This window comes from Robertmurraya sp. DFI.2.37 (genome assembly GCF_029211245.1).
In the GTDB taxonomy this organism is placed as follows: Bacteria; Bacillota; Bacilli; order Bacillales; family Cytobacillaceae; genus Robertmurraya; species Robertmurraya methanolica_A.
The window spans coordinates 1-115,343 of record NZ_JARGEJ010000005.1 but is presented as its reverse complement, the minus strand read 5'-3'; the positions used below and the strand labels follow the sequence as shown (position 1 = coordinate 115,343).

Here is a 115,343-nt window from a genome sequence, read left to right as displayed (position 1 = left end):
GTTAACCAAAGAGCTTGGAATGTCATTGGGTCTAAATAGTCAGGACCCCAACCAGCCATTTGCAAATCGTAATCCTGCTTGTTTTGACGGTCAATACGTACACTGAATGGTACGCTCTCTACGTTAATTTTCATTCCAGGAAGATTTGTTTCTAACTGGTTTTTCACATATTCAGCCGATTTCTTTGCTGTTTCTGTATCATCAGTCAAATATCTTAGTTCAACAGAATCAGTGCCAAGCTCAGCTAAACCAGCTTCCCAAGCCTTTTTCGCTTCATCTACGTTATATGGCAACAATTCATTTCCGTTAATAGTACGGAAATCTTCGCCAGTTTCATCATTTTTAACGAATTCATTTGGAACAGCATAGTTTGCCACGATAGAACCGTTGTTTAATACGCTATTAACGAAGTCTTCTTTATTAATTGCTTGTGCAATTGCCTTACGGATATTGACATTTTTCAAAGCATCGCTATTCTTTTGGTTCATTTTCAACCAGAAGATTGTTGGTTCTAACCACTTAACTAATCTTGGGTCTCCCTCGTACTGAGGTACTACATCCGAAGAAAGTTTAGAAGTAATATCTACTTCTCCTGTCTCAAATGCATTTGCTGCAGCTTGAGAGTCTTTTAATACGTTCCATGTAACCTTTTCTAATTTAACAGTGTCAGCATCCCAATATTCTGTATTCTTCACATAAGACCATTCAGAGTCGGTACTTCCGTCCCAATCTGCTAAAACGAATGGACCATTATATAGAATAGAATCAGAATTCACTCCAAAATTTTCGCCTTGTTCTTCAACAAACTTTTGATTTTGTGGATAGAACGTTGGGAAAGCCATTAATGATTTGAAATAAGGAACCGGTCTCTCAAGAGTGACTTCGAGAGTTTTATCATCGAGTGCCTTTACCCCTAAAGTATTGAGATCATACTCTTTCTTTTGAGCTGCTGCTGCAGTAATTTCAGCTGCACCTTTAATTTTTCCATCCATCATGTATGGACCATATTCGGAAGCAGTTTCAGGATCAATTGCACGCTGCCAAGCATAAACAAAGTCGTGTGCCGTAACAGGTTCTCCATTAGACCATTTTGCATCTCTTAATTTAAATGTATAAACTGTACCGTCTTCACTAACTTCAGGCTCACCTTCTGCCATACCCTCTACAACCTCTTGGTTTCCATCTAAACGATATAAACCTTCATTAACATTGTTTAATGTTGTAAAGCTGATTGTATCTGTTGATTTTACACTATCCATGTTTGGTATAGCCTGTGCTTCCAACATCTTTATTTCTTGTGCCGCTGTTTTGTCAGCACCCTTTTCTTTATCATCTTTACCAGCATTATCTCCGCCGCCACCGCAAGCAGCTAAAAATGTGCTAATTGCGAGCATTAAAGATAAAAGTAGAAAAAATTTCGACTTTTTCACTAGTAGACCTCCCCTTCTTTATTTTCAGAAAAATGGTTACAATGACTATTATACAGATAATAAAGTTTTTGTAAATTATTTTCTTGAAAAAATTTTATTTTACAGAAATGTCAGTAATTTATCCTTTTCATAATTTTAGTTTTATAAAAAAATACCTTTATAGCAATATTTATGCACTAAAAGTGATAATTACTGCATTTATATTAATTTTATCTTATTATTAAATTGAATAATTTTTTTATACGGAGTTGATATTTTGAAAAAGCAATTACCCAAAATAGCTTGGTTATTTTTTATTTCTAACTTTTTAATTTTTCTTCTTTCCTTTCTGTTTTATCGTAAAATTTCTCTGTTGCTCTATATTAATATTTCTTTTTACATCGGAGCATTATTCATATTTATTTCTTTACTATTTTTAACCATCAAAAGCGGTTTTTTTGACCAAATGACAAGATCGTTTCGCCTCGTTTTTGCAGGTAAAAATAGCAATAAAAAGGAAATAGAAGAAATGGCATTGCCATCACAAATGATTTCAATCAATACACTTCCTTTTTTAATTAATGGCCTTTTGATTATTGCTTTTATGCTTATCGCATTAGCGAACTATTCATGAGCGTATTTTACAGGTCTGCCCCCAGTCAATGTTTTAAGTCAAATAGAAAAATGGTATAATTTATTAATCGAGAATAGGAGGAAACATGAATGGAAACGATTTTTTCGGGTATACAGCCAAGCGGAACCATTACGCTTGGAAACTATATTGGCGCAATGAAGCAATTTGTTGAATTGCAAGATGAATATAATTGTTATTTCTGCATCGTTGATGAGCACGCTATTACTGTGCCACAGGATCCGATTCAGCTTAGAAAAAACATTAAAAGCCTTGCTGCACTTTACTTAGCAGTTGGAATAGATCCTGAAAAAGCGACGCTTTTTATCCAATCTGAAGTGCCTGCCCATGCCCAGGCAGGATGGATGCTTCAATGCGTCACTTATATTGGCGAATTGGAAAGAATGACTCAATTTAAAGATAAATCACAAGGAAAGGATGCTGTCGTTGCCGGATTGCTGACATATCCTCCATTAATGGTAGGAGATATTTTATTGTATCAAACCAATTTAGTCCCTGTTGGGGAAGACCAAAAGCAGCATTTGGAACTAACAAGGGATATTGCAGAGAGATTCAATAAGAAATACAATGACATTTTTACGATCCCTGAAGTGCGCATCCCGAAGGACGGTGCCAGGATCATGTCGCTCCAAGATCCATTAAAGAAGATGAGTAAATCGGACCCGAATCAGAAAGCATTTATTTCTTTATTGGATGAGCCAAAGCAAATCGAAAAAAAGATTAAAAGTGCTGTAACAGATTCAGAAGGTATTGTAAAATTCGATCGAGAAAATAAGCCTGGAATTTCAAATTTATTAACGATTTATTCTATTATTGCCAATAAACCTATTCCAGAATTGGAAAAAGAATATGAAGGCAAAGGATATGGAGACTTTAAAGGCGATTTAGCTAAAGTATTAATCGAAGCACTCGAGCCGATCCAACAGAAATACTATCAGCTACTGGACTCTCCGGAGCTTGATGAAATTTTAGATCACGGAGCAGCGAAAGCGACTGCCGTCGCAAGCAAAATGGTTAGAAAAATGGAAAATGCTATGGGGCTTGGAAGAAAGAAAAGAAAATAATTGTTTCAATATAACAAACCGCTTGTCCGTTTCGACAAGCGGCTTGTTATTGACGTCTTCAACTTAATTTACCCTTGAGCCATGCTCCATCTCCCACAATTTCTCAAAGAAAGGCTGTCCCTTAATTAAATTCTCACAAAACTGTTCATGCTTAGCGGACCAGCCATATTGAATTTCTTCATATAATTGCTGCCAAACCTCTTCAAAAGGCAATTGTTGTATCTCACCGTAACGTTCTGGACTCCACTCCGTATACCAATAGCGAATCTCAGCAACATTATCACAGGCACGAAGCTGATCAAGAGCCATAAACAACAATTGTTTTAATTGTCTTTCCTTCCTTGTTAAACCATTCATCAATTCTGGTGCAGGAGATAAAATATGGAATTCCTTTAAAGAAGATGAATCATTAAAGGAATAGTCAATCGGTTCATGATTTTCGATCATTTCATAGACCAATTGCTCCTGTCTCGGAATCAACCTACTTTTGCGTATCGGAATGTTGTAACCGATTGTATCAACAACGATAATATCCATACCGTCAGTAGCAATGAAACAATAATCAAGTTGAACTCTCTCATGATTTTTTCGTAAATACGCCTTTTGATAAATGTCATCTAACAACTGCTGCGGCAGTTCAGATAAATCATTTTCTATGTATTTAAATAAAACCGTACTGACTTTCAATAATGGCACTTGATCGAGTAGCTCCACACCATCATCCTTGCGCCATTCATGGAAGTGACATACATTATATCCATTCTCTTCACCTTCAAACCAATTGACCCAAACATCATGAAGATATAACATGAATCTACCCCTCACTCCTTCAATCATACTTCCTCCACATCTAGATGCGAAATACTTTATGCGCAATAAAGTTATCTGTTTGTCACTCAGTATGGGCAGTGAGGGGGCAATTTATTCCCAAAAATCCCACCTTAAACCAATTTCTTTAAAGTCGGTGTTGATGTTTGGCTCCGTTCATGTGAAACAAAAGGTTTTTACACGAAAGAAGCCTAACTTCGTCTTATCAACTTCCAGAAAGCCAATCTTTAGCAATCTTTATGTTGGCTAAAAAAAGAAAAGACCCGCAAAACTTCGCGGATCTTTTCTTTTATATTTGTTATTCAGCTTTAATTGGTTCTTCTTGTGTAACAGAAATTTCATGATATTTTGTAGGTAGTACCCCTTCTTCAATCGTGTAGTTATGAACACGGTTGTTAACAGGTACCAGAATCGCACGATATAATGTTGGGAATACTGGCACTTCATCTACCATGAATTGTTGCCATTCTTTATATGCTTCTTTACGGTAATCCATATCAAACGCTTCTTGTGAAACCCCTTTTGCCATGATTTCATCATTCTTGTCACTTGCATAACGGGAGAAGTTATAGATGGCATCGCGACCATATAAACCTCGTGGGTCTACATCAATACCAACACCCCATGCACCTTGGAAAATATCAACTTTCGGATCATCATCGCCATTTTGCCCTACTCTCTCATAGAAAGAGTTAAACTCTTGGAGGCGGCCATCTAATAATTCAACTTTTAATCCAACAGCTTCCCATGCTTGGATATAATATTGAGCAAGCGGTTCAGCCGTGTCTCCACCAGACATTGTTGCAAAGTTAATCACTAACGGCTCTCCATTTTTATCTTCGCGAATTCCATCGCCATCCACATCGACATAACCTGCTTCTTCAAGCAATTGCTTTGCTTTTTCCGGATCATACGCCAATCCAGGATTTGTTTCATCATGGAATTCAGGATGAGACGGAGGAATTAATGTTGTCGCATTCCAGCGAAGACCGTGATAGAACTTGTTACCAACTGTATCATTATCAACCGCATGCCACATTGCTTTTCGGAGATTGACATCTGCCATTTTTGCATTTGGATCAGGTTTTACGGTTGCTGTTTCCTTATCCCATGTACCTAGTTTAAAACCAATATATGTGTAAGCACGGTCGATCTTTCCTAACCATTCAACATTCGATAAATTTGCATTGCTAGGGAATTGATCCACATCAAATTTATCTACAGTATCAACCTCACCCTTTTGTAGAGCTTGAGCTACAACATTCGGGTTGATGACTTTGACTGTAACTTGGTCTAGCTTTGGTTCTCCACGCCAGTAGTCCGGGTTTTTCTTCATCACTACTGCTTCACCAGGAGTGATGCTCTCAACGATGAAAGGACCGAAACCAATTGGGTTTTGACGGACTTCCGCTGATGCTGACATATCTGCTACTGCCATATCTCCAAAAATATGTTTTGCAAGTGGATATGTCCAAATACTTCCTGTTACTAATGACGGAGTTGATTCTTTATATGTGATTTGCAACGTTTTTTCGTCTAATACTTCAATACCAGTAATCGTATCTGCCTCTCCTGCACGGTAAGCCTCTACTCCAACAATATTCGTGAAATCTGAACCATAGCGTGGACCATCATAGTCAGGATCGGAAATCACTTCATGGGCAAATAACCAATCTTCTGCCGTTACAGGCTGACCATCATGCCAGTTCACATTATCTCTAATTTGGAACTTGATTGTAACACCCTTGTCTGTTACTTGAGCTGCTTCTTCGGCAGGCAATGTTGCAAGGACATCAGCAGAAACTTCATCTAATGGCTCATAAGTTGCCGCCCCATCATTTGTGTATACATAGCTCTCATCCCAAGTTAATAACGATTCGTCAAACCAAGACAGAATTTCCGCATCTGGATTTCCAGAATAGAAATTCCAGTTTAATGTACCTTCAAACGCAGTATCAGAAACGAGACCAAAGGTAAAATTTCCACCTTCCATCGCATCCCCTTCATTTGTTTTAACCTGTTTGAAATCTTCGATGGAATATAGTCCATCTTCCTTTTTTGCATCTTCTGATGTCTTGTCTCCATCATCTGACTCTTTAGCAGAATCATCCTTGCCGCTAGAACAAGCTGCTAATGCAAGCACCAATACAAGCATAAGTGCCAACAGAAGCTTACTAAATTTAGCTTTCTTCATTTCATTGCCTCCCTTTTATCCTCTTCTTTGTCTTGCGTCAGTCGCACGCTTCAGCGCTTGACCAACATTGTTTATACTTAACATCAATACTAAAATTAGCACTGATGCTGGTACCCAAACCCACCATCTAAATTCAAGCGTTTGCGGGTTTCTTGCATAACTGACAAGAGTCCCTAAACTCGGTGTGCTTTCAGGGAAGCCAAACCCTAAGAATGATAACCCTGATTCCAAGCCAATATTAGCTGCCAAATTCAATGTCATCGTAACGATGATTAACGAACTTAAATTTGGCAGAACTTGTGTGAACATAATCTTAAAATTAGATGTTCCAAGTGTTTTCGAAGCTTGTACGTAATCTAGTTCTTTTTCTTGAAGTGCTTTCGAACGAATTAACCGGGCGATTCCCATCCATAAGAAAGCAGTCATAATTAAAGAGAATGTGAGAATACTATATTTCGGAACAATTGCAACGAACACGATAACAATCATTAAGAAAGGTAAAACTTGGAAAAAATCCAAAATCCTCATCATGATATTATCAACGGTTCCACCGAAATAACCTGCTACTAAACCATAGATAATGCCAATAGCACCAGTCATCAATGTAACTAAAATTCCAATGGATAAAGAGTTACGTGTTCCAATAATTAATTGACCAAATACGTCCCGTCCACCATAGTCTGTTCCAAGTAGAAACTCTTCGGAAGGCGGCTGATGAATTGAAAATAAATCAACCTTAACAATTTCTCTCACATCCAACAGTAATGAAGTTCCATACACTATAATCATAATGGCTATAAGAAATATTAAGGAAAACAATGCTACTTTGTCCCGCATAATCTCCCGACCGACAATTTTCCAGCCAGAAGGACTTTTAACGATTTCCGATCCTTTTCCAAGGTCTATTTTGTTTGTTTCCATTTTTGCTCACCTCACAGTTTACGATGCTTATTTAATCCGAATACGCGGGTCAACTAGGCTTAAAATAATATCTGATAGCAATGTACCCAAGATGGTTAAAATTCCAAATAATAAGACAAGAGATGTAACAACACTATAGTCACGAAGAAGAATGGAATTTAAGAATAATTGCCCCATCCCTGGATACCCAAAGATATTTTCGATAAAAATGGAGCCTCCGATTAACCCAGTGATTTCATATCCGAAGAAAGCAGCAATCGGCAACAGTGAATTTCTTAAAATATGGCGATTATACACTCTCGATTCAGATGCACCTTTTGCCCTTGCCGTTAAAATAAAATCCTTTTGTTTCGTATCAATAATCTCACTTCTTAAATATTGAACAGTTGATACGGTCGTGATCAATGCCATTGATAACGCTGGAAGCAGCATATGATACAGCTTGCTCATCACATATTCAAATGTTCCTGGTGTTAACCCTGGCTTAACACTGCCCCCTGTTGGAAACCAGCCAAGATGAAAACCGAAGATCCACAACATCACAAGTGCGAAAATGAAAAGTGGTGCTGCAAAACCAATATACGTATAACCTGTAATTAAACGATCCGCCCACGAATCATTATAGCGCCCACTCGTAATCCCAAGCGGAATCGCAATTAAATACGTTAAAACTAAAGTCAGAAGTGAAAGCCAGAATGAATTTACAATTCTTTGCCACACCAATTCAGAAACAGGCATTTTAAAGTGAAAGGATTGGCCTAAATCACCTGTGAACACTCCTGCAACCCACCTCGTGTATTGCTCATACCACGGATCGTTCAATCCTAACTCTTCCCGTTTTTCGGCGATCGTGTTCGGATCAACATTTGGATCAATCAAACCGGTTAAAGCATCACCAGGCATCATTTTTGCTAGCATAAATACGATAATACTCAGTAAAATTACTTGTGGAATCATTATCATGATTCGTCGTATAGAAAATTTCCACATAACAATCAACCTTTCTCAGGCAAAGCCACTAGATGTGTGTCCGATACGGGCTGTAGTTGAAAGGCCAAGCCCTCGTCATCAAAGTATTGATTATATGCCTGTTCATACTCGTTCTTAACTTCTTGGCGAAATTGCAGGTGCTGCTGCCGATTTCGTGGATTCATATCAGGAATCGCTGCAACCAGACGTTTTGTGTATATATGCTGTGGATGATTAAAAATATCCTCTTTCGTTCCAGACTCTACATATCTACCTTTATACATAATGCCAATTTGGTCACACATATGTTTGATAACCCCTAAATCGTGACTAATAAACAAATAGGTTAACCCTAGTTCTTTCTGAATTTCCTTCATGAAATTTAATACTTGAGCTTGTACGGAAACATCAAGTGCAGACACAGGCTCGTCTGCAATAATTAGTTTTGGTTTCAATGCAATTGCTCTTGCAATGCCAATCCTTTGTCTTTGTCCACCTGAAAACTCATGGGGGTATTTGAGAATACTTTCCGGGTTTAAACCGACAAGTTCCAATAATTCTTGAACTCTCTTTGTTTCTTCCCCTTTTGTTAACTTTTCATAATTTCGTAAAGGTTCAGAAATAATATCAATAACCCGTTTTTTAGGATTTAACGAGGAATATGGATCCTGAAAAATCATTTGAATATCTCTGCGAATATCCTTATTCGCTTTATTTAAATTCGTGATATCCTGTCCTTCAAAAAAAACTTGTCCAGAGGTAATTTTATTTAGACCAATAATTGCCCTTCCTGTCGTTGTTTTACCAGAGCCAGATTCGCCAACTAGCCCATATGTTTTTCCTTTTTCTATAGAAAAGTTGACCCCATCTACTGCTTTGATATGAGCCAATGTCCGACCAAATAATCCGCCTTTCACAGGAAAATGAACCTTTAAGTCTTTTACTTCAAGATACGACATGCCGATTACCCTCCTTATCTCGATCAGGGAAATGAAAATCCTTGTAGCAGGTGCAGCGAACAAAGTGCCCTGGGCTTACTTCATGCAGTTGAGGATTTTTCTCATGTGCTGAATCCGCAATCCAGGGAATTCTCGCACCAAATCGACAGCCTTCTCTCGGTAAATTTTGTAATGCCGGAACTACACCTTGAATAACATGTAGGGTGGATTGCTCCTCGTTTGCCGTCGGCACCGAATTCAAGAGCGATCTTGTATAAGGATGTAAAGGATTTTCAAATAATGTATAGACATCAGCTATTTCAACAATTTGACCTGCGTACATCACTGCGACTCGATCAGCCATTTCTGCTACCACTCCTAAATCATGGGTAATCAGGATAACGCCAGCTCCAGACTCTTCTTTCAATTCCTTAATTAAATCCAGAATTTGTGATTGAATGGTAACATCAAGAGAAGTTGTGGGTTCATCTGCAATTAACAGTTCCGGATTATTAGCAATTGCCATTGCAATCACAACCCTTTGTCTCATCCCTCCAGATAGTTCATGAGGAAATTGATTAAAAACATGTTCAGGGCGGGGAATACCAACTTTATTCAATAATTCTAGTACTCTCTCTTTTCGCTTTTCCGCAGAATTTGTTCCATGTATGAGCAGTATTTCTCCGATTTGCTCTCCGATAATCATAAGTGGATTCAAGGCTGTTAAAGGATCCTGAAAGATCATCCCCATGTCCTTTCCACGTAGTTTATTTAATTTACTAGTCGGTAAATTCGCAATATTCTGACCTTTAAAATCGATATTCCCTTCAATTTTTGCTCTGCTATGAAGATTCATAATAGAAAAGGCTAAAGCACTTTTACCGCATCCGGATTCTCCGACAATCGCTAGTAATTCATTTTTATTAACTGTTAAAGATACTCCGTCTACTGCTGGATAATAGTCATCTTTAATTCGAAAAGATGTCCGTAAATTATCTATTTTTAAGATTGGTTCGCTCAAAATAAATCCCCCTACCCTTTCACATAAAACTATGAATAGTGAACTTAAGCTTTTTAACAGCTATATTTCGAAGGCAAATTTGCATTTTGCCCGTTATTCAAATTATTCTGTTTATTCGTTCGGTTGATTAAAATATTATTACAATTTTGTTAAAATAGCAAGAGTTTTTTTACAATTATCAAAGTTCTCTTTATTTATAAATTTTCAAACGCTTGTCTGACAAGACTTTGAACCAATTACACTTGTTTCACTTTATGAAATTTTCGGAATTCGAATAAAAATTTATTTTTTCAGAAAAATTTACATCTTTAAGCAATGCTTTTGTAAGATGATATCCCAATGCATATCCAAGAAGCTTCGGGTAACCCCTTTTCCCGTATAAAATTCGGTCATGAAGTGGCTGTTCCCTTCCTGTTTCAATTATTTTCTCTTTTAACTCTCGCCAGTATTGCTCTAATTCTTTCTCCGTATAATAATCGCACCATTTTGCTCGATATTTGCTGCCACAGTAATACTCTACAGCATATTCTGCAAGTCCCTCTAATATGATGGAATCTAGCAAATTATAGTCAATTATTTCCTTTTTTTGCTTATTCATCCTGCAAACATGATGATATTCATGGACAAATAAAGCTTCCAATTCCATCAAATCTTCAAGTGGAGTTAAAAACAAAAACATTTTCTTTTTAAAGGAAACACCGCCTTTATCTCCAAATCGGCGATCAATGGGAAATATATAAATATTCACGTCTGGACCATTCCATAATTTTTGATATTTCGTTAATAGCTTTCTCACTTCTTCCCATATTTTATTTTTTTGCAATCTTTGAAAATAGTCCCATGTCCTTCGATTCGGTGTATACATTCCAAACTGGACCAAATATGAATATAAATCAGACTTACTCAAGTCAATTTTTTGGCAGATTTTTTTCGGATTGTCAAAATGATCATTTAACCATTTATCCGTTTCAACAACTCCCACATTCCCACCTCCAATTTTTCATTAGTGTATGAAAATAAGTTTAAAAAGAGACTTTACGCTGATAAAAAAGGAGCAAAGGTATTGTTCTTTTCGAATGAAGCTGCAGTTTCAATTTGCCTCCAGCAGATATTTAGTCTTTTCTCTGTGTCGCTAGATTTTTGTCATGCTCTCTCTATCCTTCAGTGCAATGAATACGAGGTGGACGAATGTCCTCCTCGATGCCTTTCTCAAACAATTTGTGCAAAAAGGAAGGTTACAAAGAGCATGAGTGTTTCGATGATAACCAAAAGCAGCATCAAGAAGTTCGTGAGTAAATCACTACAGAAGAGGAAAAGGAAATCGATGTAGAATCCGCATTAGGTCAGAGCAAATTTTATAGCGGATTCCAACGCTTTTCATTAGAAGCCTTTAATAAAACATCGTTGAATGGGTTCTTATTTGCGTTACCCATAATTAAATAAAGTGAGAATCCAATAAGTAAGGCGGGCAAGGAGTATAAAGTAAAAAGGAGGAAGCTCCCTTTCATAAAATAACCAAAACTTATACAAAAGAAAAAGCTGATATCAAAACGTCGTTTCTAACGACCTTTTGATACAGCTTCCTCTCATCAATCTTTATTATTCATATTTGCGAAAAACGATGGTTGCATTATGGCCACCAAATCCCAATGAATTGCTGAGAGCAGCTTGAACTGCCTGCTTTCTAGCAACATTTGGGACATAGTCTAAATCACATTCTGGATCAGGTGTTTGTAAATTGATTGTTGGTGGTAAAACAGAATCTCTTAAAGTCAATACGGTAAAAATAGCTTCAACTCCACCAGCTGCTCCAAGCAAATGACCTGTCATCGACTTCGTCGAACTGACTGCGAGCTTATAAGCATGCTCACCGAACACTTCCTTTATTGCTAATGTCTCAAATTTATCATTGTAATCTGTGCTCGTCCCATGGGCGTTAATATAACCAATATCTTCTGGCTTAAGCTCAGCGTCCTCGATCGCCATTTTCATCGCTCTTGCTCCACCTTCTCCACCTGGTGCGGGAGCTGTAATGTGATATGCATCGCCTGTTGCAGCGTAGCCTACAATTTCAGCATATATTTTGGCACCTCGTGCTAACGCATGCTCTAATTCTTCAAGCACGACAATTCCCGCTCCTTCTCCCATGACAAAGCCATCTCGATTTAAATCAAATGGACGGCTTGCTGTCTCTGGATCAGGATTTGTAGACAGCGCTTTGTTTGCACAGAAACCAGCCATTGCCATTCTAGAAATAGGCGCTTCTGACCCTCCTGTTACCATCACATCCGCTGCACCACGTTGAATTACCTTAAAGGCATCACCTATCGAATTGGTACCTGTTGCACAAGCAGTTACCGTACAGGAATTAAATCCTCTTGCTCCCAATGTTATAGAAACTTGACCTGCAGCCATATCAGGAATCATCATCGGAACAAAGAATGGGCTCACTCTACGATACCCTTTGTTTAAAAACGTTTCAAATTGATTTTCAAACGTCTCCATGCCACCGATGCCTGAACCTATCCATACACCGACACGGTGCGAATTATCATCATTAATTTCTAACCCTGCATCCTTGACTGCCATCAGTGAAGCTGCGACAGCATAATGGGTGAAACGATCCATTTTTCTAGCATCTTTTTTATCAATAAACTCTTCAACATTAAAATCCTTAACTTCAGCCACCACTTTAGCAGGATAATCATCTGGATTCAATCTTGTCAGTATCCCAACACCTGAAATACCTTCTTGAATCTTTTTCCAAATTGTCTCAGCATCATTTCCAAGTGGAGTAACGGCACCAATTCCCGTTACAACTACTCTTCTTTTCGTCATTGTATCCTTCTCCTTTGCACATAAATAGGTATGCTATCTTCCCCATCTTAATGCTATTGCTCCCCAGGTTAAGCCTCCACCGAAGCCAACCATTACAATAACATCATCATCTTTGATTTTTCCAGCTTCAAGCTCTTCAACAATTGAAATCGGAATCGAAGCAGCCGAAGTATTACCATATTTATGAACCGTTTTTGACATCTTTTCAAGTGGAAGTTCCAGCCTTTGTCTTGAAGCCTCCATAATTCGAATATTAGCTTGATGAGGAATGAGCATGTCTACATCTTCTTTTGTTAATCCAGCTTTATCTAATACTTTAACACTGCTTTCACCCATCTGCCTTACAGCAAATTTGAATACTTCTCTACCATTCATCATAATATATTCGTCTTGGTATAGGTATTTTCCTCCTGAACCATCCGCTCCTAATTCAAAAGCTAAAATACCACGGTTTTCCGATACTTGACCAATAACTGCCGCTCCAGCTCCATCGCCAAACAATACGGCCGTACTACGATCATCCCAATCCATGATCTTTGATAACTTTTCTACACCAACTACTAACACATACTTATATGCTCCGCCTTCAACAAATTGCTTCGCTGTCACCATGCCATACATAAACCCAGCACATGCTGCACTTATGTCCATCGCGGCAGCATTCACAGCTCCAAGCATTTCTTGAATTTTACAAGATACAGATGGGAAAGGAGTATCTGGTGTCACTGTAGCGACCAAAATTAAACCAATTTCCTCAGGTGAAATGTTTGCATTCTCAATTGCTTTTTTCGCAGCCCTAAATGCCATGTCAGAGGTATCTATATTTTGATCAGCAATTCGCCTTTCTTCAATTCCTGTTCTTGTTCGAATCCATTCATCAGAAGTATCCATTTTCTTTTCTAAATCCGTATTTGTAACAATATTATCCGGAAGAAATCTACCAATTCCTATAACTCCAGCGTTCATTCCTTATCTCCTTTCATCCAAAAAAGATGTAAGATTTTCATTCATTTATCATTCCAATTCACTTTTCCTAATTAAGATGAGCAAGCAAGTTTTATTTTTATTATCAATTATTATGACTTGGTACTAATTATTTTATCAAGAGAAATCATTTCCTGCAACTTTTTTCACCAGTATATTTGTTTCTTTCAAACTCCACGTTTGTCTATACCATTACAGACTAGAAAGAATAATTTAATATGGGATAAAAATAAGGAGGTGCCAGAAATGGAGGAGAAAAACACAAAAACGGAAGTAACTGATCGCTTTTCAAGATTCATGTTTGGAGAACGAAACACTCCTATTAGTGAGGAAACAACAGAAAATCAACATGAGAATTGGGACTGGATTCTAGGTGCACGGACAAGCGATAAAGCAAAGGCAGGAGACAAAAGCAGTCATCATAACGGAATCAATAAGTCGATTGAACAATTTTTACAAAATGTTGATTACATGGAAGTAATGCATCATGTCGATACATTAATGACATCGACAAAGGAGCTAAAACCACTTTTAAATAAAATCAAGCCAGTTCTAGAAAATCTCATTTCAAAGAAATCATAATAATTTAGGTAGAACATCAAAACAATCAAGCATTTTATCAATGCATATAAAAACTGCCTATCCATTTGAACAGGCAGTTTTGTTTAACAACGTAAAATTATCGATAAATTTCATAATAGCAATTTCAATTATTTTATTTTGGTAATTTACCTGTTTCTTTATACGTCTCGATCATTTTGTTAATGGTATCGATAAATTCTTGATCCACAAGTGGACTAAATTCTCCTAATGAAATAACATCATCTTGAAAATCAAAGGTGAGATTACCTGATTCCAATTTCCCTTTGTTAAATTGTTCTGCCACTAATTCATACAACGAGTCGACATGCTGAATCGTACTCGTCAATACAGTTGATTCACCTAAATCGGACTGGTCAGAAATATAGCCAATTGCATAAAGCCCATTTTCCTTTATCCTTTCTATAACTGGAACATTATAACCATCGCCTGCAGGATAAATGACATCGACATCGTTATGAAGCATTTCGTCTAAAAGCAACAGGGCTCGCTCATCATCATCCCATTGCCATACAAATTTAATGTTCACATTAACATCGTGATTCGCGAACACTGCTCCTTCATAAAACCCCTCAACCTCAGGCTGCCATTCATATGCAGCAATAATCCCCACATGATCGGTGCTTGTCATATGACCAGCGACCATTCCGCCAAAAAAACCCATAGCATAAGCATCAAAATTCAAGCTTGTCGTATTTTCTTGAGTTGCATTTCCATTAAAACTGACAAAATGAATATCCGGATATTCTTTTGAAAGCCTGTTAAAATAATCAGCATACTCATTGCCATGGCCAAAAATTAAATTAACACCTTTTTGATCAAATTCCTTTACAGCTCTTTGGACAACCGCTTCTGAATTCATTCCCTCTTTATAGTACACATCCACATTAAAGTGCGATTGGATTTTTAACATACCTTTATAACCTTTGGTACCCCAAACCTGATCATTCACGGTTTCTGGCACTAATAATCCGGCTTTTTTTAGTTCGCCTGTTCTTAATGTTTGTCCACACGCTGAAAGCGTAAAAAGGCATAAAAGAATCATCCCGAAACATGCTAATATCTTTTGCATTCTTTTTCCGCCTCTCAGATAAAATCGAAGATCAATCTTTCGTCCTAGTCGAAATGATGTAATCATTTTAATTCTACATTTATCAGGCATAATTGGGAAGAATTTTTTCTTTATCTTTACATTCCTAACATTTCAATTACCTTTTTTTGTTTTTTTAATCCCATCTCAAATGATGTTGCTTCCTTTATGATGACCTCACGTCCATCGACTCCCTTTTCAATAGTTCGAACCGGTGTTTCTTTAATTTCTAAAGACTTCGCACACTTTTCCCAAGCTTCTGACACGGCATTTTTCAAAATATATCGTTTCTCATCTTTCTCCATTAGCTTTAAAATATTTGCAACAACGTCCTCAACGTATAAAGCATCAGCGGTCCACTCTCTTGCAGTTATATTCCATTCATCTCTTTTCTTAACAAATGCTTGTTGAAAGAGGAAGGCTTCAGACTGCCATGGTCCATATACAGTGGGTAAAAAAAATTCCTGCACGACCTGATTTTGTTTTTTTGCAGACGAAATTAATTCTTCTAAATTATTTCTAACATCCCTAAAATCCTCATTAAATATGGACAGAGGGAGTAGAAGAATGATTTTATCGCGATTTTGCAGCAGCAACTGATTTTCAGTAAACGCAACTATTTGGTCTTCATCCGCTCGCATAAAAAAATCATAATAATCAATGATCAGGGGCGCTCTTTCAAAGCCTTCTCCTTTGAAGGAATTAAACTTCTCTTCCACAAAATTCGCATTCCTACCAATTTGTAATCGTTTCTCTTCTATTAAATATGATTCATTATTTTCTTTGTTAAAATGAACACCAACAACTTCCATTCCTTCTTCCAACATCTTCTTAGTAAAATGAAATCCTAAAAACTCAAATGTTCCAATCATAATTGCCTTGTCCATAGCAAAAAGCCTCCCTGAGTAAACTCTTACTCCATCATATGCTGTGGGAGGCTTGATTATTTCAAATGACAATTGAACTAGTTTTCAGGATGTTTTAAAGGATACCTTCATGTGTTTTCATAAAGGTGATCATATAATAGTCCATCTGTGGCTTCTTTTCAGGAAGAAGATAGCTAATTGTAATCGGCACTTCTTCACTTTTCCATATGACGGAAAGGTTCTTTAATAATGTTGATTGTTTATAGGCGCGATTTCCTGACAATACATGAATAATCTTCGTTGGGATATCCGAATGCAATTGGGGACTCTCAAATTCAGGACTGCTTATAATCTCGATAATTTGCTTGCTTTCCTTATCGAACGAATAAGAAAGCTCTTTTAATAATTTTTTGTAGAAAAACTTATGATCCTTCTCTTGTTCTAAATGATGCTTTAAAGATAAGACAGGATTTAATAATACAATAGAGCGTATATTCCCATTCATTTCGTTAATAAGCTTTAGGGCAACTAAAGCTCCCATCCCTTCAGCTAAAATGTGTATTTTGCTATTAATAATTTCAGTACGGATAATATATTCATATAGGCGCTTTGCCAAATTAACAGCTTTTTCACTTCCCCAATTTTTCCCATATAGATTCGAATAAAATACGGTATAGCCTGATTTCTTAAAGCTCTCAATCAATCTTTGCTTCCCTTCATTTTGTGTCCAAAAACTCGAATTCTCGTCAACATAATGACGTTCATCACCAATAATAAGGATACCGAAACCAGTAGGTTTTTCGGGATAATGAATCATGTTCCATTCGGTATCCAGCTTAAAGTTTCGGTGCTCCATACGAAAAACTCCTTCTGTGAATTTACTCTTATTAATGTATGAAGTTATGTTTAAAGTGAAAGGGGGTTCGCCCATATTTACATTATTTCTTTATCTTCTTTTTTGCAGTGTTATTTTTAACAACCAATCGTTGGTACCGAACTAGATGATTCAACCTGATTCATTTCCAATATATGAACAAAGAGAGTAATTCTTTTAATGCAATCGTAGTTAAAAGACTTTGAAAGCATGTTTCCAGTAAGCAACATTAACATGCGTTACACGAACAAATATGAAAGCGATACATTTCCTTTCATATCAAAGTTTTACTTTATCAATTGGAGCCGCTATGGTAGAATAAAACAGATGTTATTTAGGTAAGAGGTGATTACGGTGAAATACTTTTGGACTTTTTTCTGGACATTCGCTCTAGTTCAAATGTTAACGTACGTAGCAAGCTCAATGATCGGAGTACAATATGAGTTTGAAACTGGTGCCATCTTAGGTGTCGCGGCTACCATAGTTATTTTAATTTTCCCTGCCATTATTCCTGATGAACCAAGTGGAAAAGAAGGGATTCATTAATTAAGGTGTTATTATAAAGCACTGCCTTAATAATGAAAGTACACGTAAAAGAATTGGTACGGTCACTACAACAGGATAGCGTAAAAAGACAAGCCCTTAGTTAAGTGATCATCTTTAAAGCAAGTGGTTACATTCTATACGCTTAGGGTAAAAAAGTCATCCTGATTTCAGAGGATGACTTTTTTGTTGCGATTTTAAAAATCAATGGTTGATAACTTGATTGTATCGTCTTGAAGAATGATTTGTACAGCACTATTTTCCCCAATGTGACCAGCAATAATTTCTCTTGCTAGCATCGTTTCAACATTTCGTTGCATAAAACGTTTCAACGGCCTCGCTCCATACACCGGATCAAATCCATTTGCTGCAATATATTCTTTAGCACCCTCGGTTATGCTTAATTGAATTTGTTGGGCCTCTAATCTTCTCTGTAATTCTGCAATCAATTTTACAACAATCATTTTTATATCTTGCAATGACAAAGGTTTGAAAAGGATCGTTTCATCGACCCGATTCAAGAATTCTGGTCGAAAATGCCCTCTTAACTGTGTCATGACTTGATTTTTAACGTCTTTAGAAATGAACTCATCGTTTCGATCTTCTAATAAAAAATGCGAGCCAATATTAGAGGTCATGATAATAACAGTATTTTTAAAATCAACCGTTCTCCCTTGGGAATCAGTTACCCGACCATCATCGAGCATCTGCAACAAGATATTGAATACGTCAGGATGAGCTTTTTCGATTTCGTCGAGCAATATGACTGAATATGGTTTTCTGCGCACAGCTTCCGTTAACTGGCCACCTTCTTCATACCCGACATAGCCCGGAGGCGCTCCAACCAATCTTGAAACAGAATGTTTCTCCATATATTCAGACATATCAATTCGAATGATTTGATCCTCACTATCGAATAAAGCTTGTGCCAATGCTTTTGCAAGCTCGGTTTTTCCTACACCCGTAGGACCAAGGAAAATAAAAGAGCCAATCGGCCTATTCGGATCTTTTATCCCTGCTCTAGCTCTAAGAACAGCATCAGACACCAATGTTACTGCCTCGTCTTGTCCGACTACACGCTCATGGAGAATTTGTTCAAGGCGCAACAGCTTTTCCCTTTCACCTTCCACAAGCTTTGCCAGTGGAATGCCTGTCCACCTTGCAACAATATTAGCAATTTCCTCTTCTGTCACTTCTTCACGCAGAAGTCTTTCATCCGCTTGCTTGCTTACTTCCTCTTCCAACTCTTTCAATTCTTTCTCAAGGGACGGAATTCGTCCATGGCGGAGTTCAGCAGCTTTATTTAAATCATATTGATTCTCAGCCTCTTCTAATTCCCTCCGTAATCGTTCCAATGTTTCTCGCTTTTCTTGAACTTGTTGAATACTTTCTTTTTCAGCCATCCACTTTGCTTTCATTGAATTGGCTTTATCACGCATATCTGCAAGCTCTTTTTGCAGGGTAGCCAGCCTATTTTTACTTTGCTCATCTTCTTCCTTTTGCAAGGCAGCCTCTTCAATTTCTAATTGCATCACACGGCGTGTCACTTCATCAAGCTCTGATGGCATTGAATCAATTTCTGTTCGAATCATCGCACAAGCCTCATCAACAAGATCAATCGCTTTATCAGGTAAAAAACGGTCTGAAATATACCGATCCGATAAAATGGCCGCTGTTACAAGAGCACGGTCATGAATATTGACCCCATGATGAATTTCAAATCTTTCTTTCAAGCCACGAAGAATGGAAATCGTATCCTCCACATCCGGTTCCTGTACAAGGACTTGTTGAAAGCGTCTTTCGAGCGCTGGATCTTTTTCAATATACTTACGATGCTCATCTAAAGTGGTTGCACCAATACAATGTAATTCACCACGAGCAAGCATTGGTTTTAACATATTGCCAGCATCCATTGCCCCTTCAGTTTTCCCTGCACCGACAATGGTGTGGATTTCATCAATAAAAAGGAGAATTCTGCCCTCGCTTTTTTTTATTTCATTTAGAACCGCCTTTAACCGTTCTTCAAATTCTCCTCGAAATTTTGCCCCAGCGATGAGTGAACTCATATCAAGTGAGAAAATCGTTTTATCCTTAAGACCCTCCGGCACATCTTTCCGGACGATTCTTTGTGCTAAACCCTCGACAATAGCCGTTTTTCCAACGCCTGGCTCACCAATTAGAACGGGGTTATTCTTTGTTTTGCGCGAAAGAATTCGAATCACATTTCTGATTTCCCCGTCACGACCAATTACCGGATCAAGCTTTCCCGCCTTTACTTCCGCAACCAAATCTCTCCCATATTTATTTAATACATCGTATGTGGCCTCAGGATTTTGTGAAGTCACTCTTTGATTCCCCCTTATTTCTTTTATTTCTTGAAGTAAAGCATCATATGTGATCCGTTCATTCTTCAACATTTCACCAATGCTTGATTGCTTATAAATCATGGCAGCGAGTAACATATGTTCAACAGAAAGAAAATCATCTTGAAGCTTTTCCATCTCCCGCTCCGCCTCAATTAATAATTTCTGCAATCGAGCGGTAATATAGAGCTTATCCTGCTCCACTCCACTTCCAGATACTTGAGGTTTTTTGTGAAGCAATACATTTATTTTTTGTTCAAATTTTGCAGAAGGAAATTGGACTCGTTCTAGAATAGCAGCAACAAGGCTCTCATCTTGCTTCAGCAGAGCTAAAAACAAATGGTCTTCATCAACCTCCTGATGCTCTTTTGAAGCGGCAGTAGACTGGGCACTAAACAAGGCAGCTTGCATTCGTTCCGTCATCCTGTTCAGATCCATCTTAATTCCTCCTTTGACCTTTTTTGACCTTTATTCCATTATAAGTCATTTTTTTCATATGTAAAGCCACCCATTGAAGAGGGTGGCAAAGGGAATAAAATTTCATAAAAAATATAGTATACCAGCTCATGCATAGAAGCTGTTTAAATCATACTTGTTACGATAACAAAGTCGGAAAGGTACCATGATCAACCTGAATCTCTAGGTTTTGTTTTGTAAGTCCAATGGCGATTATGATTTGAGTTTTCAGGGAAACGATCCCCTGCTTTGAGTTTTATCTTTTTTGGGTTCATGACACCGTCACCCTCTTCACCTATCTCTACATATATTCCATTGTTCGGCGCCTTTTGACCTGCTCGAAATTTATGGCTCTGTCCCATTGATACTCTCCTTTCCTGTTTGATAAAAATATTATTTCCTTTTATCAATCTTTCATGAATGTTTATGGATTGAAACTTTCTATTTAACTCCCTCGTCTATATTTACGTACATCAACATCATCAGGTATGTTATAGTAGAGATTGTGAATTTTGTTTAAAATCAGGAGGCATATTATGGATTTTTTTGAGATTGTTAAATACTTTATTTTAGGACTTTTTCAAGGTTTCACTGAACCTATCCCTATTTCATCCAGTGGTCATTTGGAAATTGCTGGTCATTTTTTAAATGTTGAAATCGAAGGATTAAGCTTTGCCCTTCTAGTGAATACGGCATCATTAATAGCTGTCCTGATTATTTATCGCAAAGATATTTGGAGGCTGATTGAAAACGGTCTTTCCTATATCACAACCCGAGAAGAATCAGCTAAATCTGATTTTCGCTTTATTATTTACTTAATTATTGGAACGATCCCTGCTGGTGTACTTGGGGTTTTGTTTGGGGATTACATAGAAAATAATTTAACAGGTGTAAAAGTGGTAGGAGTTACGTTGTTAGTGACAGGTATTGCCTTGTGGCTTATTCGTAATTTACGAGGACGCAAAAATGATGCAGATTTATCCATGCGCGATGCGATAATCGTTGGTCTTGCTCAAGCGGTAGCTCTCATTCCTGGTATTAGTCGCTCTGGAGCAACGATTGTTGCAGCAATGGGGTTAGGTATGAAGCAAGAGACAGCTTTACGCTATTCATTTTTATTATATATTCCCGTTAGTGCTGGCGGGATGATTCTTGGTTTTAAGGATATATTAGGAGATGACAATCTCGCCCAATTAGCATTACCATATACCTTTGCTTTCTTCGCTTCATTAATCGCATCATATTTTTCATTAAAATGGTTTATGAATATTATGGCCCGTGGAAACTTAAAATATTTTGCTATCTACTGTTTTATCGTTGGACCACTCGTATTTTTATTCGCTTAATATTATGGAGACAGAGCAGCCGATTGGCTGCTCTTTTGTCATTGGCTTCTTAGAAGTCTATCGTTTCGCCAGCGTTATTTTAAAATTTCTACTAATAATGCTTTTTGGACATGAAGGCGATTACCTGCCTGCTGAAAGACGAAAGAATGAGACCCGTCAATTACTTCTCCAGTAACTTCTTCACCTCTATGGGCAGGTAAGCAATGGAGAAATAAATAATCAGCTTTTGCTCCCAGAACAAGCTTTTCATTTACTTGATAATCCTTGAAATTGAGTAATCTCTGCGCGTTTTCCGCTTCTTGCCCCATACTCGTCCACACGTCCGTATAAATAACATCTGCTTTCGCAACTGCTTTTATTGGATCATTGGTAACAGTTACCTCTCCATCACTTTCACGGGCAAATTTCTTAGCTAGTTTAATAACTTCACTGTTTGGCTCATATCCGGGAGGTGTGGCTACAACGATATACATCCCTACTTTCGCGGCAGCAATCATTAATGAATGGGCAACATTATTTCCATCGCCAATATAAACAAGCTTAATTCCTTGTAATGTCCCTTTTTCCTCTTCAATGGTTAATAAATCAGCTAACGCTTGACATGGATGGTATAAATCAGTTAATCCATTAATTATCGGGATTGAAGCGTGATTGGCAAGCTCTATAACACGTTCATGAGAGAATGTACGGATCATAACAGCATCAATATATTGTGAGAGTACTTTTGCTGTATCCGAAATTGGTTCTCCTCTTCCAAGCTGCATTTCTTGACCGTTAAGATGAATCACTTGACCACCTAATTGTAGCATCCCTGCTTCAAAAGAAACCCTTGTGCGGGTTGAAGGTTTATCAAAGATCAATCCCAATATCTTACCTTGCAGAACAGGGGTCGCTTCCCCAGATAGATAGGCTGCCTTTAATTCCTTAGCTTTCTTTAGCAGTCCTGTAATCACTGCTGGAGAATAATCAGCTAAGGTTAGTAAATCTTTACCCTTAATGCTTGTGCTCTCATCTTTCGCTTGTAATGATAACATCTTTATTTCCACTTCCTCTCCCATTTTAAGAACCTTCCTTACACTTTGACACTTAATGAAGAATGCCAATCCTCCAATGCTTTTATCTCAAAATCTGTTACTTTTAAAGCTTGACTAAACGCTTTAAGACTTTCTGGTTCAGTGAAGTTTATAATCCTCCTCTTTGTTGCATGTTCACGCAATCGTTTATCTTCTAGCTCTTCCTTCGGATTAAAATAGGCGATTGTCGGTTCCTCTAACTCTTCTTCGCTGTTAGAGACGACGAGTTCAAAAGATTCAGCTAAATCAATGAGCTCAATATTTTCTTTGACCACAATCCTTCCCGAAGGCCGGATTGCCTGATGGAAAGCTTTGCGCAAAGCCTCTTCTTCTGAACTCCCTAAACTAATTCCCTCACCAGTTGAACGCATTTCCGCGCTAACCTTCGAATCCATCCCTTTTAAAGCATAATTAGAGAAGACAGGATATTTTACACAAACAAACGGAATTGCCATTAAATTTTGGTCTTCATCAACTTTCGACAATTTATATTTCCCGAGCAATATTTTTGTCGCTATTTGCACAAGTGGAATACCTGTTACTTTACTAACGATCGGCACAGTTCTACTAGCACGAGGATTGACTTCAAGTACATAGACGTTATCATCCTCAATGATAAATTGAATATTCATCAACCCTTTATAATGTAAAAAGCTGGCAATTTTCTTTGCGTAGTCAGTTATTTTCCCTTTAACTGTATAGGACAAGCTTTGCGCAGGAAGGACGGATAAACTATCACCGGAATGAACTCCCGTTTTTTCAATATGTTCCATAATGGTAGGCATAAGAATATAATGTCCATCTGTGACAAGATCAACCTCTGCTTCGGTTGCATGGAGAAACTCATCTACTAAAAACGGATAACGCGCCTGCCCCTTATCGATATATTGCTGCAATTCAATTTCATTTTGAATGATTTCCATTCCTTTTCCGCCTATAACGAAGGACGGTCTTAATAAAACAGGATAACCCATTTTTCCAACCGTTTTCACTAATTCCTCTTCATTATGAACGATGTCCCCTTGTAAATGGGGAATATCCAAATCGTCTAGTAGCTGATAAAAAAGCTTGCGATCTTCTAGTAGATCAATAACATCTGATTTTGTTCCTAAAATATTTACATTCCATGCCTCAAGCTCTTTCGCTAAATTGATCGCTGTCTGTCCTCCAAGCTGGATAATGCAATCAGTTACCCCTTCAGCATCGATCACATTTAAAATATCCTCCAACATTAATGGTTCAAAATACAATTTATCTGCAGTTGCAAAATCAGTGCTAACCGTTTCAGGATTGTTGTTGATCATTATCGTTTCCACACCCAGCTCCTTAAGGGCAAAGACGCCGTGAACGGAACAATAATCAAATTCCACTCCTTGACCAATGCGAATTGGACCACTTCCTATAATGAGAACCTTTTGTTTTGAAGATGGGATTTGTTCATTTTCGCCAAAATAGGTTGAGTAGTAATAATTTGATTTTGCTTCAAATTCTGCTGCACAAGTGTCGACCATTTTATAAGAAGGGACAATTCCATAATCTTGTCTTTTCATCCTTACTGCGTTTTCGTTAACACTCCAACATTTGGCTAAATATCTGTCACTGAAACCTTTTTCTTTAAAAAGCTGAAGTTCATTTCTTGAAACCTGAGAGAAACTCGTGGCATCGATCATTCTCTCAATTGAAACAAGTCTTTTTAAATAGGATAAAAAGAAATGATCTATTTTAGTTATATTATGAAGTTGCTCAATCTCATAGTCTCGGCGCAAAAGCTCCAATAAGATAAACAGCCTTTCATCATTTTGTTGGAGAAGCTGCTCGATTAATTGGTCTTTGCTGCTGCTAGACAAACCAGGTAGCTGTAAATCCAAGACATCAATCTCTAAAGAATGGATCGCTTTTAGCAGCGCACGTTCAAAGCTCCGATCAATGCTCATGACCTCACCGGTAGCCTTCATTTGTGTACCAAGCTTTCGTTCAATTTTTGGAAATTTATCAAAGGGCCATTTTGGTATTTTTACAACGACATAATCAAGCGCCGGCTCAAAACTCGCAAATGTGTCTCCCGTAACCGGATTGATAATTTCATCCAATCTGTACCCAACAGCTAACTTTGCTGCCATGCGAGCAATCGGATAACCCGTTGCTTTTGAAGCAAGGGCAGACGAACGACTCACCCTTGGATTAACCTCAATTAAATAATAATTTTTACTTTTTGGATCGAGGGCAAACTGAATATTACAACCCCCAATAATTCCTAATGCAGAAATAATCTTAATGCTTGCTGCACGCAGCATTTGATACTCATCATCTGTTAATGTTTGTGACGGCGCTACAACAATTGAATCCCCTGTATGAATGCCAACCGGATCGAAGTTCTCCATATTGCAAATCGTTATACAAGTATTAGCGCGATCACGCATGACTTCATATTCCACTTCTTTAAAACCGGCGATACTTCTCTCAACTAAGCATTGATGAATCGCACTTTCCTGCAATCCACCTGAAACAAGCTGTGTGAGCTGGTCTTCATCTTCGGCGATCCCACCGCCTGTTCCACCAAGGGTATAAGCTGGTCTTACAATAATAGGATAATCAACCTTCTGTGCAAATTGCTGCGCTTCTTCGACAGTGTGGACAATTTCGCTTTCTGGCACCGGCTCATGTAAATCTTTCATAAGCTGACGAAATGCTTCTCGGTCCTCTCCTCTTTTTATGGAGTCAATTGAACTTCCAAGCATTTTAACTTGATACTTCTCCAGAATACCTTGTTCACTTAATTGAAAAGCTAAGTTTAATCCAGTCTGTCCTCCTAATGTGGCTAGTAGCCCATCAGGTCGCTCCTTCTCAATAATTTTTTCTAACACATCCACTGTTAATGGTTCAAAATAAATGCGATCGGCAAAGTTAGAATCGGTCATGATCGTCGCTGGATTATTATTGACGAGTATGACTTTATAGCCTTCCTCTTTCAAAGCAATGCAGCCTTGTGTACCGGCATAGTCAAACTCTGCTGCCTGCCCGATAACAATCGGTCCTGATCCAATAACTAATATAGTTTCTATGCTGGTGTCTTTAGGCATATAATGCGGCACTCCTCTTGTTTTCAGTAATCATCTGTAGAAATTCATCAAAAATATAGTCACCTTCTGAAGGTCCGGGATTCGCCTCCGGATGAAATTGCACTGTTTGCAGTGGTAGTTCTTGATGAGTTAAGCCCTCAACAGATTGATCATGTAAATGATAGAACCTAGCCACTAGTCCTGTTCCTTTTATGCTATCTTCATCAACCACATAGCTATGATTTTGAGATGACATAAATACCCTATTCTTTTGATAATCCTTAATTGGATGATTGGCCCCTCTGTGACCAAATGATAGTTTTTTCGTATTTCCTCCCAATGCTAAAGCAACAAGCTGATGTCCTAAACATATGCCTAGTGTTGGATACGTTTCAACAAGCTGGCGAATCGTTGGCAAAACATCCTGCAGCTGTTTTGGATCCCCTGGTCCATTCGATAACAGAACCCCATCTGGAGCAAGACCAGTGACTGCTTTGTAAGACGTATTGTACGGGACAACTGTTACTTGGCAATCTCTTTCAAGCAGTGATGACAAAATTGAATTTTTTGCTCCGAAATCGAACAAGACAATATGGGGACTGCCTTTCCCATATGTTTTCATTCGTTTTTCTGACACATGTGGAACCTTTTCCGATTCTATTGATTGTTTGCCAAGTTCGCTCATTCCTTGTTTCTTAGAAATAAGAGCTGGCATAGAACCATAGGAACGGATTTTCTTCACGATTGCACGCGTGTCAATATGGGATAATAGAGGAATTTTCCACTTTTCAAGATACGCTTGAAGAGAGTACGCTGCTTGATAATGGGACGCTTCCATATTGGCTTCATATACAACAACACCTGCAACATGAGGTTTCTTGCTTTCAAAGTCCTCTTCATTAATCCCGTAGTTACCAATAAGCGGATACGTGAAAACAATTATTTGATCCTTATAGCTTGGGTCTGTCAGAACCTCTTGGTAACCGGTCATTCCAGTATAGAAGACAACCTCACCCTCTATCTCCTCAATCGGAATATTCGTATTCCAGTTTCCTTCATATATATCTCCACTTTGCAAGTGTAAATATCCCTTCATGAAAAACACCTCAAACCTATACGTATATTTATATTATCTTTTTTATATTTATGCATACACAAGATAAAAATTAAGCCTTTAGAGTTGGCTCTACTACGGTCTCAACGACTTTTTTTAAATGAAGAAGGAACAGATCAATTTCAGAAATAGATGCTGTTAACGGCGGCAAAAGCCTAAGTACATTTTCTCCTGCTGCTAGGGCAAGAACACCTTCTTTTCTTAATGCTTGTAATATCACCTGAATGGATTGCTTGAATTCGATTCCAATCATTAATCCTTTGCCGCGAATCTCCTTCACAAAGGTGCTACCTTGAAAAAACGCTTCTAACTGTGAGATTAAGTAATCGCCCTTATATTCAACCTCTTTTAGAAAAACCTGATCAAAAATAATGTTCATCGTCGCATGGGCAGCCGCTATACTAATCGGGTTACCGCCAAAAGTCGAACCGTGACTCCCAGGTCCAAAAAAAGGTTTTAAATTTTCCTTCCCCAAAATGGCACCAATCGGGACACCACTTCCCAAGCCTTTCGCAGAAGTAACTATATCAGGATTTAAGGCAAAATGTTGAAAGGCAAATGGTCTTCCTGTTCTCCCGATTCCAGTTTGGACTTCGTCAACGATAAGGAGGGCATTCTTTTCATGACAAAGCTTTTCAACTGCCTGTAAAAAGCTCTTATCCCCAACATGAACTCCACCTTCTCCTTGAATGATTTCTAACATTACTGCAGCAACATCGTCAGTGAATATATCCTTTACAGAATCGATATCATTATAGGTTGCATAAGAGAATTTCTCCAGCATAGGCCCAAATCCAGACTTTATTTTATCTTGACCTGTTGCTGACATCGTCGCAAATGTTCGTCCATGAAATGATTTATTAAACGTGATAATTTTAGTCTTTCCTGTCGCCTTTCGCGCTAATTTAATTGCCGCTTCATTTGCTTCCGCTCCACTGTTTGCAAAGAATACTGCTTCCATCTTAGCGGCCGTTGCCAACTTTTTTGCTGCTTGCTCTTGCTCCCCACTAGCAAAAAGATTAGATACATGCCAAAACCGATTGAGCTGATGTTCAATTGCTTCCTTTACCACTTGGGGTCGATGACCAAGATTGCAAACACCAATACCAGATGTAAAATCCAAATACTGCTTCCCCTCGCTGTCCGTTAAATAGCTTCCCTCTGCAGCAACAGGCTCCACATCCCAGCGGGCATAAGTCGGAAATAAATAACTCATTCATATCCCCCTCTCTTTTCCAAGAATTTTTGTACCAAACCATCGATCATGTTGATAAATTTTCTTCTTTCCAGCAACAATTCTTACGCTCTCTATTCCTTTTTCTAAAACGGACAACGCTGATGCAACCTTCGGGATCATCCCCCCGTATATTTCACCTGAAGCGATGAAATTTTCAACTTCATCTGCAGTGAGCATTTCTCGTACTGCTCCGTCTACCATAATTCCTTCTACATCAGTGACAAATAAGCACTGTTCAACTTTAAGAGCTTTAGCAACAGCAGCAGCTGCATAGTCAGCATTAACATTTAGCTTCACACCAGTGTTCGTAATCGCTATTGGAGTAATGACAGGGATAATTCCTTGAGTTAAAATAGAGTGGATGAACTCACTATTCACCTCAGTAATTTCTCCCACATAACCTAATTCTTCTTTGTTGATATAGCGTCCTTTTAACAAACCAACGTCGCTTCCATTTAACCCTAATGCTGAAAGCTTATGTCCCTCTAACATTTGAACAAGGCTGCGATTTGTCTTGCCTGCTAATACAAGCTCGACTACTTCTAATATTTCTGCAGTTGTTTTTCTTAATCCATTTACATACTCTGCCTGAACATGCAGTTGGGCCAACATTTGATTTATATCAGGTCCCCCACCATGAATAATGACAATTTGATAGTTTTGTTTCTTCAAATCTTGAAGACTTACAAAAAAATCTGTAGATAATTCTCCTAGGGTACTGCCACCGCATTTAATTAATAATGTCCTCATGCTTTGCTCCCCTATGTCCGATAACTTGCATTAATTTTCACATAATCATAAGTTAAATCGCAACCCCAAGCGGTACCACTTCCATCGCCCATATGCAAATCAACCAAAATCTCAATAAAGTCTCCTTTTAAATACCCACTTGCTTCTTCCTCAGAAAATTTGCTGATTTCGCTTTTATCAAGCATCTTCACTGGTCCAATCGAAATCGTGACTTTGTCTGCTTTTGCTTTCGTATCTGCTTGCCCGATCGCCCCAATAATTCTTCCCCAGTTTGCATCGGCTCCATATATGGCTGTTTTCACTAGATTTGAGCCTACAATTTGTTTTGCAATCTTCCGAGCATCATCCTCATCATATGCTCCTGTTACATGAACCTCTACAAGCTTCGTTGCACCTTCTCCGTCTTTGGCAATTTGCTTTGCTAAGCTTGCGCAAGTTTTATTTAAAAGCTGAAGAAACACTTCCCACTCAGGATGTGACGGTGATAGCAATTGATTTTCAGCCAAACCATTTGCCATTACAAGAACCATATCGTTTGTTGACGTATCCCCATCAACGGTAATTTGATTAAAGGTATCATCAGTAACTTCTCTTAATGCTACTTGCAAGTTTTCAGAGCTGATATTTGCATCGGTTGTAATAAACCCAAGCATTGTCGCCATATTTGGATGAATCATTCCAGAGCCTTTCGCGGCTCCTCCCATGTGAACGATCTTGCCGTCGATCTCAGCTTGAAAACCACACTTCTTCATACATGTATCTGTCGTTAAGATAGCCGTCTGGAAGTCATCTGCATTAGTGGAGGCATTCCCTAGCTGAATTTGCTCGATTCCTTTCTTAATTTTATCCATTTTCATATATTCGCCTATGACACCTGTTGAAGCAACTGCGACTAAATATTGCTCCACCTGAACTTTTTGTGCCGCCAGTTCCCTCATCTCATAGGCATCCTTTAAGCCTTGTTCTCCGGTACAAGCATTGGCGCAAGCACTATTAACAACCACTGCCTGTAATTTACCACTATGACTTATGCTTTCTTTTGTGACAGCTATTGGTGCAGCTTGAAAATCATGTAAAGTGTAAACTGCCGCACTCTCAGCAGGAACTTCACTAAAAATCATGCCCACATCTTTTTTAGCATATCTTAATCCTGCATGAATTCCACCTGTATGAAATCCTTGCGCTGATAAAATACTCCCATTCTCAATTTCTATTATTTTGGCCACCTTTGTAAGTGTTCCCACCTGTTATTCCTCCTTATGATTATTTCTTTTTCAAACCGTTTCTTCGACATTTTACGGATATAGAGGCAGCATTTCTAAGCCTGTAGCCGGGTTTAAACGATTGAGGATATTCGCATTTTGCACGGCCTGACCTGCTGCTCCTTTCATTAAATTATCTATGACAGAAACAATCGTTAATCGTCCTGTACGCTCATCTACATTCAAACCAATATCACAATAATTTGAACCTTGAACTTCTTTTACAGATGGATAATTTCCATGCGGTCGAACTCTTACAAACGGTTTTCCCTTATATGCTTCCTTATACAAAGCAACAAGCTGCTCTGTATTCGCTTGTGCTCGGAGCTTAACATAGATCGTTGCCATGATTCCTCTTGTTATCGGTAAAAGATGGGTACTAAATGTAATCGGTTCTATGTTCTCATTCCACTCGAGTAATTGTTGTTCGATCTCTGGTGTATGCTGATGTTCATTAACCTTATAAATCTTAAAATTTTCATTCACCTCTGCAAACAAAGAGGCTTTTGTCAATGATTTCCCGGCACCAGAAATGCCTGATTTTCCATCTATAATAATGGAGTCAGGAACAATTAATTTTTCTTTTACCACTGGCGCTAATCCTAAAAGGACAGCAGTTGCATAGCATCCAGGATTCGCGATGAATCTCGCTTTCTCAATTTGTTTTTCATTCCATTCACTTAACCCATAAACCGCTTCTTCTACAACGGACGGAACGGCGCCTGTTTTTTTATACCATGCTTCATATTCACCTGGTTTTTTTAATCGCAAATCTCCGGATAAATCAATAACTTTAATATTGTGATGGAGAAATTGAGCAACTAGCTTGCTAGAAACACCAGACGGGGTCGCTAAAAATACAAGATCACTCTTTGCAGAAATTTCCTCCACATCAATTTTCTCTAGCTGTTTCCCTAAAATTTGATAAAGGTGTGGATACTCATGCCAAATCGGAACCTCATCCTTCGTAGAATGAATCGACTGTATTTTAAATACAGGATGACGATGCAGTATTCGAAGTAGTTCAACACCACCATACCCTGTCGTACCTATTATTGATGTCCTCATCCCTTATCCCTTCCTTATCAAAAATATGTATATTTAATCAGTTTTATTAATTTTTATTAATTTTATATTGTTCTTATTATAAGAACTCATACCTCTAAAAGCAACCCGTTTTTATAAATTAATAAAAATATAGGAAGGATTAACCGGAAGTGCTGTAAATTGGTTGACTACATATATGTTTATTTCTAAACTGTTTATAGGGAGAGTTTTTTGCCTCACAGAAGGGGGTAATAGCATGCAAGCATTTACGAAAGTATCTAACGAACTTCAATCCCTTTTAGAAACAGTTCATCATATTCGTAAAATGGAAAAGGGGACATATCTGTTTCAAGAGGGCAGCAAAGCTAATGAGCTATTCGTTGTGATTACCGGAAAGATACAAATGAGCAAAATGATTCCAGATGGACGGGAGTTAACATTAAGAATGGCTTCGCAAGGAGATCTCATTGGAGAGCTCTCTTTGTTTTGTTCTGCCCAAACCCATATGCAAAATGCAAAGGTAATAGAAAGTGGAGAAGTAGCTGTTATCTTCAAAAATGATTTAGAGAAGAAACTCGGGGAAGATCACGCCATCGCCTTAGAGTTTATGAGATGGATGAGTCAGGAACATCGCAAAACTCAAACAAAGTTTCGCGATCTCGTTTTACATGGCAAAAAAGGTGCGCTCTATTCAACTTTAATTCGTCTGTCAAATAGTTACGGTGTTCACACAGAAGCTGGAATTATCATCAATTCATCGCTAACTAACCAAGAATTAGCCAATTTTTGCGGAACATCCCGTGAAGTGGTTAATCGCCTATTAAGTGAGTTGCGTAAAGCTGGAATAATCAGCATCGATAAAGGAATTATTACGATCCACGATTTAGATTATATAAAACTTGAAATCGATTGTGAGAATTGTCCGATCGATATTTGTAATATCGAATAGCTCTGTACTATAAATCGGCCTCAATTTTCAATTGAGACCGATTTTTTGCTGTTACATATTTTGGCTCATTTCGTATGGGAGCTTGCTTTCACACAAAATGAGCCAAATCATTTTTCATCAATATTATTTAACAAAGCTAATTGCAAAAATGTTCACGATAAAAAATAGAATAGAATTGACAATTTCAAGAACCCCTACTTTTTTCATAGAATAGGGCTTGCCATAAAAATAAATTGCTCTTACTAAACTTGGAACGTATGCAATAGCCACTATCGAAAAACCAATAAGGAGAAAAAAAATCGGAACAAACACATGATAAATCCAGGAAATCCACTTATATACTATATTTTTCTTTTCGCGAATCATTGTTTTTACATAAAAAGTAGAGCCGATGAAAAATAGGAGCGATGTAATAAAGACTAGAATGGTCGCTTCATTAATTTTCCCATTTGCTAAAAATCCACTGGCCAAGCCACCAATGGAAAATACAATGATAGCACTAAAATCATTCCATAATGCCCGATCTTGCTTCTTTTTCGAGAAATATAAATTAACTATAAAGAACGGAAGCATCAACAAACCAAATATAGCAATGGAAGGCCTTGTCACGAAAGGGATCATCAAAAGTAAGACAGCTGGGATTAAATAAATGAAAGTCCACTTTCGATAAAAAGAGAGATTTTTTCCTTTTGCCATTTGTAGCATTGGAAATGTTGCCAAATATAACAGCAGCCAGCCGCTAAATAAAGGGATGTGCTGCCAGATAAAACCAGATGCTACCACTGAAAGCCAAAATGGTATGATTAACATGGCCCAAGCACCATGCTGCTTTGGTAAAAATAATTTCATAAAAAAACACTCCTTTCTTTTCCTATCATAACTATATCGAGACAAGAAAAGAAGAGGAGTGAATGACATCACATATATAAAGTTTGACACACAATGTTCATTTTAAGCCAGTTCTCATTGATTTCGACCAATTACGTTTAAAAAGTTGTATTGGTCTCGATAATAATCCGATATATTTAGAGAACGACAAAGCCAACAAAAATGTCAATAATAAAAGGAAATGTGTGCGTGACAAAAAGGAGATACTGCCAATTAAATCGAGATCAGGTTGCAAATATACTAAGCTTCTAACCCAATAAAAGAGCTTCTCTGGTTCATTCGTCATACTGTAAAAGGCAATGACACCGAAACCTGAAAGAAAGCTTAATACCATTAACACAAGAATCATTCGATTGACGATCAAACCTAGCTTATAAAGGAACTTCATCTCCTCTTGCACCGAAGGCCCATTAACCCGCCAGATCAGCGCCATTCCCAAAACAGCAACTACGACATACGGATAGATTAACCATATGATTATTTGCAGTAAATCCATTTTTCTCTCTCCCCATCGCTCATAAAAGCCCTTACAAATATAGTAGTAAGATTCAAGAGAGAACACAGTGATAAAAGTTACGTTTTTGACAATTTTTTTAACATTTTTCGACTATTTTTTGAACTGCAAATAATTGGCTACCCATTCATACCCAACTGGATCTTCGATAGAGAAGCGTTTAATGTCTGCCACATTTTTACTTGCCTCCAATAATTTCTCATCCCAATAAAAAATCACACGAATATTGTCGAGTTTCTGAAGTAATTCTACATCAGCTCGATTTCGAATTAATACTGCTTTAGGATATCGTTCTTTTTTGTGCCCTTCGATTAAAATAAGATCAGGGCGAAAAAAAGACAGCAGCTGTAACTTCTCTTCAAGAGACCAACTGCTTTTTTCCGCATGCACTAGCAAATGGCCAGCACCTTCTACAAGAGAAGCAACGGCACCGGCTTTCAAATGCTGATGTGAGTCCTTCTCTTCTTGAAAATCTGGTTTTCCGCCATGACCATGATGCTTTAATGTTACAATCGAGAGATTACTCTGCTGCAATTGTGAAATTAATCTCTTGATAAAGGTTGTTTTCCCACTATTTTGATATCCTACTATTTGAAAAATAGTAGCATCTACCATGGCCATTCGCTTCCTTCGTGATCTTCAAGCATGAGTACAGCTACTTCATCTCCAGCCGAAAATCCTCTCGTCCCACCTGGGAGGACGGTTAAAGAATTGGCACCAGCTAAACTCATGACGATATTCGATTTATCCAAACCACTCGGGGTGACAATTAGCTTCCCGTCTGATACCGATAATTTGCTTCGAACAAAACGAGTAAATGGATTTGCTTTGGGAAAATCGACATCAAGTATTGCTTTTTCTTTTCGGAGATGCGGTTTTGGCGAGAAAAGCATTTTCCGAATCACCGGTCTGGCAAAAAGTTCAAACCCTACATAGCAAGCAGACGGATTCCCCGATAATCCAAATAGAATCTTGCCGTCCAATTCCGCTACTGTTGTCACACTTCCTGGGCGCATGCTTACTTTATTAAATAAAACCGTAGCATTAAGTTTTTCATAAATAGCAGGTAAATAGTCAAAATCTCCAACAGATACACCGCCTGTTGTCACAAGCAAATCTACTTTATGTAGCGCTTCTTTTACTGCTGCAAAACAAGTATCAAAATCATCTGGAAGCGTGCCGAAGTAAAAAACTTCTGCACCAGCTCTTTCAATTTGTGCACTTATCATATATGAATTACTATTTCGAATCTTCCCTGGCTGCAACGGCTCGTCTACAGATAACAATTCCGTTCCGGTTGCAAACAGCCCAACTTTCGGCTTCTTTGCAACATGAACCTTCGCATAGCCAAAGGTAGCAAGCATTGCTTGAATGCCTGGGTTAATTTTTGTTCCTTTCTCTACTAAAACTTCCCCTGTTCGGGCATCTTCGCCACGACGGGAAACATTTTCACCAGGACGATGCTTACGCTTTGTACTCATGTAAGACTTGCCATCTTTAATATAATCTCTTGCAAGTTCTAGCATGACAACACAATCACAAGACTCTGGCATTTGTGCTCCAGTCATAATTCTAACCGCCTGAAATGGACCAACACTTTTATTTGAGACAAGTCCTGCTCCAATATGATCAACCACTTCAAATTCTATCGGATTATCACGGCTCGCCTCCTCCGTATCAATTGAGCGCACTGCATAGCCATCATACGGTGCCCGATCAAAATGAGGTACATCATTTGTTGCCAGTAAGTCTTCCGATAGAAAGCGTCCATAGCTTTCATTTACTGAGACAAATTCGGTTTTTCCTTCAATATTATTTGCCATAATGCGAGAAACTGCTTCCCCAATTGGGATCGGTTTTCTGAATTCTACCATCTCAACCACTCCATCTATGTACGTAAATTTTTTACTGAGTCCCATTTATACCGGCCCACTTAACAAATATTTGCTAGTATGCCTCATATAATCCATGACTGTATACTCTCTATTATAATCGTACATAAATGTGTTCTACAGGACAAATATCACAATATTGTGAGAGTGAAGGTTTTTATTATTTGCAAGTTAGAAACTATATTGTTTAACTAGTTTGAAGATGTATTGGATTTTATGCATCTTATCCATTTAATCTTGCCCTTAAAATTCCACCATTTTTCATCACGTGAGATTAAAATTGGATTGTGCTTAAAAAATCCATTCATTCTTAACAAAATAGTATTTATCCTTGTTCAAGCCCCTGCTTTTTTAAATGATTAACACCATTCGCCAGTTTGTCATCGACTATTTGAGCATCTTCTATATGCTTTACAATCAAGCCTTCGATTTCTTCAAAAATCCGACTTGTTAAGTTCATTTCATTTAATGTATTTTCACAATAATTATTTTAACTAGCGATAATGCCACTTGCATCATCTACCTTTGCTTTAACGTTATCAATAATTTTTGCCACTTCAGTCATTTTTTCAGTTGTTTTTTCACTTAATTCGATTCCAGAATGAACAAGATCAAAGCATTCTTTCGTATTATCAACTGCCTTTTCAATATCACCTTGAAAACTTTTCGTCAGCTCCATAATATTATGTGAACTTGTTGACGTTTCTTCTGCTAGCTTTCGAACTTCTTCTGCCACAACTGAAAACCCTTTTCCGTATTCTCCCGCCCTTGCTGCTTCAATTGAGGCGTTTAAAGCAAGTAAATTCGTTTGCTCTGCAATACCTTTAATTAAAAAGACAATGTCGTCAATTTCTTTTGAACGCTCTCCTACTGTCATAATAGAATCCATATTGGTTTTAATTTCCCCACCAAGATTTTGCATTAACCCTTCTAAATCCTTAACAATCAATTGACCTTCTTCACCGCGCTTTTTGAGTACATCGGCAGATTGATGCAATTCTCTTCCTGTCTCATTTAACTGATTCGCGCATTGACCTGAACTCGTTACCAATTCGCTAACTGTTTCAAAATGACCTTTAATTTGTTCCACTAAAGCTCCCAGTAGACCATGTTGCCCATTCACCGTTTCATGTTGTTCAATCGTTGTGACCAACTCTTCCTGAAGCTCCTTCATCAATTCGGTCAGTGTCTCTTCCTTCTCCCTTACCGTTTCTTTCAAATTATTTATTTCATCTTTCAATTGTTGATTCTCCATCAATAATTTCTTCATCTGGCTGCCTTTAAACATCTTACTTCCTCCGTTCTCCTAAAACATCTCTATTTTTCATTCATCATGGCACATTACAAAAACGGCCTAAGTGACATTAGTCACATACTATATCGGCATCATTTAACAAAACATGAAATTTTTCTTATATTTATTTCTATATAATTAGGTCTATATTCCTGTATTTTTAATTTCTAATATTGAAAAACACAAAGCTCCTTCCTGAAATTAAAAATGTAAACTCATTGGAAACAATAAAAACGTTTTCGGACGCTCCTCACACTTAAATTTTAAAAATTGTTCATTGCTTTTGAGAAACCCAGCTCGTCGCTAAATAACTTATCAAATAAATTAACGAGCTTTTTCATTCCTTGAACGAAAAAAACTGACTACAAAAAGTCGTCTTTCATGACCTTTTGAGCCAGCCTATTTATCCACCAATATAAGACATTTCTATTTTTTTGCGATTGGCAACTGTTTCTGCCGTTCTTAAATCTGAATAGCGATCATCTCTGCCATTCCAGACCTCACAAATTCGCTCTGCCAATTGTTTATCATTAACACCCGAGCGCATAAAATCTCTTAAATCATGACCATTCCCATTAAAGAGGCATGTATAAATTTTGCCATCTGCGGACAATCTTGAGCGTGTGCAACTTGAACAAAAGGACTCTGACACAGATGTAATGAAGCCAACATCAATATCTGTTCCTTGATAGCGATAACGTTTTGCCACTTCGCCATAATAATCTGGATCAACTGGAATTAAGGAGTAGTGTTCCCGCAAAATGTCATAAATCTCTTTTTTCGTCACAACATCATCCATTTTCCAGCCATTGGAACTCCCAACATCCATAAATTCAATATAGCGGAGCTGTAAACCATTATCCTTGCAATATTGAGCCATCGGAATGATCTCTGAATCATTCAAACCTTTTTTTACAACCATATTGATTTTCACGCCAAGTCCTGCCTCTTGAGCAGCTTTTATCCCCTTAAGGACAGGTCCGACCCCCACATTCCGTCCATTGATCTGACCAAACAATTCATCTTTTAGACTGTCTAAACTGATGTTAACACGTTTTAATCCAGCCGCTCGCAATTCCTTTGCATACTTAGGTAGGAGAACTCCATTTGTCGTTAAACCGATATCTTTTAAATGATCAATTCTCGAGAGCAACTTAACTAAATATGGGAGATCTTTGCGCAGCAAAGGCTCTCCACCAGTCAAGCGAATTTTCTCGACCCCTAATTCAACAAAGATTTTCGCCAATCTTTCAATTTCTTCGTATGATAATAATTCACTTTTAGGAAGAAATACAAAATCAGGGCCGTAAATTTCAGCCGGCATACAATATTGACAGCGAAAATTGCATCGATCTATTACAGAAATTCGCAAATCCCTTAATGGTCTGTTTAGTCTATCCTTCACTTTCGCCAATCCCATCAACTCCATACTATAGAGTGGTTTATCTATTATATTAACAATTGCTTATCTCGATTACTGTTACCTTTCTCACTATCATAATGTTATTACATCATAAAACCTAAATTTATAGTGCTAAATTGAATTATTGTCATAAACTTGTCAACAACTTACCAATTTTTCCTATTTCATTATTTCCTCTGTTTGCTTTTATGTTATCAATACAAAATTTATCTTTCATTGACAGATTCGACTTTTATTGCTAATGAAAACTTCTTACTGTCTTACTTATTTTTTGCTAATCCCTTATATTAACAAAATTCTCTAACCATGAAAATAACCGATTTATTATTACTATTTAAAACGTGAACATATTGTTAAATATTCAGTGATTCAATTGACACTCCCATTTATATAGGGCATTCTTAGGGAACAAAGATGTTTTCGGATGATGAAACAAAGGGGCGAGTCAAATGACGTACCAATTAAAAGCCACGCAATCAGTGGAAATAAAAGAAATGCTTACATTGACCGACCGACGCTTTAAAATGACTAAAGGAACTTTTTTATATCAAGAAGGAATGACTGCAAATGAAGTTTACATCATTATTTCAGGAAAAATCCAGATCAGCAAAATTTCAGCAGATGGCAGAGAGTTGTCATTACGGATATGCAGTACGAATGATATTTGTGGGGAACTATCGATTTTTACACATTCCCCCAAATATATGTTAAACGCCCTTGTTATTGATGACGCGGAAATAGCAGCTGTCAAAAAAGATACTCTTGAAAAGGAAATGCTTCGAAACGGTTCACTTGCTTTTGAATTTATGAAGTGGATGAGTGATCACTCTAGGAAAACGCAAACAAAGTTTCGCGACCTCGTTCTCAATGGCAAAAAAGGTGCGCTATACTCCACTCTTATCAGAATGACAAACAGCTATGGAGTTCATTTATCCGATGGAATTTTAATCGACTTACCTTTAACCAATCAGGAACTTGCCAATTTTTGCGGCACTTCCCGTGAGAGTACGAACCGGATATTGAACGAACTAAAAAGGGAGAATATCATTTCCGTTGCCAAAGGGAAAATTGTCATTCATGATTTACAGTTTTTAAAGGACGAGATTGGCTGTGAAGATTGCCCGATCATCTATTGCAATATTGAGTAATTCCACTTCTTTGTCGCTTTTTATGCAATGATAAAAATAGAGTGAGCCGTGCGTTCCCCCAAAAGTTAGTGCAATAATAAACTTCTAGGGACACCACCACGACACTCTATTTTTGTTTTTGTCTTAACGATTTTGGAATGTAGACACAGAATGGCTCACTTTCTAAATAATCCCCGGTCATTGCGTAAGCTCGTGAACGGGACCCGCCACAAACGTATCTAAATTCGCAAACGCCACATTTGCCTTTGTATTTATCTGGATTTCGCAAATCCTTGAAAATAGGAGATTCACGGTAAATTTCTGCCAACGGCTGTTCCTTCACATTTCCAGCTTTTATTGGCAGCAAGCCGCTCGGATAAACATCGCCGATATGAGAAATAAAGACAAATCCATTTCCATCATTGACTCCTTTTGGGGCTCTTCCTAAACCATCAATCGAACCGGTTAAGCCTTGCTCAGTTAAAGCATCTAAATAACGAATTTCATCTGCTTGTCCTTTTGCTTCCCGCATCTTTTGCTGAATAAATACACGGCGATAATGCTGAGCGGCAGTTGTTTTGATATCAAACTTAACCCGTTTGCTTAAATCATGAAGCCATATAAATACCTTCTCGTGTTCCACTGGTGATATCATGTCACTTTCCTGTCCTCTTCCAGTTGGCACAAGAAAAAAAACACTCCATAACACACAGTCTAGTTCTTCAATTAATTGTGCCATTTCATTTAAGTATTCAACATTATACCTTGAAATAACCGTATTTATTTGGATCGGTATCTCCAGCTCATGCAAATAACGAATTCTCTCCATTGTTAAGTCAAATGAGCCGTCAGTACCTCTAAAATGGTCGTGTATTTTGGCGTTATGCCCATCCAAGCTAAAAGCCCAGCGTGAAAGTCCAACTTCTTTAGCCTTTTCTATCGCTTCCTTCGTCACATTTGGGGTTGCACTCGGGGTCATAGACACCCGAACTCCTTTTTTGACAGCATACTCAGCGATATCAAAAACATCCGGGCGCATTAGAGGATCCCCACCTGTAAATACAAGCATAGGATTATTCATCTCATAAATTTGCTCAATTAAATCCTTCCCTTGCTCAAATGTAAGTTCCCTCGGATCTCTTTTATATTGGGCTTCTGCCCGGCAATGTAGACATTTCAATTGACAAGCCCTTGTAAGTTCCCAAATTACGATAAAAGGGTCTTTATGAAAATCTCTCGTAAATATCATTTACAATGACTCCCTTCTTTTCAATGGACCTATTAAACCAAAAAAGCCCCATACAGGAAGTATACGCTTTCCCATTTCATAAAAAAGTGAAGGAGATCACAAAAGAACGGAAATATTAACGATTTTGAGCCCATTCAGTTCGAAACCGCAGCTTCGGACTAAATGGGCTCAATAAAAATTAGAAAAAATTCACAATTTATGATGATTTAGCTTTATAGTATACTTGTTAGCACGATACAAAAATGTCATTTCAAACGCAAAGAACGCAACTAAAAGACCTGCGAAATAAGGTTGTGGGGAGTCCATATAAAGAAACAACCAGAAAGATAAAACAAAAAATAACGTTCCTATCCATACCGGAAATTTAAATATCCTCAACACTGAAAGCCCCTTTCTTTTCATTACGTTCTAAAACTAGGGATCATCATGCTTTATTTTTATTATTAGCGAATTCCTAATGCAATCTTAGCATATCTAGACATTCTGTCCTTTGTCCAAGGTGGGTTCCAAACAATGTTCACTTCTGTGTCTTTTACTTCTGGAATTTCAGCAAGGGCTGCCTTGACTTGATCAACAATCGTTCCTGCTAACGGACATCCCATAGAGGTTAAGGTCATTGTTACTGTTGCTAAACCTTCATCATCCATTTCTACATCGTACACTAAACCTAAATTTACAACATCTATGCCAAGCTCTGGGTCTACAACAAGTTCTAATGCACCCATAATGCTATCTTTTAATTCTTGTTCCATCTCTTTCACTCCTCATTTTGTTTTTTCCTTACTTCATTATACCTATCATCTTAGACAAAGAAGCCATCGTTTTCAAACAATAACCTTATTCCAACATTTTCTTGGCTTTGTTCTACGTTGCTGCTTCCTGTGAAATCAAGACCTCACCCCTTCAATTATGCTGAAAAGGTTTTCTGAGTCATGAGGTGCTGCGAGGAAATAAGCTAATAATCGTTTGCTCAACACAATTGTTTAAGTAGTAACCTCGAGGATCTCCGCTTCCTTTACATGTTTTTCAAACCATTCGACAAGCTTGAGGACACCGACTCGGCTTACTTTATGATCGGCCTTTTCATCCGTAATAAACTGAAGCCGTTCTGGACTTTGCTGGTAGAGTGGCTTAATGCTCTCATAAAATTGATATGTGTACGTATACGGCACAATCGGATCCTTCATTCCATGCCAAAACAGCAATGGGCGTTCATGCAATTTTTCCGTCTGCATACTTAAATCATATTTCCTTAAATGCTCCAGAATTGCTTCTTTTTCTTGTTCTGTAAAAGGAAGCTGCACCCCTTTGGCGGCAAATTGTTCAATTTGATATTGAGAGAACCGTTCATAATAAGGCATCCCCATTAAGCTGACAGCAGCTTTTATCCACGGATATTGAGTTAACGCACCTAAAGTAATGATGCCTCCCATAGATGTTCCTGCCAGCCCAATTTGATTTGGATTAATTTTATTTTCACTTTCATAATAGTCTTTTATTAATTGAAGCTCATCAATCGTTTTCGTGACAATTTCCCAGAACTTAATATTCATCTCTAAGGAATTTAATCCTGTTTGTCTCTCTCCATGATAGATCGCTTCCGGCATCACTACTCTAAATCCTTTGCTTGCCAATAAATAAGCATAATGCAAATTATTTTCCTTGACACTTTCAAAGCCATGGATAAACAAAATCAACGGAAGAGACTTCTCATTGTTTTGCTGCTCTACTACATGTAATAATGGAATATCAGCGATTGATTTATTCTCTATAATGATCAACTGCGAGCCCCTCCAAACAAATGATGATAAACAAATTCTTTTACAAAACTTTGCGAAAATTGGTAACCTATAAGTAGGCACACATTTACTATGCGAATGTGGATTCTCAATTTTGTAAAGTTTTCCTATATTTTTAGTGTAACATGTAGACGAATAAAATCCTAAAGCTTTACACTTAGGATAAGACCTACATTAATCCATTCATTAATGCTCTCGTCTGCGTTAATAATAAGCTTTGTTAAACAATATGATTGATAAAATCAACACTTCACAAAGCAGATGGATAAAATATAACATCATAACGAAGGAGACGCTTATGGCTGAAAAACATTTAATTGCATTAGATTTAGATGGCACTTTATTAACAGATGACAAAACGTTGTCAGAAGCAACAAAAAAAGTCATTCAAAAAGCAAAAGAAGATGGGCATGTCGTTATGATTGCGACTGGAAGACCTTATCGTTCCAGTGAACAATATTATCATGAACTAAATTTGAATACACCAATTGTTAATTTTAATGGAGCCTTTGTCCACCATCCTCTTGCCAAAAATTGGGGCGCTTATCACACTCCATTAGATATTCAAGTTGCAAAAGAAGTAGTCGATATTTGTTACCATTATCAATTCCATAATATCGTTGCTGAAGTCATTGATCAGGTCTATTTCCATTATCATGATGAGAAACTTTTGGATGTATTTTCAATGGGGAATCCATCCATTACAACAGGAGACTTACGAGAATTTTTAACTGATTCTCCAACGAGTATGCTTATCCATACTGAGGAAGAACATTTAAAAACGATTCGTTCTCACCTTTCCGATATTCATGCTGAATTGATAGACCATCGAAGCTGGGCTGCTCCGTGGCATGTCATCGAAATTGTTAGACATGGGCAAAATAAAGCTGTTGGAATACAAAGGGTTTCCGACTATATGAATATTCCGAAGGAGCGGATTATCGCTTTTGGAGATGAAGACAATGATTTAGAGATGATTGAGTATGCTGGACGTGGAGTCGCAATGGGGAATGCTATTGACCAATTAAAAAATATTGCCAACGATATGACATTAACAAACGAACAAGATGGTGTAGCTGTTTATTTAAATGAACTGCTAAATCTGAAAGCATTATAAAGCAATAATGGCGATTAACCAGAATGTTCCCCTTGTATGAAATGCAGGTAGTGAGCATACTAAGATATGAAACGGCTGCTAGCTGTTTCACAAGCTCAATGCTGGAGGGATTGCAATGGGAAGAAGTAGCAAATCTAGACGTTTTGTACAACGCGGGGTTGACGCTGTTTCGAAACATGATGAACGCATTCCTTATCATACCACCTATGCAGAAGCAGAGGCTAAGAAAATGGCAAATGTGAAAAACTCCTCATTAGGAGGAATTTAACGATGGCTAACCGGCTTTTTATCGAAGCGAGAAATGCTGTAGATATGGCTAAAAATTCGACTGGCAGTGGTCAGCATACTGCTGTTGAACGGGCCAGAAACGCGATTTCTTCAGCATTTGCCAATTCAACTATAGCTGAACAACGATTATTAACTCAGCTGCAAAATGAGCTTGATCATTTGACTTAATATAGAAAGCTGGCCCCAAGGAGCCAGCTTTCTATATTTGTTCTAACACAACCGGCTTAGAATGAATAATCCTTCCATCCTCATCCTTTTCGTATAAATGAAGAATTAGGGTTGCATTTTGCGGAAGCTTCTCTTTTGCAATTTTAATCTCCAGTTCGAATAAAGCCATAGATGAATCTTTCTCTGCCAACGGTAGCACCTTTTCATCAATATATTGATAATGTCCATCCTCAACGGTATAAAATAACTTTCCTGTATTTGCACTCACTTTTCCTTTAACACGGTACTCTCCAAGCTCACCTTCCACCTGAACATTTTGAAAAATTAATTTCTCTTCTTCTTGCTGCACATTGCCAAAAAATAAATTCACGAAAATGGGAATCAGGAATAACAAAGTAAATTGCTTTAACATCACGTTTCCTCCTGTTCAAGTTTGCTTACTCTTTTTCAATTAACTAGGCCTGACCACTGAAACTGGGCAGAGGGAGTTCGTACTAAAGTATACAAGCGAACATTTCTATTCATGCCAGTTAATCTCTGCGAAAAAAGCCAACTATCCCTGCGGTTTGTACAATATTCGTAAAAGCGTGGGAATCCACTTCATTAATAATTTGTTCCAATTCAAATAATTCATATCGTGTGATCACGATAATCAACATATCTTTTGTTTCTTTGGTAAATGCTCCTCTTGCTGGAATCATCGTAATGCCTCTTAACATCCTCGAATGAATCGCTTCTGTTAACTCTTCCGCTCTCTTTGTCACAATCATTGCTGTTAATTTTTCATGCCTTGTATGGATGGCATCGATTACTCTCGTAGAGGCATACAGGGTGACAAGTGTATATAATGCTTTTTCCCAACCGTATAGGAATCCAGCGGTGATAATAATTAACCCATTTAACATAAAAAAATAAGTTCCCACTGGGCGATCATTCATCCTTGAAAGCACCATTGCGATAATATCCAATCCTCCAGTTGACGCTCCCCATTTTAAGGTAAAGCCAATTCCGACTGCTGAAATCACTCCTCCAAATACGGCATTTAAGAGGATATCAGAGGAAAGCTGGTAGACGGGAATAATCTCTAAAAATATCGACATTAAGGCGACGCTAATAAAGCTGTATAATGTAAATGATTTCCCCACTTTTAGCCAACCAAGAATCGTCACTGGCACATTCAAAAGAAACAATAAAATTCCGGTAGAAATACTTCCACCCAAAATGCTTGAAAGCAGCTGTGCTGTCCCTGTGAAACCACTTGCATACACATTGGCAGGAATTAAAAATAAGTTCATCGCAATGGCATTTAAAAGGGCTCCGATTACGACGACAATCATTTTTTTCGCATGAAGCAGGATGACCATCTCCTTTTTTCTTCCGTCAGCAAAACGATTATATCTTTATTATTGCAATTCCCTATTTTCTTTAATCAAAGCAACATGATCTTTGTCCATTCTCATGCAGCCAATTTGTGCGAAAACGTACTATATTTTTTTCAACACACCATTTTACTAGTATTCATTGAGTTTTTCTGATAAATTCTATAAACTAAAAGAAATGATTTGAAAGCAGGTGTAGTCTATGTCAGTAAAAATTTTAGCTGACAGCGCATGTGATTTGCCGTTGAATTTTTATGAAGAAAATGGCGTCACCCTTTTTCCTCTTGGTGTCCACTTAGGTGAACAGGAATACGAGGATTTATTAACAATCGATCCATCAACCGTCTATAAGGCGATTCGCTCTGGGGAAATGCCGAAGACATCCCAAGCCTCACCGTTAAAATTCGAGCAATATTTTAAGGAAATGGCAAAGAATAAGGAAGAAGGAATCTATATCGCCTTTTCATCTGAGCTATCCGGTACCTATCAAACGGCTGTAATGATTCGCAATCAAGTGAAGGAAGAATATCCAGACTTCAACTTATCGATTATTGATTCAAAATGCGCCTCTCTTGGCTGCGGATTAGTTGTTATGGAAGCGCAAAAGCTTGCTGCAAGCGGTGCATCCTTTGCGGAAATTGAAAGAGATATTAAATTTCGTTGTGAGCATATGGAGCACTTATTTACAGTAGATGATCTCAACCACTTAGCAAAGGGTGGCAGATTATCGAGAGCCTCTGCTTTTATGGGCGGACTTTTAAACATCAAGCCTCTGCTTAATATGGAAGACGGCAAATTGATTCCCATCGAAAAGCATCGAGGACAAAAAAAGCTTCTTCGCCGAATTATTGAAGTGATGAAAGAACGAGGACAGCATTTTGATAAGCAAACAATTGGAATCAGTCATGCTGATTGTCTTGATTTAGCGTTCGATATGAAAGAGCAAATCAAAGCAGAACTTAATGTTGAGGATATAGTTATTACAGACATCGGCGCCGCTGTTGGTTCCCATACTGGACCAGGGACAATTGCTTTCTTTTTTCTTAACGAGCTCCCAGCTTAAAACACTGGAAAGTTTTGAGTTACATACTCCTTTTTCAAATGGCAGACAATAAGACAACTCTTCGATAGAAAGGAGTATTTGTCATGCCTCATACTTCTGATAATGACAAAAAAGCGCAAGATCATAACGCCTTACGCCACGAAAAAAATATGATGCGAGAAAAGAATCGCAAAGCAGGAAAACGTCAGTATTCGAAAAAAACAGACCATCTCTAGAAGTGAAAAGCTTTAAAACTCTGCAAGGAAACTCAATAGAGCTTCTTTAACAATCGTCATCCAATCTGGATTGACTTCTTTTCAATGAAGATCCGATGTTTGAGGAATTAAATTTCGACTTATCATTGGATGAGAACTGAAGTTTGCTAAGCGCCAAACCTAGAGACCTATCGTATCTTAAAAGGCATACGACCAGTTAACACTGGTGGTTTGCTCAACCTATTAGAAAACTGCAAAACAACACACTACACTAGACACCGCCTTAGTGAAACGATGGGCGGTGTTTTTTATATAGCAACGGTCACATCGGGTTAATTTGGCCCCCGATGTGGCATGGCTTGAGGTAGTCTGCCAACAAGCAATTTTTGTAGGTGCATCTACATAAAATTTATAATTATGGTCATTCTTACCTTGTTTGCCTTTTTAGAGACCACAACTTCTTCCGGAAGTGTAACTCCTGGTAAATATTATCCATTGCTATGATTGTTATTAATTTCCTCGATTTGCTGAGGGGTATGTCCCAAAAGCATGACTTATGACAAATAAACTGACAGCTTCTACTATGACGGTAAGCTAATGTGATACTTTTCTGATAAATTGGCTGCATGGCACATACAAATCATTTACCCGAACAAACGGTGTCGTGAATTTAAAAGCTGTCCAAAATACCGATTATGAGCTAACTGGTATTACACTTGTCAGTCAAGAAAACTTTGATAAACACACGGAATCTATGAAAAATGGACAAACTTCTAATAAACAGGGTGCTGCACAGGAAAATAGTTCTGTACATAAAGTAAGCGGCGCAAGTAGCGCCGTTGAGCATAATGGAAATGATCTTAATGGCTCTACTAATGCCTCTTCTGAAGGCGATTCCAACTATGTTGATACTTCTTTAAATGCTTACTTAAACTATGGCGTTTCTTATGATAAAGCTAACAAGCAATGGATATTCGATAACAAACCAATTCATTATCTTAACGATGGAGATAATGCCACTTTTGTCGATAATCGTAATCATGCGACAAAAAATGGAATATCCCTCAAGGTCATTAGGAAATCCAACGGTGAAATCGATAAGGTGGTTAAAAATATCTGGTTGAGAAATATCGACTTATGAATATTTAGACACTATGAGACATTAAGGAAAGAGCTGCAATAATGTAAATGATACCTTGGCTCCTTTCTCCTTACACTTTTCGACTTGCTAAAATGTTATCCACTTTAGAAAATCAATAGCACAAGGCACACTTATTGAAAGATAAAGCAGCAAAGCAAAGGATCTACAGTGCAAACGCACAATGACAGCAAGTGCTACCCAAGATGACATATTTAACCCGCCTGATGTGGCAGGTCTTTCTATATAAAGCAATGTATCCACTTTGGTGAGGGTTTCTCCAAGCTCAAATACACCGCACCCCTAATTCGGGGTGTTTTTATGCGTTGATATAACTGCTGCAGGGAGAAACTTTTATATTGTTGTTACGGTTTGCTCTATTCCTTCACAATATAAAAGTTATGGGTGACGACCAAACAATCTTAATTTTCCTTCTTCTCATAAGTCCAGCCATCCTCTTGATAAACAAGACCGTCCTTCATCAGTTTGCCAAGAGCCCTTTTAAAAGCACCTTTGCTCAATCCGAAGCGCTCTTCGATATCTTCTGGCATACTTTTGTCTCCATATGGCATCGCGCCATTTCTAGACTGCAAATAAGAATAGATTTTCTCTGCATCTGTCCCTAACGCTTCTTGTTTCCGTAGAGTTAACGAAACATTGATCGTTCCATCCTCTTTTACATCTATAATCCTTCCCTCAACTTTTTCACCGAGTCGCGGTTCAGCTAGACGCTGTGACTCATGAATAAAACCTTTAAAGCCTTCCGCAGTATAAATCCAGCTTCCTACCTTTGCCGTACGATAAATATGCCCTTGAATATTTTTATTAAAATCAGCACGGGTTGCCTTGACTCTCTTTTCATCAATGACAGGATCCGTAGCAAGCTTCACATAAATCCGATTATTTCGATTGACACGCAATGTGATATAAAGCAAATCTCCGACCATTGGCCAAACGGACTGCTTCGTTGGTAAATCCTCTTCCCCTAAAAGCATGTCCTTATTGATGCCAATATCTAAAAATACACCGAGTCCCGGCTTTGTATCACTAACCTTTGCCCAGCCGTACTCGCCCACCTTGATTTTCGGAATCGTTGATGTTGCTGAGGCTCGCCCATGGGAATCAGCATACAAGAAAACCTCAACTTCATCGCCCTCATTTAATTCAAGCTCCGTATCATTTTCATGCATTAGAACATCTTCTTCTCCGTCCGTTAAAAAGTAGCCAAACTGGGCATACCTTGCAACCGTTAAAGTTAATACCTGCCCTACATAATCATTTAAAGCCATTGCCATACACTCCTCTATTTTACACTTCATGCGAAAGTAGTCTTTCCGAAAGTTGTTTGAACTGCTATATTTTACTATAATGGAGCCTAGAAGGGAAATTATACATGTATTTAAAGGAGGGCTCATGATGGCAAAAGATAGCTCATTTGATATTGTATCAAAAGTAGATTTTTCCGAAGTGACGAATGCAATTAATATAACGATGAAAGAAATCTCCACACGGTATGATTTTAAAGGAAGCAAGAGTAAAGTAACCCTTGATAATGAAGAACTTGTCCTTGTATCAGATGATGAATACAAGCTCGAACAATTAAAGGATGTTCTCCTCAGTAAAATGATTAAAAGAGGCATTCCCATTAAGAATCTTGATTATGGAAAAATTGAAGGCGCGTCTGGAGGAACTGTAAGACAACGAGCAAAGCTTGTGCAAGGAATCGATAAAGAAAATGCCAAAAAAATCAATACTTTAATTAAAAATAGCGGTTTAAAGGTTAAAAGCCAAGTGCAGGATGATCAAGTTCGGGTTACAGCGAAAAGCCGCGACGACTTGCAAGCAATTATCGCTGCAGTAAAAGAAGCCGATTTATCAATCGATGTTCAATTTGTAAATTATCGCTAAAACGGTTGTCATTTTAAAATAGATCACTTATAATAAAACAATCTTACATATATAGTAAGTAAAACAACCATATACCACAATATATAGTATACAACCGATAAATTAGGTGTCTTAAATAGACTTAATAGGGAATCTGGTGAGAATCCAGAACTGTACCCGCAACTGTAAGTGTGACGAAATAGGAAAAGCCACTATCATCTCGATGGGAAGGACCTAAAGTAGGATGAAGCACAAGTCAGGAGACCTGCCTTTTTTATACGTCATTATCTTCTTCGGGAGTTGGGAAGGTAAAACGAAGGTGTTTAAGCAAAAAAGGCTTGTTCCTTTTCTACTAAATATCAGCGTTTTAACCCATCTTCATTTTTGAAGGTGGGTTTTTTAGTTACCTTTCTCTCTTCCGAAAAATTAAGGGAGAGATTTTGAACAATGAGTACAATCGCAACCAAAAATGAAAGGGTACTTGAAGCCCTGAAGAACACGGCAAAAAAATACAACCTAAATGTTACGGAAATTGAACAACAGCTGCTTACAACAGACGAACGTACTTCCAAGCAAACGGTTCTCCAATATGCATTAAATCATGTCGATATGATCGAACCAAACTGGACTTTTCTTGCTGCACATATGCTCCTGCTTGAGCTTTACGAAAAAGCGGCAACCTCTCGCAAGTATGAACCTAACGAAAAATATGGTGATTTCTTCCATCTTATTCAATACTTAAGCGATATTGGAATTTACTCAAACGATCTCCTTCAAGCCTACAGTAAGGAGGAAATTGAACAATTGGGACAAGAAATTGACCCAGATAAAGATTCCCTTTTTACATATATGGGATTATTTCTTTTAGCCGATCGCTATTTAGCAAAGGACTATCATCAAAATGTATATGAACTTCCACAGGAACGGTTCATGATCATCGCCATGACCTTAATGAAAAATGAAGAAAGGCAAAAGCGATTGTCGTATGTGAAAGAAGCATATTGGGCCTTAAGCAACTTGTATATGACCGTTGCTACACCAACTCTAGCAAATGCCGGTAAAAGCTATGGTCAGCTCTCCTCCTGTTTTATTGACACAGTGGACGACTCCTTAGACGGCATTTACTTAAACAACTGGGATATCGCTCGATTGAGTAAGGATGGCGGGGGTATCGGAATTTACTATGGAAAAGTAAGGGCGCTCGGCTCCGATATTAAAAAGTTTAAAGGAAATTCTTCAGGGGTCGTCCCTTGGATTCGCTTAATTAATGACACTGCAGTGAGCGTCGATCAGCTTGGTCAACGGCAAGGTGCTGTCGCCATTTATTTAGATATTTTTCATAAAGATATTATGAACGGCTTTTTAGATCTAAAAACAAATAACGGCGACGAGCGAAGAAAAGCGCACGATATTTTTACAGGCGTTTCCATTCCTGACCTTTTCATGAAAAAGATCGAAGAGGTCGATGAAAATGGAAAAAGTATTGGGGAATGGCACACCTTCTGTCCTCATCAAGTAAAACAAATGATGGGTTGGAAAGATGAAAACGGAAATCCACTTGGTTTAGAGGATTTTTACGACGAAACAGATGAAAAGTTTTTCACACAAAAATATGAGGAGGCTGTCAACCATCCACTTCTTCCCCGTAAAACATACCGGGCAATGGATATTATGGTTCGTATCATGGTTGCTCAGCTGGAAACAGGAACGCCTTACATGTTTTATCGCGATGAAGTTAATCGACAAAACCCGAATAAGCATGTGCTTGGACATGGACGTACAGCGATATTTTGCAGTAATCTGTGCACGGAGATTAGTCAGAACATGTCAGCAACTACGATTCAAAGCGAATTTACAGATGCAGATGGAAATATCGTAATAATTAGAAAGCCTGGGGACTTCGTCGTTTGCAACCTCTCCTCCATCCATTTGCCAAACGCGATCAGAGCGAATGTTTTAGAACGATTAATTGCCATTCAAATGAGAATGCTAGACAACGTGATTGATATAAATGATATTTCTGTCCACCAAGCTAAAGCAACGAACGCGAAATATCGAGCTGTCGGACTTGGAACCTTTGGTTGGCATCATCTCCTTGCCTTAAAAGGTATCGAGTGGGAATCAGTTCAAGCTGTTCATTATGCCGATGAAGTCTATGAGGACATCGCTTTCTACACGATTAAAGCATCGATGGAATTAGCGAAAGAAAAAGGAGCGTATTCCCTATTTAAAGGGTCTGAATGGGAATCAGGAGACTATTTTCAACGCAAAGGATATACAACGTCTAGATGGGCTGAGCTCCGGGAAAACATTCAAGCATTTGGGGTAAGAAATGGCTGGATGATGGCAGTTGCCCCTAATTCTTCTACAGCAAAAATCGGTGGCTCAACAGACGGTATCGATCCGCTCTATGCCCTCGAATATGCAGAGGAGAAGAAAAACTTTAAATTTAAGGTGACAGCACCAGATATAAATCATCAAACTTATTATTACTATCGTAAAGTTCGGCATGAACTTGATCAAAAATGGAGCATTAAGCAAAACGCTGCTAGACAGCGGCACATCGATCAAGCCATTAGTTTCAATCTTTATGTGCGCCACGATATTAAAGCAAAGGAGCTGCTTGAGCTTCATCTAGAAGCGTGGAAGTCTGGCATGAAAACAACCTATTATGTTCGCAGCACCTCACAAACTGAAATTGAAGAATGTGAAGCATGCCATAGTTAATAAAAAAGCATAAAGCATCATTAAATATCGCACCGCTGCATGACGAAATCTCCAGTTTCAAACTTAAATTGGAGACTTGTTCTGATAAAAATCTAATTTCAACAGTTAACAGCTAAAGAAGGGAGCCCTCTTTCATGACTAGCACTTTAAAAAAGATTAAATTATTAAATCCCGAATTTCCTAATAAAGCAACAGGCATTATTAACGGTAAAGCATCTGGTATCCTTAACTGGAATGATATCGCCTACCCACAAATGTATCGCATGTATCAAACACTGCTAGCAAATTTTTGGAAGGCGCAAGAAATAAATATGCAAGATGATATTAAGCAATGGGATCATTTAAGCTCCATTGAAAAGGACGTGTTTTTACGGGTCAACACGCAGTTGGCATCCTTAGATAGTCTGCAAACGCCAACGATGACACAAGTTATGGATTATGTAACCGACCCTAGCTTTAAAGCCATTTTTGCAGTTATAGCTCAACAAGAAGCGGTTCATAATGAATCCTATTCCTATATTTTAAGTTCACTTATTCCTTTAAGCGAGCAAATTGAACGTTTTAATCAAGCAAAGGATGATCCGATTGTCCGAAAAAGAAATGAAATCATTTTAATCGCCTATGAGAATTTCCGTCAGGAACCAACTCCACAGCATTTATTTCAACTAGCGGTTCAGTCGATTAATTTAGAAGGTATTTATTTTTACGCAGGGTTTGCCTTTTTCTATCATCTTGCTAGACAACAAAAAATGCTTAAGACAAGTACGATGATAAGCTATATTCAAAGAGATGAAATGCAGCATGCCTACTTTATTGCCCAATTCATCCGAATTTTGTTAACCGAAAACCCAGAGCTTAATACGCCAGAAAATATTCAATATGTTTATCATTCCATTTCAGACGCTGTTGAATTAGAGAAGGAGTGGGCCCGCTATATTTTAAAAGAAATTGAAGGAATCAATTTAGAAGAATTCGAAGGTTATGTTGAATATCTAGCAAATAAACGTTTTCGCCAATTAGGACTCGAAAACCATTATAGTGGTCGTGACAACCCAATGCCATGGATTCAAGTGTTTAGCGATGAAATGATGAATGAAACGAAATCTGATTTCTTCGAACAAAAATCAAGAACCTATACGAAAGTAACTGAATCGAATGGGTTTGATGAACTATGAAGCTAGCTATCGTCTATAGCTCCATCAGTGGCAATACGGAAGAGCTTGCACGTATAATTATGGAGCAGTTCAAGCAAAAAGGACTCGATATCTCTTGTTATCGAGTGGAGGATTTTCCATTACATTCACTCTTAACATTTGATGGCCTCCTGATTGGAACTTATACTTGGGGCGATGGAGAAGTACCGCTAGAAATGGTCCCATTACAGGCTCAGTTAGAGAGTGGTTCTTGGGAACATCTTGTCACAGGTGTGTTCGGTACCGGAGATAGTTTCTATCCCAAATTTTGCGGTGCTGTAAATGCCTTTCGCGACAGCTTAAAAGAGCGAACAAATCTTGCTGTTACATTAAAAGTGGAACTTTTACCACAAGACGTCGATATGGGAAGAATCGCAACCTTTGTTGAACGAATCATTGAGAGAATGAGCGTTCCCGCTTAACCTTAATAAAAAATGGAGAAAAACAGGTTAGTTTTTCTCCATTTTCTTTATTGTTTTCGAGCCTTCCTTTTGACAAGAATCAAAAAGACAATAAACAAAATAACGACACTTGCAGTAGCTCCAATAAACGGAAGATTGAGTCCTGATTTTTCCGTTAGTACATATATTTCTGCCATTTCTCGATCAAGAATGATTCGGTACTGTCCAGCTTCACTGCGCACTAAATCACCATTCAACAATCCGCGAAGTTCTTTTTCATCTTCCAGTTCTTCCTTCAATGTTACCGATTGGGACTTTGTTGTATTATTAATAGCAATAACGGAAGTTTCCCCTTCATATTCCCGCTTAAAAACGATCATTCCATCCTGCTCAAAGAGTACTTCCATACTTCCTCTTGTTAGCATAGGATTTTCATTTCTAATTTTAGCGATACTTGTTATATAGTCTATTAATTCCTTATCAGTTCGAAAGTCCATTTGTCTTTGATTATCAGGCTCTTCTCCACCATCCAAGGCAATCTCACTCCCGTAAAAGACGAATGGAATACCAGGTGTTGTGTATAAATACGTTAGAGCCATCTTCCATCTTGGACCAGGATGCTCATTTTGTACGACCGCATCCCTCGTAAAACGGTGTACATGCTGATTATCCATAAATCTTGTTAACAAGGATGAATTTTCATAAATGTCTTGATTTTGTTGCGACTGCTCGACTACCGCCTGCAGAGATTGATCAGGTTTGGAAAATCCAGCCCTTAAATCACTATTAGATAAATAATCAAGGAATCCATCAATACCTACTTTTTGATATCGTTCCAACAAAGCCGCATCCTCTGTTTGGATATCTCCAAGTAAAAAGAAATCTTCCTTCACCTTTCGAACTTCCTGTGCAAAATCAAGCCAAAAATCAACAGGAATATGCTCGACATATTCCAGTCGAAAACCATCAATATTCGTTTCTTCAACCCACCATTTTGCCATCTCAAGCAAATAATTTTTCACTTCTAAATTTTCATGTGCTAAAGTAGGAAGTCCATTAACCTTTTCTTGTCGAAACCAATCTTGTTTATCGGCCTCGCTTACCCATGGATGATTCGGACCGACGTGATTTACATTAAAATCGATTACAATTTTTAATCCTAGATCATGAGCGGTTTGTACAAGCTTCTTCAATGTTTCAAGAGTACCAAAGTGCTCCTCAACCTGATAAAAATCTTTTGTCCAGTTGCCATGATACCCATTGTCTTCATTATCAAATACTGAAGATAGACCGATTGTTGTAAAGCCCATCCCTTTAATATAATCAAGCCGATCAATAATTCCTTGAAAATCACCGCCATGATAGCGATTTGGATCATCAGCATCGACGCTAAAGTCAATTGAAAAATCACTATTGTTAAACCGATCAATCGTTATGTAATAAATAGATTCATCCTGAAAACTATGCTCTTCTTTTTCTACTGCACCAACTGGTAGTCCACAAAAAAGAAGCAACGGGATCAAAATGAACAAAATATACTTTTTCATTCACCGTTCCTCCTACCCTATTCGTTTAATATACCCCGTTTATAAGATTATCGTTAAGTCTAGTTGTGCGTCAACTTTATTCACCTATCAAAAAATGTTACGATAGAATTGAAAAAATTGAAAGGTTGTGATCCATTGGTTCTTTTACCTCGTTTTGAATCCCCTGAGTTATTGATTCTACGCTCTTTAGCCCGTCGAAAACATTTATCAGATAAAGACTATCATTACTATGAAAATCACGAAAAGGGGTTTGAAGGAGAGAAGAAATTTGATGATTTGTTGGAGAGTTTTCCAGAAGAGTGGTTGTTTTTAAATGGTCTTCTATTAGAGTACAATAATTCATTTTTTCAAATTAATACTTTAGGTATCGCTCAAGATAGTTTGTACATTTTTGATATAAAATACTTTGAAGGAGATTTTACCATTGACGGAGAGCTTTGGAAGTATGTTAGTGGAACCCCCCTAAAAAATCCACTCCACCAATTACAACGATGTGAGTCATTATTAAAGAGGCTTTTACAAGAAAAAGGACAGCATTTTCCCATTAAATCATATCTTGTTTTTAATCACCCCCACTTTACTTTGTATCATGCATCACCTGATCAAACGATGATTCTCCCCTCACAAATCAATCGCTTCATGACAAAATTAAAACATAATAAATCCAATTTAAATGATAAACATAGAAAGCTCGCTGACCTTCTTTTAGCGGAAAACCATCCCTACTATCCAAATGCTTATAAGCCAAAATATCAATACTCTGAACTAACGAAAGGAATCCTTTGCTCCAAATGTCATTCATTTTTTCTAAAAAAACTACAGCCTGGAACTTTAATTTGTCAAAGCTGTTCGCATGAAGAAAGTATAGAAAATGCCGTTTTACGTAGTCTTCAAGAGTTTCGCTTCCTGAAAGAAAAGTAACAACGAACGAATTATTTGAATGGTGTAAATCTCTTCTGAGCAAAAAACAAATCCAAAGAACTCTTAGTAAAAATTTCAAACGAAAAGGCTACGGAAAATTTTCACACAATGTCTAATTTTGCAGCTGTCCCTAATGTTTTACAGTGAGAAGACCGCTTCTTTGCTAACTTCTTTTGGAAGAGCACTCGTTTAAGCAAGCTTGTGAGAATAATATTAAAGGAACTACTTACGTTCAATTTGTAAAGTTCATCCGGGCTATTTTTGCTTGATCATGTCCTCTAGGGCCTTTCATGAGTTTTTTGCGTCAGAGCATGTCCTGATGAGCACTTCATGCGGACATGGTTTTGTTTGGGGCTTGAGCGTGTCCTCATGAGCCTTCATGAGGACACGGTTTTGCTTTTTTCGCCAGAGTGTGTCCTCATGAACCTTTTCATACGGAACGTACAACTATTCCACAAGCTGAATATTGTATTCTTCAAACCAATAATGGAGCTGTACTAAATAGGCAAGAAGCTGTGGGCCTGTCATTAGCTGGCCAAACCATGGTTCTTTAAAAGCAGCACCCTCAGAAGCAATAATGGCTTTCAATTTTTCTTCATTGAAAAATTCATAGAGAACGGTGCCACGGTTTTTCATAATTTCTGCTAGTAAATTCTGAACTTCTTTTGTGTATTTCGGATTATGCGTTTTTGGGTAAGGACTTTTTTTCCGATACAATACATCATGTGGTAAAACATCTTCCAACGCTTTACGGAGCAAACCTTTTTCCCTGTTTCCGTACATTTTCATTTCCCAAGGGATGTTCCACACGTATTCAACCAATCGATGATCCGCAAAAGGGACGCGTACCTCCAAGCTAGCACCCATACTCATGCGATCTTTGCGATCTAGTAAAGTGGTCATAAACCAGATCATATTTAAGTAAAAAAGCTCTCTTCTTCCAGCTTCTAAAGAGTTTTCTCCATCGAGCCTTGGAGTTTCTGCGACTGTCGCATTGAATTTTTCCATCATATAATCTCGTAAACTTAATTTTTTTTGCCATTTTTCTTGTAATAAACTTTGGCGCTCATGAATGGAGCGCATCCAAGGAAATCCTTCTCTTTGCAGATCTTCTGGGCGATGAAACCATGGATAGCCGCCAAAGATTTCATCAGCGCATTCCCCAGACAAACCGACAACAAATTCTTTTTTTATCTCGCGACAAAACCATAATAATGAGGAATCAATATCAGCCATTCCTGGCAAATCGCGGACTTGAACAGACTCTTTTAAAAATTGCGCTAGCTCTTCTTGGGTAATCACATAATTATGATGGATGGTGTTAAATTCCTGCGTCATCTGCTTTATAAAAACCGCATCTGAATTTGGTTGAAATTCATTCGCTTTGAAAAATTGTTCATTCCCCTCATAATCGATTGAAAAAGTATGCAAAGGACCTTTTCCCGTTTTCTCATATTCGAGCGCCGCAATGGCCGTAATCGCACTTGAATCGACGCCCCCTGATAAAAATGTGCACAGTGGGACATCGGAAACAAGCTGGCGCTCAACCGCATCTTTAAATAGGAAACGTACTTTTTCAACCGTTTCGTCGATTGTGTCCTCGTGCTTCTCACTTTTCACATTCCAGTAACGCCAAATCTTCAAACCGTTACTCGCTGAAAGGGTTAAAGCATGGGCCGGTCTTAATTCAAGTATACCTTTAAAAACACCACTTCCTGGGGATCTTGATGGTCCTAGTGCGAATATTTCTGACAAACCTTCCCGATCTATCTCTGTCTTCATTTCCCGATGTGCAAGAAGTGCCTTTATTTCCGAAGCAAAAATTAACCCCTTATGATGCTCTGAAAAAAACAATGGCTTCACACCTAAGCGGTCTCTTCCAATAAAGAGCTGCTGTTTATTTTCATCCCAAATCGCAAAGGCAAAAATCCCATTTAAAAAATCAACGCATTTTTCTTCCCATTCCATATAGGCAGATACCAGAACTTCTGTATCAGAATGACCTTGAAACGAATATCCTTTTATTAGGAGTTCTTTGCGAATGTCTTCCGTATTATAGAGCTCACCATTGTAACAAATGATGTAGCGGTTGCCACTTTTCGTACGTACCATCGGCTGTTTGCCACCCTCTGCATCGACAACGATCAACCGCTTATGTCCAAAACCAACATGTGTGTCTGTCCATATATTTGTATCGTCTGGACCTCGTTTCGCCAGTGTCTCTGTCATTTTTTCGAGCGTGTCTTTTTCATTTGAGAGGTTGCGGTGAAAATCAACCCATCCGGTAATTCCACACATTGTCATCATCCTTTCTAAGCTGAACGTGTGTCCTTTGATTTCTTTTGCTTTGCTATATGTTGGTATTGACTTTTGGCTCATTTCCTCCTTCATTCCATAAAACGATAAGAATAAGAAAGGTTTCACCCATCGTTCATGGAATCTGAAGACCTTTCAATCACTCTGAAAGGTGAGCGAAACCAATGTTTCATACGAAATGAGCTTAAAATCGTTTTATTAACAATTCTGTTTAATAAAGCCATTTTTTTAAGAGCAGCATTTCACAATGTACGTGTAAACATCATATGCTGGGCTCAAAAATTGGTTAATTGTCCTAAGCTTCAGACAAAAATAATTAACTTTAAAAAAAGCAGGGCCTTGCAAGTTTAAAATAAATGGAAAATGTCTAGAAAGAATGTTGAGCAGATCCTTTTTAACGATTAAAGGCAATGTAAGAAAGCCTTGGTACTTCGTATCAATTGCTATGATGACTGCAGTAATTATTTTTGGAGGTTAACGATGAATAGACAGCAACGATCCAAACTAATTGAGTTCCAAATTCGTGCCTATATTGAAGGCACAATTGAGTATATTAATGACCAATGGGTCTTTTTTGAAAATGAATCTGAGGAAGCTTCCCTTTTAGAAGAATATTTGCATCAAGAGCTTGAAGTGCTGCGACATTCTCGTTGGAGAAAAGGAGTTTTATTTGAAGATGGGAAGATGGCAATGGCAGACGAAATTCTCCTTCTTAAAAGCAGTGATACTCTTCGAATCCGAAAAAACCTCATTTATTCGCTGGAACGACTACTAGAAGAAATATCTGACGACGCCTTTTACCAATTCATCACCCATTTAAACTCGCTTCATTTTTCAGTTTATGATTGTATTTACTGCTATAATCATCTAACTTTTTTGAAAGGAGAAGATCGCAAAGAAGGGGTCAATTTCATTATTTTTGACAACCAAGAAGACATTTGCAGCATTCAGCACCATTTCTGCTATTATGAAAAGAAAAATGACCGATTCGAATTCACATTAAATAATGGAAAAAGAACGATCATTGAGAAATTATCTTCTTAACTAAAGGCGTCCTAATTATGGACGCCTTTTGATACGTGCAGCTTTATACGCTCCTATGAGATCGACTTTGCCAACAGCACTTTTTCAAAATCAACGGCTGTCAGCGGTTGATGAAGATAAAAGCCTTGGGCGTAATGGCATTTTAAATCCTTAAGAAGCTTGATTTGTTCTTCTGTTTCTACCCCTTCAGCTACGACCTTGACGGCAAGTCCGTACCCCATTGTTATGATGGCCTTAACAATGGCAATATCCGTTGTTTCAAGACTTAAGTTATTGATAAAAGAACGATCAATTTTTAAAGTGTTAATCGGGAGATCTTTTAAATAACTTAACGATGAATAACCGGTGCCAAAATCATCAATTGAAACACGAACCCCTAATTCCTGCAAAGATTTCATCACTTCAATGCTATGATCAATATTGCGAAGCATTGTACTTTCTGTTAATTCGAGCGTTAAATACTTCGGTTCGAGCTTCGCATCCGCTAATGCCCTTTTCACTTCTTTCACAAATTTGGTTTGCTGAAATTGATTTGCCGACACATTGACAGAAACCGTTAACCCTTCCATCCCTAAATTTTGCCATTGTTTATTTTGTTTACAAGCTGTTTTCAACACCCAGCTTCCAATTTCCTCAATTAACCCTGTTTCTTCTGCCAATGGAATAAACTCTCCTGGTGGAACGAGCCCAAGGACAGGATGATTCCAGCGAATAAGCGCCTCACTTCCATAGAGCTTTCCAGTTTTCAGATCAATTAACGGTTGATAACAAAGAAAAAATTCTTGTTTTTGCAGCGCTTTTCGTAAATAACTCTCCAGCTCCAGCCGTTTAAAAGCTTCTTCATTCATTTTTTTAGAATAGAGAGTAATTCGATTTCCTCCCGGATATTTGCCCCGATTCATGGCAATATCCGCATTTTTTAGCAATGTTATTTCATCCTTCCCATCATTAGGAAAAAGGCTGATCCCGATGCTCGCGGTAATGTAAAACTCCTTCTCAGAATAATGAATTGGATCTGTCACCTTGCGCAATATCATTTTAGCCACTTTGATAATTTCTTCCATATCAACATTTTTAGAAAGAAGTAAATTAAACTTATCTCCACTAAATCTTCCTAAATAAGCACCGCTTGGAATGGCATCTTGAATTCGTTCACTAATTTCCTTTAAAATTTCATCACCTGCGTCATGTCCGAGGCTATCATTAATCATCTTAAAGCGGTCAAGATCAATTGCCAATACAGCGATTTGCCGTTTTTTCTTTTTTGCTCTTTGCAATGTTTCACTAAGCTTCTCTGTAAATTTAATTCGATTCGGCAGCCCGGTGTCCTGATCAAAATAGGCGAGCTGAACAATTCGGTCTTCAATTTTCTTTTGTTCCGTAATATTGCGACCAATACCGTAGATCCCAACGCATTCACCGTTTATCGTAATCGGAATGTTCTTAATGTGAAAAAGGTTCTTTTCTCCCGACTTTGAGTTAATTTCAATATTATAATATTGTTCTCTCCCTTTAATGGCCCGAAAGAAGTGCATACGCACCCTTGCAATATCATCTCTATTAATATACTTTAACGCTGATTTTCCGAGTAGTTCTTCCTCCTTATATCCGAACATTTTTTCAAAAGAGGCGTTTACACTAGTGAAATTCCCTGATAAATCTGTTGAATAGACAATATCTGCATTATTATCAAAGAGTGAGCGATAATATTGCTCAGAAATTCGGAGATGCGCGTTCAACTCATTAATATCATCTTGAGACGCTTTCATTAAATGAGTTAACGTCGCGACTGTTTTCAATGAGTCAGAAATGTCATAATCCATTGCCATGTTCTTTTTCTTGCGCTGTACTTTATTTTCTGCCAAAGCTAAATAAGTAAAAGACTGACCAATCAATTTCGGGATTCCCTCGGCAATGGCGATCTCCCCATTGGCAAAAAATCCATTTGTTGGTGCCTGTAAGTGGAGGATTCGCAGCTCTTCATCAGCAAACCCATGTAAAATCCTTTTTCTTGAGAAACAATTAAAAGTAAAAATTGCCTCCATATTTCTCTTTCCTAATGCTTTCATTTCTCGAACAGACTTATCCACGATTGTTGGTAAATCCGCATAAGCGAAAACTAGCTTGTCTCCCTCAACAAGAGGATGATTCATTTCTATAGCTCCACTTTCGAGGATTTTCGATATCCTCATCACCTTTTTCTTTCCTTTTGTATCTAGCATAAACAAAAACTCTTCTTTTAACGTCTCAATATCCTCAATAAAAGCCTTTCCTAAATAACGCTGGATAATTTGAAGTGGTTTTTTCTTGTCAATGGCGTAAATGATATTTCCGCTCGCTTTTGTAATAGTAAAAGATTTCCCTATTTCCTGAAGTTTATAATTTATAAATGTTTCCATTTGTAAATCTGGATTGTTCAATGATATCGCTACAATCCCATGATTGCTTTCTTCATCCCCATAAAAAACAAAGCCTTCAGGATACAGATGATCACCTGTGGCGACACCGCCGGCTACTATTACATCAGGATTTTCATGATAAAAACAGTTTAGAACTGCAGCTAGCTCTTCACAATGATTTGTGGAAAATAAAATGAGTGCTCTTGTATCAAATCTCGTAAGCATATCAGCGAGCATTTTCCCCATCTCATTCACATCACCATAGTCATTAAAAAGAAACAATGAGGAGTGAAGCTCAGTCCTTTCGAAAATAGTAAAGTTAATGCTGATTTGTTCTTCAACCGTCCGTCCATTTTGGATGGCAGCCGTAGCAGTACAGCCTAAAACATGTGCAACTGGAAGCTCTGCACGAAGGCATTTCTGAATAGCGCCAACCTCTTCTTTAACGGCTGAATTGGCAAACAACTGTATAAAAATATTCGGGTATTCATATAGTGCGTGATCTTCAATGAACTTTGTTAATTCGTTTGCATTTTTATACATATAAGAAATAGTTTTTATCATAGAAACCACCTAGACGTTTTCTATATTACTTATACTAAATAGCTTGAATAGTCTCTTTTAAAATACCACATTTGATGAAAAGGTTAAATTGAAAATAAAGAAAAAGCTGCCAATTTGACAGCTTTTTTCAGAATTTTGTCGATATTTTGTTGATTTATTCACCCATTTACATTGGTAAGCTGTAGCCTAAATAAAGAACGGAAATAAGCGAGAGTAAGAATAAAACCCAAAATACAGTCGTTGTCTTTCCCTTTTTTGTACGTACGAGAACCATCTCCATAAAGCCAATAACGAGAATACCAGACAATACTTTTAAGATCGTCTCAACTAAATACGAAGATATTAAATAATGAACAAACATTCCACCTGTTGCAAAAGTGATTAAATAAAACAGACGTAAAATCATGTGGACAATTTTTTGTCCCTTTTCTTTTCCAGCCTTTTGAAGTCCAAAAGCAATGAAAAATAGAACTAGTGTTAAAACCCATGCTGTAACATGAATATGTATTGACATGTGCGCTCCTCCTCAGGTTAAGTTCGTGAATATCTTATCATATTTACATTGGAAATAGTAAATGAGAAGGTTCGTCTCAACGAATTTTTAAAACCTCTCTCAATCAGCTTGTATATGATTAATCAGTGTTCCAATTTTTTCAATCGTCACGGCCATTTCGTCTCCCGCTTTTAAAAAACGAGGCGGTTTAAAGCCTTTCCCAACCCCTGAAGGAGTACCAGTAGCGATGATATCTCCCGGCTCCAAAGTCATTCCTTGAGAAAGAACAGAAATGATTTCTTCCACTGGAAAAATGAAATTTTCAGTGTTTGATTGCTGTCTAATTTCATGATTGATGCGCGTTTCAATATTAAGTGAATTAGGGTTTCCTAGCGCTGATGCATGCACGATCCACGGCCCCATTGGGCAAGTAGTATCAAGGCTTTTTCCAATGAAGTATTGCTTATGCTTTGATTGCAAATCTCTCGCTGTCACGTCATTAATAATTGTATAGCCAAATACATAGTTTAAAGCATCTTCTCTATTTATTTTTGTCCCTTTTTTTCCAATGATAACAGCTAATTCACCCTCATAATCTAATTGTTCAGTTATATCGCGATGATGCAAAACTCGCTCATTCGGACCGATTACTGTTGTCGGCGCTTTCGTAAAGACTATTATATGCTGCGGAATATCGTCCTTACTCCCCATCTCAATAGCATGCTCTGCATAGTTTTTTCCAACACAATAGATATTTTTTTTCGGTCTTGGAATCGGTGCTAAAAGAGTGACCGCCTCTAAGTTGATAAACTGTTCATCAGCAGCTGCTTTAGCCTGCTGATAGATAGAAATCGCTTGTTCAAAAAACCCTGATGTAGCAATACATTCTTCAAGTGTCTCTGGTAAATCGTTTTCTCTGCGGTTTAATGGAAGAACTCGCTTTTCTCCTTCCTCAATAATGCCAACAAAAACCCCTTCCTCATCCTGTGCTGTAACAAATTTCATTCTCTCATCCTCCATTAATTATTTTTTCCATCTCTGCCATTTCTGATATGTGGCACTTCTCCACACCCATTCCATCGGACCAAATTGATGCGTCTTCATCCAGTATGAACTAAAAATAACTTGCACTGCAAAAATAACGATAACAAGAAGCGAGCCAGAAAAAACGGATATTTGATCATAAAGTCCAAATCCATAAGAGTAGAAAAGCGTTGTTGAGATTGATGACTGAAACAAATAATTACTTAACGACATTTGTCCTACAGGCGCTAAAAAACGGAGCAGCCTTTTTCCTCTTATCGTATCTGCAACTAAAGCAATGGCAAGCGCATAGGCAATGGCGAGCAATGGTCCGCCAAAGGTGTCTTGAATATATTCAAAAGCAAGACCGCCTTGAAAGATGTACGGACAAAGCTTCAGAAACAAGCCAAGAAAAAAGAAAAGGAAAAAACTTACCGTCAATGGCCTTCGCAGTTCTGTTACCCTTTCCATCCATTTGAGTTTGGCAGCGCCTCCTCCGATTAAAAAGAATGGAAAGATTGAAAACAACATAATAATACCGTTGCCTAAATTATTGACCATAGACCAATCATTCCATCTTTGAGAGAAAATCTCTGCAAAACTTCCACTTTGATACACTTCAATCGAATGTTTTGCCATCTCTACCTGATAAATAGACGACTCTAACTCTGGCATGAATAATGCAGTAATAATCAATAAAAAGCAGAAAATAAGTTGGGGGATAAACCACATAAGTCCACCTGTTATGGTCATTCCCACGCCTGTTCCCCTTATGAAAAGTAAGAAAAGAAAGCCAAATACCGCATAATTAATCAAAATATCTCCATGCCAAATAAAAAAGGCATGGACCATTCCGAACACCAGTAGGACACCTAAACGTCGAAATGCAATTGGCATAAATGCATTCCCTCTTCCTACCGTTCTTTCATAAAGAAGAACTAATCCATAGCCAAACAATAAAGAAAAGAGGGGATAAAAGCTCCCTTGCGCAAAAATGTCAATCAAAGCATAGCTTCCCTTATCGAGCGGTGATCCCCACCAGGTAGCAGGGTTCAAATAAAGCATAGGTGAATGAAAGGACAGCATATTGACAAGAAATATTCCGAAAATAGAAAAGCCCCTCATCATATCTAAAGATATAATTCTATTAGTTTTTGAAGTATCCATTATAGCTCCTTTAAAATTGTTATATCTTCGATTATAGATGGAAGTATATGGACATGCAATTTTCAAATATAATCAATGATTCATCCCGTACTTCAATGTGCTTCTAAAAGCCTATTTCATCATCAACATTCTCACCTCCTCTTATTAAAGGGGCAATATTTAAATATTCCACTCTAGTTCTATTTTATTTCTCCTACATTTTTAGATAAGCTTTTGTATGACTCCCTCACCTACTTTTTCCTTTAAGCTGGATTTTACTTATTTTCACCTTAGGCGATTTCATCACATTTGCCCCAAAAATACATACGATAAAAGAGGAAACCTAATTACAAAGGATGTTGCCTATGCCAGCCATTGTTGGGATCGCCCAAGTAAATGCAATTGGAACAAGTTCTGTTTTTAATATTGGAGATGTCTACAAAATTATGCCCATTGCTTCTGTAAAAACCTTTGCAGGTGCAGGCTCATTTAATACGGGAGATGTATTAGAGGTTCACAACAACTACAGCTCTACCAATACATTCGATCAGGATGTCGCTGATCAAAGTATCCTTTTCAATAGTTAGAAGAACTTAAAGGTGTGATTCTATGAATTTTTACATTCAACAATCAATTGTTATAAATAATTTTCGGGTCGGAAGTCTTGCTAACTCCTGTGTCCTGCAAATCGGCAGTGCAGGAATTATAAAACCATCAAGCCATTTATATAATACAGGAGGATTTACGGAACCTGCGCCGGAGCCACTCAAACCAGAAGAGATTGAAACAGATTATCTTCATGTTCCTTCCGTTCCTTTAGCCCCTCCAGCAGGTGGTGGTGGGACGCTGTGAACCGTGAATACTACTCATATTTGGAGAAATTGCACCGCTTTGTGGAAGCACAAGATAAAAGAATTATTGAATTAGAGAAAAAAGTAAAAACTTTATCAGATGAACTGAAGGAAGTTCGAGCCCAGCCTCCTGTTCAGGTTGGAACAATCGAATATAAATTCGATCAATTAAAGGTTGAGACATTGGAAGGAACATTAAATATCGGCTTAAATCCATCAGATCTTGAAGGAATTGAAAATTTCGAGGTTCAAAATAAAAATGTGACCACTAATTCTCCGATGAAAAACAAATGGAAGCCACTGAGGGAACTTGAGCAAAAAATTGACGAGTACTTAGAAAATGACTTGAACTTGCTCATCAAAGAATACGAAGAACAAATGCAAATGAATGTGGATGACTCTTATATAGATTTTATAAAAAATGACATTAGAAAGCAGCTTCCCGGCCGGCTCGATCATTATCTTACCCAAATTCCTGAAAAAGAGCGCAGTGCTGAAGCATCGCAAAAAATAACAGATGGAATCGTTGAACAAATGAAAAAAGATATTGGAAGTGCCGTTTTTACTTTTTTAAACAATTTACCTAAGGAAACTACTCGAAAGGATGACGAATGATATGAATTTACAAGTTTATAACGGGGAGCTTCAAGTTGGCAATATGCAAGTGGAAGCTGTCTCCAGCTCATCAATTGTTTTAATTGGGGATGCCGAAACGATTCAGCTTTCATCCATTTTTGACACACCTGCAGAATCACTGATCATCGGTCCATTTGTACCACTGAATCCACAGGGGTAGCGGGATGCTGAATAAGAGAACCTCTGCTGTTGACCGTGTTATAATCAATTCTTTATCGATCGTCTCCACCTTTGAAGTCGGAGATTCTTCACAAATTCAAGCATTTTCTCGTGCCATCGCTTTGCAACGTGAGCGGCAAACTTTTTTTAGCAATGAAATCAAGTTCTCTGATTTCGATATTTTTACAGAAACGATTCCAGTGGAGCCAATTTTTGAAAATGTATCCTTTGAGACAAACTCAGTCCATCCTATTATTAAAGTTGGATTTCTCGATATAACAGGGGTGTCCACATCTTCAATTATCCACATTGGGAACACGAAAAATATCAATATGGAATCTAGGATTAAGCATATTCGCCATCTCCATCCCCGTAATTGAGTAACATTATTAGTAAAAGAACATAAGATTTTAATAGGCATTTAAATTAGGAATCGTTTATTCCATTAGAAAAGGGTGTTTTAGTATGCCTGCAATTGTAGGACCTGTTCAGGTAATTAATTTAGGAGGAGGAGTGCTTCAGTTTGGAGATTCTCTTTTTATCTCCCCGAAGAGCGCTTCAAAATCGATGTCGGGCTCGGGGGCTGGTAATACTGGCGGCTTTATTATTACCAACAATCTCATAAGCGCCAGCAATACCCTCGATACAAACCTTGTCGATCAGCCTTTAGCAGGAAATAACTAAAGTTTTCTTCTTAAATATTATAGCTTTATGAGACATCTCAGTTGATTCAATTCGGATCAAATAAATAGGTGAAGACGTAGCTGCACATTCCTGTTTCGCTCACAAAAGTCGAAACGACTGTAAAACACATCAAAAGCCATTTTGCTTTCAAGTTTGTAAACCTCCAAACAGAAAAAACAGTCCTCAAGCTGACTTGAGGACTGTTTTTTGGGAAGATATCCTATTTAATACGATTACTAGTTGAGCATTCGTTCTTACTCCAGCTCGTTAAATCGCTCATGCTCGTTTACGAGCGAGCGTGTCACATCAATCATTTATAGTTTTAAAACATGTCCACCATCGAAGAAAAATAAATAGCGTTCTGCCACTTCTTTTTGCAAAATTTGTTCCAATGCTTGAGCGTAAAGGTTAAGCTGGACGCGATAACGTTCCTCAAGGATTGGCCTTGCTTGTTCAAAACCACCTTTATAGCGCTCTTGAATCGCGTCCGTCTTGTAATCGACAAGAACTAAGCCAGCTTCGTCGACAAACGCACAATCGATAATTCCTTGCACAAGAATCGGTTCATTATCACCATTCCAGTTCGGATAAACAACACTTGAAGGAAAAACAGCGTTGAACGGGATCTCTCTATTTAAGAAAGCTGAGTGCAGCATCCGTTCCCCTAACTCTGTCGTAAAAAACTTGACAATTTGTTCGACATCAATCACTTGTTTCTGCTCTTCGGTTAGCAATTCCTTGGCCACCATCTCTTCAAGCTGAGCTATAACGGAGGCAACTGTGATATCCTCTGCTAAATTGACATGCTGCATCACCATATGCATTGCTGTTCCTCTTTCTGCAGGACTAATCGTTTTTTCCTGCATGAATCGCGGACGATTAAGGATAGGTTTAGAAAATGAGAGCAAATCTTTTCCACTCTCCTCATCAATCATTTCCCATTGACGTTTCATCTCTGAAACCGACTGCTTCGAACGATGCCTTGCAGCTTCCTTGAAAGGATATTGCCATGTTAAATTTTTTTCGATCTCTTCCTTCCAGTTTGACTCTATCTCAACAGTAAGCCCTTGATAGACACGCCCCATCAAATCATTTTGATCGGTAAGCTCTTCCTTTTCTCTCGCAATTAAATCATTCGCTCTCATAAACTCAATTTTCCAAGTAGAAGGATGCTCATATATTTCGACTGGTACCGCTTGATCAATGCTTTCACTTCCACGCAATACGTCCGCATCTTTATGCCTAATCAATGCTGGACCAATCCAGTCTAAATAGCTTTTCGCTGCAGCGCGTTCATACTCCTTTAAAAGCCATGCCTGATTTGACAATGACTTTTCCCAATCGGCAATTTTTTTATCTAATTCTTTTACTGAAGATAATAAAAATAACTTTTCCTTCGCCCGCGTGAGCGCTACGTAAAGAACTCTCATTTCTTCAGCAAGCATTTCCAGCTTCTTTTTCCTTTTAAAGGCAAGCTGTGGAAGAGAAGGATAGGAAATTCGTTTCTTTGCATTGATATACTTTGTCGCAAATCCTAGATCTTTATCAAGCATTTGCGGTTTTCGTAGGTCCATCATATTAAACTGACGCGCTGTTCCTGCAACAAACACGATGGGAAACTCCAAACCTTTACTGCTATGAATCGTCATGATGCGCACAACATCTTCCTGTTCTCCTAAGGCACGTGCTGCACCAAGATCATCTCCCCGCTCAGTCATCCTTTCAATAAAGCGAAGAAAGCGGAACAGACCGCGAAACGAAGTATTCTCATATTGTCGAGCTCGATCATAGAGAGCTCGTAAATTAGCTTGACGCTGTTTTCCCCCAGGGAGCCCACCAACAAAATCGTAAAATTTTGTATCACGATATAATTGCCATATTAACTCAGCTAGTGCTCCTTGCCGGGCTTTCTTTCTCCAACCTTGTAAACGTTCAACAAAGGGAAGCAATTTTTCTTGGATTTCTTCTGTTCCTTCCGCTGCTCTCTCTTGACAAAAAGAAACGAGCGCTTCGTAAAAGGAGCCATGCTTTCTTTGAAGGCGCACCTGTGCTAGTTCTTCTTCATTCAAACCAATGATTGGAGAACGGAGTACCGCTGCTAATGGTATATCTTGATATGGATTATCAATAATTTTTAACAGCGACATCATGATCGAAACCTCAGTCGCCTCAAAATATCCAGTCGAAAGATTAGCATATACGGGAATTCCCGCTTCTTTAAACTCTTCAATAATTTGTGGTGCCCATGTCATTGAACGGAGCAAAATCACGATATCACGATATTGGATCGGCCGAGTCGATTTCGTTTTTCCATTATAAATTTCTTTTCGCTCAGCAACCATATGCTTAATTTTATCAGCCATTATTCGAGCTTCTAATTGTGATTGTTCCAACTCAACATCATCAAACGGTAGCTCTTCTGGCTCATCACCTTCCGAATCCGCGTCATCTTTGCCTTCCTGTTCAATCAAGAGCCACTCAATTGGATGTTCGCTTTCTGGATAGCTTGCACCTTGTACGAGCTCCGCTGCTTTATCATACTCAATCTCACCGACTGTTTTCCCCATGAGCTGTTTAAAGAGGAAATTCGTTCCATCCAACACCTCTTTACGACTGCGGAAGTTGCGCGCTAGATCAATTTTTAATCCCGAGGCTTCTCCATCCGCAGTAAACCGTAGATATTTTCCTAAAAACAAGTTCGGTTCAGCGAGACGGAAACGATAGATAGACTGTTTCACATCCCCTACCATAAACATATTCCCGCTCTTTTCTCCATCTTTTGTAACGAGCTGAAGAATGGCCTCTTGAACCATATTTGTATCCTGATACTCATCGACAAAAACCTCTTTAAACTGATTGCGATAAGAAATGGCCGCTTCAGAAGGAAGCAGTTTCCCTTCTTCCGCCGACAGGATTTGCAGACATAAATGTTCTAAATCAGCAAAATCTACTAATCCCTTTTCCTTCTTCACTTCAGCGAAGCGTGCAGCAAAGCTTTCCACTAACTGAACGAGAGTGCGAATCTGGGGTGCCATTTCTCTTATATCCCGAATAAAGCTCTCAGGTCTTCTAGAAAACAATTCATCCTTTACCGTTTGAACAATTTTTTTCGCCTTATCGCGCAGCTTTTGTGCTCTTTCAAGCAGGTTTTTATCAAACTCATCCCCCCGGCATGTCTTTGCCCTTGAAAAAGATTCTGCCTGCATTCGCAAGTACAGCTCGTCCCACGATATTTCCTTCGCTGCCAGGAAACTATCAACGATGCGAATATCATCGATGAAATTCTCCGCCCTTGGGGAAGGGCCACCAGGCAGCTTTGTTAATTCCAAGCCATTTTCTAAAAGCTCCTTTGCTCCTTTTAACTGCAGCTCGATATCAAATAGGAGCACATCGGCAAAGGGCAACTCTTCAATCGTTGTTCCCTCATCTACCTCATACATTTTCTGCAATGATTGCAAATAGGCATGTGGAGAAGGATTGGACTGAGCAAAATCGTAAATCTCACGGATAATATCCTGGAGGGCAACATCGCTGCGATCATTGGAAAAGGTATCTACCAGTTCAAAAAAGGCTTCATTTTCCTGCTTGCCATATTCATCCTCAAAAAGCTCCTCCATCACTTCATCTCTTAACAATTGTACTTCTGTTTCATCAGCAATGCGAAAACCGGGATCAACATCAATTTGATAGTAATATTTGCGAATGACTTCCAAGCAAAAAGAATGGAGAGTAGAAATGGATGCCCTATTCAGCAAACTAAGCTGTTTACGTAAATGTTTTGAAGAAGGATTATCACTAATTGCTTTTTCTAATGCTTCTCCAATTCGATGTCTCATCTCAGCAGCAGAGGCATTCGTAAAGGTTACAACTAATAGCTCGTCCACATCAATTGGTTCATCGGTCGAAATGATCTTATTGATCATTCGCTCTACAAGGACTGCCGTCTTCCCTGAACCAGCCGCTGCCGCAACAAGAATATCCTGACCGCTCGCCCATATTGCCTTCCATTGGTCGTCCGTCCACGTTGCTTCAACCGGTTTAGTTGGTATCTTCATCGATTTCCTCCTCCTGTCTCATCATCTGTAAAATTTCCTCTTTTGGATAGGACGATAGTTTGCGATAGTCATTCGCTTCTAACGATTCATCGAATTGACAAACCGATTTAAAGGAGCAAAACGTACAAGGCTTGCGATCCTTTAGTTTATAGGGAGCAATTTTTACATCCCCACCTGCGATTGCATTTCCTGTTTTCACGTAATACTTGCGAACAAAGCGTCTGAGCTGATCAAACTCCTCATGGCTCGCCACCTTTGAACGCTTCGTAAGTGTTCCGTCTTTTTTTAACCCTGCTGTAACGATAGCAGAATCACCTGTATCGACAGTTCTATCCATCAAACGAATAATCTTTTCTTCGCCTAGCAATAGACCATTCATTTTGAATTTTTTAAACAACTGGTTATCAAGCTCGTCCAAAGTGAGCATTTTGCTCGTGTTGACGATCGGGTTGTGGACGTGAAAATAAAGGACTCCAGCCGGAACAGCCTCTTTACCAATTAACGTTTTGGAATTCGCTACAACAATATCGAGATAGGTTAACATTTGCAATGCTAATCCGTAGTATACTTCATTTAAATTGACATCTTTTGCACTTGATTTATAATCCATTATTCTTAAGTATACTCCGTTTTCATCCTCAGCCTTATCAATACGATCAATTCGACCAATAAGCTCCATCTTTGTTCCATTTCTTAAGGAAAATTTCAACGGCGGCAATTTTTGCTTTGGTCCAAAACCAAGCTCGAGACCGACAGGTGCAAAACCGCTCGCTTTCGCATGCTCTTGCAAGACGAGCGAGGCTCTCTTTATTATCTCTGCTAATTTTCTTTTTATATAATGATGGCGATTTGAGCTTAATAATATTTCATGCTGCAGTTTCGGGGCTAAAAGTTCAACAGCTTCCTTTGCAAGCTGTTCGATTTCCAACTGTGTCATCCGCTCCCATGATTTTTCACTTACCATTACTGTTTCGACAATATATTTTAGGGCGCCATGAAATAATTCCCCAATATCTGGCGCCTCCAAACGAAAGACCTGTCTCTCTCTAAGCTTCAGGCCATGTTTGGCAAAATGGGAAAACGGACAGGCAGAAAACAGCTCCATCCGTGACACACTGCCTTGAATCACTTCAGAATATAGCTCCTTACTCGTATCTTCAGAGAGTTGCGTCGATTCATTTTTGTAATTCAAGCTCTGCAGTACCTTTTTAGCTCGCTCCCTCCACTTTATATTCCCTATATAATAGTTATAGACATCCCACCAAATATCATAAATAGGATAGCCTCGCTTTTGCTGCTGAAGTTGTCCAGTCAACAAAGACAGGCCTGTCTCTTCATGGGAAATATAGTCTTTTTGTTCCAGCTCAGGAAGCTCGGAAATTTCTTGAATATAGTGTTGTGACTGAATGTTAGGGAATATTTCCAGCAATCTATTAATATATAAAGAAGGCATTAATGCCTTTCCATCATCATTGGCCAAAGGATAGCTCACAAATAGGCGTTCAGATGCTGTTGTCAGAGCATTATACGCAAGAAATTCTTCATCTAACAATCTTTTTCGACTACTCGGAGCAATCGCAATTCCCTTTACAGCTAACCGCTCTCTTTCCTCATCTGCAATCAGCCCTTCCTCAGAAAATTTGGCCGGTAGAACTCCGTCATTCAATCCGATGACAAAAGCAGCCTTGATCTCGGTTAATCTCGATTTCTCAAGATCTGCTACTAACACTTGATCGATAGACGGCGGTACAAGAGAGAATCGAAGTGATTCCAGCCCCGCATCAAGAATCGTGGCAAACTTCTTCAAAGAAACCTCTTCCTCCCCTAGCATTTCCACAAATTGATCGAGAAGATCAACTATTCCGTTCCACGCCTGGTCATGCTCCCGGGATCGGACTAAATTTCCAGCCTCTTCTTCTTGTAATTTCCAATTTTCCAACTTCGTCGGAATATGAAGCTCCTCTAAAAAGTAATATAGTGCTGCGCATAGTTCTCTTCCTGTTTCCGCTTTGGCGAATCTCTTTGCCAATCGTTGAATTGGTGTGGAGATCATCTTCCTTAACTCATTGAGTTCCTCTTCTTTTTCTTTTTCCGCATCAGTCTGAGCAAAGGTTTCCAGCTCTAATCCTTTAAATCGACGGTATGTCCAACGTTCCTTTTGCGTCCAACTCTTACCTTGAATCCCATGTTCCAACACATAATTTTCCAGTTGATCCATTTGTGCTCGCAGATTAGACACATCGCTTTTTTCTGGGAAAAGAAGCTCCGTTTTAACTGCTCGAAAGACAGGCTCATATCTCCAAAAACCGTTAATCACTTCAAGAGTTGAGCGGATAAGCTCGATTAGCGGATGATTTAACATTGTTCTTTTTTGGTCAATAAAGACAGGAATATCATAGTCTGTAAATATATTTTCAATTAGATCATAATATTCTTGCCCATTTCTTAGCAAAATGGCAATATCACGGTAACGATAATTTTCTTCTCTCGCAAGTTTACGAATGGCTCGTGCTATGCCCTCTACTTCCGCTCTTCGATTAACAGCCTGTGCCAAATGTACCAGCGGCGTCCCCTCAAACGAAACAGTCGGCCTCTGCTCAAAAAAAGATTCTAAGTGTTTTAAAGAATCATGTGTCAATCTAAACTGCTCTTGGAATAGAATTTCCTCTACATGCACCCCTTCCACTTTTGCCATTTCGTAGAGAGTCTGACACGTCTCCCCTGCCATACGAAAAAGATGAAGCTCATCAGGAGCTTCATGATGATATGGCCGATCTAATGTTAAAGCAATGGTCATATCCTTACTATGCTTCATTAACTGTTCTATGATCATGTATTCTTGCGGCGTAAAGCTATAGAAGCCATCGATATAAATCGTTGCATTTTGTAAATATGCGGAGGAAGCAATCTGCTCTCCTAATAAGCGTAAATAGTCCTCTGAATCTATATATTTATTTAACAATGCATCTTCAAATGCTTCGTAAATAATTTCTAAATCATGAAGTTTATCCTTAAGAACTTTTTCACTTGCATCATTTGCTGATAAGTGCTGTTCTGCTATATCTTCTGGTTTAATCAAATAGCGTTTAAATTCGGTTAACAGTTTTTCCAGTTGCTCAATAAATCCTGTTTTATCAGCCGCTTTTTCAAATAATGTTAACTGCTCTTTTTTATCCTCGATTATTTTTCGAATCAACATACTGACACCGACGCTATTAATATGATAACGGCTTATCCCACCAGTCTCTTGAAGAATTCGCCAAGCTAATCGCGAAAAGCTATAAACTTGCGTTCGGATCATTCCACCTAAATGAGATGTCGATATTAATTTATATTCTGATAGAAATGTCATTTGTTCAGGTACTAAATAAATGATCGGGTCTCCATTTGGCTCATACTTCATTTTTTCCTGCATCTCGTTTATACAGAAAGTTGTTTTCCCTGTTCCAGCTCTACCTATTAACATTCTGATAGACATTTCTTAACCTCCCAAAAAAAGCCTTACTCTACCATTTCACTACTGAAGACTACTCACATCTTACCATAAAACAAAGGATTATTTCGGCTTGAAACCCTGACATTTTTTTCATAAATTCAGAGAGCCTATTCCGTATTTTTGCAGGGAGAAACAGATTGTGCACACGATTCGCTTTTTCCACTTCTTTACCTTCCTTATTGGAGCTCTAGTACCTTGCAATAACAAAAAAAAACTCCATTTTTTAGTCAACGTAACAAAACTTAAAAAGAGAGATTTTTTTATTTACATGCGCGATAACTACTATAAGTATTTGAATTCTAGCGATGTTTATTTAGTCGCTTAGCTTCACTTTCTTTACCCTTCCTACCTGTCCATCCACTAATCGAACTTTAATCCCGTGTGGATGATAGGAGGAATTAGTCAGAATATCCTTTACCGTTCCTTTTGTTAATATTCCTGTCCGTTGATCTTTCTTTAGAACGATTTCAACTTCCAGTCCTGCACTAATTTCTTTGCGATAACAGCCCTCTGTCATTGTACTAAGCACCTCGTTTGTCCTCTTTCATTGTTAAGCATACTACTAATCATATTATGAAAGGAATTTAAAATCCAATTTAAACAGAGCTAATCTGCTACCATTCGAAATAGAACTATAAATTTGCAAATCATTTCTTCCATTAACGCGTCACAACATAATACTAGGTAAATTACTTTCCATTATTATAAAAAAAGTGCATTCGAACAAAGAATATTTATCATTTTCACAAAAGTTAGCCATTTACATTGAGGAATATCCTCCAGATTATAAAAGAAAAGCCAAAATTCATGATCCCTCTGTCGAGAAGCGCCGGAAGATCATCGACCAATATTCAATCCCTGGCTCCGAATTCCGGCCTCGAATCAGAATTTGGAGATTTTAAAAGAGGCAGAATACTGGGTTAATAATGAAACCCTAATACATGAGGACAATTTGTGGAAAATCAATGCTGGCTTGTTTTCCTTACTTATAACGAAACCGCACAGTCTTTAATTTAATAAAACGTCCTTTCCTCATACAACTTACCGAAACGTCCACTGTAGCATATGGTGGAATAGGTGGTGATTATTGTGAAAATTCGATTGAAATTAACAGCAATATTGCTAACCATTACCGGAATCTTTGTGGCCAGCAATATTTATACATTAATCCCGATTTACGAAAATGTTTCGCAAACTTTGCAAATTAATGAAAATCACGCTGTTCTTGCCGGGAGCCTATTTTCCCTCTTTTATGCGATTGGACTCCTTTATTTCGGTCCTGCTTCTGACCAATTTGGGCGACGAAATATCATCATTACCGGGATGTTTGCTTCCGTTTTCTCAACTCTCATGGTCGGGATGGCAGAAGGAGCAATCGATCTATATGTTGCCCGTTCTCTTCAAGGTTTAACACTTGGAAGTTTTGCTCCAGCAGCTTTTGCCTTAGCATTTGACCTCTACTCAGAAAGAAAAAGAACTCTGCTCCTCGTCTTTATTAATACCGGCTTTCTGCTCGCTGGGATCATCGGCCAATTGCTCAGTTCAACCATTGCTACTTTTTCAGTTTGGAACGCTGTCTATTATTTTTATGCGATTTGCTATTTTATTCTCTTTTTATGCTGTGTACTGATTCTCCCAGCATCTAAACTACCATTACGTGAAAAACGTTCCACCCTATCCATCATGGCTTCACTTCTTAAAGATACAACCATTCTTAAATGCTATGGGATCACCTTCACCATATTGTTTTCTTTCGTTTCACTTTATGATGCAATCGGTCGTTTTCTCAGCGGGTCACCTGAGCAGCTTTTTCATCTTCGAGCAGTGGGACTAACAGGAGCGATTTTATCCTTGTTTACAGGAAGAATGATTGAGAAATTTAGTGTGGAAAGGACACTATTTACAGGGGTTTCCATCGGTATATGCAGCTTGATTGCAATGAGCATTTTTCACAACCTCATTGCTCTCATGCTTTTATCGATACTATTTGTTGCCTCGATTTCTCTTCTCATTCCCACGATCATTACATTGATTGGCAATTTAGGAGGCAGCCATCGAGCAAAAGCACTCACTCTTTATTCCTTTATTCTTTTAACAGGAGCTAGTATTGCTTCACCAGTTGTTTTGCTGCTAAATTTCCAGCATATCCTTCTCTTACTTATTGGACTATTCTTAATGAATCTTATGCTTGGAATCCTTCTAACACAAGAATTAGGGCAAAGGCAAAGTGCAAAATTGAATGGGTGAAAAGAAAAGGAATTGAGCATTCTTATCGATAAAATAAACCCAAACGAACTGAGCCAAAAAACATTTTATCATTGTTTAGTAAAACAAAACGATAAGAAAGACGATGCCTCAAAAGCATCGCTTTTAGGGGTATCTCTATTTTAATTCCCTCTATGATTGGAGCGGAGGGCGGCGCTTTTCGCGGATAGGGTCGAGCCGCTTCCCTCGCTCGCTTAGTCCAGGCTCTCGACTTTCCCTCCTTTTTTGAGGAGATTGAAAAGGTTTTCAGCGGTTTTTTTGCAGAATTTCTAGAGTTGCTGTCCTCCGTTCTGTTGAGGTGGAAAGCAAATGGCGTTGGTTCGGACAATTTGTTTCATATTGGCGATATTGATCGAATTGAACTTTTACCGCTCTCATTTGTTCCCGTCAGTTGAATTGGGTGCTTATTCGAACTGGAGCCCTTCACACTTCCCCAGTTCTATCCGTTTATCCCTCTTATTCGGACAAGAACCGTTCTCATTTCACTCTTTCTGTCCGAATACTAAATCTACTAGTCAGAGAATGGATAACTCTCTGCCATTTCTACTGACTTTTTCAGTGTCCTCCCGCTTTTCCTGCAGAAGTCACTACCTTCCGTTTCCCTTTTTATCCACTATTAAATAACCAAAAACTTCACAAAAGAAAAAGCTGTTATCAAAAAATCGTTTCAAACGACCTTTTGACACAGCTTCATTTGTCGCATATTTTAAAAAGATATTTCCATATGATCAAGCGGCCAATAGCGTAAATTCACTTTTCCAACTACTTGATCAACTGAAATAAACCCCATTTGGCGGCTGTCCCAGCTCTCTAAACGATTATCTCCAAGAACAAACAGCTTTCCCTCTGGTACAACCTTAACCCCTGTTCTTTCCTGTAAGGTAAAATCCTCAGTCAATCGTTTGGTGAGGATTTCATTTCGATGTTTATCTAAATAAGGCTCATCCATCTTTTTTCCATTTATGAAGAGTTGATCATTTTTATATTCAATTGTGTCTCCAGGCAATCCAATCACTCTCTTCACATAATCTTCCTTTTCATTAGCGTGAAAAACAATAACATCAAATCGCTTCAAATCTCCGATTTGGAAGCCGATTTTATTTACAATCAGCTTGTTACCGTCCTCAAGAGTCGGCATCATTGAGCGCCCTTCTACAACATAATTTGAAAAGAAAAAAGCGCGAATGAAAACAAAGATGATTAAACCAATCCCAATTGCTTTCACCCATTCCAATCCCTCTTTTTTGACATCATCCATCAAAGCAATTCCTCCCTCCAATACTTGCGAAAACATTATGAATGCTGTTTTTCTTTTTCAACGCTCTTGTTTAAACGAAGTTCTATCTGTTTTCCAACCAACCAGAGAATAAAAATGACTATACCGACTATCGCCGTTCTAATCGGCTGGGTAATAAGAGAGTGAAGATCATGACCAACAAAACTAATCATAAAAATCATCACCATTTTACCTGTAAGCACAGCAAGCATATATTGATAAACACTTATTTTCGAAAGACCAGCAACGATATTCACAACTGCAGATGGTGTAAAAGGGAAACAGAGCAGGAGGAACAGCGGTCCGAAGCCATGCCTTTCAACCCAAGCCATCAGCTTTTGAACTTTTAAATTTTTCTTTAAAAAGGTGAGAAAACGTTTCTGTCCGAAACGACGTATCAATAGAAAAACTAAGAATGCGCCTACTGATGCTCCAATCCATGAATATAAAAAACCGAACCAGAGACCAAAGGCATTGGCATTTGCCATTACAAAGACCACTAATGGCAAAAATGGTAAAAAGGCTTCAAGCATCGGTAATAATATTCCGGGCAACGGTCCAAAAGAGCGATATTTATCTATGACCTCCATGATATTATTTTCTAATGTTATCCATTCTTTTAGTGCATCGACGTCCATTAAATATCTCCTTTTTAATTTGCAAGGAATTCATGAATCGCTTCCCGGTTTTTTTCTATATCAAGTTCTAAAACTTCCGCTCCATTGATCCTTGCATCCGACCATGCCCCATCAACCGGAACACGCAAGGAAGCAATATTGCGATTCTCCTTGGCTAAGAAATCTTTTCCAATATATAACATATCACCTGTATCCATATTTGTATTAATAAACGGAGTCACAACGCCAATTAATTTAGGGAGCTTGGCAATCGTTTGGATATTCGTCAATTGGGAGCCAATTTCTTTCACGACTTTTTGCTGACGTTCAACCCTACCAAAATCTCCTACAGCATCATGACGAAAGCGAACATAGCCAAGTAAATGCTCCCCGTCTAAACGTTGGAGACCCGGCTCAAGTGTTACCCCAATTCTATATGACATTTTCTTTTCAACATCGACTTCAACGCCGTTTGGAAAAGCTTCATCTATCAGTTGAACAAAACCTTCAAAATCAATAATAGCGTAATACTGGATATCAATATCAAAGTTCTCCTTGAGTGTTTCTCGAAGCAATTCTGGACCGCCGCGAGCGAAGGCAGTATTAATTCTACTTTTTTGATAGCCTGGAATATCGACATATGAGTCTCTCATAACAGAGATCAGCTTGTATGTTCCTTCCTCCGGATGATATCTTGCTATCATGATCGTATCCGTTCGAGCCTTTTCTTCTCCTCGGGAATCACTACCTAATAACAAAATATTTATTCCTCCATAGCGATCCTTTTTGCCATTAAACTCATAGTCCTTTTGTAAAATCGAATTGCCCTCAGCTTTTTCCAATGATTTAGATAATCCTTGCTGGTATTGAAAATAGCTGTATCCTAGTAGAGCGGCAATACTTAGAAAAAGAAGTAGCAGAACCACTTTCCACTTTCTTTTTTTCTTTCGCCTTTGTTTTTCGTATCTCATTTAAATACCTTCCATTCAACAGATTTAAATCGTATGCTTCATCAATCCACAAATTTCTACTATATTAGACACTTTTTGCACTAAAGAAGTTTCATTTTAAATGATTATACCTATTTTTGCTCACAATACCCCGGCTTTCTTCCATAATATTAGAGTATCAAAAATGGGCATTTTTTTCTATTTTAAGCGGATTAGATGTGCAAAAATCTTATTGAGAATGAAAGAACCGCAAAACAAGAAGCTTTGCGGTTAAATGTTCTCTCTATTTAATATACTCTTTAAACCAATTTAAAATGTAATGTAAACGGGCGATTCTTAAGCTAGGTTTTCCGCTGCGTGAAAGTTCATGATTAGACTCCGGAAAACGAATGAATTTCGTTTCCTTTTTTCGGTGCTTTAAAGCAATATATAGTTGCTCAGCTTGTTCAATGGGACAACGGAAATCCTTCTCACTATGCAAAATAAGAAGCGGCGTCTCCACATTGCCAACGTAAGCAAGCGGAGAATGCTTCCACAACGTTTCAGCATCTTCAAGTTCACTTTTAATTTGCCATGCATTAAAGTAATAACCGATATCACTCACTCCATAAAAGCTAATCCAATTGGAAATCGAACGTTGAGTCACAGCAGCCTTAAAGCGGTTTGTATGACCAACAATCCAATTTGTCATGAAGCCGCCGTAACTGCCTCCAGTTACCCCTAAACGATTCACATCAATAAAATCGTAGTTTTCTAATACATAATCGACAGCTTCCATTAAATCAGCATAATCTCTTCCACCGTAGTCTCCACGGACGGCGTCGACAAACTTTTGACCATAGCCATGGCTTCCTCTTGGATTAATGAATAGGACAGCGTATCCCTCCGCCGCAAGCATTTGAAATTCATGGAAATAAGAATTAGCATACATCGCATGTGGTCCGCCATGGATTTCAAGAATAAGTGGATATTTCTTCCCCTCCTCAAACTGTGCAGGTTTCATCAACCAGCCGTGAAGATCCCAATCATCCTTAGATTTGAACTGAATTTCCTCAACTTCAGCTAACGCGACTTCATTTGCATACTCACTATTTACATTTGTTAACTGGGTAAGCTCCCCTGTGGGAACGTCTAATAAAAATAGTTCACCTTGTAATGTCGGCTTACTAATCGCGACAACTGCGCGATTTAGCGCTCCTCCAGTTGTAAGTCCATAAACATGCTGACGATCTAGTAGAGCAGGATACATCTCACCTTTTAAAGATCCATAATATACGACTGTATTTCCATAATCAGATGCCAGAAAATAAAAACTTTCATTATCTTCAGCCCAGAGTATCCCTGGTGAAACGGCTCCCTGGTGAAAATCGCCAATCGCAAAATCTCCTATAAGCAAATCAGACTCCGCTGTAAGACAGGAGAGTTCCTTTTGTTCAGTATCATAAACCCAAATTTTCATTAATGTAGCATTTTCATATTCACGTTCATGGCCAAGTATGCCGATATATCTCCCGTTTGGAGACCAAGTGGCTCCGCCAAAATAACCAGTCCCCGGTGTGATCTTTTCGAATTTTTTCGTTTCCAATTCAAGCAGGAATAGATCACTCACAAAAGAAAAATCTAAATTCTCGCTAAAATCTGCTGTTACTGCCAATGAATTCCCATCTGGTGACCAGCCTTGCAGCTGATAATCACGATTTCCTTCTGTTACTAATTCCGTTTTCCCTGTTTCCAATTCCACAATCGCAATTTGCGAATATTTCCCAACCCAGAAACCGGAGGAATCAGACTTATATTTCATTTTATCTACTTCAAGCGGGACTATTTTTTTCTCTTCTTTCTTATCTGTATCCTCTAATTTCTCATCCTCACGTAATGATACATTGAAAGCTATTTTTTTCCCATCTGGTGACCAGATCGGATTGGAGGCACCATAAATTGAAGTGGTCACTTGCCGTGCCTCTCCACCGTTTACATCTATCACATAAATTTGATTCTTCCCACTGCGATTTGAAACAAAGGCGAGCTTATCCCCGACTGGCGACCAGCGCGGCGAATGATTGCGATCATTTCCATAAGTCCATTGCACTGGATGATTTTTTTCTTCAACATTTATGTAAAAAAGATTTGAAACATACTCATCCTTCTCCTCTGAAATGCTCGTTTCCACGTATACTAGATCTGTTTCATTTGTACTCAAACGTGGATCTGCTACTGACTTCAACACATATAAATCTTCAGCTTTTAAATACCTTTTCGACATTTTCATCCCTCCATATTTCAATCTTCCTTTTATTTCGATAATTGAAATATATTATCCTTCTTTTTTGCACATTTTTTTGTAAATTATGAAAATAACTTTATTTTAGATTCTTTGTTTGTTTAACTACGATTACCCTTCCCTGTCCAATATATTAAATAGCAAGAGTAACTAAGGAAACCTCTACAACCTGATATAGCATAGCGTAAAAATAAGATTCATGCATCTTCTCTTGTCAAATGCATATACTTTATATAAAATAAAAAGCGAACACATGTTTGTTTTTTATAAAATGTTGAGGTGAACGATTATGACTAGAATCCCTGAGGAAGAGCGGGACATCATTGAAAAGGCGATCTACTTGCCCATGGTCCTCACCATTTTAAATCGAGATTTAGAATTGATTAATCAAGGACCATTTAAGTTAAAGCAACCTTATATAAATCTCATTGAAAAATCGATGAAGACCATTCAATTAGAATTAGCTCAAATAAAAAAGTATATGAAGCAAAATAATCTTAAGGTATTTGAATTAAAAAGAGATGAGGCATTTACTATGTATACGTTTCTCTACAAGGGCTACGAAGAGCAACATAATTATTTCAACCCAAGAATTCGCAACAAAGTACAAGAACTGCTAGAGTTCTATTTAACACATCTCAATATTCATAGCCATGCTCATTCCCAATCATAAAGTTCAGAGTTTTCGGCAGCAGCTTTTTGTTTTCGAAACTTTTTCGCGTAAAATGCTCTTGAAATCGATTGTTCAGCGCCTTTTGAAAGAGTGGACTTTAACATCAGCGTACGGAGCAATTGATTTTCAAATGAGCGAGTTGAAATCGGCAGGGGAATGTATCGATTGCTTTGGATTTTAATTATCGTTGTACTATTATCTTTTCCTTTTCTGTAATCAAGAATATGTTCATGAGCTACCCAAACACAATGAGGGTTTTCAGGTGATGCTGTTGGGAAAAGGTAGATAAGCGGGGAAATCGCAATGGGGACTTTATGGGATGCCCCGATGAGTCTCTTAGTGGCAGCTTTTCTTCCTTCATAAGTGCTCCCGAAGCTATAACAACTTTCCTTTACAAGTTCGAACGGTTTAAATGGGGAGATCATCTCCTCCTCAAGCTCATAAATTTTCGAGAAAATTTTACTCCCATATTCGATTGGCATCACAATGGCTGTGGAGGAATTAATTTCATATTCCTCAATGATTAGCTTTTCATTTTCCATTTCTTAATCTCCTTATAATCAAATTAATTTGCTTGCTACTGAACCATGTTAAACTGAAAATAGGCCTTTCTTCTCAGTCAAACCAAAAAATTTCAGTATAAAGCCATCCATTACCATCATAACGCTGATTTCACGTCATTTCTATAAATTACCAAATCGTTCAAAAATTAGTCATAATTTCCTATCGAAAAATTTATCTAAAAATTATAAAAATTCAGTTGATTCCTATAGAAAAATCCTATATAATATCAAAAAGGCATCAGAGGTGATCTCGATGAAAGAAAAATCTTATCCAGAACTAATGAATTCCGGTGCAATGAATCGTAAAAAGGAAGCATTCATGTTGAACTTATACATCGATATGGTTTTATCCGAATCATTATTAAAATCTGAAAAGGAAAAGTTATCTCTACAAATTGATCAGGCAATTGACAAGCAAGATAAAGGCACCTTTCTTCAGCTTTCCACACAATATATAGAGCTCAAGCAAAGGTTTGGAACTTAATACTTTACGATTCTCCCCTCTCAAATTAAGCGGGGATTTTTTTAGCAAATTTTGCTTCCTTCGCACTCGAACACATTTTTAATCATAGGAAAAATATAAGCTTCGCAGCCCCTTCCACCTAAAAAAGAGCCCTAGACCGGACTCTCTGCTTTATTCACAGCGTGATACAACCTTCACTACTCTTCACTCTGTCTCATCTTTTCAATTTCATACTCCTCTATCATTGAAATGCGCTCAAGCATCGTTGGATGACCATAACGGAAAATTTTCACTAAAAGCGGCGGATTCACTTGGCTTAGACCCGCTTTGCTTAACTCCTGAAAGGTCTCGATCCCAGCCTCCGTATTGCCAGTCATTTCAATGGCATACCGATCTGCTCTTGTCTCCTGGTATCTTGAAACAAGATTGGAAACAGGGCTAGATACAAATAGAAGCATCGATAAAATCATCAAGAAAAGTGGAAATGAGCGAATATCGTGCACTGAAGGAATTTTTAGTGCTTCTCCCCACCTATTTACAACATAATTCATAAGTCGATAGGTTAAGTACAATCCTACTAATGATAAAAACAAATATCCAGCAATCCCAATATAGAGATGCTTTTCAACATAATGTGCCATTTCATGGGCCATAATAAATAAAATTTGTTCATCATTTAAACGATTTAACGTCGTATCCCATAGCACAATACGAGAATTTGAGCCAATACCAGTAACATAGGCATTAAGCGCATTCGTTTTTTCTGCCATATTCACTTCAAACACATGCTCTGAGGGAATATTTGCTTCACTTGCAAGCTCTAGTATCTTCTCCTCTAATTGTTTATCCTTTAATGGATAAAAATCATTGTACAAAGGATCAATCACGACTGGTTGTAGGAACATTACAAACAGGGTAAACGGCACAGATAATAACCATGCGTACAACCACCATCTCTTTTGACTTTTTTTCATAAGCCAGTAAAGGACTGCAACGATAATAAACATCGTTCCAAAATTAATCCAAAAATCAATTAGCTCATCCTTCATCCATGATGAAAATGACTGTGTCGAAATATTATAAGACTTTGACAAAGAATAGCTAATATAGCTTAATGGGAAAGTGGCTACAAATGCAAAAAAAGTAAGCCAAATCGTATATATTGCAGTCTGAACGATTTTATACTTTGAAGACTGCCCCGCCCATTTCTTAAAAGCACCTGAGAAACCTGCTAACAGCACAAATAAATAAAAGAGCCATTCAAAAGGGGTGCTCAAAAAAAATAATAAATTTCTTATTTTGGAATACTCCTCACTCAGCATGAGCTCCCGTCCATTTAAAAATGTTGCTGGATCTGCTTTTGAGCCTTCATATTCAAACGGCAGGCTTGTATCAGCAAAATAAAATAAATACCAATAAAAAAACAGGCCATAAAGGATGTAGGCAATGATTCCGTATAGACCAATTTTTCTCGCCATGTCACTCCCCCTTCACGTTGTTCAACGAGTTTAATGGTACAACCCCTCTATTATCATTTTAGTAGCAAAAAAAACATTTAGAACTGAGACTTTTCTATTATCATCTCAAAATTTTCAAATCATACGTTAACACCACGTAAAGGGAGACCATTTTTCATTAAAAACAGCATGAAAAACGATTGTTAAGCATTCTCACGCAATCAAAGATTAAAAGAGCAGAGAATAGAGAGAAAGGACAGCGATCGAACCTAAGACGACAACAATCACATTTGCACCAAGGAAAGCAATAGCAAAAGCAACAGCAGCACCTAGCACTCCATACCAAATATCCTCTTGAATAAAAAAAATCCCAGGAAAAATAAGGGCCCCCAACGTTGCGTAGGGAACATTCCTTAAAATACCTTGAAGAAATTCAGGCAATTCTTTTCCACGAAAAAGAACAAATGGCAGCATCCTTGGAATAAAGGTAACCACTCCCATGCCAATAATCATCCACACGATTTCACTGTTCATTTTTCATCCTCCTCTGTCTTCCCCTAATGAATACAACCCACTCCACAATGACCGCAGAGAGCAAAGTAGCACAGACAATTGCCCAGCCTGTTGATAAAGCATTGGTTATTGTAAAAACAGTATTAAAAATAGCTGCCAACACGGCCAAATATACGACTTTCATCCCCTTCTTCATCGACGGAACTAACAATCCAACGAACATGGCATAAAGGGCAACCGACATTCCTTCTTGAAATGTTTTCGGCAAACTTGAACCGACCATATAACCAACTCCAGAAAAAATGCCCCAGCTTAAGTAGGCAATCATATTTAGGCCAAACATATACCCTGCTGAAACAGTTCCTTCCTTCACAGCGGCTACCGAAAATGTTTCATCCGTTATGCCAAATGCATACGCTGCCTTTGTCAAAGGAGGTTCATCTTCACTCTTTTCATTCAATGAAGCTGACATTAAAAAATGACGAATATTCACGATAAACGTAGTTAAAATGATTTCAAATGTACCAGTTCCTAAAGTTAATAAACTTAAAGAAATATATTGAGCGGCCCCCGCATAGACAATCAAGCTCATGAGAAGTGTCTCTCCAAAGGATAATCCTGTTGTCTTCGCTAATAATCCAAACGTTAGAGCTACTGGAAAATAACCAATCGCAATCGTAATCCCCGCTTGAAATCCTCGTCTGAACTCAGTAGCCGATTTATTTAACACCATCTCTGACATATCTCCAACCTCCTAATCCCTCTTTCTTTATTGCAAATTTGCATAAATCTTCCGGAATTGATAAAATATATTATACATATGTACGCTATATTATACAAGAGTATAGGAGGAAAAATGGAAAATATTCAAAAAAATATTGCGGATAATTTAAAGAGCATTCGAAAAAGTCGTGGCTACAGCTTAGAGCAAGTCGGAGAATTAACGGGCGTTAGTAAAGCAATGCTTGGCCAAATTGAACGAGGGGATTCAAATCCAACTGTTTCAACCTTATGGAAAATTGCAAGAGGTTTGCAGGTTTCCTTTTCTTCATTAATTAAGGAGGAGACTTCTAATGTTATCGTCGTTAAACAAAGCAGCATAGTTCCGGTTACAGAAAGCAATGGAAACTATCGCGTTTACCCTATCTTTCCTTTTGATCCACGAAAAAAGTTTGAAATTTTCACCGTTGAAATCGAACCAGGCTGTACTCATCTATCTGAAAAGCATAACGAAGGCCTTGAAGAGTATATTACTATTGTCAGGGGTGAGCTTGAAATACTCATTGGCGACGAAAGCTTTAACCTGATTTCTGGTGACTCCATCCGCTTCCTTGCTAATAAAACACATACGTATAAAAATAACAGCAGCATGCTCACTACCTACCAATTAGTGATGCATTACCCGTAACATGCTAAAGTGCTGTCGCAATAAGTGACAGCACTCTTTACCCATATAATATATTAGCACGGTGTTGGTGTAGATTTTGCTCATTTCCCCCTCTTGCAGCTATGCTGAAAAAGCATGTGAAATCTTCGTTTCACACGAACTGTGCCAAAAATCGCTTATCAACAATATCGTTAAACAAAGCAATTAAATTAAAACTGCTCGATCATTGCTCATTTTTTCCCCGCGAATGCGTTGGAACTCTTCCAAGAGCTTCTCTACTGTCAACTGCTGTTTTTGTTTCTCATCTGCCTGAAAAATAATTTGTCCTTTATCCATCATAATCAATTTGTTGCCCAGCTCCAATGCTTGCTCCATATTGTGGGTAACCATTAATGTTGTAAGCTTAAATTCATGAACAATTTCCTTCGTCAACCTTGTTATCAGCTCCGCCCGGGAAGGATCAAGTGCCGCTGTATGCTCATCCAATAATAAAATTTTCGGTTCCGTAAAGGTTGCCATTAATAAAGATAATGCTTGGCGCTCACCGCCAGATAGAAGGCCAACCTTTGCCTCAAGCCGATTTTCTAAACCTAAATGAAGAATCTCGAGCTTTTCCTTAAAAAATTCTCGTTTCTTTTTTGATACACCGATTTTTAAACGACGAGAACGTGTTCTTGCATGTGCAAGGGCTAAATTCTCTTCAATTGTCATCGATGGTGCTGTCCCCGCCATCGGATCCTGAAAGACCCGGCCAATTAACCTTGAACGTCGATGCTCTTTTTCCGTTGTCACATCATAGCCATCAATTTTTACAACGCCGAGATCCGGGATAAGCTTGCCGGAAATCATATTCATTAACGTCGATTTTCCTGCTCCATTGCTGCCAATGACCGTAACAAAGTCACCTGATTCAAGGACAAGATTAATATGATCAAGGGCAATTTTTTCATCTGGTGTTCCTTCGTTAAACACTTTATAAATCTGTTTTAATTGCAGCAAGGCTCTCACCACTTTTCTCTTCATCATTCATTTTTTCCTTCGATGCAAGCAATCTTTTTTTCTTCTTTTGCTTATCTCTTTGCCACTCAATCATTTTCGGAATAACGAGAGCAGAGACGACAATAAAGGCGGTAATAAGCTTCATATCTCCCGTCTCCAAAAATTCAACCCTCAGCGCAAGAGAAACAATCACCCTGTATAAAATGGCCCCACCAATCACGGCGAGAGTTGCTCTCACGATCGTTTTTGCACCAAAAACCGCTTCACCGATAATCACAGATGCGAGACCAATCACAATCATACCGATCCCCATCCCAACATCGCTAAACCCACTATACTGCCCAATTAAAGCTCCAGATAATGCAACAAGAGCGTTTGAAATTCCTAACCCTAGCACTTTCAAATGATCCGTATTAGCAGAAAAGCTCCGAATCATTGTCTCGTTATCACCCGTTGCCCGAATCGCCAAACCAATATCGGTTTTTAAGAATAGGTCGATGAACACTTTGACAATAAAGGCAAGAATAAGCATGATCACTAAAATTCCCCATGTTTTCGGAATAAAACTCGAAAGTCCGAGAGTATGGAAAAGAGATTGGATTGCATCATCAATTTTTAAGCTCTTCCAAAAATCAGTAAATTGGGTGAGAAGAGTTTCTTGGTTTAACAAAGAGATATTCGATTTCCCCATAATTCTCAAATTGACCGAATAGAGGGCAATCATCATTAAAATTCCTGACAGCAAAGGATTAATTTTCCCTTTTGTGTGAAGAAGACCCGTTACACATCCAGCCAAAAAGCCTGCTACCATCGCTAATAATGTCGCCAAGAGGGGATTCATTCCCCCCATAATAAAGACAGCAGCTACAGCAGCTCCAGTTACAAAACTCCCGTCCACCGTTAGGTCAGGAAAATCTAATATTCTAAATGATAAATATACTCCCAAAGCCATGAGGGCATACATAGCGCCCGCTTCGACAGAACCAAAGATTGCAGTAAACATAAAATCTCCCTTTCAAATAGAAAAGTGAAAGCGCCTCGCTCATCACCGTATAAACTGGGGAGTACCTGAAGTTTGAGAGGCGCTGGAACTAGACAATTTTAAAAGTCTAAATTATTTATAATACTTTCTTACTTACAGCAAGAAAAACGCAAATTCCTCACACTAGGTGAGTCATTAAGTTAAATTCTTTCATATAAACCAAGGGCTTCTCCATTTGCGAAAAGCCCTGGATTGCTACCTACTCTAAAAATTGCGCAATATCGTTCCATTCTTCTTTCAATTCTACATTCATTTCCTCTGCAGCTTTTTTATTGATTACTAGCTTAACCTCTGTCGGATATTGTGCAGGAATCTCTGCAGGAGTCTTTTCTCCTTTTAAAATCTCAACAGCCATTTTTCCAGCTTCGTAACCAATTGCTTCATAAGAAATCCCATATGCAGCAAAGGCTCCCTTTTCAACAGAATCTGTTTCGCCAACAAACAACGGAATATCATTGTCATTTGAAACTTGGATGACAGCGTCAAGGGCAGACACAACAGTATTATCGGTAATGATGTATATGGCATCTACTTTCCCGATTAAAGATTCAGCAGCCTGTTTGACATCTGCAGAAGTTGCCACAGATCTTTCTACTAACTCAACGCTTGTTCCCTCCAACGCTTTTTTCATCTCATCAATCTGGACGATGGAGTTTTGCTCACCGGTGTTATAAATAGTCCCAATTGATTTTGCCCCATAGTCTTCAACAATGAACTTAACCGTGCTTGGAATAGCATCTGGATACATATCACTTGTTCCGGTTACATTACCACCTGGTTCTTCAAAAGACGCAATCAACTCTGCTCCAACCGGATCTGTTACAGACGTAAATACAATCGGAATATCAGTCGTTGCATTTAAAGCACTTTGAGCAGCTGGTGTCGCATTGGCAAAGATCAAATCGACTTTATCACCGACAAAATTGCTTGCAATAGCTTGTGCGTTTGGCATTTCACCTTGTGCATTTTGCTCATCATATTCAACTTTTAACCCTGCCTCTTCGAGCGCTTTTTTAAATCCAACCGTCGCTGCGTCAAGAGAAGGATGAGCTACGATCTGAGAAATCCCCACTTTATATGTTTTTTCAGAATCACCACTTCCGCCGTCCCCATTAGATTCCTCCGAAGAACCACAGCCACTCAAAATAAGTGCTCCCATCATCCCAACAGCAGCTACTGTTTTTAATTTTTTCAACATTATTCTGTTCCCCCATTTTTATTTACTTTTCTGCTTTGAAGCTTTTATGCTTTCATGTACTAAATAATAATATTTAACTAGAATTATATAATTATCTTCTATATTATTTCAAGTGTTTTTGCATAAAGTTAAAAATTTTTTGAAAATAATATTTATCCATTTTTACCGTCATTTGCAATGAAAGCGATGATTGAGGTCAATACGAAACTTTGTTCCTTTTTAAACAGCAAGAATTCCATGCGGAGGGAATGCCAATTAGATGATTCAACTGCTTGGCGCACGACGTAGAAAGAGGTAATGAAAAGATCAAGCATTTACAAGAGTTGTTACATGCCTTTATCAGCAATGTTTAACAAACGCAACATAAAAAAGGCAGTTCGAATTGAATTCTCACTGCCTTTATCCATTAATTTATCTCATAGCATAGTAAAAAGAAGCTTTTCTTTGTTCGCTGCTTTTAATCAAAACCTAGCACTCGAGCAATGACCCCTTTCTTTGTTCGTACAAATACTTTCAGTGCTTTCTCCGCTTTTATGGACAATCCCGAGTTTTCAATTTTTTAGCACTTGCTCTTTCAATGCTCTGCGCAAAATTTTTCCTGTTGTATTTTTCGGGAGCTCTTGCAAAAACTCAATAAGAGTTGGTGTTTTATACTTTGCTAGATGTTCTTTGGCATAGCTTATAACCGCCTCTTCTGTCAAATCAGGATTATTGCTTACGACATATGCTTTCACTGCTTCACCTTGGTCCGGATCAGGAACACCAATAACCGCTGCCTCAACAATTTCATGATGATTATATAACACTTCCTCAACCTCACGCGGATATACATTGTAGCCGCCTACAATAATTAAATCCTTTTTGCGATCAACAATATAGAAATAGCCTTCCTCATCCATCATGGCCATATCACCTGTATAAAGCCAGCCATCACGAATCGTCGCTGCTGTTTCTTCCGGCATTTTATAATAGCCTTTCATAACATTTGGACCACGAACAATTAATTCTCCAGATTGTCCGACAGGTACCTCTTCTCCTAACTCATTAACGATTTTATTTTCAACATGGACAATTGACTGGCCGATAGAGCCTGCTTTTCTTGGGCGATCCAGCGGGTTAAAACATGTAACAGGTGCTGCTTCTGAAAGGCCATACCCCTCTGAAATAACAACTTTAAATTTCTCTTCAAAGCTCTTTAACAGAGCAACCGGCATCGCTGCTCCTCCAGAAATACATAGGCGTAAAGACTGTAAATCTTTCGGCTCACCTTCTGGATATTGGTACAAAAAATTGTACATCGTTGGAACTCCAGCAAAGACCGTTGCTTCATATTTTTTAACCAATCGAAAAATTTCCTTAGGACTGAACTTTGGATCAATAAGGATTGTTGCCCCACTTAACAACGGAGCATTCAAGCAAACTGTTAAGCAAAAAACATGAAACATCGGCAATGTTGTAATCACTCGATCATCTTCATTCATATGAAGATAAATGCCCACATCTCTAGCATTCGAATAAAGATTTTTATGTGTTAGCATGGCGCCTTTAGGCTTCCCTGTCGTTCCCGAGGTATATAAAATGAGCGCCACGTCATCCTCCTCTACTTCAGGTACCTGAAAACTCAACTGTCCTAATGCAACAATCTCTGAAAACGATTTCAATTTAGTGTAGATCGATAATTGACTGTTACTAGTTCCTTTTCCCTCCGGTGTTTCACAAACAATATAATGCTCTACTTTTGGAAGCGTGTGATGCATTTTTTCTGCTAATGGTACTAATAAATCAAGGGCAATGACGGTCGTCACATCACCATTGTTCAAAATGTAGCCAATTTCGTCAGGTGTATAGATTGGATTAATCGGAATAACAGTTGCCCCAAGACGCAATGCCCCGTACATTCCAATAACAAAAAAAGGTGAATTCCCCAATAGCAGACCCACATGATCACCTTTTTTTACCCCCAGCTTTTCCAATCCAGAAGCAAACTTCGTAATCGCCCCATCCAACTCTGCATACGTGCTTGGCTGATCTTGAAAATAATATGCTGGTTTATGAGGCACTCTTTTTGCCGTTTCGTGCAGTTGAGAAGATAAATTCATCTACTCCATCCCCTTTGTTTATTGTGAAGAATTTCCCAAAAAAAACTTCATAGAATAACTAGGTGGAGCGTACCTTCATGCTGATTTCCATAAATTTGAGAAATGTTCACAAATTTTTAATAAATCACAAATATATTATATTAAAAGAAGATCACCTCTTCAATAGAAAACGCATACATAATCGAATTTTTAAAATATTAAAATAGAAAAATTTCCTCCCTTTTACTTTTTATTTAGGCATACAGAAAATAAATCGTTTTTCTAAAAAAAAACGATGTCCAGTAGACATCGTTAATAAATTAATTGACTAAACTCCTCTTTTGTTATATTGCCAAAATAATGTTTAATATCAACATCAGCAAGAGCTTTATCGATTTCAGCTTTCTCGTAGCGTATGCCTAGCAATTTTTGTTCGATATCTGCCACATCTCCTACCCCAAAGAAATCTCCAAAAATTTTGCAGTTTTCGATCATTCCTTTATTTACTTCTAAGCGCACATCAATGCTGCCGACAGGAAAACGATGAGAATGCTGCAAATTAAATTTTGGCGACTTGCCATAATTCCAATTCCAATTTTGATAGCGCTCCTTTGAAAGCTGATCAATATTCTCCCAATCTTTCTCTGTTAAAACATATTCCTGAATATTTTCTTTGCCTCCGAAAATATATTCTAACAGCAAAGCACGGAAATCCTCAATTGAGATTTTTTCATTAAGGAATTCTGAAATATTGGCAACCCTGCTGCGAATCGACTTTATCCCCTTTGACTCAATCTTATCCTTTTTCACTTTTAATGCTGCAACAACATTATCAATTTCCGAATCAAGCATAAGTGTCCCGTGGCTGAACATTCTTCCACGTGTAGAAAACTGGGCATTGCCAGATATTTTTCTGTCTCCAACCACTATGTCATTACGGCCGCTAAGCTCGGCATGAACTCCTAACTTATGAAGGGCTTGAACAACAGGCTCAGTAAATTTTTTAAAATTATGAAAAGATTCACCGTCGTCCTTCGTGATAAAACTAAAGTTCAAGTTCCCCAAGTCATGATAAACCGCTCCGCCACCAGATAGTCTGCGAACAACTTTAATCCCATTTTCTTCCACGTATTCTGTATTTATTTCTTCAATTGTGTTTTGATTTTTCCCAATAATAATAGAAGGACCGTTTATGTAAAAAAGCAAATAGGTCTCGTTAATATCCAAATTTTTTAAAGCATACTCTTCAATCGCTAGGTTTATTTGAGGATCTGTAATCCCCTTATTATCTATAAACAACAATTTCTAAATCAACTCCTTATAAAGTTATAATCTTCCCAAATTGGGCTAATGAAATAGGACCTTCGTAGATTCCCTGCGCTTCACTAACGAGATTCTCCAGCTTTCCATATTGCGGCAAATGGGTCAAAATGACTTCTTTTACATTCGCTAATTGCGCTAAATTACCGACATCAATACTATTCATATGGCCGGCATTTTTCCCATCTTGTCCCTTAAAAAAGTTGCACTCAGCAAGAAGCAAATCAGCCTTGTCCGAAAATGCGATAAACTCTTCCTTAAATGAGGTATCAGCAGTATAAACCAACGTCTTTCCATCTGCTTCAATTCTCATGGCAAAGCATGGGACTGGATGATTCGTTCTTATAAAATGAATCGTAAACGGGCCTATATTTAAACGCTTTTGCGGATCATAGGCAATTCCTTCTGTAACCCCTGTATGCGTTAGTTTACTAAATTCCTGTTCATCTAATAGATGTCCATAGATCGGAAGCGTTGCCGGCTTCTCACCGATGAAACTTTTTATTAAACGAGCATGCTGCAATACCCCTATGTCGGCAATGTGATCAGCATGATAATGCGATATAACGACAGCATCAAGCTCCTCAGGCTCAACAAAATTTTGCAATTTGGCCAAAACCCCACTGCCACAATCGATCAGTAGTTTAAAATTATCATGCTCTAATAAATAGCCTGTACTCGCTTCATTTACCTTCGGATACCCGCCCCAAAAACCAATAATCGTCAATTTCATAAACCTACCTCCTCATAATGCCATTATATAAGATTTCACAAAAATAATAAAAAAACTGTATTGACACCCCAAAACTGTTATAATACAATTAAATTAATATTAAAACTGTTTCAAACACCTAAACCGAAGGAGGCTATAAACATGATTCAAAGCATTGTTGAATTTTTCAATAATTTGCCGGCAAAAGAGTGTAGCGACTGTGGTGCAAAGATCGAAGAACAGCACGAGTGTTATAGCAATAAATGTGATCATTGTCTAGGTGTTACAAATTTATAAAAGCTTCGCTAATGGCAAGTCGTTCAAACTAAGTATGGGTGACTGCGGTAGATTTATGAAGGACCCTGTAATTCTTTCTTTAACTCAATTAAACGTCGTAATTCAATATGGTTATTAGTTTTCTTTCAAAATGCATCTGCATTTTGTTCCATAATCCCTTCCAAATTTAAAAGCCAGTTGTCAAATGACAACTGGCTCTTTTTTACTCTTTTACAAGTATTTCAAATTGACGTTTATGTTTAAGTCTAAAGTAAGATAGGCTGCCGATAAGGAACAAGCACATAAACCCGATCAATACAAATAAATTTTGCCACATAAATCCATAATCACCGCTAGAAATAACTGCCTTTAAGCCTTGAACCGTATAGGTCATCGGCAAGAAAGCATTAAAGTGCTGCAGGAATCTCGGAATTAATTCTAATGGGAAAGTTCCAGCACTTGTCGTTAATTGGAAAATCAAAATTAAAATCGCAATAAATCTACCCGGATCGCCAAAGGCCGTTACAAAAAATTGAATAAGCGCTACAAAAGTTAAGCTTGTAACAACAACAAACAATAAAAATAATGGTATATTTTTCACTTCTAATCCTAGAGCAGTCATTAAAACCGCTGCTGCAATCAACCCTTGAATAATGCCAATTCCTGAAAGGATCGCAAATTTACTTGCGAACCAAGTCCAGGCGTTTTTCGGAACTGCAGCAGGCTGCCTTAACGGAAAAACAATGGAAAGCAAAAGTGCTCCAACGAATAAACCGAGTGAGATAAAATATGGTGCAAAGCCGGTACCATAGTTTGGAACTTCATTTATTTTTTCATCTTGAATATCGACTGGGGCTGCCATCATATGATAAGTTTTATCATTAGCCTCGACAGCGGATGCTTCCTCTGCGCCATCAGCTAGTTTATCGGCCAATTCACTGCTTCCATCTGCAAGTTCAACCGTACCATCTGCTAACTCTTTTGCCCCTTCCTCTAATTGCCCGGCACCGGTCGTAATTTTATCCGTTCCATCACTCAATTCATTTAATCCACTTGATAAAAGAGAAGCACCACCCGCTAATTCGTTTGCTCCCGCTTTTGCCTCTGAAAATTTTTGTGCAAATGTTCCCATTCCAGATTGAAATTGTTTTTGACCCTCAACTATTTTCCTAGAACCTTCATGGAGAGCTTTACTTCCCTCAGCAAGTCTGTGGACACCCGTTTCAAGCTGTGTTTGCTTCTCGGATAATAAAGTCAAATTACTTGAAAGAGTATCTGCCCCTTGCGAGATTTGTCCTGCCCCCTCAGCCAATTTTGAGGTACCTGCTGTTAGAGAGTTTAAAATCCCTTCTAGTTCTTTTTGCTGAGCTGGCTCCAGCATAGATAATACTCCTTCAAGCTGCTGCTTGAGCATCATCATTCCGCCGCTTACATTTTTCGCTTCCGCCTGCCATGTATCCAAAGAGTTCGACAGGTGTGCTGCCCCTTGGGCAAGACCTGCTGTACCTTTTGTCATCTCAGGTATTTTCTGATCTATCTCTTCAATACCGGCTTTTGCTTCAGAGATTCCTTTCGCAAGCTCAGTATTCCCTTTGGAAATTTCTTGTGAAGCTGTTGTTAATGTGGAAAATCCTTTTTCCAATTCACCCAAACCTTCATTCAAAGATTGAACTCCAGTTGATAGATCCTTAGATCCTGAGTTTGCGCTTTTCATCCCTTCATTAAAGGTAATCGCTTTGCTTGCTAATTCAGCAAGATGAGTATGCAGCTCATTCGTACCATCCTTTAATTGTTCAGAGCCATCGTTAATTTTTCCTGCACCGTCACTCGCTTCATTGAGACCGGATGCTAAATCCTCAATGTTAGAGAAAACCGTTTCTGCATAAGTTTCGGTAATTTTTTCTGAAATGGAAGCTTTTATTTTTTCAATAGCTGTGCCACCAATTTGGGCTGCAAGGAAGTTATAGCTTTCATTTGGAACATAAATTAATTCGAGCTTTTGCGGCTCTTTATCCATTAATGTTGTTGCATTTTCAGAAAAGTTTTCTGGTATTTCCACAAGCAAATAATAGTTTTGCTTTTCAAGACCTTCATAACCCTCTTTTTTCCCAAGAAATTCAAACTTGAATTCTTCACTATCCTTTAATTTATCTACCAATTCATCCCCTAATTTTAAATCCTTCTCACCATAACTCGCCCCTCTATCTTCATTGACAATCGCGACAGGAAGATCTGCTAAATGCTCATAAGGGTCCCAAAAAGCCCACAAAAACATCCCGCTATAAAGAATTGGAATAAATAATATCGCAATCACAGGAATTAACAGCTTTTTATTTTTTACTAATGAACTTAATTCTGCCTTCATCAAATGTCTCATCCCCAACCTCCGTAATAATTGACCGTTTTGTTCATATGGTCATTTCTTTAAAAAAATCAAGGATTACCTATTTGGATAATCCTTCAAAAATGTACTGCTCTAACACTTTGGCAATTTTTTCTTTTGACAGTGGCTCATGGTTCTTTTCCCAATCAAAAATAAGAGCAACGTACAGCTTCAACATAACAAAAGAAGTGAGTTCCGGATCGCATCGTTGTATTTCACCTTTATTGATGGCCTTCTCAATTTTATCTTTGATAAAATTTAAAATCGCCTTTTCAATTCGTTCTATCACTTCCATTGCAGCAGGAGTACGCATTTCTCTCCCTTCCTGAAAAAGCTTGATTGTGAGCTGATGTTCCAAACGAAACTCCAAGATGCGATAAAGAGCTCTGTGGACATTTTCTTGAAAAGTCAATGTTTCATCGATTGCCTCTTCGGCCGCTATTTTCATCTCCTTAATAAGACTGTTCGTAATCTCGTCAAAGAGTTCTTCCTTTGTACTGAAGAAAGTATAGATCGTGCCCTTGCCAACATTAGCAATTTTTGCAACTTGATCCATCGTTGTTGCTTTAAAACCAAATTGAGAAAACGAATTAGTTGCTGCATCAACAATCATTTTCCTTCTATCAACGACCATTTCATCACCTCTTTTGACCAAATGTCCAAATTAGTCAGTAAGTACAATTGCTATTTTACCCTACTCAGTTGATTTGTCAACAGAAAACATTTTAAATAAGTGAATATAGAGCAAAATACTTAACAACGAGAACGCAAAAAGAATGGTTAAAATCCAAATTGGGGCAAGCCATTCAGATAAAAATAAAGTTACTGGTGCTAGAAATCTACCAACCGTATATTGCAAACTGTCCGCTCCTATATATTTACCAATTGATTCCCGTGGTGCATAACGGCTTACAAAACTCTCCATTACCGGTGAGCGGACTATTTCCCCAAATGTAAAAACGATCGTCATTAAAAATAAATACCAAATATTTGTACTTCCCCCTAATGCAAGCATCCCTATTCCTGATAAAAAGGAAGAGAGAATAAACACATCTCTTTCATCACGATTTTTCAGCCATTTTGTAACAGGCAGAACAAATAAAACAAACAGGAGACCGTTCAAACCAAGCATCCAACCAAAAATTTCTTCACTCGTCAAAATAAGGGACCATTCATTCCAAGCGATAAATACTTGTGTGGGGACATGATTTATTATATAGATCGGCAGATAGAGATCCAACTGCATGATTGTCACAACTGCAAAAACACCTGCCAAAATGTATATGGTGAATATTTTATCACGAAGAATCTCCCGATAATCGCTCCACTGTGCCTTCAATATGTAGCGAAGTCTTGATTTCTTCTGAATATCAAGTTTTGTTTCCTTTACAATAAAATAAATGACTAGCGTATAAATACCCAATACAGCTGAGCATGTCCATAAAAGCTCATGACGATAATGAAAGAATAATATCGCACCAAGAGCTGGTCCAAGAACAGCCCCAATATTTTTGGCGGTTGTAAAAGTGGCAAAGACTTGACGTCGCTCCGCTTCAGGAACTAAATCCGCTACCATTGCTGCACTTGGTGGGCGATAAATCGCACCACCCATACTAATACCAATAAAAGCAAAATAATCAAGCCATGGAGACATAGAAAGAGCAAATAGGATAAACATCAATGCTTGAATAAATGAACCCATTAGCATCACACGTCTTCTCCCTATACTATCAGCAAGACTCCCTCCCACGAGACTTCCAAACAAGCTGATAAGCGGAGGAATTGTCATTAGCATTCCTGCGGTAGAATTTCCTAATTCCGTACTAAAATAGAGTGCTATGAAAGGGAAATACATCCAAAAAAGAAGGTTAAAAATCGCCTCTCCAAACAATCGCACCTTTAAGTTTAAATCCCACTGAAACACTTTCATAAGATTCACCTTCCTTTTTTACGTTCCTGGCCAGGTTCCTCCAATATAAAAGAATTTTCAGATAAAATATAGACTGTTATTTAAAAATTTGTTATACTAATAATATGAAAATCGAGGACACCCGATTTTTAATTTAAGTGCAGCAAAAAACGAACATTTGCTCTTATTTAAAAAGACCAAATCCTTTACAGCGGATTTGGTCTTTTTGTTTTCGAAAAGAATAAATACTTCTTCGATGAGCCCCATCAATAGCAGGCTTTATAAAATGTCAATGTTGATTGATTGCAATTCCATGAATGAGGAGAAAACAAAATTTGTTTGTGCAACAATATCGTTTTAACGAAGCCTAATTTAAAAACTGCAACACTTTTTCGACTGCGGCTTCTCCTTGATCAATGCAGTCTGGAAGACCTAAGCCTTCAAATGAAGCACCGGCAATAAAGACTCCTGGTAGCTGCTGCTTCACCTGTTCAGTCACTTTCGCAAGCCGCTCTTTATGTCCAACAGTATATTGAGGCATGGCGTTCTTCCATCTCGATACAACAACAAGTTCAGGCTCCATTGTAATGTCCATCGTTTTATTCATATCTTCAAGAACAATTTTGACAATCTCATCATCAGACAGCTCTACTATCGTTTCATCACCTGCACGACCAACAAAGCAGCGCAACAATACTTTGTCATTAGGGCAAGAATGCGGCCATTTTTTATGTCCCCAAGTACAGGCAGTAATCGTATAATCGCTATTTCTGGAAACGACGAAGCCAGTACCATCAATATCGTTGGCAATTGCTTCCTTTGGAAAAGCTAATGCGACATTGGCAACAGATGTGGACGGAACCTTTTTAAATTCATTGAAAAATGAATAGTCAGCAAATATTGTCGGTAATACTTGATGCGGTACGGTTGAGACTATGCTATCCGCTAACAACAGCTCACCGCTGTTCAAGCTTATTTCATAACCAGTTTGGGTTTTCTTTACTTTTTCCACTCTTTGCCCTTTTAAAACCGTTCCTGGCTCCAATCTCTCTTCAATCGCATCAACAAAGCTTTGCAATCCAGCTTTAGGAGTTAAGAACATTCCTTTTTTACTGCCTTTTGACTGAGGGCTTTTCTTGGGAGCTGGTGTCGCCTTTTTCATCCCTAGGACAAGGCTTCGATACTTCTGTTCTACCTCATAAAACTGTGGAAATGTGGACATCAAACTCATTTGATCAATATCACCAGCATAAATCCCTGACAATAATGGCTCAATTAAGTTTTCCACCACTTCATCTCCTAGCCTTCGTCTAAAAAAATGTCCGAGCGATTGATCTTGTGCAGGATCAGATTTAGGCATAACAAAATCGGCCGCTGCCCGCATTTTTCCTGTTAGAGAAAATAATCCAGTTGTAATAAATGGTCCGATTTGCGTTGGAATCCCCATAATGGAACCGCCTGGCATTGGATGGAGCCGTTCTTTCACTAATACATATGATTTTCCTGCAGTATTGCTTACGAGTGTATCCCCAATTCCTACTTCCTCTGCAAGCCTTGAAGCACTTTTCTTTCGAGCTAAAAATGAATCTGGACCCCTTTCAATCACAAATCCATCTTTCACGACCGTTTGAATCTTCCCACCTAATCGATGTGATGCTTCAACTAAAATAACCTCTAGTGGTAAGTTTTTCTCCCGTGCTTCTTTCTGTAAATAGAAAGCAGTTGTGAGTCCCGTAATACCTCCCCCAAGTATTACAACCCTTTTCTTTTTCTCTGACACAGTAAATCGCCTTCTTTTCATTTGATAGATTACTCAGTTTGCTGTATCAATGACACATAAAAAGTTCTTTTACCAATCATCGTTGACTGTTTTTATTGTTAAATAGTGTTTGTTGCTGAGCTCACCCCCAATGCAAAACCGTAACTTTAAAAAGTTGGAAGATTGTGCTGACATGATGCGACACGAGGAAATTACGCTCATTTCACCATGTCAGAGCAAAATCATTTGCAAAGGAAAACGCTCCTTTAATTAATTAACTTAAGCACTGCTGAAGCCATTGCGTCAATAAATAATGGATCAGTATTTGGCATTTCTGGGCGATAGTAGCTTACTCCAAGCTCGTCTGTAATCACCTTACATTCGTAGTCATTATCGTACAAGACTTCTAAATGCTCAGCTACAAACCCAACTGGTGTATACACAAATGCCTTGAAGTGATGTTCTTCGTATAATTCCCTCGTTAAATCCTGAACATCAGGTCCGAGCCATGGCTCTGGAGTATTTCCAGCACTTTGCCAACCTACATAATAATTTTTTACACCAGCCCCTTCAGCAATTAAATCTGCTGTTTCCTGAAGCTGTTTCGGATATGGATCACCAAGTTGCAGAATTTTTTCTGGTAAGCTGTGTGCGGAAACGATTAAAGCGGCATTATTTCGTTCATCTTCAGTCATGCTGTTAAACGCTTGCTTCACCTTATCGATCCAAAATTGTATGAATTTTGGCTCCTTATACCAGCTTTCCACTGATCGAATTGTTAGTCCACCTAGTTTCTCTGCCTCTTCCTTGGCACGTCCATTATAGGATTTAATGCTGAAAGTTGAAAAGTGGGGGGCCAAAACAATACTTAATGCCTCTGTTATTCCATCCTCATGCATTTGCTTCACAGCATCCTCAATGAAAGGCTCGATATGCTTTAAACCGATGTAGAGCTTAAACTCTAGCTCATCTTGAATTTCATTTAAGTGTTTTTGAAGAGCTGCTGCCTGATCATTTGTTGTCTGTGCTAATGGAGATAATCCTCCAATCGCTTCATAACGTCCTTTTAAATCTTCCAACATTTCATCTGATGGCCTTCGCCCATGACGAATATGCGTATAGTAGCGCTCAATATCTTCTTCTTTGTATGGAGTTCCGTATGCCATTACTAGCAGACCCATTTGTTTTTTTGTCATTTTTATCTGTTCACCTCATGTTTACGTCTCTAAGCCATTATCTTGCCAAAAACTATACTGATATATCAACTTATATGCCTATCTTATTTGTGTAGCTTGCTAGCTGAATACTCATGTATAAAAGTCGTTAGCTTCTTTAATGTTTCTGGATTCACTTGCGGGAATACTCCATGTCCAAGATTAAAGATAAACCCATGCTGCTTCATTCCTTGATCCAAAATTGCCTTTGCTCTTTCCTCAATCACTTCCCAAGGTGCAAGAAGGATTGCTGGATCTAAATTTCCTTGTACTGTTTTCGTAATTCCCTTCCTACGAGCCTCTTCAATCGGTAAACGCCAATCCAATCCAACAACATCTAACGGTAAATCATGCCATTCAAGGGCAAGATGACTTGCTCCAACACCGAACATAATAAGCGGAACATTCTCTGAGCGAAGCTCTGAAAAAATGCGAGTCATGATAGGCTTGATAAAGGTACGGTAATCTGCCACATTTAATGCTCCAACCCAAGAGTCAAAAATTTGAATCGCTTTTGCTCCTGCCTTTATCTGTGATTTTACGTATGTAATCGTCGCACTGCCAAGTTTGTCCATTAAAGCAAACCATGCATCCGGCTGAGAATACATAAAGGCTTTCGTTTTATTATAATTTTTCGAAGGTCCCCCTTCGATCATATAGCTTGCTAATGTAAATGGTGCACCGGCAAAGCCAATTAACGGAACGGAAAGTTGCTCCTCCGTCAAAAGTTTAATCGTATCTAATACATAGGGAACATCTGCTTCAGGATTAATTTCTCCAAGCTGCTCCACATCCGCGAAAGTACGAATCGGATTTGCGATAACTGGGCCAACCCCTGACTTGATTTCAACCTCTACCCCAAGCGCAGGTAGCGGCGTCATAATATCCTTATATAAAATAGCAGCATCCACATCATATTGCTCAACGGGAAGCCTTGTTACATAGGCACAAAGCTCTGGTTGATGTGTGATTTCAAAAAGTGAATATTTTTCCTTGATTGCCCTATATTCAGGCTGTGAACGACCTGCTTGCCTCATATACCATACTGGCACATAGTCTGTCTTTTCTCCCCTTGCTGCTTTCAAAAATGTTTCATTTATTTCTTTGACCATGAAATGAAGTCCACCTTTCAAAACTATCTATTCTAAAATAAGAGAATAGACTATTTTATACTCATTCTAATATAGCGTTTTCTACTACAGTTGTATACATTAGTGATTGAACTGTCAAAAAATAGACGTTTTTATCGTTATAGCATTTCAAATTGGTTGCGATATGACTCATAATAAAAGCCTTTCTCTGCCATTAACTCCTGATGCGAGCCTCTTTCTATAATCTCTCCATTCTGTATCACCAATATGACATCGGCATTCTCAATTGTTTTAAGTCGATGAGCAATGACAAAGCTTGTCCTACCTTTCATTAAATTTGCTAAACCAGTTTGAATTTCAATCTCTGTCTTCGTGTCAATACTGGAAGTTGCTTCATCTAAAATTAAAATACTAGCATCTGCTAAAATCGCCCGGGCAATCGCGATCAACTGTTTTTGACCTTGACTCAAATTTGTGCCACCTGAGGATAGAACGGTTTCATAGCGATTCGGTAAATGTTTAATAAATTGGTGGGCAGAAGCAGTTTTCGCAGCAAGAATAACTTCTTCATCACTCGCCTGTAAATTTCCGTAGCGAATATTTTCCATTATCGTACCTGAAAATAAAAACGTTTCCTGTAAGACAAGACCGATATTTTTACGAACATCCTTCAAGCGGTAGTCTTTAATATCTCGTCCGTCAATCATCACACTTCCAGCATCTGCATCATAAAAGCGTGCTAGAAGGTTTATAATTGTTGTTTTTCCTGAACCCGTTGGACCGACAATAGCGATTGTTTGTCCTGCCTTGGCATGAATGGAAATATCTTTGAGAATTAATTGTTTTTTTAAATATCCGAAATAAACATGTGAAAACTGGACATCGCCACGAAAGCTTCGAACTGGAATCGCAGCTTCATTTTCTTTTATTTCAGGAACTTCATCCAAAATTTCAAATGCCCTCTCGGCGCCAGCAATTGCTGCTTGGAATGTATTGAACAGACTTGAGATTTGATTAATCGGACGGAAAAACTGCCGGGAATATGTTACAAACGCAGCAATAATTCCAACCGTGGCCAAATTATTTAAAGTTAAGAGAGCACCAGATGCGATGATAAAAACAAGTCCAAGATTGTTAATAAAGTTATTGACCGGACCTAAAAAACCAGATACCATTTCAGCCTTTGCGGAGGACTGTCTGAGTCGTTCATTAACACTAGCAAACTTTTTAAAAACATTATCTTCTTTTCCGAAAAGCTGAATGACCTCAAGTCCTGTAATCGACTCTTCGACAATTCCATTAAGCTCCCCTAAATCTCGCTGTCTCTTAATAAAATTACTACTGCTATATTTAATCATTTTTTTGGTTGAAAAAAACATCACCGGAATGACACAAAGAGTAATCAATGCCATCATCCAATTGAGAGAAACCATCGCGATGATAACACCTACTACCGTTAATAGGGTTGACATTATTTGAATAACGCTCTGACTTAAAGCATTATTCAATTGGTCGATATCGTTGGTGACTCTACTCATAAGCTCCCCTTGACTTCTCTTATCAAAAAATCTTAAAGACAAACTTTGCAATTGTTCAAAAAGCTCCTGTCTTAGCTTTCGGATTGTTTTCAGGGAGATGTTGATCATGAAGTAGGATTGAAGCCACGTAAATATCGAAAAAACAAGGTAAATAATCGCAAGAATGCTTACCATTTTGATTGTTCCGGCAATATTTTTGGCAATAATATATTGATCAATAATGATTCCGATCATATATGGGCCAACTAATCCTAATAAGGTTGTGGCAATAACAAGAACAATAACCAAGAAAAGAAAAAGCTTCTCATTCTTCATGTACTGCCAAATTCTCTTTAAAGTCCCTTTACTATCCTTTGCCTTTTCAACTGGCCCTCTCATTTTTCCTCTTGTTCCTGTCTGACCTCTAGGGGAATAACTAGTGGCTTGCTGTTTCATGGAAGCCTTCCCCCCTTCCACCCTGTGTATAATAAATTTCTTGATAAACGGAATTTTCTTTCAGCAATTCATGATGTGTTCCGTTACCGACTATTTTTCCATCCTCAAGAACTAAAATTCGGTCAGTGCTCATAATAGAGGATATTTTCGAGGAGATTATAAATGTTGTCGCTGTCATAAAGTTTGTATTCAACGCATGCAAAATCTTTTTCTCTGATAATGCGTCGACCGCTGAAGTCGAATCATCCAAAATTAAAATCGATGGTTTTCGAACTAAAGCCCTCGCTATTGATAATCTCTGTCTTTGACCACCGGAAAGATTATTCCCTCCTTGTGTTAACGGCTGCTCATAACGCTGCTCAAGCTTCTCTATAAATTCTGAAGCATTGGCTGACTTTGATGCGTTAACAATTTCTTTAAGATCAGCATCCTCTTTACCGTACTGTAAATTTTCCAATATTGTTCCAGAAAAAAGGGTTGCTTTTTGCGGGATAAACCCAATTGCTTTTCGCAACTGCTCAAGGGGATAATCTTTTATACTCTTCCCATCAATGAAAATGTCTCCTGAATCAACGTCATATAGGCGAGGTAATAATTTCACTAGAGTTGACTTACCACTGCCGATCGCTCCAATAATCCCAACTTTTTCGCCAGCTTCTACCTGAAAGGAAATGTTTCGAAGGACATATTCACCATTTTTACTGTAGCTAAATTTGACATTCCGAAATTCAATAGCTCCATTAATGGTTGAAGGAGCATTCTTTTCGCAATTAGAGATCTCCAACTCTACATCAAGTACATCTTTAATTCGTTCTGCTGAAGGTACCGCTCTCGAAATAGACATCAGGACATGGCTACTGCCTATTAGCGCATTCAAAGTAATCGTCAAATAGTTGATAAAAGCAAGGATTACCCCTACATTGCTCGTTCCTTCATCAATCTTAATGGCACCTAGCCAAAGAGCAGCAACAATTCCAATATTAATAAGGAACAGCATAACCGGCATAAGCCCCATCATCATTTGACTAGCTGACAAATTCAATTTCGTCAGTTCATCATTAATACGAGAAAAGCTCTTTTTCTCATAATTCAGTCTGCCGAATGCTTTGATTACGTGAATTCCCGCAAGATTCTCCTGCAACTTCGTATTTATTTTATCAACAGCTTCCTGAACTTTACGAAAAAGTGTCCCAGCCCGCTTCATAAAATACCAATTAACAAGTGCCAGTATTGGGATTAATACAAGTAAAATCGGAAAAAACTCTCTTGCTGAAACATAAACGATAACAACACTTCCAATAAATAAGAGAGGACTTCTTACAAGAATTCTTAATGTCATCATCGTCGCTGCTTGAACAGACGTCACGTCATTCGTCGCAATGGTGATCAGCTTTCCAGTGCCAAAACGATCTTTATCCCTAGCAGAAAACTGTTCCATCTTCTTAAAAAGTTCTTGACGAATATCTGTGGCAAAATTGACAGCGGCTTTTGTACTGTAAATGGAACAGCCAAGCCCGCCAATTAAACCAATTACCGCTACAATCAGCATAAGCAAACTCATTTTGAACACATAAGAATGATTCTGTTCAGCGATTCCATTATCGATAATATGCTGCATGATCATTGGTTGTAATAGATCCATCGCCACCTCGATACACATAAAAAGGGGACCAATGACGGCAAAGAAAAGATATGGTTTTAAGTATTTTAATAGATTAAAAAAAGCTTGCATTTGACTAGCCTCATTTACGACGTAGTAGATTATACAACGGATATATTATAAGCTTCATTTATTTGAAAAACAATTTAGGACATTGAATGCATCTGATGGGATCATGCTTCAATGTCCTAATTTTCCTAGTGCTTATTTATTTTTTTATCACTCCATTACGATTAGCATAAACTGCGGCTTGTGTACGGTCAGCAACATCCAGCTTGCTTAAAATATTACTCACATGCGTTTTCACCGTTTTTATTCCAATAAAAAGCTCGGTGCTAATTTCTTGATTATTCATCCCTTCGCCAATACACATCAGAACCTCAAGCTCTCTTTCAGTTAAATCATGATGAGGTTTTTTCTCCTGTTTCCGCAAGCGATTCATCATCCGGTTCGCAACCTTCGGCTCAATAATAGGCTCTCCTACTACTGCCTTACGGATCGCTCTTACTACCTCATCAGCAGTCGCTGTTTTTAACATATAACTAAATGCCCCCGCCTCTATTGCCGGGAAAACTTGTTCATCATCATAAAAACTAGTGATGATAATAATTTTGCAATTCGGCTCATGCTGCAATATTTCCCTTGTGGCCTCTATCCCATTGCCATCCTCCATTAATAAATCCATCAATACAACTTCAGGTCTTGTTTCAAGCACTAGCTTTATCGCTTCATTTCCACTTTTCGCTTCACCTACAACGTCAATTTCTGGCTCTGTAACTAAGTAGGAGATAATTCCTTTTCTAACCATTTCATGATCATCAACGACGGCTACTTTAATCATTTGTTATTCCCCCCTGGTAGTTGGTATGCGAATATCGATATATGTTCCTTCTCTCTCTTTAGAACGAATATTGAAAACTCCTCCTACCTCTTCACATCTTTCCCGCATCGTTTTTAAACCGTAAGAAGCAACCCTTTCAATTGTCGGATTAAAACCTTTGCCATTATCAGAGATAAACAAATAAATATAACGCTCTTCCTCGGTTAATGAGATACTGATTTTCGACGCTTCAGCATGACGTAGAACATTGGATAATGCCTCCTGAATTATGCGAAACAAATGCTCTTCTGCCGCTTTCGATATATGAACAATTTCATCAATACTCGCTTGAAATTCTATATTCGTTTTCCCTTTTAAATCTTGAATAAGCTTAATGACCCCGTCACACAGACGATCATCACTTAATTGAATCGGGCGTAAATGGAGAAGCAATGCCCTCATCTCACCTTGCGCATGTGCAGCAATTTTTGAGATTTCTACTAATTGTTCCTTCGCTTTTTCACGATCAATTTCAAATAGGCGCAATGTTGCTGAAGACATCATACTTAAAGCAAAAAGCTGCTGACTGACGACATCGTGAAGATCACGGGCCAGTCTTTGCCTTTCCTCCATCACCACTGCAGCATGTGCCGATTGCGCTAAAGAGGTTTTCGTATCAGCCAATCTTTGCAGCGAATGCTTTTGTTCCTCGAAAAACTCAGCCAGTTGATTTAATTCCTCTGAAATCATTCCGATTTCATCATTTTCATTTACTTCAAGACGTCCGGGTAAATTACCACTTCTCAAAGAGGAAACATACAGGAGGAGATCCGTTAACCTCCCCTTTAAAAGAGAGCTTGAACGATAGCCAAAATATGCGCCCACAAATAAAAACACAATGAAAGCAATCATCGAAAACCAAAAGGTATTCTCAATCGTTAGCTTTACTGAACGATTAACCAATAATAACTGAAAGCCAATAAATAGAATTAATGTACTGATAAAGGCCATCATCAAATAGTTTTGTAAAAACCAATATCGGATGCTGTTTAATTTTTTCAAAATTTTCGCTCCTATACCTTATCGATTCGAATTGAACCTATTTTAACGTTAATGGTTATTTTTAATTTTCTCGTCGCTTCATCATAACCTTGAGTCTTATAAAAGACGTTTCTATTCAATGTATCTCCCTTTATATCAAAAATTCGCACATCTCCTATTTTGGAATTAGCGGTAATATTTACCGGAATATTTTCAGGAATAATCATTTTTATATCCGCGATACTCCCATTGATTATTATTGGAGTTTCTCTCTCCGGAATAAAGGCCTTACTTAAATCCAAAAAATAATCACCAATTGAATTGTTTAGCATCATCGGTTCCAGCGCCCAATTGCTATCTTTATAACTGACTTCACCAATCAAGCCACTAACTATCTTTTTCTCATGCTGATCGCTGCCACTGAACTCAGTTTCCTTTGAAGAAAAATCAATATCAATCTGCAATTTACTTTTTTTAAATAAGAGTGATAAAGCCATTAAAATAAGCAATATCGGCCATAGCTTCCAAACATCTGCAAATTTAAAAACAATGACTTCAAATCTGTCCAAAATTAATAGAAAGGAAAATAACAATAACAATAGGCTGAAAGTGTATTTTTTTCTTTCCTTCCTCAATAAATTGCTAATAAACAAGATCAATCCAATCACAAAAAGGAAAAAGGGATAAAAAACGACAAATAGTTCTTTCATTTCCAAAGAAATGACACCTATATTTATTAGCAGGAGAACAATTCCTAAAGCTAGCAAAAATAATGCAAATAAAGTTTGATTAATGGATTTCTGCTTCACAAAATTCCCCTTTCTTTCTAGTTCCATAGAGAGTAATTTATTCTGTCCGTGAATAAATAATCTCACTTGTTTATTAGTTTACTATTTTTTTCAAAAATAGAAACAATCAATTGATGGTTTTTTCTCCGTCTCGAGACGGAGGAACTTTTCACATTGTCCACCTTTTCGCACTCATTTTCTTTTCCAACATATTCTGTAAACACGTACAGGGCAAATACCCTTTTAACCTAACTTAGGAGGAATGAAAATGGGCGTTGAGTTAACAGCGCTACATTGGCTTTACGTCTTGGTCATATTTATCATCATTGGCTTTATGATCATGCGACGTGATACAACTTTCATTTGTATTGTCGGTATCTTTCTTATCGCAATAACCGCAACCGGTTCTTTAAGCGCCTCTGTAAGCAGTATTTTTACAAGTTTCATTTATGCAATTACAGAGCTTCTATCCACTATTCTTGTTATTTCCATTATTGTCGCAATGAGTAAGACCTTAACCTCAACAGGAATTAATGACGTAATGATCTCACCTTTTGCTAAATTAATCCGAACCCCGGCACTAGCTTATTGGACAATCGGGATTTTAATGATGATAATTTCTTGGTTTTTTTGGCCCTCTCCGGCAGTTGCCCTTTTAGGTGCCGTACTTCTCCCAGTAGCTTTAAGAGTGGGACTTCCCGCTTTAGGTGTAGCTATGGCTATGAATTTATTTGGTCACGGGATCGCCTTATCAGGTGACTTTATCATTCAAGCTGCGCCAAAGCTAACAGCAGATGCAGCTGGGTTGCCTGTTAATGAAGTCATTCAAGCGAGTATCCCACTAGTCGTGGTCATGGGACTGACAACCACTATCGCTGCCTTTCTTTTCTTAAAAAGGGATATGGAGCGTGGCAAATTAAGGATCGACAAGAACACTATATTTTCAAACCCGGACCCTCAAAATAATAAAGAAAACTTACTAACCATTACTCAAAAACGCTTTTTCGCCATTTTGGTACCGCTGCTATTTCTTTTAGACGTCTTAGCCATGGTTATGCTTGATCTGACTGGTGGGGATGCAACAGCTCTCGTTGGTGGAACTGCAATATTGATTCTGTTACTCATAACACTCGTCAGCCATAAAAATAAGGGGTTAGAAAAAACAACAGTATTTTTAATTGAAGGATTTCAATTTGGCTTTAAAGTCTTTGTCCCTGTTATTCCTATTGCTGCTTTTTTCTACTTAGGCGACGCGGGTTTTTACAGCATCGTTGGGGAATATTTGCCAAACCATTCACAAGGAATTGTGAATGATTTAGGAATAGCGCTGGCAGCCGTTGTTCCTTTGAGTAAAGAGGTTGGAGCCATTACATTAACGATTGTTGGTGCCATTACCGGCTTAGATGGCTCCGGCTTTTCAGGAATATCACTGGCTGGTTCAATCGCCACTCTTTTTGCCCATTCGATCGGTGCTGGCGCTGCAACCTTAACTGCTCTTGGGCAAATTGCCGCAATCTGGGTTGGCGGAGGTACTCTTATACCTTGGGCATTAATTCCCGCCGCTGCAATCTGTAATGTTGATCCATTTGAACTAGCTAGAAGAAACCTATTACCTGTAACAATCGGTCTTTTCGTGACAACGATTGTTGCCATGTTTTTAATTTAAAACGAAATGTCGGGGCCTTAGTTTTTTAGGACCCGATTTCTTTACATAGGGTAAAGCTTTTCAAGGCTCATAACTGCTCCATTCCCTTGACAAGATGGATAATACAAATCACTGTACGTATCATTGATGTTTTAGTACACTGATGGTGGTTACAGCAGTATGTTATGAACGTATAAGGAAAAGATATGAATGCGATTAATAAGGCGATGGAGGAATTTATAATGACAAAATATACTGGTTTTATTGGTACTTATACAAAAGGGGATAGTAAAGGAATTTATTCATTTACCTTGGATACAGCTCTGGAAAAAATCACAGATGTACGCCTAGCAGCTGAGTTGGAAAATCCAACTTATTTAACTGTAAGTAATGATAATCAGTATGTATACTCAGTTGTAAAAGATGGAGCTGCTGGTGGAGTTGCAGCCTTCTCTCTTGAACAACATACAGGCGATCTCACCCACTTAAATCGAGTATTAGCAGATGGTGCACCTCCATGTCACGTGAGTGTAGGTAAGAAAAATAAAAACATCTTTTCTGCTAATTATCACAAAGGAACGATCGATTCCTACTTAGTCAATGACGACGGAACAATTCTTCCTGCCTCGTCAATTGTGAAGCACCATGGTTCAGGACCAGACCCTCGTCAGGAAAAACCACACACCCATTATTCTGCTTTTACTCCAGATGAAAAATATGTAATTGCAGTGGAACTGGGAAGCGATAAAATTTATACATATGAAGTTTCAAACGGAGTCTTACAAGAGAAAAATCAACTATCTGTAAAAGCTGGAAGTGGCCCTCGCCACATTGTCTTTCATCCGAATCAAAAATATGCCTATGTGATGACAGAATTTAGCTCGGAAGTTATTTGCCTGAGCTATAATGAAAAAGATGGCAGTTTTACCGAGGTTCAATATATTTCAACACTGCCAGAAAACTTTAGTGATAATAACCAAGGAAGCGCTATTCATATTTCTTCCGATGGACAATTTGTTTATGCCGGCAATCGTGGCCATAATAGCATCGCAATTTTCAAAGTCGACGAAACGAAGAACACGCTCACTTTTGTCGAGCACATTGCTACAGAAGGAAACTGGCCAAGGGATTTTGCCATTGATCCATCAGAGAAATTTATCGTTGCTTCAAATCAGGAATCCAGCAATCTAGTGCTGTTCACTAGAAATCCAAACACGGGTAAGCTAACGCTACTACAATCCGATATTAAAGTACCACATCCTGTTTGTGTGAAGTTTTTACACGTATGATCGTAGAGCAAGTGATGAAGATTTATTTTTTCATCACTTGCCTTTTTTGATCTATATTCAATTGGTGATCAGCTTTTAAGTTAGCTTTTCTAGTGGGGCTGAAGACTTAGCTTTTTGCCACTCATTTTTAGTTTTATTTGAAACATCAAAAATATTGCCCTCACTCCATTTGCGTAAATTAGTCATTCTCTGGTTATTTCATAAAAAGAATGAACTATTTGTGATGGAGGTGTGTAAGATCATGGCTTCAGCGAGACATAAAATCTTCAATATAGTTATCCCTGTTATTCCATGGATATCGTTATTGTATTTTGGCAAACGTGATTTTAAGCGTTATGCGTTTTCAGGAATAACGATTACTATTTTTGAAACGCTAAATCATTGGTATGGACATCATAAAAAATGGTGGAGGTTTTATGATAAACCTCGGAAATTTTACAGGGATGAACTCCCCTTCGATCTTGGTATTTACATACCTTTGTCCACGTGGTTCTTAAAATTATCTCGAGGCAGTTTTGCAAAGTTTGTTCTCTTTAATGCCATTGCAAATGGTATATTTGCCTTTTTCATTATGGACCTCTTAAAAAAATTTAAAATTGTCAACCTAAAACGATTAAATCGTATACAATTCTTTCACTACTTACACTTTAAAGTGTATATCCTGTATGTAATCCAACACCTGTCTGAAAAATGGCGAATTTCAAAAGGGAGTTAAACATCACTTTCTTTTTTTCGTGTCTCAAAATAAATCATACGCCTTCTTTGCAAACTTCTGTTATAATTATCAAAAAAGACTAAATTTTTTTATAATAAGGAGTGTTGAGTATGCTCGAAAAGTTATATTCAAAGCTAGAAGGCTATTACGATGAAATGGTTTCAATCAGACGCTATTTACATCAGAATCCAGAACTATCTTTTCAAGAAGTTAATACAGCCAATTACATTAAAAGTTTTTATGAAAATTTAGGAATAGAAGTAAGGGGAAATGTTGGCGGTAATGGCGTTGTTGCCAAAATACACGGTGGCAAACCAGGACAAACGATCGCCCTTCGTGCAGATTTCGATGCCCTTCCAATACAAGAAGAAAATGATGTACCGTATAAATCGCTTAATCCCGGAGTCATGCACGCCTGTGGTCACGATGGACATACAGCTACATTACTAGTTCTTGCTAAAGTACTGCATGAGCTAAAAGATGAATTAGAAGGTACATATGTAATGATTCATCAACATGCGGAGGAGTATGCACCAGGTGGAGCCATTTCCATGATTAAAGACGGTTGCTTAGAGGGAGTTGATGTCATTTTTGGAACCCATCTTTGGGCGAGTGAACCGACAGGAAAAATCCAATACCGCACCGGTCCGATTATGGCTGCTGCAGACCGCTTTGAGATCGATATTCAAGGACAAGGTGGTCATGGGGCACAACCGCACAGAACGAAAGATTCAGTAGTCATTGCTTCTCAACTCGTTCTTAATTTACAGCAAATTGTTAGTCGAAGAGTGAATCCAATTGATTCTGCCGTTATTTCTGTTGGCTCCTTTGTCGCTGAGAATGCCTTCAATGTAATCGCTGATAAAGCGAAGCTTGTTGGAACCGTAAGGACATTTAATGAGGAGGTTCGCTCCTTTATCGAACATGAAATTGAACGTATTGTAAAAGGAACATGCCTTGCTGCTAACTGCGACTATTCCTATGAATATGACAGAGGCTATCCTGCTGTCGTCAATCATGCGGAGGAAACGGATTTCCTTGTAGATTGTGTTAAAAACGTTCCTTCTGTCCAAGCGGTGGAAGAAGCCGAACTACAAATGGGCGGAGAAGATTTCGCCTACTATTTACAGCATGTGAAAGGGACGTTCTTTTTTACAGGAGCGAAACCAGAAGGGGTAACTGTTGCTTATCCACATCATCATCCAAAATTTGATATTGATGAAAAAGCACTATTAGTAGCCGCAAAAGCACTGGGAGCTGCTGCTCTCACATATAAACAAGTGAAAGAAGAAGTTTCATTATAATAAAATCGAAGAAGAGGCCAAAGAGGCCTCTTCTCAGACTGTAGACAAACTCGATGAAAATCGAGTTTTCCTACAGTCTTTTTTGTTTTAGAATAAAGGTAGAAACAATACTTGGAGTGATGAAGATGCTTTCGAAACATAATTCCATTCAACGTGATCA

The 115,343-nt window shown here is 38.2% G+C and carries 103 protein-coding genes and 2 riboswitches (1 of these 105 running past the window's edge); of the genes, 34 read left to right on the top strand and 69 right to left on the bottom strand.

Going from position 1 to position 115,343, the window contains the following annotated elements; all coding sequences use genetic code 11:
- Positions 1-1,430 carry the 5' portion of a peptide ABC transporter substrate-binding protein gene (locus tag PZE06_RS04510; RefSeq protein WP_150914560.1) on the bottom strand. 262 nt of this gene lie to the left of the window's left edge, so the window shows 1,430 of its 1,692 coding nt (coding positions 1-1,430); the start codon lies at positions 1,428-1,430; the stop codon falls past the left edge of the window.
- A gap of 256 nt (positions 1,431-1,686) precedes the next feature.
- Between PZE06_RS04510 and PZE06_RS04505 the strand changes: the two genes are divergently transcribed.
- Positions 1,687-2,043: a DUF3899 domain-containing protein gene (locus tag PZE06_RS04505; RefSeq protein WP_170943574.1), complete on the top strand. Its 357-nt coding sequence runs from the start codon at positions 1,687-1,689 to the stop codon at positions 2,041-2,043.
- A gap of 89 nt (positions 2,044-2,132) precedes the next feature.
- Complete coding sequence (gene trpS, locus PZE06_RS04500) at positions 2,133-3,125, top strand: tryptophan--tRNA ligase (RefSeq protein ID WP_095310049.1); 993 nt, start codon at positions 2,133-2,135, stop codon at positions 3,123-3,125.
- A gap of 63 nt (positions 3,126-3,188) precedes the next feature.
- On the opposite strand, the gene PZE06_RS04495 is transcribed toward trpS, so the two are convergent.
- The 9 genes from PZE06_RS04495 to PZE06_RS04455 form a co-directional block, all read right to left on the bottom strand.
- Positions 3,189-3,935: a YjbA family protein gene (locus PZE06_RS04495; RefSeq protein WP_095310141.1), complete on the bottom strand. Its 747-nt coding sequence runs from the start codon at positions 3,933-3,935 to the stop codon at positions 3,189-3,191.
- Between the two features lie 316 nt (positions 3,936-4,251).
- Positions 4,252-6,147, bottom strand: a complete 1,896-nt coding sequence (locus tag PZE06_RS04490) for an oligopeptide ABC transporter substrate-binding protein (RefSeq protein WP_150914562.1) — start codon at positions 6,145-6,147, stop codon at positions 4,252-4,254.
- Between the two features lie 15 nt (positions 6,148-6,162).
- Positions 6,163-7,068, bottom strand: a complete 906-nt coding sequence (locus PZE06_RS04485) for an ABC transporter permease (RefSeq protein ID WP_150914564.1) — start codon at positions 7,066-7,068, stop codon at positions 6,163-6,165.
- A gap of 27 nt (positions 7,069-7,095) precedes the next feature.
- On the bottom strand, positions 7,096-8,058 hold the full coding sequence (gene opp4B / locus PZE06_RS04480; protein WP_137742683.1) for an oligopeptide ABC transporter permease: 963 nt from the start codon (positions 8,056-8,058) through the stop codon (positions 7,096-7,098).
- Positions 8,059-8,063: 5 nt separating this feature from the next.
- Complete coding sequence (locus PZE06_RS04475; protein ID WP_137742682.1) at positions 8,064-8,996, bottom strand: ABC transporter ATP-binding protein; 933 nt, start codon at positions 8,994-8,996, stop codon at positions 8,064-8,066.
- Positions 8,983-9,996, bottom strand: coding sequence for an ABC transporter ATP-binding protein (locus PZE06_RS04470; protein ID WP_150914566.1), 1,014 nt, complete (start codon positions 9,994-9,996; stop codon positions 8,983-8,985). Before PZE06_RS04470 ends, PZE06_RS04475 begins: the two co-directional genes overlap by 14 nt.
- Before the next feature lie 247 nt (positions 9,997-10,243).
- Positions 10,244-10,978: a DUF2268 domain-containing putative Zn-dependent protease gene (locus tag PZE06_RS04465; RefSeq protein ID WP_150914568.1), complete on the bottom strand. Its 735-nt coding sequence runs from the start codon at positions 10,976-10,978 to the stop codon at positions 10,244-10,246.
- Positions 10,979-11,595: 617 nt separating this feature from the next.
- Positions 11,596-12,834 (bottom strand): beta-ketoacyl-ACP synthase II, encoded by a 1,239-nt coding sequence (fabF, locus tag PZE06_RS04460; RefSeq protein WP_150914570.1) that lies wholly within the window; start codon positions 12,832-12,834, stop codon positions 11,596-11,598.
- A gap of 33 nt (positions 12,835-12,867) precedes the next feature.
- A complete protein-coding gene (locus PZE06_RS04455) occupies positions 12,868-13,800 on the bottom strand; it encodes a beta-ketoacyl-ACP synthase III (protein WP_150914572.1) in 933 nt (310 codons plus the stop codon).
- A gap of 264 nt (positions 13,801-14,064) precedes the next feature.
- On the opposite strand from PZE06_RS04455, the gene PZE06_RS04450 reads away from it, so the two are divergent.
- On the top strand, positions 14,065-14,400 hold the full coding sequence (locus PZE06_RS04450) for a hypothetical protein (protein ID WP_150914574.1): 336 nt from the start codon (positions 14,065-14,067) through the stop codon (positions 14,398-14,400).
- 133 nt (positions 14,401-14,533) lie between these two features.
- Here the strand turns inward: PZE06_RS04450 and PZE06_RS04445 are convergent, their stop codons facing one another.
- The 3 genes from PZE06_RS04445 to PZE06_RS04435 all read right to left on the bottom strand — a co-directional run bounded on the left by PZE06_RS04445 (position 14,534) and on the right by PZE06_RS04435 (position 17,230).
- Complete coding sequence (locus tag PZE06_RS04445) at positions 14,534-15,490, bottom strand: BMP family ABC transporter substrate-binding protein (protein ID WP_150914576.1); 957 nt, start codon at positions 15,488-15,490, stop codon at positions 14,534-14,536.
- Positions 15,491-15,606: 116 nt separating this feature from the next.
- Complete coding sequence (locus PZE06_RS04440; RefSeq protein WP_150914578.1) at positions 15,607-16,395, bottom strand: hypothetical protein; 789 nt, start codon at positions 16,393-16,395, stop codon at positions 15,607-15,609.
- A gap of 94 nt (positions 16,396-16,489) precedes the next feature.
- The gene (locus tag PZE06_RS04435; protein WP_150914580.1) at positions 16,490-17,230 is read right to left on the bottom strand and encodes a lipase family protein; all 741 of its coding nucleotides are present in this window, start codon (positions 17,228-17,230) and stop codon (positions 16,490-16,492) included.
- Positions 17,231-17,602: 372 nt separating this feature from the next.
- On the opposite strand from PZE06_RS04435, the gene PZE06_RS04430 reads away from it, so the two are divergent.
- On the top strand, positions 17,603-17,794 hold the full coding sequence (locus PZE06_RS04430; protein WP_150914582.1) for a YjzD family protein: 192 nt from the start codon (positions 17,603-17,605) through the stop codon (positions 17,792-17,794).
- Positions 17,795-17,988: 194 nt separating this feature from the next.
- On the opposite strand, the gene clpB is transcribed toward PZE06_RS04430, so the two are convergent.
- Entirely contained in the window at positions 17,989-20,592 is a 2,604-nt protein-coding gene (gene clpB, locus PZE06_RS04425; protein WP_150914584.1) for an ATP-dependent chaperone ClpB, read from the bottom strand.
- Between the two features lie 188 nt (positions 20,593-20,780).
- On the bottom strand, positions 20,781-20,972 hold the full coding sequence (locus PZE06_RS04420; protein ID WP_150914586.1) for a YjzC family protein: 192 nt from the start codon (positions 20,970-20,972) through the stop codon (positions 20,781-20,783).
- Between the two features lie 171 nt (positions 20,973-21,143).
- Between PZE06_RS04420 and PZE06_RS04415 the strand changes: the two genes are divergently transcribed.
- On the top strand, positions 21,144-21,956 hold the full coding sequence (locus PZE06_RS04415; RefSeq protein ID WP_150914692.1) for an undecaprenyl-diphosphate phosphatase: 813 nt from the start codon (positions 21,144-21,146) through the stop codon (positions 21,954-21,956).
- Between the two features lie 74 nt (positions 21,957-22,030).
- Here PZE06_RS04415 and argF read toward each other — a convergent pair whose 3' ends face one another.
- The 7 genes from argF to argC form a co-directional block, all read right to left on the bottom strand.
- Positions 22,031-22,990 carry an ornithine carbamoyltransferase gene (gene argF / locus PZE06_RS04410; protein ID WP_150914693.1) on the bottom strand — a complete coding sequence of 320 codons (960 nt, stop codon included), beginning with the start codon at positions 22,988-22,990 and terminating at the stop codon, positions 22,031-22,033.
- A gap of 38 nt (positions 22,991-23,028) precedes the next feature.
- A complete protein-coding gene (locus PZE06_RS04405) occupies positions 23,029-26,109 on the bottom strand; it encodes a carbamoyl-phosphate synthase (glutamine-hydrolyzing) large subunit (protein ID WP_150914588.1) in 3,081 nt (1,026 codons plus the stop codon).
- Positions 26,102-27,184 (bottom strand): carbamoyl phosphate synthase small subunit, encoded by a 1,083-nt coding sequence (locus PZE06_RS04400; protein ID WP_150914590.1) that lies wholly within the window; start codon positions 27,182-27,184, stop codon positions 26,102-26,104. Before PZE06_RS04400 ends, PZE06_RS04405 begins: the two co-directional genes overlap by 8 nt.
- A gap of 70 nt (positions 27,185-27,254) precedes the next feature.
- Positions 27,255-28,418, bottom strand: a complete 1,164-nt coding sequence (locus PZE06_RS04395) for an acetylornithine transaminase (protein WP_150914592.1) — start codon at positions 28,416-28,418, stop codon at positions 27,255-27,257.
- Positions 28,419-29,189 (bottom strand): acetylglutamate kinase, encoded by a 771-nt coding sequence (argB, locus tag PZE06_RS04390; protein ID WP_150914594.1) that lies wholly within the window; start codon positions 29,187-29,189, stop codon positions 28,419-28,421.
- Positions 29,190-29,200: 11 nt separating this feature from the next.
- Positions 29,201-30,433, bottom strand: coding sequence for a bifunctional ornithine acetyltransferase/N-acetylglutamate synthase (argJ, locus tag PZE06_RS04385; RefSeq protein ID WP_150914596.1), 1,233 nt, complete (start codon positions 30,431-30,433; stop codon positions 29,201-29,203).
- A gap of 51 nt (positions 30,434-30,484) precedes the next feature.
- Positions 30,485-31,519 (bottom strand): N-acetyl-gamma-glutamyl-phosphate reductase, encoded by a 1,035-nt coding sequence (argC, locus tag PZE06_RS04380; RefSeq protein WP_150914598.1) that lies wholly within the window; start codon positions 31,517-31,519, stop codon positions 30,485-30,487.
- 235 nt (positions 31,520-31,754) lie between these two features.
- On the opposite strand from argC, the gene PZE06_RS04375 reads away from it, so the two are divergent.
- Positions 31,755-32,447 carry a Crp/Fnr family transcriptional regulator gene (locus tag PZE06_RS04375; RefSeq protein WP_150914600.1) on the top strand — a complete coding sequence of 231 codons (693 nt, stop codon included), beginning with the start codon at positions 31,755-31,757 and terminating at the stop codon, positions 32,445-32,447.
- 123 nt (positions 32,448-32,570) lie between these two features.
- On the opposite strand, the gene PZE06_RS04370 is transcribed toward PZE06_RS04375, so the two are convergent.
- From PZE06_RS04370 to moaA, 7 genes are all read right to left on the bottom strand, one after another.
- Positions 32,571-33,296, bottom strand: a complete 726-nt coding sequence (locus PZE06_RS04370; RefSeq protein WP_150914602.1) for a YwiC-like family protein — start codon at positions 33,294-33,296, stop codon at positions 32,571-32,573.
- Between the two features lie 97 nt (positions 33,297-33,393).
- Positions 33,394-33,831 (bottom strand): respiratory nitrate reductase subunit gamma, encoded by a 438-nt coding sequence (locus PZE06_RS04365; protein WP_150914604.1) that lies wholly within the window; start codon positions 33,829-33,831, stop codon positions 33,394-33,396.
- A gap of 111 nt (positions 33,832-33,942) precedes the next feature.
- Positions 33,943-34,470, bottom strand: a complete 528-nt coding sequence (gene mobB, locus PZE06_RS04360; RefSeq protein WP_225310602.1) for a molybdopterin-guanine dinucleotide biosynthesis protein B — start codon at positions 34,468-34,470, stop codon at positions 33,943-33,945.
- A complete protein-coding gene (locus PZE06_RS04355; RefSeq protein WP_150914606.1) occupies positions 34,458-35,723 on the bottom strand; it encodes a molybdopterin molybdotransferase MoeA in 1,266 nt (421 codons plus the stop codon). The genes mobB and PZE06_RS04355 overlap by 13 nt, the downstream gene beginning before the upstream one ends.
- Positions 35,724-36,066: 343 nt before the next feature.
- Positions 36,067-36,201: a hypothetical protein gene (locus PZE06_RS04350; RefSeq protein ID WP_275791632.1), complete on the bottom strand. Its 135-nt coding sequence runs from the start codon at positions 36,199-36,201 to the stop codon at positions 36,067-36,069.
- Between the two features lie 30 nt (positions 36,202-36,231).
- Complete coding sequence (locus PZE06_RS04345) at positions 36,232-37,029, bottom strand: methyl-accepting chemotaxis protein (RefSeq protein ID WP_150914608.1); 798 nt, start codon at positions 37,027-37,029, stop codon at positions 36,232-36,234.
- A gap of 409 nt (positions 37,030-37,438) precedes the next feature.
- Positions 37,439-38,455, bottom strand: a complete 1,017-nt coding sequence (gene moaA / locus PZE06_RS04340; RefSeq protein ID WP_150914610.1) for a GTP 3',8-cyclase MoaA — start codon at positions 38,453-38,455, stop codon at positions 37,439-37,441.
- A gap of 452 nt (positions 38,456-38,907) precedes the next feature.
- Between moaA and PZE06_RS04335 the strand changes: the two genes are divergently transcribed.
- Positions 38,908-39,606: a Crp/Fnr family transcriptional regulator gene (locus tag PZE06_RS04335; RefSeq protein WP_150914611.1), complete on the top strand. Its 699-nt coding sequence runs from the start codon at positions 38,908-38,910 to the stop codon at positions 39,604-39,606.
- A gap of 106 nt (positions 39,607-39,712) precedes the next feature.
- On the opposite strand, the gene PZE06_RS04330 is transcribed toward PZE06_RS04335, so the two are convergent.
- From PZE06_RS04330 to PZE06_RS04320, 3 genes are all read right to left on the bottom strand, one after another.
- Positions 39,713-40,834 (bottom strand): TIGR04053 family radical SAM/SPASM domain-containing protein, encoded by a 1,122-nt coding sequence (locus tag PZE06_RS04330; RefSeq protein WP_095309989.1) that lies wholly within the window; start codon positions 40,832-40,834, stop codon positions 39,713-39,715.
- A gap of 443 nt (positions 40,835-41,277) precedes the next feature.
- Entirely contained in the window at positions 41,278-41,586 is a 309-nt protein-coding gene (locus PZE06_RS04325; RefSeq protein WP_150914615.1) for a metal-sulfur cluster assembly factor, read from the bottom strand.
- A gap of 231 nt (positions 41,587-41,817) precedes the next feature.
- Positions 41,818-42,615, bottom strand: a complete 798-nt coding sequence (locus tag PZE06_RS04320; protein ID WP_150914617.1) for an alpha/beta fold hydrolase — start codon at positions 42,613-42,615, stop codon at positions 41,818-41,820.
- Between the two features lie 316 nt (positions 42,616-42,931).
- Between PZE06_RS04320 and PZE06_RS04315 the strand changes: the two genes are divergently transcribed.
- The 3 genes from PZE06_RS04315 to PZE06_RS04305 all read left to right on the top strand — a co-directional run bounded on the left by PZE06_RS04315 (position 42,932) and on the right by PZE06_RS04305 (position 44,206).
- A complete protein-coding gene (locus PZE06_RS04315; RefSeq protein ID WP_150914619.1) occupies positions 42,932-43,750 on the top strand; it encodes a Cof-type HAD-IIB family hydrolase in 819 nt (272 codons plus the stop codon).
- A 115-nt stretch (positions 43,751-43,865) separates the two neighbouring features.
- Complete coding sequence (locus tag PZE06_RS04310) at positions 43,866-44,018, top strand: hypothetical protein (RefSeq protein WP_191963152.1); 153 nt, start codon at positions 43,866-43,868, stop codon at positions 44,016-44,018.
- A 2-nt stretch (positions 44,019-44,020) separates the two neighbouring features.
- Positions 44,021-44,206 (top strand): DUF3813 domain-containing protein, encoded by a 186-nt coding sequence (locus tag PZE06_RS04305; RefSeq protein ID WP_150914621.1) that lies wholly within the window; start codon positions 44,021-44,023, stop codon positions 44,204-44,206.
- A gap of 31 nt (positions 44,207-44,237) precedes the next feature.
- Here PZE06_RS04305 and PZE06_RS04300 read toward each other — a convergent pair whose 3' ends face one another.
- Both PZE06_RS04300 and PZE06_RS04295 read right to left on the bottom strand, forming a co-directional pair.
- Positions 44,238-44,618, bottom strand: coding sequence for an intracellular proteinase inhibitor (locus tag PZE06_RS04300; protein WP_150914623.1), 381 nt, complete (start codon positions 44,616-44,618; stop codon positions 44,238-44,240).
- A 118-nt stretch (positions 44,619-44,736) separates the two neighbouring features.
- Positions 44,737-45,570 carry a YitT family protein gene (locus tag PZE06_RS04295; protein ID WP_150914625.1) on the bottom strand — a complete coding sequence of 278 codons (834 nt, stop codon included), beginning with the start codon at positions 45,568-45,570 and terminating at the stop codon, positions 44,737-44,739.
- Between the two features lie 217 nt (positions 45,571-45,787).
- Between PZE06_RS04295 and PZE06_RS04290 the strand changes: the two genes are divergently transcribed.
- The 3 genes from PZE06_RS04290 to PZE06_RS04280 all read left to right on the top strand — a co-directional run bounded on the left by PZE06_RS04290 (position 45,788) and on the right by PZE06_RS04280 (position 47,983).
- On the top strand, positions 45,788-46,648 hold the full coding sequence (locus PZE06_RS04290) for a DegV family protein (RefSeq protein WP_150914627.1): 861 nt from the start codon (positions 45,788-45,790) through the stop codon (positions 46,646-46,648).
- Between the two features lie 83 nt (positions 46,649-46,731).
- Positions 46,732-46,863: a DUF3941 domain-containing protein gene (locus PZE06_RS04285; protein ID WP_150914629.1), complete on the top strand. Its 132-nt coding sequence runs from the start codon at positions 46,732-46,734 to the stop codon at positions 46,861-46,863.
- A 643-nt stretch (positions 46,864-47,506) separates the two neighbouring features.
- Entirely contained in the window at positions 47,507-47,983 is a 477-nt protein-coding gene (locus PZE06_RS04280) for a hypothetical protein (protein ID WP_150914631.1), read from the top strand.
- Between the two features lie 114 nt (positions 47,984-48,097).
- A riboswitch (cyclic di-GMP riboswitch) is annotated at positions 48,098-48,185 on the top strand.
- Positions 48,186-48,402: 217 nt separating this feature from the next.
- Here PZE06_RS04280 and PZE06_RS04275 read toward each other — a convergent pair.
- Complete coding sequence (locus PZE06_RS04275; RefSeq protein ID WP_275791631.1) at positions 48,403-49,269, bottom strand: CvfB family protein; 867 nt, start codon at positions 49,267-49,269, stop codon at positions 48,403-48,405.
- 127 nt (positions 49,270-49,396) lie between these two features.
- On the opposite strand from PZE06_RS04275, the gene PZE06_RS04270 reads away from it, so the two are divergent.
- The 4 genes from PZE06_RS04270 (at position 49,397) to PZE06_RS04255 (ending at position 54,209) form a co-directional block, all read left to right on the top strand.
- Entirely contained in the window at positions 49,397-49,888 is a 492-nt protein-coding gene (locus PZE06_RS04270; RefSeq protein WP_150914635.1) for a YajQ family cyclic di-GMP-binding protein, read from the top strand.
- Between the two features lie 87 nt (positions 49,889-49,975).
- Positions 49,976-50,154, top strand: a riboswitch (cobalamin riboswitch).
- A gap of 160 nt (positions 50,155-50,314) precedes the next feature.
- Positions 50,315-52,594, top strand: a complete 2,280-nt coding sequence (locus PZE06_RS04265) for a ribonucleoside-diphosphate reductase subunit alpha (RefSeq protein WP_150914637.1) — start codon at positions 50,315-50,317, stop codon at positions 52,592-52,594.
- Positions 52,595-52,728: 134 nt separating this feature from the next.
- Positions 52,729-53,769, top strand: a complete 1,041-nt coding sequence (locus PZE06_RS04260) for a ribonucleotide-diphosphate reductase subunit beta (RefSeq protein ID WP_150914638.1) — start codon at positions 52,729-52,731, stop codon at positions 53,767-53,769.
- On the top strand, positions 53,766-54,209 hold the full coding sequence (locus tag PZE06_RS04255; RefSeq protein WP_150914639.1) for a flavodoxin domain-containing protein: 444 nt from the start codon (positions 53,766-53,768) through the stop codon (positions 54,207-54,209). Before PZE06_RS04260 ends, PZE06_RS04255 begins: the two co-directional genes overlap by 4 nt.
- 47 nt (positions 54,210-54,256) lie before the next feature.
- Here PZE06_RS04255 and PZE06_RS04250 read toward each other — a convergent pair whose 3' ends face one another.
- Positions 54,257-55,735: an alpha-amylase family glycosyl hydrolase gene (locus PZE06_RS04250; protein WP_150914640.1), complete on the bottom strand. Its 1,479-nt coding sequence runs from the start codon at positions 55,733-55,735 to the stop codon at positions 54,257-54,259.
- Positions 55,736-55,870: 135 nt separating this feature from the next.
- On the opposite strand from PZE06_RS04250, the gene PZE06_RS04245 reads away from it, so the two are divergent.
- Entirely contained in the window at positions 55,871-56,656 is a 786-nt protein-coding gene (locus PZE06_RS04245) for a nuclease-related domain-containing protein (protein ID WP_191963153.1), read from the top strand.
- A 447-nt stretch (positions 56,657-57,103) separates the two neighbouring features.
- Here the strand turns inward: PZE06_RS04245 and asnB are convergent, their stop codons facing one another.
- Complete coding sequence (gene asnB / locus PZE06_RS04240) at positions 57,104-58,954, bottom strand: asparagine synthase (glutamine-hydrolyzing) (protein ID WP_150914694.1); 1,851 nt, start codon at positions 58,952-58,954, stop codon at positions 57,104-57,106.
- A gap of 498 nt (positions 58,955-59,452) precedes the next feature.
- Between asnB and PZE06_RS04235 the strand changes: the two genes are divergently transcribed.
- Positions 59,453-60,016, top strand: a complete 564-nt coding sequence (locus PZE06_RS04235; RefSeq protein WP_095309955.1) for a DUF2777 domain-containing protein — start codon at positions 59,453-59,455, stop codon at positions 60,014-60,016.
- Positions 60,017-60,069: 53 nt separating this feature from the next.
- Here PZE06_RS04235 and PZE06_RS04230 read toward each other — a convergent pair whose 3' ends face one another.
- The 4 genes from PZE06_RS04230 to PZE06_RS04215 form a co-directional block, all read right to left on the bottom strand.
- Positions 60,070-62,979, bottom strand: a complete 2,910-nt coding sequence (locus PZE06_RS04230) for a bifunctional diguanylate cyclase/phosphodiesterase (RefSeq protein ID WP_150914642.1) — start codon at positions 62,977-62,979, stop codon at positions 60,070-60,072.
- A gap of 166 nt (positions 62,980-63,145) precedes the next feature.
- Entirely contained in the window at positions 63,146-63,493 is a 348-nt protein-coding gene (locus PZE06_RS04225; protein ID WP_150914643.1) for a YisL family protein, read from the bottom strand.
- Positions 63,494-63,592: 99 nt separating this feature from the next.
- Positions 63,593-64,477, bottom strand: coding sequence for a fumarylacetoacetate hydrolase family protein (locus PZE06_RS04220; protein WP_150914644.1), 885 nt, complete (start codon positions 64,475-64,477; stop codon positions 63,593-63,595).
- A gap of 18 nt (positions 64,478-64,495) precedes the next feature.
- Positions 64,496-65,662: a DUF418 domain-containing protein gene (locus PZE06_RS04215; RefSeq protein ID WP_150914645.1), complete on the bottom strand. Its 1,167-nt coding sequence runs from the start codon at positions 65,660-65,662 to the stop codon at positions 64,496-64,498.
- Positions 65,663-66,006: 344 nt separating this feature from the next.
- Between PZE06_RS04215 and PZE06_RS04210 the strand changes: the two genes are divergently transcribed.
- The 6 genes from PZE06_RS04210 to PZE06_RS04185 all read left to right on the top strand — a co-directional run bounded on the left by PZE06_RS04210 (position 66,007) and on the right by PZE06_RS04185 (position 67,971).
- Positions 66,007-66,228, top strand: a complete 222-nt coding sequence (locus PZE06_RS04210; protein WP_095309945.1) for a spore germination protein — start codon at positions 66,007-66,009, stop codon at positions 66,226-66,228.
- A gap of 22 nt (positions 66,229-66,250) precedes the next feature.
- Positions 66,251-66,493, top strand: coding sequence for a spore germination protein GerPB (locus tag PZE06_RS04205; RefSeq protein ID WP_150914646.1), 243 nt, complete (start codon positions 66,251-66,253; stop codon positions 66,491-66,493).
- Entirely contained in the window at positions 66,490-67,107 is a 618-nt protein-coding gene (gene gerPC, locus PZE06_RS04200; protein WP_150914647.1) for a spore germination protein GerPC, read from the top strand. Before PZE06_RS04205 ends, gerPC begins: the two co-directional genes overlap by 4 nt.
- A gap of 1 nt (position 67,108) precedes the next feature.
- Complete coding sequence (locus PZE06_RS04195) at positions 67,109-67,288, top strand: spore gernimation protein GerPD (protein ID WP_150914648.1); 180 nt, start codon at positions 67,109-67,111, stop codon at positions 67,286-67,288.
- Between the two features lie 4 nt (positions 67,289-67,292).
- Positions 67,293-67,667, top strand: coding sequence for a spore germination protein GerPE (locus PZE06_RS04190; protein WP_150914649.1), 375 nt, complete (start codon positions 67,293-67,295; stop codon positions 67,665-67,667).
- Between the two features lie 85 nt (positions 67,668-67,752).
- Positions 67,753-67,971: a spore germination protein gene (locus tag PZE06_RS04185; protein WP_019153304.1), complete on the top strand. Its 219-nt coding sequence runs from the start codon at positions 67,753-67,755 to the stop codon at positions 67,969-67,971.
- A gap of 314 nt (positions 67,972-68,285) precedes the next feature.
- On the opposite strand, the gene addA is transcribed toward PZE06_RS04185, so the two are convergent.
- The 3 genes from addA to PZE06_RS04170 form a co-directional block, all read right to left on the bottom strand.
- Positions 68,286-72,026 carry a helicase-exonuclease AddAB subunit AddA gene (addA, locus tag PZE06_RS04180; RefSeq protein ID WP_150914650.1) on the bottom strand — a complete coding sequence of 1,247 codons (3,741 nt, stop codon included), beginning with the start codon at positions 72,024-72,026 and terminating at the stop codon, positions 68,286-68,288.
- The gene (gene addB, locus PZE06_RS04175) at positions 72,010-75,504 is read right to left on the bottom strand and encodes a helicase-exonuclease AddAB subunit AddB (protein WP_150914651.1); all 3,495 of its coding nucleotides are present in this window, start codon (positions 75,502-75,504) and stop codon (positions 72,010-72,012) included. The genes addA and addB overlap by 17 nt, the downstream gene beginning before the upstream one ends.
- Before the next feature lie 331 nt (positions 75,505-75,835).
- The gene (locus PZE06_RS04170) at positions 75,836-76,039 is read right to left on the bottom strand and encodes a YwbE family protein (RefSeq protein WP_150914695.1); all 204 of its coding nucleotides are present in this window, start codon (positions 76,037-76,039) and stop codon (positions 75,836-75,838) included.
- Positions 76,040-76,611: 572 nt separating this feature from the next.
- On the opposite strand from PZE06_RS04170, the gene PZE06_RS04165 reads away from it, so the two are divergent.
- Positions 76,612-77,769: an MFS transporter gene (locus PZE06_RS04165; protein WP_150914652.1), complete on the top strand. Its 1,158-nt coding sequence runs from the start codon at positions 76,612-76,614 to the stop codon at positions 77,767-77,769.
- A 724-nt stretch (positions 77,770-78,493) separates the two neighbouring features.
- Here the strand turns inward: PZE06_RS04165 and lepB are convergent.
- The 4 genes from lepB to PZE06_RS04145 all read right to left on the bottom strand — a co-directional run bounded on the left by lepB (position 78,494) and on the right by PZE06_RS04145 (position 82,893).
- Entirely contained in the window at positions 78,494-79,045 is a 552-nt protein-coding gene (gene lepB, locus PZE06_RS04160; RefSeq protein WP_191963154.1) for a signal peptidase I, read from the bottom strand.
- Positions 79,046-79,080: 35 nt separating this feature from the next.
- Positions 79,081-79,701, bottom strand: coding sequence for a TVP38/TMEM64 family protein (locus PZE06_RS04155; RefSeq protein WP_150914654.1), 621 nt, complete (start codon positions 79,699-79,701; stop codon positions 79,081-79,083).
- A gap of 14 nt (positions 79,702-79,715) precedes the next feature.
- Positions 79,716-80,651, bottom strand: a complete 936-nt coding sequence (locus PZE06_RS04150) for an LCP family protein (protein ID WP_150914655.1) — start codon at positions 80,649-80,651, stop codon at positions 79,716-79,718.
- 262 nt (positions 80,652-80,913) lie between these two features.
- Positions 80,914-82,893, bottom strand: a complete 1,980-nt coding sequence (locus PZE06_RS04145; protein ID WP_150914656.1) for an alpha/beta hydrolase family protein — start codon at positions 82,891-82,893, stop codon at positions 80,914-80,916.
- A 307-nt stretch (positions 82,894-83,200) separates the two neighbouring features.
- Here PZE06_RS04145 and PZE06_RS04140 point away from each other — a divergent pair, with 307 nt between their 5' ends.
- Positions 83,201-83,584 (top strand): YhjD family protein, encoded by a 384-nt coding sequence (locus PZE06_RS04140; protein WP_150914657.1) that lies wholly within the window; start codon positions 83,201-83,203, stop codon positions 83,582-83,584.
- Here the strand turns inward: PZE06_RS04140 and PZE06_RS04135 are convergent.
- Positions 83,569-84,126: a competence protein ComK gene (locus PZE06_RS04135; protein ID WP_150914658.1), complete on the bottom strand. Its 558-nt coding sequence runs from the start codon at positions 84,124-84,126 to the stop codon at positions 83,569-83,571. The two genes, PZE06_RS04140 and PZE06_RS04135, sit on opposite strands and share 16 nt — an antisense overlap.
- Positions 84,127-84,400: 274 nt before the next feature.
- Here PZE06_RS04135 and PZE06_RS04130 point away from each other — a divergent pair, with 274 nt between their 5' ends.
- The gene (locus PZE06_RS04130; RefSeq protein WP_150914659.1) at positions 84,401-84,631 is read left to right on the top strand and encodes an IDEAL domain-containing protein; all 231 of its coding nucleotides are present in this window, start codon (positions 84,401-84,403) and stop codon (positions 84,629-84,631) included.
- A gap of 176 nt (positions 84,632-84,807) precedes the next feature.
- Here PZE06_RS04130 and PZE06_RS04125 read toward each other — a convergent pair whose 3' ends face one another.
- The 3 genes from PZE06_RS04125 to PZE06_RS04115 form a co-directional block, all read right to left on the bottom strand.
- Positions 84,808-86,088, bottom strand: coding sequence for a M48 family metallopeptidase (locus tag PZE06_RS04125; RefSeq protein WP_095309913.1), 1,281 nt, complete (start codon positions 86,086-86,088; stop codon positions 84,808-84,810).
- A gap of 207 nt (positions 86,089-86,295) precedes the next feature.
- Complete coding sequence (locus PZE06_RS04120; protein WP_150914660.1) at positions 86,296-86,601, bottom strand: AzlD domain-containing protein; 306 nt, start codon at positions 86,599-86,601, stop codon at positions 86,296-86,298.
- A complete protein-coding gene (locus tag PZE06_RS04115) occupies positions 86,591-87,322 on the bottom strand; it encodes an AzlC family ABC transporter permease (protein WP_150914661.1) in 732 nt (243 codons plus the stop codon). Before PZE06_RS04115 ends, PZE06_RS04120 begins: the two co-directional genes overlap by 11 nt.
- Before the next feature lie 114 nt (positions 87,323-87,436).
- Between PZE06_RS04115 and PZE06_RS04110 the strand changes: the two genes are divergently transcribed.
- A complete protein-coding gene (locus PZE06_RS04110; protein ID WP_150914662.1) occupies positions 87,437-87,988 on the top strand; it encodes a helix-turn-helix domain-containing protein in 552 nt (183 codons plus the stop codon).
- Between the two features lie 183 nt (positions 87,989-88,171).
- On the opposite strand, the gene PZE06_RS04105 is transcribed toward PZE06_RS04110, so the two are convergent.
- The 6 genes from PZE06_RS04105 to PZE06_RS04080 form a co-directional block, all read right to left on the bottom strand.
- Positions 88,172-88,966 (bottom strand): ABC transporter ATP-binding protein, encoded by a 795-nt coding sequence (locus PZE06_RS04105; protein WP_095309905.1) that lies wholly within the window; start codon positions 88,964-88,966, stop codon positions 88,172-88,174.
- Positions 88,941-89,969 carry an ABC transporter permease gene (locus PZE06_RS04100; RefSeq protein ID WP_150914663.1) on the bottom strand — a complete coding sequence of 343 codons (1,029 nt, stop codon included), beginning with the start codon at positions 89,967-89,969 and terminating at the stop codon, positions 88,941-88,943. Before PZE06_RS04100 ends, PZE06_RS04105 begins: the two co-directional genes overlap by 26 nt.
- A 238-nt stretch (positions 89,970-90,207) precedes the next feature.
- Positions 90,208-91,206: an ABC transporter substrate-binding protein gene (locus PZE06_RS04095; protein WP_150914664.1), complete on the bottom strand. Its 999-nt coding sequence runs from the start codon at positions 91,204-91,206 to the stop codon at positions 90,208-90,210.
- A 551-nt stretch (positions 91,207-91,757) separates the two neighbouring features.
- A complete protein-coding gene (locus PZE06_RS04090) occupies positions 91,758-93,305 on the bottom strand; it encodes a fatty acid--CoA ligase family protein (RefSeq protein ID WP_150914665.1) in 1,548 nt (515 codons plus the stop codon).
- 291 nt (positions 93,306-93,596) lie between these two features.
- On the bottom strand, positions 93,597-94,586 hold the full coding sequence (gene lplA / locus PZE06_RS04085; RefSeq protein WP_150914666.1) for a lipoate--protein ligase: 990 nt from the start codon (positions 94,584-94,586) through the stop codon (positions 93,597-93,599).
- 16 nt (positions 94,587-94,602) lie between these two features.
- On the bottom strand, positions 94,603-95,337 hold the full coding sequence (locus PZE06_RS04080) for an MBL fold metallo-hydrolase (RefSeq protein ID WP_150914667.1): 735 nt from the start codon (positions 95,335-95,337) through the stop codon (positions 94,603-94,605).
- Positions 95,338-95,478: 141 nt separating this feature from the next.
- Between PZE06_RS04080 and yhfH the strand changes: the two genes are divergently transcribed.
- Positions 95,479-95,613: a protein YhfH gene (yhfH, locus tag PZE06_RS04075; protein ID WP_150914668.1), complete on the top strand. Its 135-nt coding sequence runs from the start codon at positions 95,479-95,481 to the stop codon at positions 95,611-95,613.
- A gap of 202 nt (positions 95,614-95,815) precedes the next feature.
- Here yhfH and PZE06_RS04070 read toward each other — a convergent pair whose 3' ends face one another.
- From PZE06_RS04070 to liaF, 11 genes are all read right to left on the bottom strand, one after another.
- Positions 95,816-97,969 carry a YhgE/Pip domain-containing protein gene (locus PZE06_RS04070; protein ID WP_150914669.1) on the bottom strand — a complete coding sequence of 718 codons (2,154 nt, stop codon included), beginning with the start codon at positions 97,967-97,969 and terminating at the stop codon, positions 95,816-95,818.
- A 67-nt stretch (positions 97,970-98,036) separates the two neighbouring features.
- The gene (locus PZE06_RS04065) at positions 98,037-98,609 is read right to left on the bottom strand and encodes a TetR/AcrR family transcriptional regulator (protein WP_150914670.1); all 573 of its coding nucleotides are present in this window, start codon (positions 98,607-98,609) and stop codon (positions 98,037-98,039) included.
- Between the two features lie 60 nt (positions 98,610-98,669).
- A complete protein-coding gene (locus PZE06_RS04060) occupies positions 98,670-99,905 on the bottom strand; it encodes an MDR family MFS transporter (RefSeq protein WP_191963155.1) in 1,236 nt (411 codons plus the stop codon).
- A gap of 346 nt (positions 99,906-100,251) precedes the next feature.
- Complete coding sequence (gene hemY / locus PZE06_RS04055; protein WP_150914672.1) at positions 100,252-101,664, bottom strand: protoporphyrinogen oxidase; 1,413 nt, start codon at positions 101,662-101,664, stop codon at positions 100,252-100,254.
- Between the two features lie 245 nt (positions 101,665-101,909).
- Positions 101,910-102,839 carry a ferrochelatase gene (hemH, locus tag PZE06_RS04050; protein ID WP_150914673.1) on the bottom strand — a complete coding sequence of 310 codons (930 nt, stop codon included), beginning with the start codon at positions 102,837-102,839 and terminating at the stop codon, positions 101,910-101,912.
- A gap of 83 nt (positions 102,840-102,922) precedes the next feature.
- Positions 102,923-103,969 (bottom strand): uroporphyrinogen decarboxylase, encoded by a 1,047-nt coding sequence (gene hemE, locus PZE06_RS04045; RefSeq protein ID WP_150914674.1) that lies wholly within the window; start codon positions 103,967-103,969, stop codon positions 102,923-102,925.
- A gap of 137 nt (positions 103,970-104,106) precedes the next feature.
- Complete coding sequence (locus PZE06_RS04040) at positions 104,107-105,921, bottom strand: ABC transporter ATP-binding protein (protein WP_150914675.1); 1,815 nt, start codon at positions 105,919-105,921, stop codon at positions 104,107-104,109.
- On the bottom strand, positions 105,902-107,653 hold the full coding sequence (locus PZE06_RS04035; protein ID WP_150914676.1) for an ABC transporter ATP-binding protein: 1,752 nt from the start codon (positions 107,651-107,653) through the stop codon (positions 105,902-105,904). The genes PZE06_RS04040 and PZE06_RS04035 overlap by 20 nt, the downstream gene beginning before the upstream one ends.
- A gap of 136 nt (positions 107,654-107,789) precedes the next feature.
- A complete protein-coding gene (locus tag PZE06_RS04030) occupies positions 107,790-108,422 on the bottom strand; it encodes a response regulator (protein ID WP_150914677.1) in 633 nt (210 codons plus the stop codon).
- 3 nt (positions 108,423-108,425) lie between these two features.
- On the bottom strand, positions 108,426-109,463 hold the full coding sequence (locus PZE06_RS04025; RefSeq protein ID WP_150914678.1) for a sensor histidine kinase: 1,038 nt from the start codon (positions 109,461-109,463) through the stop codon (positions 108,426-108,428).
- Positions 109,464-109,474: 11 nt separating this feature from the next.
- On the bottom strand, positions 109,475-110,251 hold the full coding sequence (gene liaF, locus PZE06_RS04020; RefSeq protein ID WP_150914679.1) for a cell wall-active antibiotics response protein LiaF: 777 nt from the start codon (positions 110,249-110,251) through the stop codon (positions 109,475-109,477).
- A 247-nt stretch (positions 110,252-110,498) separates the two neighbouring features.
- Between liaF and PZE06_RS04015 the strand changes: the two genes are divergently transcribed.
- From PZE06_RS04015 to PZE06_RS04000, 4 genes are all read left to right on the top strand, one after another.
- Positions 110,499-111,896: a hypothetical protein gene (locus PZE06_RS04015; protein ID WP_275791630.1), complete on the top strand. Its 1,398-nt coding sequence runs from the start codon at positions 110,499-110,501 to the stop codon at positions 111,894-111,896.
- Between the two features lie 221 nt (positions 111,897-112,117).
- A complete protein-coding gene (locus PZE06_RS04010) occupies positions 112,118-113,164 on the top strand; it encodes a lactonase family protein (RefSeq protein ID WP_151026077.1) in 1,047 nt (348 codons plus the stop codon).
- A gap of 241 nt (positions 113,165-113,405) precedes the next feature.
- Complete coding sequence (locus PZE06_RS04005) at positions 113,406-113,879, top strand: hypothetical protein (RefSeq protein WP_151026081.1); 474 nt, start codon at positions 113,406-113,408, stop codon at positions 113,877-113,879.
- A 110-nt stretch (positions 113,880-113,989) separates the two neighbouring features.
- Positions 113,990-115,183, top strand: a complete 1,194-nt coding sequence (locus tag PZE06_RS04000) for a M20 family metallopeptidase (protein ID WP_151026078.1) — start codon at positions 113,990-113,992, stop codon at positions 115,181-115,183.
- Positions 115,184-115,343: the final 160 nt, after the last annotated feature.

Excerpts from the sequence above, each read along its gene's own strand:
- PZE06_RS04475 (WP_137742682.1), bottom strand. The coding sequence starts at position 8,996 with ATGTCGTATCTTGAAGTAAAAGACTTAAAGGTTCATTTTCCTGTGAAA.
- PZE06_RS04170 (WP_150914695.1), bottom strand. The coding sequence starts at position 76,039 with ATGACAGAGGGCTGTTATCGCAAAGAAATTAGTGCAGGACTGGAAGTT.
- opp4B (WP_137742683.1), bottom strand. The coding sequence starts at position 8,058 with ATGTGGAAATTTTCTATACGACGAATCATGATAATGATTCCACAAGTA.
- PZE06_RS04120 (WP_150914660.1), bottom strand. The coding sequence starts at position 86,601 with ATGAACAGTGAAATCGTGTGGATGATTATTGGCATGGGAGTGGTTACC.
- hemH (WP_150914673.1), bottom strand. The coding sequence starts at position 102,839 with ATGACAAAAAAACAAATGGGTCTGCTAGTAATGGCATACGGAACTCCA.
- PZE06_RS04205 (WP_150914646.1), top strand. The coding sequence starts at position 66,251 with ATGAATTTTTACATTCAACAATCAATTGTTATAAATAATTTTCGGGTC.
- PZE06_RS04125 (WP_095309913.1), bottom strand. The coding sequence starts at position 86,088 with ATGGCGAGAAAAATTGGTCTATACGGAATCATTGCCTACATCCTTTAT.
- PZE06_RS04065 (WP_150914670.1), bottom strand. The coding sequence starts at position 98,609 with ATGGTCGTTGATAGAAGGAAAATGATTGTTGATGCAGCAACTAATTCG.
- PZE06_RS04080 (WP_150914667.1), bottom strand. The coding sequence starts at position 95,337 with ATGAAATTGACGATTATTGGTTTTTGGGGCGGGTATCCGAAGGTAAAT.
- PZE06_RS04000 (WP_151026078.1), top strand. The coding sequence starts at position 113,990 with ATGCTCGAAAAGTTATATTCAAAGCTAGAAGGCTATTACGATGAAATG.
- addB (WP_150914651.1), bottom strand. The coding sequence starts at position 75,504 with ATGTCTATCAGAATGTTAATAGGTAGAGCTGGAACAGGGAAAACAACT.
- PZE06_RS04210 (WP_095309945.1), top strand. The coding sequence starts at position 66,007 with ATGCCAGCCATTGTTGGGATCGCCCAAGTAAATGCAATTGGAACAAGT.
- PZE06_RS04040 (WP_150914675.1), bottom strand. The coding sequence starts at position 105,921 with ATGAAACAGCAAGCCACTAGTTATTCCCCTAGAGGTCAGACAGGAACA.
- PZE06_RS04310 (WP_191963152.1), top strand. The coding sequence starts at position 43,866 with ATGGGAAGAAGTAGCAAATCTAGACGTTTTGTACAACGCGGGGTTGAC.
- PZE06_RS04300 (WP_150914623.1), bottom strand. The coding sequence starts at position 44,618 with ATGTTAAAGCAATTTACTTTGTTATTCCTGATTCCCATTTTCGTGAAT.
- argF (WP_150914693.1), bottom strand. The coding sequence starts at position 22,990 with ATGTTATCATTACAAGCGAAAGATGAGAGCACAAGCATTAAGGGTAAA.
- PZE06_RS04405 (WP_150914588.1), bottom strand. The coding sequence starts at position 26,109 with ATGCCTAAAGACACCAGCATAGAAACTATATTAGTTATTGGATCAGGA.
- PZE06_RS04295 (WP_150914625.1), bottom strand. The coding sequence starts at position 45,570 with ATGGTCATCCTGCTTCATGCGAAAAAAATGATTGTCGTCGTAATCGGA.
- PZE06_RS04095 (WP_150914664.1), bottom strand. The coding sequence starts at position 91,206 with ATGTTGAAAAAATTAAAAACAGTAGCTGCTGTTGGGATGATGGGAGCA.
- PZE06_RS04070 (WP_150914669.1), bottom strand. The coding sequence starts at position 97,969 with ATGAGACATTTGATGAAGGCAGAATTAAGTTCATTAGTAAAAAATAAA.
- PZE06_RS04325 (WP_150914615.1), bottom strand. The coding sequence starts at position 41,586 with ATGGAACAAGAATTAAAAGATAGCATTATGGGTGCATTAGAACTTGTT.
- yhfH (WP_150914668.1), top strand. The coding sequence starts at position 95,479 with ATGATTCAAAGCATTGTTGAATTTTTCAATAATTTGCCGGCAAAAGAG.
- PZE06_RS04330 (WP_095309989.1), bottom strand. The coding sequence starts at position 40,834 with ATGATATTTACGAGAGATTTTCATAAAGACCCTTTTATCGTAATTTGG.
- PZE06_RS04140 (WP_150914657.1), top strand. The coding sequence starts at position 83,201 with ATGACTAGAATCCCTGAGGAAGAGCGGGACATCATTGAAAAGGCGATC.
- PZE06_RS04420 (WP_150914586.1), bottom strand. The coding sequence starts at position 20,972 with ATGGGACAGAGCCATAAATTTCGAGCAGGTCAAAAGGCGCCGAACAAT.
- addA (WP_150914650.1), bottom strand. The coding sequence starts at position 72,026 with ATGAAGATACCAACTAAACCGGTTGAAGCAACGTGGACGGACGACCAA.
- PZE06_RS04235 (WP_095309955.1), top strand. The coding sequence starts at position 59,453 with ATGAATAGACAGCAACGATCCAAACTAATTGAGTTCCAAATTCGTGCC.
- argB (WP_150914594.1), bottom strand. The coding sequence starts at position 29,189 with ATGAGGACATTATTAATTAAATGCGGTGGCAGTACCCTAGGAGAATTA.
- trpS (WP_095310049.1), top strand. The coding sequence starts at position 2,133 with ATGGAAACGATTTTTTCGGGTATACAGCCAAGCGGAACCATTACGCTT.
- PZE06_RS04440 (WP_150914578.1), bottom strand. The coding sequence starts at position 16,395 with ATGGACAAGGCAATTATGATTGGAACATTTGAGTTTTTAGGATTTCAT.
- PZE06_RS04495 (WP_095310141.1), bottom strand. The coding sequence starts at position 3,935 with ATGTTATATCTTCATGATGTTTGGGTCAATTGGTTTGAAGGTGAAGAG.
- PZE06_RS04130 (WP_150914659.1), top strand. The coding sequence starts at position 84,401 with ATGAAAGAAAAATCTTATCCAGAACTAATGAATTCCGGTGCAATGAAT.
- PZE06_RS04335 (WP_150914611.1), top strand. The coding sequence starts at position 38,908 with ATGACGTACCAATTAAAAGCCACGCAATCAGTGGAAATAAAAGAAATG.
- lepB (WP_191963154.1), bottom strand. The coding sequence starts at position 79,045 with ATGGATGATGTCAAAAAAGAGGGATTGGAATGGGTGAAAGCAATTGGG.
- PZE06_RS04015 (WP_275791630.1), top strand. The coding sequence starts at position 110,499 with ATGGGCGTTGAGTTAACAGCGCTACATTGGCTTTACGTCTTGGTCATA.
- PZE06_RS04400 (WP_150914590.1), bottom strand. The coding sequence starts at position 27,184 with ATGAAGGGATATTTACACTTGCAAAGTGGAGATATATATGAAGGAAAC.
- PZE06_RS04135 (WP_150914658.1), bottom strand. The coding sequence starts at position 84,126 with ATGGAAAATGAAAAGCTAATCATTGAGGAATATGAAATTAATTCCTCC.
- PZE06_RS04265 (WP_150914637.1), top strand. The coding sequence starts at position 50,315 with ATGAGTACAATCGCAACCAAAAATGAAAGGGTACTTGAAGCCCTGAAG.
- moaA (WP_150914610.1), bottom strand. The coding sequence starts at position 38,455 with ATGGGATTGGCGAAAGTGAAGGATAGACTAAACAGACCATTAAGGGAT.
- PZE06_RS04305 (WP_150914621.1), top strand. The coding sequence starts at position 44,021 with ATGGCTAACCGGCTTTTTATCGAAGCGAGAAATGCTGTAGATATGGCT.
- PZE06_RS04255 (WP_150914639.1), top strand. The coding sequence starts at position 53,766 with ATGAAGCTAGCTATCGTCTATAGCTCCATCAGTGGCAATACGGAAGAG.
- PZE06_RS04345 (WP_150914608.1), bottom strand. The coding sequence starts at position 37,029 with ATGTTTAAAGGCAGCCAGATGAAGAAATTATTGATGGAGAATCAACAA.
- PZE06_RS04370 (WP_150914602.1), bottom strand. The coding sequence starts at position 33,296 with ATGAAATTATTTTTACCAAAGCAGCATGGTGCTTGGGCCATGTTAATC.
- PZE06_RS04270 (WP_150914635.1), top strand. The coding sequence starts at position 49,397 with ATGGCAAAAGATAGCTCATTTGATATTGTATCAAAAGTAGATTTTTCC.
- PZE06_RS04155 (WP_150914654.1), bottom strand. The coding sequence starts at position 79,701 with ATGGACGTCGATGCACTAAAAGAATGGATAACATTAGAAAATAATATC.
- PZE06_RS04010 (WP_151026077.1), top strand. The coding sequence starts at position 112,118 with ATGACAAAATATACTGGTTTTATTGGTACTTATACAAAAGGGGATAGT.
- PZE06_RS04190 (WP_150914649.1), top strand. The coding sequence starts at position 67,293 with ATGCTGAATAAGAGAACCTCTGCTGTTGACCGTGTTATAATCAATTCT.
- PZE06_RS04490 (WP_150914562.1), bottom strand. The coding sequence starts at position 6,147 with ATGAAGAAAGCTAAATTTAGTAAGCTTCTGTTGGCACTTATGCTTGTA.
- PZE06_RS04375 (WP_150914600.1), top strand. The coding sequence starts at position 31,755 with ATGCAAGCATTTACGAAAGTATCTAACGAACTTCAATCCCTTTTAGAA.
- PZE06_RS04260 (WP_150914638.1), top strand. The coding sequence starts at position 52,729 with ATGACTAGCACTTTAAAAAAGATTAAATTATTAAATCCCGAATTTCCT.
- PZE06_RS04365 (WP_150914604.1), bottom strand. The coding sequence starts at position 33,831 with ATGGATTTACTGCAAATAATCATATGGTTAATCTATCCGTATGTCGTA.
- PZE06_RS04090 (WP_150914665.1), bottom strand. The coding sequence starts at position 93,305 with ATGAATTTATCTTCTCAACTGCACGAAACGGCAAAAAGAGTGCCTCAT.
- fabF (WP_150914570.1), bottom strand. The coding sequence starts at position 12,834 with ATGACGAAAAGAAGAGTAGTTGTAACGGGAATTGGTGCCGTTACTCCA.
- PZE06_RS04195 (WP_150914648.1), top strand. The coding sequence starts at position 67,109 with ATGAATTTACAAGTTTATAACGGGGAGCTTCAAGTTGGCAATATGCAA.
- PZE06_RS04455 (WP_150914572.1), bottom strand. The coding sequence starts at position 13,800 with ATGAACGCTGGAGTTATAGGAATTGGTAGATTTCTTCCGGATAATATT.
- clpB (WP_150914584.1), bottom strand. The coding sequence starts at position 20,592 with ATGGATCTGAACAGGATGACGGAACGAATGCAAGCTGCCTTGTTTAGT.
- PZE06_RS04185 (WP_019153304.1), top strand. The coding sequence starts at position 67,753 with ATGCCTGCAATTGTAGGACCTGTTCAGGTAATTAATTTAGGAGGAGGA.
- PZE06_RS04110 (WP_150914662.1), top strand. The coding sequence starts at position 87,437 with ATGGAAAATATTCAAAAAAATATTGCGGATAATTTAAAGAGCATTCGA.
- PZE06_RS04290 (WP_150914627.1), top strand. The coding sequence starts at position 45,788 with ATGTCAGTAAAAATTTTAGCTGACAGCGCATGTGATTTGCCGTTGAAT.
- PZE06_RS04285 (WP_150914629.1), top strand. The coding sequence starts at position 46,732 with ATGCCTCATACTTCTGATAATGACAAAAAAGCGCAAGATCATAACGCC.
- PZE06_RS04220 (WP_150914644.1), bottom strand. The coding sequence starts at position 64,477 with ATGAAATTTGTTACAGCACAGGATGAGGAAGGGGTTTTTGTTGGCATT.
- PZE06_RS04315 (WP_150914619.1), top strand. The coding sequence starts at position 42,932 with ATGGCTGAAAAACATTTAATTGCATTAGATTTAGATGGCACTTTATTA.
- PZE06_RS04060 (WP_191963155.1), bottom strand. The coding sequence starts at position 99,905 with ATGAAAGTGTTTCAGTGGGATTTAAACTTAAAGGTGCGATTGTTTGGA.
- PZE06_RS04445 (WP_150914576.1), bottom strand. The coding sequence starts at position 15,490 with ATGCAAAAGATATTAGCATGTTTCGGGATGATTCTTTTATGCCTTTTT.
- PZE06_RS04435 (WP_150914580.1), bottom strand. The coding sequence starts at position 17,230 with ATGGAGCACCGAAACTTTAAGCTGGATACCGAATGGAACATGATTCAT.
- asnB (WP_150914694.1), bottom strand. The coding sequence starts at position 58,954 with ATGTGTGGAATTACCGGATGGGTTGATTTTCACCGCAACCTCTCAAAT.
- PZE06_RS04355 (WP_150914606.1), bottom strand. The coding sequence starts at position 35,723 with ATGGTAGAATTCAGAAAACCGATCCCAATTGGGGAAGCAGTTTCTCGC.
- PZE06_RS04450 (WP_150914574.1), top strand. The coding sequence starts at position 14,065 with ATGGAGGAGAAAAACACAAAAACGGAAGTAACTGATCGCTTTTCAAGA.
- PZE06_RS04230 (WP_150914642.1), bottom strand. The coding sequence starts at position 62,979 with ATGATAAAAACTATTTCTTATATGTATAAAAATGCAAACGAATTAACA.
- argC (WP_150914598.1), bottom strand. The coding sequence starts at position 31,519 with ATGAGGACATCAATAATAGGTACGACAGGGTATGGTGGTGTTGAACTA.
- PZE06_RS04030 (WP_150914677.1), bottom strand. The coding sequence starts at position 108,422 with ATGATTAAAGTAGCCGTCGTTGATGATCATGAAATGGTTAGAAAAGGA.
- PZE06_RS04115 (WP_150914661.1), bottom strand. The coding sequence starts at position 87,322 with ATGTCAGAGATGGTGTTAAATAAATCGGCTACTGAGTTCAGACGAGGA.
- PZE06_RS04275 (WP_275791631.1), bottom strand. The coding sequence starts at position 49,269 with ATGGCTTTAAATGATTATGTAGGGCAGGTATTAACTTTAACGGTTGCA.
- PZE06_RS04225 (WP_150914643.1), bottom strand. The coding sequence starts at position 63,493 with ATGTCAATACATATTCATGTTACAGCATGGGTTTTAACACTAGTTCTA.
- PZE06_RS04395 (WP_150914592.1), bottom strand. The coding sequence starts at position 28,418 with ATGAGTTATTTATTTCCGACTTATGCCCGCTGGGATGTGGAGCCTGTT.
- PZE06_RS04145 (WP_150914656.1), bottom strand. The coding sequence starts at position 82,893 with ATGTCGAAAAGGTATTTAAAAGCTGAAGATTTATATGTGTTGAAGTCA.
- PZE06_RS04485 (WP_150914564.1), bottom strand. The coding sequence starts at position 7,068 with ATGGAAACAAACAAAATAGACCTTGGAAAAGGATCGGAAATCGTTAAA.
- PZE06_RS04215 (WP_150914645.1), bottom strand. The coding sequence starts at position 65,662 with ATGGATACTTCAAAAACTAATAGAATTATATCTTTAGATATGATGAGG.
- hemE (WP_150914674.1), bottom strand. The coding sequence starts at position 103,969 with ATGGTCAAAGAAATAAATGAAACATTTTTGAAAGCAGCAAGGGGAGAA.
- PZE06_RS04100 (WP_150914663.1), bottom strand. The coding sequence starts at position 89,969 with ATGTTTACTGCAATCTTTGGTTCTGTCGAAGCGGGCGCTATGTATGCC.
- PZE06_RS04150 (WP_150914655.1), bottom strand. The coding sequence starts at position 80,651 with ATGAGATACGAAAAACAAAGGCGAAAGAAAAAAAGAAAGTGGAAAGTG.
- PZE06_RS04350 (WP_275791632.1), bottom strand. The coding sequence starts at position 36,201 with ATGAACTTAACAAGTCGGATTTTTGAAGAAATCGAAGGCTTGATTGTA.
- PZE06_RS04035 (WP_150914676.1), bottom strand. The coding sequence starts at position 107,653 with ATGCAAGCTTTTTTTAATCTATTAAAATACTTAAAACCATATCTTTTC.
- mobB (WP_225310602.1), bottom strand. The coding sequence starts at position 34,470 with ATGGCCATGGTAGATGCTACTATTTTTCAAATAGTAGGATATCAAAAT.
- PZE06_RS04250 (WP_150914640.1), bottom strand. The coding sequence starts at position 55,735 with ATGAAAAAGTATATTTTGTTCATTTTGATCCCGTTGCTTCTTTTTTGT.
- PZE06_RS04005 (WP_151026081.1), top strand. The coding sequence starts at position 113,406 with ATGGCTTCAGCGAGACATAAAATCTTCAATATAGTTATCCCTGTTATT.